This is a genomic window from Microbacterium sp. MPR-TSA4 (assembly GCF_058792815.1).
In genome coordinates this window covers 159,818-245,729 of sequence record NZ_JBXAFF010000002.1, presented here as the reverse complement: position 1 = coordinate 245,729, position 85,912 = coordinate 159,818, and the positions used below count along the sequence as shown (strand labels likewise).

The 85,912-nt window shown below is 70.9% G+C and carries 89 protein-coding genes, 3 tRNA genes and 1 other RNA gene; 69 read left to right on the top strand and 24 right to left on the bottom strand.

What is annotated here, in order from left to right:
- The first annotated feature begins 66 nt into the window (after positions 1-66).
- The 7 genes from AC1Q49_RS02520 to AC1Q49_RS02490 all read left to right on the top strand — a co-directional run bounded on the left by AC1Q49_RS02520 (position 67) and on the right by AC1Q49_RS02490 (position 3,757).
- On the top strand, positions 67-456 hold the full coding sequence (locus tag AC1Q49_RS02520; RefSeq protein ID WP_492490831.1) for an ATPase, T2SS/T4P/T4SS family: 390 nt from the start codon (positions 67-69) through the stop codon (positions 454-456).
- Positions 453-1,310: a type II secretion system F family protein gene (locus AC1Q49_RS02515; protein ID WP_492490830.1), complete on the top strand. Its 858-nt coding sequence runs from the start codon at positions 453-455 to the stop codon at positions 1,308-1,310. The genes AC1Q49_RS02520 and AC1Q49_RS02515 overlap by 4 nt, the downstream gene beginning before the upstream one ends.
- Complete coding sequence (locus tag AC1Q49_RS02510) at positions 1,307-2,233, top strand: type II secretion system F family protein (protein WP_492490829.1); 927 nt, start codon at positions 1,307-1,309, stop codon at positions 2,231-2,233. The genes AC1Q49_RS02515 and AC1Q49_RS02510 overlap by 4 nt, the downstream gene beginning before the upstream one ends.
- 63 nt (positions 2,234-2,296) lie before the next feature.
- The gene (locus AC1Q49_RS02505; protein ID WP_060959349.1) at positions 2,297-2,476 is read left to right on the top strand and encodes a hypothetical protein; all 180 of its coding nucleotides are present in this window, start codon (positions 2,297-2,299) and stop codon (positions 2,474-2,476) included.
- Between the two features lie 12 nt (positions 2,477-2,488).
- Complete coding sequence (locus AC1Q49_RS02500; protein WP_492490828.1) at positions 2,489-2,878, top strand: TadE/TadG family type IV pilus assembly protein; 390 nt, start codon at positions 2,489-2,491, stop codon at positions 2,876-2,878.
- The gene (locus tag AC1Q49_RS02495; protein WP_492490827.1) at positions 2,853-3,335 is read left to right on the top strand and encodes a TadE family protein; all 483 of its coding nucleotides are present in this window, start codon (positions 2,853-2,855) and stop codon (positions 3,333-3,335) included. The genes AC1Q49_RS02500 and AC1Q49_RS02495 overlap by 26 nt, the downstream gene beginning before the upstream one ends.
- Positions 3,332-3,757 carry a pilus assembly protein TadG-related protein gene (locus tag AC1Q49_RS02490; protein ID WP_101306109.1) on the top strand — a complete coding sequence of 142 codons (426 nt, stop codon included), beginning with the start codon at positions 3,332-3,334 and terminating at the stop codon, positions 3,755-3,757. Before AC1Q49_RS02495 ends, AC1Q49_RS02490 begins: the two co-directional genes overlap by 4 nt.
- Here the strand turns inward: AC1Q49_RS02490 and AC1Q49_RS02485 are convergent.
- Both AC1Q49_RS02485 and AC1Q49_RS02480 read right to left on the bottom strand, forming a co-directional pair.
- On the bottom strand, positions 3,750-4,421 hold the full coding sequence (locus tag AC1Q49_RS02485) for a DUF6226 family protein (protein ID WP_492490826.1): 672 nt from the start codon (positions 4,419-4,421) through the stop codon (positions 3,750-3,752). The genes AC1Q49_RS02490 and AC1Q49_RS02485 overlap by 8 nt on opposite strands.
- A 35-nt stretch (positions 4,422-4,456) precedes the next feature.
- Positions 4,457-5,704: an MFS transporter gene (locus AC1Q49_RS02480; RefSeq protein WP_082734130.1), complete on the bottom strand. Its 1,248-nt coding sequence runs from the start codon at positions 5,702-5,704 to the stop codon at positions 4,457-4,459.
- A 73-nt stretch (positions 5,705-5,777) separates the two neighbouring features.
- Between AC1Q49_RS02480 and prfB the strand changes: the two genes are divergently transcribed.
- The 4 genes from prfB (at position 5,778) to smpB (ending at position 9,477) form a co-directional block, all read left to right on the top strand.
- Entirely contained in the window at positions 5,778-6,890 is a 1,113-nt protein-coding gene (prfB, locus tag AC1Q49_RS02475; RefSeq protein ID WP_060959354.1) for a peptide chain release factor 2, read from the top strand.
- Positions 6,891-6,980: 90 nt separating this feature from the next.
- Entirely contained in the window at positions 6,981-8,018 is a 1,038-nt protein-coding gene (gene ftsE, locus AC1Q49_RS02470) for a cell division ATP-binding protein FtsE (protein ID WP_061781823.1), read from the top strand.
- The gene (gene ftsX, locus AC1Q49_RS02465) at positions 8,015-8,929 is read left to right on the top strand and encodes a permease-like cell division protein FtsX (protein WP_060959356.1); all 915 of its coding nucleotides are present in this window, start codon (positions 8,015-8,017) and stop codon (positions 8,927-8,929) included. Before ftsE ends, ftsX begins: the two co-directional genes overlap by 4 nt.
- Before the next feature lie 71 nt (positions 8,930-9,000).
- Positions 9,001-9,477, top strand: a complete 477-nt coding sequence (smpB, locus tag AC1Q49_RS02460; protein ID WP_060959357.1) for an SsrA-binding protein SmpB — start codon at positions 9,001-9,003, stop codon at positions 9,475-9,477.
- A gap of 65 nt (positions 9,478-9,542) precedes the next feature.
- Here the strand turns inward: smpB and AC1Q49_RS02455 are convergent, their stop codons facing one another.
- Positions 9,543-10,199, bottom strand: coding sequence for an SIMPL domain-containing protein (locus AC1Q49_RS02455; RefSeq protein ID WP_492490825.1), 657 nt, complete (start codon positions 10,197-10,199; stop codon positions 9,543-9,545).
- Positions 10,200-10,283: 84 nt separating this feature from the next.
- Between AC1Q49_RS02455 and ssrA the strand changes: the two genes are divergently transcribed.
- Positions 10,284-10,653, top strand: a transfer-messenger RNA (tmRNA) gene (gene ssrA / locus AC1Q49_RS02450).
- Between the two features lie 84 nt (positions 10,654-10,737).
- Here ssrA and AC1Q49_RS02445 read toward each other — a convergent pair.
- Both AC1Q49_RS02445 and AC1Q49_RS02440 read right to left on the bottom strand, forming a co-directional pair.
- Positions 10,738-11,337: a nitrate ABC transporter substrate-binding protein gene (locus AC1Q49_RS02445; protein WP_492490824.1), complete on the bottom strand. Its 600-nt coding sequence runs from the start codon at positions 11,335-11,337 to the stop codon at positions 10,738-10,740.
- A gap of 20 nt (positions 11,338-11,357) precedes the next feature.
- Positions 11,358-12,197, bottom strand: coding sequence for an inositol monophosphatase family protein (locus AC1Q49_RS02440; protein WP_492490823.1), 840 nt, complete (start codon positions 12,195-12,197; stop codon positions 11,358-11,360).
- Positions 12,198-12,311: 114 nt separating this feature from the next.
- On the opposite strand from AC1Q49_RS02440, the gene AC1Q49_RS02435 reads away from it, so the two are divergent.
- From AC1Q49_RS02435 to AC1Q49_RS02420, 4 genes are all read left to right on the top strand, one after another.
- A tRNA-Lys gene (locus AC1Q49_RS02435) sits at positions 12,312-12,384 on the top strand.
- Positions 12,385-12,595: 211 nt separating this feature from the next.
- Entirely contained in the window at positions 12,596-12,796 is a 201-nt protein-coding gene (locus AC1Q49_RS02430) for a hypothetical protein (protein ID WP_492490822.1), read from the top strand.
- Positions 12,797-12,806: 10 nt separating this feature from the next.
- Positions 12,807-13,082, top strand: a complete 276-nt coding sequence (locus AC1Q49_RS02425) for a hypothetical protein (RefSeq protein WP_492490821.1) — start codon at positions 12,807-12,809, stop codon at positions 13,080-13,082.
- 393 nt (positions 13,083-13,475) lie between these two features.
- Positions 13,476-13,919 (top strand): hypothetical protein, encoded by a 444-nt coding sequence (locus AC1Q49_RS02420; RefSeq protein WP_205282800.1) that lies wholly within the window; start codon positions 13,476-13,478, stop codon positions 13,917-13,919.
- 55 nt (positions 13,920-13,974) lie between these two features.
- Here AC1Q49_RS02420 and AC1Q49_RS02415 read toward each other — a convergent pair whose 3' ends face one another.
- Together AC1Q49_RS02415 and AC1Q49_RS02410 are read right to left on the bottom strand one after the other, a co-directional pair.
- Entirely contained in the window at positions 13,975-15,210 is a 1,236-nt protein-coding gene (locus AC1Q49_RS02415) for an MFS transporter (RefSeq protein WP_492490820.1), read from the bottom strand.
- The gene (locus AC1Q49_RS02410) at positions 15,207-15,638 is read right to left on the bottom strand and encodes a MarR family winged helix-turn-helix transcriptional regulator (protein WP_101306185.1); all 432 of its coding nucleotides are present in this window, start codon (positions 15,636-15,638) and stop codon (positions 15,207-15,209) included. The genes AC1Q49_RS02415 and AC1Q49_RS02410 overlap by 4 nt, the downstream gene beginning before the upstream one ends.
- 155 nt (positions 15,639-15,793) lie before the next feature.
- Between AC1Q49_RS02410 and AC1Q49_RS02405 the strand changes: the two genes are divergently transcribed.
- Genes AC1Q49_RS02405 through AC1Q49_RS02365 form a run of 9 tightly spaced genes read left to right on the top strand, consistent with a single transcriptional unit; the run spans position 15,794 to position 24,433 of the window.
- On the top strand, positions 15,794-17,002 hold the full coding sequence (locus tag AC1Q49_RS02405; RefSeq protein WP_492490819.1) for a substrate-binding domain-containing protein: 1,209 nt from the start codon (positions 15,794-15,796) through the stop codon (positions 17,000-17,002).
- 25 nt (positions 17,003-17,027) lie between these two features.
- Positions 17,028-17,816 carry an ABC transporter ATP-binding protein gene (locus tag AC1Q49_RS02400; RefSeq protein ID WP_492490818.1) on the top strand — a complete coding sequence of 263 codons (789 nt, stop codon included), beginning with the start codon at positions 17,028-17,030 and terminating at the stop codon, positions 17,814-17,816.
- Complete coding sequence (locus AC1Q49_RS02395) at positions 17,813-18,523, top strand: ABC transporter ATP-binding protein (RefSeq protein ID WP_191008465.1); 711 nt, start codon at positions 17,813-17,815, stop codon at positions 18,521-18,523. The genes AC1Q49_RS02400 and AC1Q49_RS02395 overlap by 4 nt, the downstream gene beginning before the upstream one ends.
- A complete protein-coding gene (locus tag AC1Q49_RS02390) occupies positions 18,520-19,395 on the top strand; it encodes a branched-chain amino acid ABC transporter permease (RefSeq protein WP_101306188.1) in 876 nt (291 codons plus the stop codon). Before AC1Q49_RS02395 ends, AC1Q49_RS02390 begins: the two co-directional genes overlap by 4 nt.
- A complete protein-coding gene (locus tag AC1Q49_RS02385; protein ID WP_492490817.1) occupies positions 19,392-20,534 on the top strand; it encodes a branched-chain amino acid ABC transporter permease in 1,143 nt (380 codons plus the stop codon). The genes AC1Q49_RS02390 and AC1Q49_RS02385 overlap by 4 nt, the downstream gene beginning before the upstream one ends.
- A gap of 22 nt (positions 20,535-20,556) precedes the next feature.
- Positions 20,557-22,119, top strand: coding sequence for a class I adenylate-forming enzyme family protein (locus AC1Q49_RS02380; protein WP_492490838.1), 1,563 nt, complete (start codon positions 20,557-20,559; stop codon positions 22,117-22,119).
- Positions 22,106-22,783, top strand: a complete 678-nt coding sequence (locus tag AC1Q49_RS02375; RefSeq protein ID WP_101306191.1) for a TetR/AcrR family transcriptional regulator — start codon at positions 22,106-22,108, stop codon at positions 22,781-22,783. Before AC1Q49_RS02380 ends, AC1Q49_RS02375 begins: the two co-directional genes overlap by 14 nt.
- On the top strand, positions 22,776-23,528 hold the full coding sequence (locus AC1Q49_RS02370; protein WP_101306192.1) for a 3-hydroxybutyrate dehydrogenase: 753 nt from the start codon (positions 22,776-22,778) through the stop codon (positions 23,526-23,528). Before AC1Q49_RS02375 ends, AC1Q49_RS02370 begins: the two co-directional genes overlap by 8 nt.
- Positions 23,513-24,433 (top strand): alpha/beta fold hydrolase, encoded by a 921-nt coding sequence (locus tag AC1Q49_RS02365; RefSeq protein WP_492490816.1) that lies wholly within the window; start codon positions 23,513-23,515, stop codon positions 24,431-24,433. The genes AC1Q49_RS02370 and AC1Q49_RS02365 overlap by 16 nt, the downstream gene beginning before the upstream one ends.
- 121 nt (positions 24,434-24,554) lie before the next feature.
- Here AC1Q49_RS02365 and AC1Q49_RS02360 read toward each other — a convergent pair whose 3' ends face one another.
- Positions 24,555-25,343 carry an IclR family transcriptional regulator gene (locus AC1Q49_RS02360; RefSeq protein WP_205282811.1) on the bottom strand — a complete coding sequence of 263 codons (789 nt, stop codon included), beginning with the start codon at positions 25,341-25,343 and terminating at the stop codon, positions 24,555-24,557.
- A gap of 107 nt (positions 25,344-25,450) precedes the next feature.
- Between AC1Q49_RS02360 and AC1Q49_RS02355 the strand changes: the two genes are divergently transcribed.
- The 3 genes from AC1Q49_RS02355 to AC1Q49_RS02345 are packed head-to-tail and all read left to right on the top strand — an operon-like array spanning position 25,451 to position 28,087.
- Positions 25,451-26,251 carry a CoA transferase subunit A gene (locus AC1Q49_RS02355; RefSeq protein ID WP_060958411.1) on the top strand — a complete coding sequence of 267 codons (801 nt, stop codon included), beginning with the start codon at positions 25,451-25,453 and terminating at the stop codon, positions 26,249-26,251.
- A gap of 1 nt (position 26,252) precedes the next feature.
- Positions 26,253-26,906 carry a 3-oxoacid CoA-transferase subunit B gene (locus tag AC1Q49_RS02350; protein ID WP_174524650.1) on the top strand — a complete coding sequence of 218 codons (654 nt, stop codon included), beginning with the start codon at positions 26,253-26,255 and terminating at the stop codon, positions 26,904-26,906.
- Positions 26,903-28,087 (top strand): acetyl-CoA C-acetyltransferase, encoded by a 1,185-nt coding sequence (locus AC1Q49_RS02345; RefSeq protein ID WP_492490815.1) that lies wholly within the window; start codon positions 26,903-26,905, stop codon positions 28,085-28,087. The genes AC1Q49_RS02350 and AC1Q49_RS02345 overlap by 4 nt, the downstream gene beginning before the upstream one ends.
- Positions 28,088-28,135: 48 nt before the next feature.
- Here the strand turns inward: AC1Q49_RS02345 and AC1Q49_RS02340 are convergent, their stop codons facing one another.
- The gene (locus AC1Q49_RS02340; protein WP_060958413.1) at positions 28,136-28,762 is read right to left on the bottom strand and encodes a TetR/AcrR family transcriptional regulator; all 627 of its coding nucleotides are present in this window, start codon (positions 28,760-28,762) and stop codon (positions 28,136-28,138) included.
- Positions 28,763-28,843: 81 nt separating this feature from the next.
- Here AC1Q49_RS02340 and AC1Q49_RS02335 point away from each other — a divergent pair, with 81 nt between their 5' ends.
- Both AC1Q49_RS02335 and AC1Q49_RS02330 read left to right on the top strand, forming a co-directional pair.
- Complete coding sequence (locus AC1Q49_RS02335; RefSeq protein ID WP_492490814.1) at positions 28,844-30,352, top strand: MFS transporter; 1,509 nt, start codon at positions 28,844-28,846, stop codon at positions 30,350-30,352.
- A gap of 74 nt (positions 30,353-30,426) precedes the next feature.
- Positions 30,427-30,867, top strand: a complete 441-nt coding sequence (locus AC1Q49_RS02330) for a GNAT family N-acetyltransferase (protein WP_492490813.1) — start codon at positions 30,427-30,429, stop codon at positions 30,865-30,867.
- Between the two features lie 42 nt (positions 30,868-30,909).
- Here the strand turns inward: AC1Q49_RS02330 and AC1Q49_RS02325 are convergent, their stop codons facing one another.
- Positions 30,910-31,164 (bottom strand): hypothetical protein, encoded by a 255-nt coding sequence (locus AC1Q49_RS02325; RefSeq protein WP_060958416.1) that lies wholly within the window; start codon positions 31,162-31,164, stop codon positions 30,910-30,912.
- 43 nt (positions 31,165-31,207) lie between these two features.
- Between AC1Q49_RS02325 and AC1Q49_RS02320 the strand changes: the two genes are divergently transcribed.
- From AC1Q49_RS02320 to serA, 10 genes are all read left to right on the top strand, one after another.
- The gene (locus tag AC1Q49_RS02320) at positions 31,208-32,626 is read left to right on the top strand and encodes an alpha,alpha-trehalose-phosphate synthase (UDP-forming) (protein ID WP_060958417.1); all 1,419 of its coding nucleotides are present in this window, start codon (positions 31,208-31,210) and stop codon (positions 32,624-32,626) included.
- Positions 32,623-33,405 carry a trehalose-phosphatase gene (otsB, locus tag AC1Q49_RS02315; RefSeq protein WP_492490812.1) on the top strand — a complete coding sequence of 261 codons (783 nt, stop codon included), beginning with the start codon at positions 32,623-32,625 and terminating at the stop codon, positions 33,403-33,405. The genes AC1Q49_RS02320 and otsB overlap by 4 nt, the downstream gene beginning before the upstream one ends.
- A gap of 9 nt (positions 33,406-33,414) precedes the next feature.
- Positions 33,415-35,121: a dihydroxy-acid dehydratase gene (gene ilvD, locus AC1Q49_RS02310; RefSeq protein WP_060958419.1), complete on the top strand. Its 1,707-nt coding sequence runs from the start codon at positions 33,415-33,417 to the stop codon at positions 35,119-35,121.
- A 59-nt stretch (positions 35,122-35,180) separates the two neighbouring features.
- Positions 35,181-36,980, top strand: a complete 1,800-nt coding sequence (locus AC1Q49_RS02305) for an acetolactate synthase large subunit (RefSeq protein WP_060958420.1) — start codon at positions 35,181-35,183, stop codon at positions 36,978-36,980.
- Position 36,981: 1 nt separating this feature from the next.
- The gene (gene ilvN / locus AC1Q49_RS02300) at positions 36,982-37,491 is read left to right on the top strand and encodes an acetolactate synthase small subunit (protein WP_036290481.1); all 510 of its coding nucleotides are present in this window, start codon (positions 36,982-36,984) and stop codon (positions 37,489-37,491) included.
- A gap of 69 nt (positions 37,492-37,560) precedes the next feature.
- Positions 37,561-38,586 carry a ketol-acid reductoisomerase gene (ilvC, locus tag AC1Q49_RS02295; RefSeq protein WP_060958421.1) on the top strand — a complete coding sequence of 342 codons (1,026 nt, stop codon included), beginning with the start codon at positions 37,561-37,563 and terminating at the stop codon, positions 38,584-38,586.
- 106 nt (positions 38,587-38,692) lie between these two features.
- Complete coding sequence (locus AC1Q49_RS02290) at positions 38,693-39,418, top strand: copper homeostasis protein CutC (protein ID WP_492490811.1); 726 nt, start codon at positions 38,693-38,695, stop codon at positions 39,416-39,418.
- Complete coding sequence (locus AC1Q49_RS02285) at positions 39,415-39,951, top strand: DNA polymerase III subunit gamma/tau (RefSeq protein WP_492490810.1); 537 nt, start codon at positions 39,415-39,417, stop codon at positions 39,949-39,951. Before AC1Q49_RS02290 ends, AC1Q49_RS02285 begins: the two co-directional genes overlap by 4 nt.
- Positions 39,948-40,319, top strand: coding sequence for a bacitracin resistance protein (locus tag AC1Q49_RS02280; protein WP_492490809.1), 372 nt, complete (start codon positions 39,948-39,950; stop codon positions 40,317-40,319). The genes AC1Q49_RS02285 and AC1Q49_RS02280 overlap by 4 nt, the downstream gene beginning before the upstream one ends.
- Before the next feature lie 102 nt (positions 40,320-40,421).
- Positions 40,422-42,026 (top strand): phosphoglycerate dehydrogenase, encoded by a 1,605-nt coding sequence (gene serA, locus AC1Q49_RS02275; RefSeq protein ID WP_191008475.1) that lies wholly within the window; start codon positions 40,422-40,424, stop codon positions 42,024-42,026.
- 111 nt (positions 42,027-42,137) lie between these two features.
- On the opposite strand, the gene AC1Q49_RS02270 is transcribed toward serA, so the two are convergent.
- Positions 42,138-42,680: a TetR/AcrR family transcriptional regulator gene (locus tag AC1Q49_RS02270; protein WP_060958426.1), complete on the bottom strand. Its 543-nt coding sequence runs from the start codon at positions 42,678-42,680 to the stop codon at positions 42,138-42,140.
- 67 nt (positions 42,681-42,747) lie between these two features.
- Between AC1Q49_RS02270 and AC1Q49_RS02265 the strand changes: the two genes are divergently transcribed.
- The 5 genes from AC1Q49_RS02265 to AC1Q49_RS02245 all read left to right on the top strand — a co-directional run bounded on the left by AC1Q49_RS02265 (position 42,748) and on the right by AC1Q49_RS02245 (position 48,599).
- The gene (locus AC1Q49_RS02265; RefSeq protein WP_061781816.1) at positions 42,748-44,295 is read left to right on the top strand and encodes an MFS transporter; all 1,548 of its coding nucleotides are present in this window, start codon (positions 42,748-42,750) and stop codon (positions 44,293-44,295) included.
- A 78-nt stretch (positions 44,296-44,373) separates the two neighbouring features.
- A complete protein-coding gene (locus tag AC1Q49_RS02260) occupies positions 44,374-45,426 on the top strand; it encodes a 3-isopropylmalate dehydrogenase (RefSeq protein WP_060958428.1) in 1,053 nt (350 codons plus the stop codon).
- A 49-nt stretch (positions 45,427-45,475) separates the two neighbouring features.
- Complete coding sequence (locus AC1Q49_RS02255) at positions 45,476-46,606, top strand: branched-chain amino acid aminotransferase (RefSeq protein WP_492490808.1); 1,131 nt, start codon at positions 45,476-45,478, stop codon at positions 46,604-46,606.
- A complete protein-coding gene (locus tag AC1Q49_RS02250) occupies positions 46,603-47,370 on the top strand; it encodes a fumarylacetoacetate hydrolase family protein (RefSeq protein WP_060958430.1) in 768 nt (255 codons plus the stop codon). The genes AC1Q49_RS02255 and AC1Q49_RS02250 overlap by 4 nt, the downstream gene beginning before the upstream one ends.
- A 14-nt stretch (positions 47,371-47,384) precedes the next feature.
- Positions 47,385-48,599 carry an MFS transporter gene (locus AC1Q49_RS02245; RefSeq protein ID WP_492490837.1) on the top strand — a complete coding sequence of 405 codons (1,215 nt, stop codon included), beginning with the start codon at positions 47,385-47,387 and terminating at the stop codon, positions 48,597-48,599.
- Between the two features lie 343 nt (positions 48,600-48,942).
- Here AC1Q49_RS02245 and AC1Q49_RS02240 read toward each other — a convergent pair whose 3' ends face one another.
- On the bottom strand, positions 48,943-49,995 hold the full coding sequence (locus tag AC1Q49_RS02240; protein WP_492490807.1) for an aminotransferase class V-fold PLP-dependent enzyme: 1,053 nt from the start codon (positions 49,993-49,995) through the stop codon (positions 48,943-48,945).
- A 78-nt stretch (positions 49,996-50,073) separates the two neighbouring features.
- Between AC1Q49_RS02240 and AC1Q49_RS02235 the strand changes: the two genes are divergently transcribed.
- The gene (locus AC1Q49_RS02235) at positions 50,074-51,024 is read left to right on the top strand and encodes a LysR family transcriptional regulator (RefSeq protein ID WP_492490806.1); all 951 of its coding nucleotides are present in this window, start codon (positions 50,074-50,076) and stop codon (positions 51,022-51,024) included.
- Between the two features lie 73 nt (positions 51,025-51,097).
- Entirely contained in the window at positions 51,098-52,612 is a 1,515-nt protein-coding gene (gltX, locus tag AC1Q49_RS02230) for a glutamate--tRNA ligase (RefSeq protein WP_492490805.1), read from the top strand.
- Positions 52,613-52,624: 12 nt separating this feature from the next.
- On the opposite strand, the gene AC1Q49_RS02225 is transcribed toward gltX, so the two are convergent.
- Together AC1Q49_RS02225 and AC1Q49_RS02220 are read right to left on the bottom strand one after the other, a co-directional pair.
- Positions 52,625-54,655 (bottom strand): ArnT family glycosyltransferase, encoded by a 2,031-nt coding sequence (locus tag AC1Q49_RS02225; RefSeq protein ID WP_492490804.1) that lies wholly within the window; start codon positions 54,653-54,655, stop codon positions 52,625-52,627.
- Between the two features lie 72 nt (positions 54,656-54,727).
- Complete coding sequence (locus AC1Q49_RS02220; RefSeq protein WP_157831614.1) at positions 54,728-55,252, bottom strand: hypothetical protein; 525 nt, start codon at positions 55,250-55,252, stop codon at positions 54,728-54,730.
- A gap of 114 nt (positions 55,253-55,366) precedes the next feature.
- Here AC1Q49_RS02220 and AC1Q49_RS02215 point away from each other — a divergent pair.
- A tRNA-Gln gene (locus AC1Q49_RS02215) sits at positions 55,367-55,438 on the top strand.
- A gap of 213 nt (positions 55,439-55,651) precedes the next feature.
- Positions 55,652-55,879: a hypothetical protein gene (locus tag AC1Q49_RS02210; protein WP_060958434.1), complete on the top strand. Its 228-nt coding sequence runs from the start codon at positions 55,652-55,654 to the stop codon at positions 55,877-55,879.
- 125 nt (positions 55,880-56,004) lie between these two features.
- Here AC1Q49_RS02210 and AC1Q49_RS02205 read toward each other — a convergent pair whose 3' ends face one another.
- The 4 genes from AC1Q49_RS02205 to AC1Q49_RS02190 form a co-directional block, all read right to left on the bottom strand.
- Positions 56,005-56,730, bottom strand: coding sequence for a PBS lyase heat domain-containing protein repeat-containing protein (locus AC1Q49_RS02205; protein ID WP_101306211.1), 726 nt, complete (start codon positions 56,728-56,730; stop codon positions 56,005-56,007).
- A gap of 79 nt (positions 56,731-56,809) precedes the next feature.
- Positions 56,810-58,477, bottom strand: coding sequence for a serine hydrolase (locus AC1Q49_RS02200; RefSeq protein WP_492490803.1), 1,668 nt, complete (start codon positions 58,475-58,477; stop codon positions 56,810-56,812).
- Between the two features lie 99 nt (positions 58,478-58,576).
- The gene (locus AC1Q49_RS02195; protein WP_223849523.1) at positions 58,577-60,016 is read right to left on the bottom strand and encodes a bifunctional phosphatase PAP2/diacylglycerol kinase family protein; all 1,440 of its coding nucleotides are present in this window, start codon (positions 60,014-60,016) and stop codon (positions 58,577-58,579) included.
- A 116-nt stretch (positions 60,017-60,132) separates the two neighbouring features.
- Positions 60,133-62,172: a DUF262 domain-containing protein gene (locus tag AC1Q49_RS02190; protein WP_492490802.1), complete on the bottom strand. Its 2,040-nt coding sequence runs from the start codon at positions 62,170-62,172 to the stop codon at positions 60,133-60,135.
- Between the two features lie 135 nt (positions 62,173-62,307).
- Here AC1Q49_RS02190 and AC1Q49_RS02185 point away from each other — a divergent pair, with 135 nt between their 5' ends.
- From AC1Q49_RS02185 to AC1Q49_RS02165, 5 genes are all read left to right on the top strand, one after another.
- A complete protein-coding gene (locus AC1Q49_RS02185; RefSeq protein ID WP_060958446.1) occupies positions 62,308-63,081 on the top strand; it encodes a hypothetical protein in 774 nt (257 codons plus the stop codon).
- Positions 63,082-63,238: 157 nt separating this feature from the next.
- Complete coding sequence (locus AC1Q49_RS02180; RefSeq protein WP_061781810.1) at positions 63,239-64,021, top strand: DeoR/GlpR family DNA-binding transcription regulator; 783 nt, start codon at positions 63,239-63,241, stop codon at positions 64,019-64,021.
- Complete coding sequence (locus tag AC1Q49_RS02175) at positions 64,018-64,965, top strand: 1-phosphofructokinase family hexose kinase (RefSeq protein ID WP_492490801.1); 948 nt, start codon at positions 64,018-64,020, stop codon at positions 64,963-64,965. Before AC1Q49_RS02180 ends, AC1Q49_RS02175 begins: the two co-directional genes overlap by 4 nt.
- A gap of 39 nt (positions 64,966-65,004) precedes the next feature.
- Positions 65,005-67,044 (top strand): PTS fructose transporter subunit IIABC, encoded by a 2,040-nt coding sequence (locus tag AC1Q49_RS02170; RefSeq protein ID WP_101306216.1) that lies wholly within the window; start codon positions 65,005-65,007, stop codon positions 67,042-67,044.
- Between the two features lie 40 nt (positions 67,045-67,084).
- Entirely contained in the window at positions 67,085-67,357 is a 273-nt protein-coding gene (locus tag AC1Q49_RS02165; protein ID WP_060958450.1) for an HPr family phosphocarrier protein, read from the top strand.
- A gap of 72 nt (positions 67,358-67,429) precedes the next feature.
- Here AC1Q49_RS02165 and AC1Q49_RS02160 read toward each other — a convergent pair whose 3' ends face one another.
- Positions 67,430-68,068, bottom strand: a complete 639-nt coding sequence (locus AC1Q49_RS02160; RefSeq protein WP_492490800.1) for an MBL fold metallo-hydrolase — start codon at positions 68,066-68,068, stop codon at positions 67,430-67,432.
- 121 nt (positions 68,069-68,189) lie between these two features.
- On the opposite strand from AC1Q49_RS02160, the gene AC1Q49_RS02155 reads away from it, so the two are divergent.
- Positions 68,190-68,265: transfer RNA gene (locus tag AC1Q49_RS02155), tRNA-Glu, on the top strand.
- 77 nt (positions 68,266-68,342) lie between these two features.
- Here the strand turns inward: AC1Q49_RS02155 and AC1Q49_RS02150 are convergent.
- Together AC1Q49_RS02150 and AC1Q49_RS02145 are read right to left on the bottom strand one after the other, a co-directional pair.
- Positions 68,343-69,473: a DUF4349 domain-containing protein gene (locus AC1Q49_RS02150; protein WP_492490799.1), complete on the bottom strand. Its 1,131-nt coding sequence runs from the start codon at positions 69,471-69,473 to the stop codon at positions 68,343-68,345.
- Complete coding sequence (locus AC1Q49_RS02145) at positions 69,470-70,033, bottom strand: RNA polymerase sigma factor (protein ID WP_191008491.1); 564 nt, start codon at positions 70,031-70,033, stop codon at positions 69,470-69,472. Before AC1Q49_RS02145 ends, AC1Q49_RS02150 begins: the two co-directional genes overlap by 4 nt.
- A 265-nt stretch (positions 70,034-70,298) precedes the next feature.
- Between AC1Q49_RS02145 and AC1Q49_RS02140 the strand changes: the two genes are divergently transcribed.
- The 7 genes from AC1Q49_RS02140 (at position 70,299) to AC1Q49_RS02110 (ending at position 77,907) form a co-directional block, all read left to right on the top strand.
- Positions 70,299-71,366, top strand: coding sequence for a TerC family protein (locus tag AC1Q49_RS02140; RefSeq protein ID WP_492490798.1), 1,068 nt, complete (start codon positions 70,299-70,301; stop codon positions 71,364-71,366).
- Between the two features lie 148 nt (positions 71,367-71,514).
- Positions 71,515-72,984, top strand: coding sequence for a 3-isopropylmalate dehydratase large subunit (gene leuC / locus AC1Q49_RS02135; protein ID WP_082734050.1), 1,470 nt, complete (start codon positions 71,515-71,517; stop codon positions 72,982-72,984).
- 1 nt (position 72,985) lies between these two features.
- Complete coding sequence (gene leuD, locus AC1Q49_RS02130; protein ID WP_101306221.1) at positions 72,986-73,582, top strand: 3-isopropylmalate dehydratase small subunit; 597 nt, start codon at positions 72,986-72,988, stop codon at positions 73,580-73,582.
- A gap of 76 nt (positions 73,583-73,658) precedes the next feature.
- The gene (gene murA / locus AC1Q49_RS02125; RefSeq protein ID WP_060958456.1) at positions 73,659-75,017 is read left to right on the top strand and encodes a UDP-N-acetylglucosamine 1-carboxyvinyltransferase; all 1,359 of its coding nucleotides are present in this window, start codon (positions 73,659-73,661) and stop codon (positions 75,015-75,017) included.
- Entirely contained in the window at positions 75,014-75,799 is a 786-nt protein-coding gene (locus tag AC1Q49_RS02120; protein ID WP_060958457.1) for a lysophospholipid acyltransferase family protein, read from the top strand. The genes murA and AC1Q49_RS02120 overlap by 4 nt, the downstream gene beginning before the upstream one ends.
- A 13-nt stretch (positions 75,800-75,812) precedes the next feature.
- Positions 75,813-76,925: an NAD(P)H-dependent glycerol-3-phosphate dehydrogenase gene (locus AC1Q49_RS02115; protein WP_060958458.1), complete on the top strand. Its 1,113-nt coding sequence runs from the start codon at positions 75,813-75,815 to the stop codon at positions 76,923-76,925.
- On the top strand, positions 76,825-77,907 hold the full coding sequence (locus AC1Q49_RS02110) for a D-alanine--D-alanine ligase family protein (RefSeq protein WP_492490797.1): 1,083 nt from the start codon (positions 76,825-76,827) through the stop codon (positions 77,905-77,907). The genes AC1Q49_RS02115 and AC1Q49_RS02110 overlap by 101 nt, the downstream gene beginning before the upstream one ends.
- Positions 77,908-77,941: 34 nt before the next feature.
- Here AC1Q49_RS02110 and AC1Q49_RS02105 read toward each other — a convergent pair whose 3' ends face one another.
- Positions 77,942-78,421, bottom strand: coding sequence for a DUF3515 family protein (locus tag AC1Q49_RS02105; protein WP_060958460.1), 480 nt, complete (start codon positions 78,419-78,421; stop codon positions 77,942-77,944).
- A gap of 22 nt (positions 78,422-78,443) precedes the next feature.
- On the opposite strand from AC1Q49_RS02105, the gene thiL reads away from it, so the two are divergent.
- Entirely contained in the window at positions 78,444-79,424 is a 981-nt protein-coding gene (gene thiL, locus AC1Q49_RS02100; protein ID WP_492490796.1) for a thiamine-phosphate kinase, read from the top strand.
- A gap of 44 nt (positions 79,425-79,468) precedes the next feature.
- Here the strand turns inward: thiL and AC1Q49_RS02095 are convergent, their stop codons facing one another.
- Entirely contained in the window at positions 79,469-80,026 is a 558-nt protein-coding gene (locus AC1Q49_RS02095; protein WP_492490795.1) for an RsmD family RNA methyltransferase, read from the bottom strand.
- Between the two features lie 21 nt (positions 80,027-80,047).
- Positions 80,048-80,653 (bottom strand): 1-acyl-sn-glycerol-3-phosphate acyltransferase, encoded by a 606-nt coding sequence (locus AC1Q49_RS02090; RefSeq protein ID WP_101307222.1) that lies wholly within the window; start codon positions 80,651-80,653, stop codon positions 80,048-80,050.
- Positions 80,654-80,736: 83 nt separating this feature from the next.
- On the opposite strand from AC1Q49_RS02090, the gene AC1Q49_RS02085 reads away from it, so the two are divergent.
- The 6 genes from AC1Q49_RS02085 to mutM all read left to right on the top strand — a co-directional run.
- On the top strand, positions 80,737-82,914 hold the full coding sequence (locus AC1Q49_RS02085; RefSeq protein WP_492490794.1) for an ATP-dependent DNA helicase RecG: 2,178 nt from the start codon (positions 80,737-80,739) through the stop codon (positions 82,912-82,914).
- Positions 82,915-82,957: 43 nt separating this feature from the next.
- Complete coding sequence (coaD, locus tag AC1Q49_RS02080) at positions 82,958-83,455, top strand: pantetheine-phosphate adenylyltransferase (protein WP_191008496.1); 498 nt, start codon at positions 82,958-82,960, stop codon at positions 83,453-83,455.
- Between the two features lie 52 nt (positions 83,456-83,507).
- Positions 83,508-84,056 (top strand): YceD family protein, encoded by a 549-nt coding sequence (locus tag AC1Q49_RS02075; protein ID WP_060958465.1) that lies wholly within the window; start codon positions 83,508-83,510, stop codon positions 84,054-84,056.
- A 2-nt stretch (positions 84,057-84,058) separates the two neighbouring features.
- The gene (gene rpmF / locus AC1Q49_RS02070; protein WP_005050211.1) at positions 84,059-84,268 is read left to right on the top strand and encodes a 50S ribosomal protein L32; all 210 of its coding nucleotides are present in this window, start codon (positions 84,059-84,061) and stop codon (positions 84,266-84,268) included.
- A gap of 16 nt (positions 84,269-84,284) precedes the next feature.
- The gene (gene rnc / locus AC1Q49_RS02065) at positions 84,285-84,977 is read left to right on the top strand and encodes a ribonuclease III (RefSeq protein ID WP_191008497.1); all 693 of its coding nucleotides are present in this window, start codon (positions 84,285-84,287) and stop codon (positions 84,975-84,977) included.
- On the top strand, positions 84,970-85,912 hold a 943-nt coding region (gene mutM, locus AC1Q49_RS02060), incomplete at its 3' end, for a bifunctional DNA-formamidopyrimidine glycosylase/DNA-(apurinic or apyrimidinic site) lyase (protein WP_492490793.1). The genes rnc and mutM, both read left to right, overlap by 8 nt.

The window sequence follows — 85,912 nt, the reverse complement described above, 5'->3', positions numbered from 1 at the left end:
GGCGGGAGGAAGGGCGACTACTCCGAAAGTGAGCACTCACAACACTGCGCAGACGCAAGAAGGAGGTTGCACCAGACGGGCTCCGTGAGCCTGCGGCGTCTGGTCAAGGAGGCGCTGCGCATGCGCCCCGATCGCGTCATCGTCGGCGAGGTCCGCGATGCCGAAGCCCTCGATCTCCTGCTCGCCCTGCACACGGGCGTGCCCGGAGCCGCGACGATCCACGCCAACTCGGCGGCCGACGCCCTCGCACGCCTGGCGACGCTGCCCCTGCTGGCGGGGCGCAACATCGATGCCGCGTTCGTCCAGCCCGCGATCGCGACGGGTGTGGACCTCGTGGTGCACTGTCGCCGGGCACCCGACGGAGAGCGGTTCGTCGAAGAGATCATCGAGACGACCGGAGCGGTCTCGGCGGGGGTCGTGGAGACGCACGTGCTCTACCGCGGGGCGCGCGCGTGACCGTCTTCTGGGGTGCGCTCCTGGCGGCGGGCCTGCTGCTCGCGCTGTCGCCCTGGCTGTGGCCGCTGACCGCCCGCGCGGAGCGCGCCGGCTCCGAGGGGCCGATCGCCCGGCTGCTGCAGGAAGCGGGCTTCGCGCACGCCTCCGTGGGCCGTCCCGTGCTGATCGGCGCCGTCCTCGCCGCCGTCGGCGCGTCGCTCGCGTGGGTGATCACGGGGCTGGGCGCCGTGGCTCTCGTCGCCGCAGTGGCGGCCGGCGCGGCGCCGTTCTCCTGGCTGCGCGCACGGGTGCGCCGACTGCGGCGCTCACGCCGCGCGCTCTGGTCGGACGTCTGCGACCTGCTGATCTCCTCGGCGCGCGCCGGCACGTCGCTGCCGGATGCCGTGTCCGCCCTCGCCGTGAACGGACCCCCGCCGCTGCGACCGGCGTTCGAGCGGTTCCGCGCCGACATGGCGGCATCGGGACACTTCGATTCCAGCGCCCGGCGGTTGAAAGCGGCACTGGGCGATCCCGTCGCCGATCGCATCATCGAGACGCTGCGGATGGCACGGCGAGTGGGAGGCACGGAGCTCACCGGCGTGCTGCGCGCACTCTCGGCATCCGTGCGTGCCGACGCGATGCTCCGCGCCGAGGTCGAGGCGCGTCAGTCGTGGGTGCGCGGCGCGGCCGTCGTCGGTGTCGTCGCGCCGTGGATCGTGCTCGGCCTGCTCGCCCTGCGGCCCGAGGGAGCAACCGCCTACGGCAGTGCGGCGGGGATCGCGGTCGTCATCGGCGGTGCGGTGGTGTCGGTGTGCGCGTACCGGCTCACCCTCCGCATCGGGCGCCTGCCCGAGCCCCGGCGGTGGTTCGCATGAACGTCGTCAGCCTCGCGGCATCCGCGGTGATCCTCGGCGCCGCGCTCGGCACGGGGCTGCTGCTGGCGCTCGGGCGGATGCCCCGGTGGGCGGCCCCGTCGTTGACGAGGCGTGTCGCGCCCTATCTCCGCGACATCGCCGATCCGCGGGGTCTCACGCCGCTTCCCTCCACCACGGTCACCTCTCCCTGGCGGCTCACCCGCGACCGCCTCGCCTCGACCTGGGTGGGCGTGGGCGGAGCAGGCACCGTCGCCCGCCGCCTGCGACAGTCCGGATGGGCGCAGGACGTCGTCGCCTTCCGTGCGACCCAGCTCGGTTGGGCCGTCGGTGGCCTCGCGATCGGCGCCGTCGTCGTGGTGATGCTGTCGATCGTGGGACGCGGCGCGCCGGCTCTCGCCCTGGTGCCGCCGCTGCTGGCCGCCGCGGGCATCGTCGGATGCGACAACCGCCTCAGCCGGGCGGCGCGCGCGCGGATCACGCGTGTCGAGGAGGAGCTGCCGACGGTGCTGGAGTTCCTGGCCCTGTGTCTGGCCGCCGGTGAGGGCCTGCGCGATGCCCTGCGGCGCGTCGGCGAGGTGGGGTCGGGCGTGCTCACGGCCGAACTGCGCGGGGCGGTGCTTGCCAGCGGCACCGGGTCGAGCCTGCCCGACGCGCTGCTGGCGGTGTCGAAAGGGCTCGACGTGCCCGCGCTCTCGCGCGCGGTCGAGCACCTGGTCGCCGCGATGGACCGCGGGGCCCCGCTCGCGCACGTCCTCCAGGAGCAGGCCGTCGACGCGCGAGAGGACGCCAAACGGGGGCTGCTGGAGATGGCCGGCCGCAAGGAGATCCTCATGCTCCTGCCGCTCGTGTTCCTGATCCTGCCGCTGTCGGTGCTGTTCGCGATCTTCCCGGGCATCGTGATGCTGCGCCTCGGCGTCGGCTGACCGCGCGCGGGGGAGCTGTGGATAATTCCCCCGCCGACGCGCGTATCTCGCGACACTCGAGGCATGGCCGGTTCACAGCGATCCTCTGTCCGCGATCTCGCCGAGGACGAGACGGGAGACGTTCCCGGCTGGGTGCTGGTCACACTGATGACCGCCGGCTTGGTGGTCGCGATCTGGACGCTCGCCGGGCCCGCGCTGGCCGACCTGTTCGAGCAGGCGCTCAGCCGCGTCTCCGGATTCTGATCGGAGCGCGCGATGCACGCGTTGCGCGATGACGAACGCGGCTCCAGCACCGTGGAGTTCGTTCTCGTCGGAACGCTCCTGACGCTCCTCACCCTCGGTGTGCTGCAGCTCGCGCTCGCCGTCTACGTCCGCAACGTCGTGCACGACGCCGCGGTGGAGGGCGCCTACTTCGGCGCGCTCGCCGACACGGATGCCGCGGCCGGCGCGACCCGCACCGCACAGCTGATCGAGACCGCCGTCGGCGCCGGCATCGCCGCGGAGGTCACCGCCGCCGACACGGACTCGGCCCGCGGCCCGGAGGTCGAGGTGCGCGTCGTCGCGACACTGCCGCTGGTCGGCTTCCTCGGCGTTCCCGCGGGATGGGAGGTGACGGCTCGTGCCCCGCGCGAGAGCTTCGACTGATCCCGCGCGCCGCAGCCGGCGTGTGCTGACCGACGAGGGCGGCTCGGCATCCCTGGAGTTCATCACGGTCGGGCTCATCCTGCTCGTTCCCCTCGTCTATCTCATCGTCGCCCTCGGAACCGTCCAGTCGCAGGCGCTCGGCGTCGAGACCGCGTCCCGGCAGCTCGCACGCACGATCGCGTCGGCGCCCGACGCCGCGACCGCAGAACTGCGTGCCCAGCGCGTGCGGGAGGCGATCGCCGCCGAGTACGGCATCGATCCGTCGCGCATCGACGTGCAGGTGCGGTGCTCGACGCCCGGTCCGTGCCCGGCGGCGGGGGCGGTGGTGTCGGTGACCGTCGCCACGGAGGTGGCGCTCCCACTCGTGCCGCCCGTGTTCGGTCTCGACCAGGTGTCCCGCGTGCCGGTCACGGCGACGGGGGTCCAGAAGGTCTCGCGTTATGGGGCGCAACCGTGAGAGCGCTCGCTGCGGCCTGCCGCGACGACGAGGGCGGCAGCGTCCTGGTGCTCGCGCTCGGCTACGCCGTGATCGCGATCGTCCTCGTGCTCGTCTGCGTCGACGCGAGCAGCCTCTACCTCGCCCAGAAGCGCCTGGATGCCGCGGCCGACGCGGCCGCTCTCGCCGGTGCCGACGGCTTCACGCTGTCGACCGACGGGGGCGTGCCCGCCGCGCGCCTGACCGACGCCGGCGTGTACGCGCAGGCCGCCGACCTGCTCGCCGCCGTGGGGACGGCGGAGCTGGTCGCGGCATCCGCGCCGGACGGCGTCTCGGCCCGGGTCACCGTGGCCACCACCTGGCATCCACCGGTGCTCACGCTGTTCGTGCCGGACGGATGGCCGCTGCAGGCCACCGCGACGAGCCGCACGGCTCTCAGATAGCGGAGGCGCCCTCCGCGGCGGGCCGGCGGCGCGGCCACGCGGCCCATCCTGGCGGCAGCTCATCGAGAACGCGCTCCGCCGCGGCGAGACGGTCCGGAGGGAGGGTGATCGCGCTCGAGGAGCCCCCGGACGACCCGGTCGGGTATCGCAGCCGGTACCACGCCGTCGGTGCGCCGCCCCGGTGATCGACGCTTTCGCCGTAGTCGCCGGAGACGATGGCGACGACGTGCTCTTCCAGGTCGTCGGCCTCGCTCTGCCAGGTCGTGTCGCAGGCGTCGCACCCGCACTGAGGGAAGGGGAAGTCGTGCAGCACACCCGCGTGGAGCAACAGTCCGGGGAAGGCGGTGAAGACGAACGTCAGCGGAGCGGAGGCCGGATCCCGCGGGCGTACGCGCACGGCGCGCGGCACCTCCCAGCTCGGGGGAGCCAGGAGGTCTGCGACGACGCCGTCGCCCTCCTCGATCTCGACGTCGTACGTGTCGCGCAGGTGCTCGATGAGTGCCGCCGCGACCGCGTGCAGCGGCGCGTACCGCTCCGGGTGCGCGGTGACGGAGTACGCCTCGTCCGGAGGTGAACCCTCCCACCGCCGGCCGTACTCGATGACCTCGCCGTCCGCGTCGACGAACACCTGCGGCTCGATCGACGGGCGGGCGTAGGCGCTCATGCCGTCATCCTGCCGCAGGCCGCCGCGGTGCGCACTCACCGTTCGCGCGGGACGAACCGGGGCACCCAGCGGATGAAGCCCGCCGCGCCCGCCAGCCCGATCACACCGATCACGCCGGTGGCCACCGACAGTGACACCGCCGCCGCCACGGCCGACACGAGCAGCGGGGCGATCGCGCCGCCGGCATCCGTGAGCGTGCGCCACGACCCGAGGAACGCCGCCGGATCGTCCTGCGGGGCGACGTCGGCGCCGAGGGTCAGCAGGATGCCGCTCGACAATCCGTTGCCCACGCCGAGCACCGCGGCGAACAATGCGAACCACATCGCCGCCTGCGACAGGTCGTGCGTGAAGGCCAGGGCGAGGAAGCCCGAGCCCATCAGCACCATCGCGGGAAGCGCCGCCCACAGTCGGCCGAAGCGGTCCATCACCTGCCCGCTCGCGTAGAAGAGCGCGAAGTCGATCGCGCCGGAGATGCCGACCACGAGCGCGATCGTCTGGGCGTCGAGCCCGATCGACACGCCCCACAGCGGCAGCACCACCTGACGCGCCGAGCGCACCGCCGACAGCGACGCGGCCGCCAGCCCCAGCCGCGACAGCACGCCCCGATAGCGCCACATCGTGCGGAACACCCCAACGCGCTCGGGGACGGGGATCGATCCGGTCACGGGCTCGCCGGTGTCCTCCGCGAGCCGCGAGTCGCCGGTGGTGGTCGTCCGGGGCAGCGGCGCGGCATCCTCGGGGTCGGGCCCGAAGACGAGCAGAGCGATCGTGGCGACGAGGCACGCGCCGAAGAACCACACCGTGGAGTGCTCGTCCTGGAAGATCGCGATGAGCGCGGCGGCGATGAAGGGCCCCACGAACATGCCGAGCCGGAACGTGCCTCCCAGCAGCGACAACGCCCGAGCGCGGTACGCCAGGGGCACGCGCGTCGTCATGAACGAGTGGCGCGCGAGGCCGAACGCGGCCGCGCAGAAGCCGATGAGGAACACGGCGGCGGCCAGCACCGGCAGGCTCGGGGCGAACAGCATCCCCGTCACGCCGCCGATCGCGAGCACGCCGCCGATGATCATCGTCAGCCGCTCGCCGATGCGGCCCACCGCCCAGCCGGCCGGGATGTTGCCGCACAGCTGGCCGACGACGAGAGCGGATGCCACGAGTGCGGCCGTCGGCACGTCGGCGCCGAGCTGCGCCGCGATCACCGGGAACAGCGGCACCACCGCGCCCTCGCCGAGCGCGAAGAGCACGGTCGGACCGTAGATCATCGGGGCGAGACGCCAGAGCATCGGCCCCATGCCGGGCGCGGACGCGGGGTCGGGCATGCGGGAGCTCACCCGATCCACGTTAGTCTGGAGTGTCATGCTTGATTTCGATCCTTCCGCCGACATCCAGGCGCTGCGTTCCACCTTCTCCGACATCCAGGCGGTGGTCGACGTCGAGGGGCTGCGCGCGGAGATCGCGCGACTGTCGGAGGAAGCCGGCGCCCCCGACCTCTGGGACGACGTCGAGAAGGCGCAGAAGGTCACCAGTGCGCTCAGCCACCGCCAGGCCGACCTCAAGCGCGTCGCCGATGTCGAGCAGCGCCTCGACGACCTCGACGTGCTGGTCGAGCTCGCCCACGAGATGGACGACGAGGACACCGCCGAAGAGGCACGCCGCGAGATCGCCGCGCTCCAGGACGTCATCGGCCAGCTCGAGGTGCAGACGCTCCTGGACGGCGAGTACGACGACCGTCCCGCCGTCGTGACGATCCGCTCGGGCGCGGGCGGCGACGACGCCACGGACTTCGCCGAGATGCTGCTGCGCATGTATCTGCGCTGGGCCGAGCGGCACAAGTACTCCGTGAAGGTGATGGACACCTCCTACGCCGAGGGCGCGGGCATCAAGTCGGCGACCTTCGAGGTCGACGCGCCCTACGCGTACGGCACCCTCTCGGTCGAGGCGGGAACGCACCGTCTCGCCCGTATCAGCCCGTTCGGCGGCGCCGACAAGCGCCAGACGTCCTTCGCCGCGGTCGAGGTCATCCCCGCGCTCGAAGAGGCCGTCGAGGTCGAGGTGCCCGAGAACGACATCCGCGTCGACGTGTTCCGCTCGTCCGGCCCCGGCGGACAGTCCGTCAACACCACCGACTCGGCCGTGCGCATCACCCACCTTCCGACCGGCCTCGTCGTCTCGATGCAGAACGAGAAGAGCCAGATCCAGAACCGTGCGGCCGCCATGCGGGTGCTCCAGACCCGTCTGCTCCTCCTCAAGCGCGAGGAGGAGGCGGCCAAGAAGAAGGAGCTCGCCGGCACGATCACGGCGAGCTGGGGCGACCAGATGCGCTCCTACTTCCTCTACGGTCAGCAGCTCGTCAAAGACCTCCGCACCGGCTACGAGGTCGGAAACCCCGCCGTCGTCTTCGACGGCGACCTCGACGGTCTCATCGCCGCCGGCATCCGGTGGCGCAAGCGCAAGGACGCCGACGACTGATCAGCTCCGCGATCACCCGCGGCGTGCAGTCGACACGCGGCGAGTGTCGCACCCGGCATCCGACGGGCGTCGACGTAGGCTCGTCGAGTCATGATCCGGTTCGAGCACGTCACCAAGAAATACCGAGGGACCAGCAAGCCGGCGCTGAGCGACGTCGACTTCGAGGTGCAGCGCGGGGAGTTCGTCTTCCTCGTGGGCGCGTCCGGCTCGGGGAAGTCGTCCTGTCTGCGTCTGATCCTGCGGGAGGACGGCCCGAGCGAGGGCCGCGTCGTCGTGCTCGGTCGCGACCTGAAGACGCTGTCCACGCGCAAGGTCCCCTATTTCCGCCGACACATCGGCTCGGTCTTCCAGGACTTCCGGCTGCTGCCCAACAAGACCGTCTTCCAGAACGTCGCCTTCACGCTGCAGGTCATCGGATCGTCGCGAGGGTTCATCCAGCAGGCGGTGCCCGAGGCGCTCGCCCTCGTGGGCCTCGACGGCAAGGAGAAGCGACTGCCGCACGAGCTCTCCGGCGGTGAGCAGCAGCGCGTCGCGATCGCGCGGGCGATCGTGAACCGCCCGCAGATCCTCCTGGCCGACGAGCCCACCGGCAACCTGGATCCCGCGACCTCCATCGGGATCATGCAGTTGCTCGCACGCATCAACGCCGGCGGCACCACGGTGGTGATGGCGACCCACGAAGCGGGCTTCGTCGATCAGATGAAGCGGCGCGTCATCGAGCTGCGCGGCGGCGTGATGATGCGCGACGACCGTCACGGCGGCTACGGCGACACGTCGTCGCTGCCGTCGCTCACCCCGCAGGCGGAGAAGGGTGCCGCCGCGACCGCGGCGTTCAGCGCCGTGCTCGAGCTGCAGCGCGAGATCGCGCAGGCGCCCGTCGAGCCCGTTCCCGCCCCGCCGACGGTGGATGCCGCGGCATCCGTCCCCGCCGAGCGCACCCCGCCCGTGCAGCGGCCCGCGGCCGACGCCGCCGAGCCGGCCCCCACGACGAGACCGATCGCGATCAACGCCCCGGACGTCGACCTCGGCCAGCTCGGCCTCGGTGACATCGACCTCGGCAGGCTCGGCGTGGCCGATCGCCTCCGCCGCGAGACCGACGAGAACGACGAAGTGGGACCGACCTCATGAGGATGCAGCTGATTCTCGCGGAGGCGCTCACGGGGCTCCGCCGCAACGCGTCGATGGTCATCTCCGTCGTGCTCGTCACGTTCGTCTCGCTGACGTTCGTGGGTGCGGCGATGCTGATGCAGATGCAGATCGGCAAGATGCGCGACTACTGGGTCGATCGCGCGCAGGTGTCGATCCTGATGTGCCGTGACGACTCCACCGCGACGACCTGCGCAGACGGCGCGGCGACCCAGGAGCAGATCGATCAGGTCTCCGAACGGCTGTCGAGCTCGGCTCTCGGCGGCGTGGTCCGCGACGTGCGCTACGAGTCCGCCGACGAGGCCTACCAGAACCTCATCGACCTCTACGGCGACGAGTACAAGGACTACGTCACCCCCGCGCAGCTCGGCGAGACCTACTGGGTCGGGCTGGTCGATCCCGGGAAGGCGGATGTCATCACCGAGGCCTTCCAGGGCATGGACGGCGTCGAGGGCGTCAAGAACCAGATGCAGTACCTCGAACCGCTCTTCTCGGCGCTGACGATCGCGACCTACATCGCGGTCGGCATCGCCGTGCTCATGCTGATCGCCGCGGTCCTGCTCATCGCCACCACGATCCGCCTGTCCGCCTATGCGCGACGGCGGGAGGTGGGGATCATGAGACTCGTCGGCGCCTCGAACAGATTCATCCAGACGCCGTTCATCCTCGAGGGCGTCTTCGCGGCCTTCATCGGGTCGGTGATGGCGGGGGCGGCGATCGTCGTCGGCGTGCACTTCGGTGTGGGGGAGTACCTCAAGGGACGCGTGACCTTCATCACCAACTGGGTGAACATGGGGGATGCCGCGATCGTCATCCCTCTGATCATCGTCATCGGCCTGGTCCTCGCGGCACTGTCCGCGGGCTTCGCGATCCGCCGGTGGCTGCGGGCGTGAGATAGACTGACGGGCTGCCGTGTCCGCGGCATCCCGTCGCATTCGGCGGACCACACGACGAAGGATCAGCCATGCCCAGGGAACGCGGGGAGAAGGTCATCGCGACCAACCGTCGCGCGCACCACGACTACACCATCGAGAAGACGTACGAGGCGGGCCTCGTGCTGACCGGGACCGAGGTGAAGTCGCTGCGTCAGGGGCGGGCCAATCTGACCGACGGATACGCGTACATCGACGGCGGGCAGGCGTTCCTCGACGCGGTCCACATCCCCGAGTATTCGCAGGGTCACTGGACCAACCACGCTTCGAAGCGCACGCGGAAGCTCCTCCTGCACAAGGAGGAGATCGTCAAGCTGTCGCACGCCGTCAGCGCGGGCGGCTACACGCTCGTCCCCCTGAAGCTGTACTTCTCCGACGGCCGCGCGAAGGTCGAGATCGCGGTGGCGAAGGGCAAGCGCGAGTACGAGAAGCGCCAGACCATCCGCGAGCGTGAGGACAAGCGCGAAGCCGAGCGGGCGATGCGCAGCCGCAACCTGCGCGGCGAGTAATCGCCGACGGCCGGGCGTTTCGACTCGGCGCTCGGCGCCTGGCTCGACGACCGAGGGTGCGCCCGTTACCGGGCGGTGAAGCGGGCCTCCACCCCGGCGGAGACGACGATCTCCTCGGGGCGGAGCTCGACGGCCGCGCCGGCGGAGTCGAACGCGGCGGCCTTCGCCATCATTCGCGGGGCCCCGGGCGCGGTCGCCGATCCGAGCAGTCCGAGGTCGGCGATCTCGACCGGGGTGACCTCGTGGCGCCCGATGGCCGCCGCGTAGGCGGTGGCGCGGTCGACGGCGACGGCCACCGCATCCGTCGCGACCTCGCGCTCCAGGCGCGCCCGCGTCGCCGGGGTGAGCTGCCACTCGATCGCGCCCACCTGCAGGCCATCGGTCAGGGCGATGTCGTTCAGCCAGTCCGACAGGTCGGTGGGGTCGACGAAGGTCGCGGTGAACTCGACGGCGGCGTGGTGCACGAGGTCCAGCTGGCGTCCCTCGTTGTTCCATGGACGATCGGCCCACACCGACAGGCGCTGGCTCGACCACTCCGCGACCGCCCCCGTCGCGGCACGCGCGGCGAGCTCGCCTCGAAGCGGCTCGGCGAGTGCCGAGACGCGCTCGATGACGGCGGTGCGTTCCGGGCCGTCGGCGGTCGCGGTGACGTGCGCGACCGCCCGCTCCGGAAGCACACGGGCATGGCTCTCGCCGCGGACGGTGATCGTGACATCGGTCATGGGGTAAACTGTAATGCTCGGGTGCCTTCGGCATCCGGTGACAACTCCACAGCGTGACAGTGGCTCATTCGCCGCAAGGCACACGGGGCTGATCGGTTTCGACAGCGTCTGTGAATCTGCGAGAAGCGGGCCGAGGATGCAGGGTTATCTCGTAAACGATCTCTGCAAAACTACAAGTGCCGAATCCAAGCGCACTGACTTCGCCCTCGCTGCCTAAGCGAGCCCGATAGTCCGTCAGACCGTGTGTGACCCCGCCACGGACCCTGGCGTCATCTAGGGGTCTTGCTGTGTGACGGCGCCTGGACGTCACGCGGGACTCTTCCCAGGCTGGGCTCGTCGACTTAGGTGTCTGTGACAAAGGTCGGAGCCGAGCAGAACGTCTGCACAGACTGCGCCCGGAGAAGACGCAGTATCTCAGCGTTGGACGGGGGTTCGATTCCCCCCAGCTCCACGACGTCACTGTCACCGCCGAAGGCCCCGGCATCCGTTTCGATGGATGCCGGGGCCTTCGTCGTGGGAGAGCCGGGTGGCCGCGTCGTCAGCCGGCGGTGGCGGGGATGAGCAGCAGGTTCTGCTTCGTGTCGGAGACGGCGACCCAGCCGTCGCCGAACTGATACGTCATGCCGTAGCCGTCGGCATCCGTCGTGAGCGCACGAGCGGAGTCCTGCGTGATGTAGAAGCCGTCGTCGGAGGGCTCGCGGCGCCACCCCTCCTGCACGAGCTGCTCCGCGATCGTCTCCGCCTCGTCCGCGGTGATCGCCGACCAGCCGAACTCGATCAGGTTCCCCGACGCCACCGAGTAGTTCGCCCAGGTGCAGATGAGACCGCCGTCCAGCGCCGAGCTGGGCGGCTGGGTCTCGAACGTGAACGGGGTCTGCTTGAACGTCCATCCCTTGCTCTTGAACTCGGCGAGCGTGTCGGGATCGATCATGCCCTCGCAGCTGTCGGTCGACCCGGAGGACGCCGACGCGTCCGGCGTCGGCTCCGGAAGGGCCCCGGTGGGCGTGGGCGAGACCGCGTTGCCGGTCGTCGTGGGATCGGCGGCGGACGGCGCGGCGGAGGCGCACCCCGTGAGCACCAGCGCCGTGGCGAGGGCCAGAGCCGGAAGGGTGAGGGGCGCGAAGCGAGAACGTGTCATCGGTGGGGGGTCCGATCGGATCAGCGGGCGGCGGGGGAGGCGCCGAGGAGGATGAGGAAGTCGTCGTGCAGGCGCCCATTGGTCGCCAGGGACGAGCGCGACGCGATCGAGTCGGCGCCGTCGATGTCGGTGAAGCGCCCGCCGGCCTCGTGCACGATCGGCACGAGCGCGGCGATGTCGTACTCCTTCACGCCGAACTCGGCGACGAACTCGAGGCGACCCTCGGCGAGCAGCATGTAGGGCCACGTGTCGCCGTAGCCGCGGTCGCGCCAGACGGCACGGCTGAGGCGCAGCAGGTCGTCGGTTCGGCCGACCTCGTCCCACTGGGCGATGGACTGGAAGCTCACGCTCGCATCCGCGACGCTCGCCACGCTCGAGACCCCGAGTCGGCGGCTACCGCCGTCGGGGGTGTTCGTCCACGCGCCGTGACCGGATGCCGCCCACCAGCGCCGGCCGAGTGCCGGCTGGCTCGCGACGCCGACGCGCGGCACGCCGTCGATCGCGAGCGCGATGAGGGTCGTCCACATCGGGATGCCCTTGAGGTAGTTGGCCGTGCCGTCGATCGGGTCGATGATCCACTGCCGCGTCTCGTCGCCCGAGGCGCCGTACTCCTCGCCCAGGATGCCGTCGTGCGGCCGCTGCGTCGACAGCAGGTCGCGCAGGGCCCGTTCGGTGGCGAGATCCGCCTCGGTCACGTGCGACGCGTCGGCCTTGAGCTGGATGTCGAGATCGGCGGCGTCGAAGCGCGCCATCGTCACGGCATCCGCCGCGTCGGCGAGTCGCAGCGCGAGCTGCAGGTCGTCGGTGAGGTCACCGTCGAAGGGCGTGCTCCAGGGAGACGCGGTGGCGGGGGAGGTCACACACTCAAGGATACGCGCCGCGGTCGTCTCGATTCGCGGTGAGCCTTTCGGGATGGTAACGTTGTCCCTCGGTTCGCCAGTGATCTTCTCGAGGATCCGGCGGCCGAACGGAACGCACCTCTAGCTCAATCGGCAGAGCAACTGACTCTTAATCAGTGGGTTCTGGGTTCGAGTCCCAGGGGGTGCACTTCACCAGAAACGGTCTCCGCGGAAGCGGGGGCCGTTTCTGCGTTAACCCCTCTGCGAACCACTCCAGGGGCTGGCCCGTAGGCCCCAGCGGTTCGATCCAACATTCAGGTGTATGGATCTCGGCTTTCACGCCAGACGGCATCCCGAGCGTTGTGGGGCGCGTCCCGTGCAGCCTGACGGTTCCTGCCGCCCGCCGCTAGTGTGCATTCATGACCGAAATTACGAACGGGCAGTCTGCCAAGCATCAACTCGCCACAGCGATCAGCAGCGCTCTTGCGAAGGCTGCCGGAACGTACCCCGGAGTGCAGAAAGCGCACGACGAAGCGGGGGGACTCATCGCGGAGGCTGTCGACAGACTTATTGCGTATCACGTGGCCGGGACCACCGACGAGCCATACGTGCGCGATTGACTCAGTACGCATGACCTGGCTCCTGGTCGTAATGGTGGCGCTCTCGGTTGTGCTGCCCTTGATTGGTTTGTTCAGACTCTGGATCTTGAGTTCGCGAGAAGTCGATCAACTCGCAACGGGGGAGAGTGCCAACGAGATCGCCTACATGGGTGGGATCGGTCGTGTTGCTCGCGTTCGCGAGAGTGCTCGGCGTAGCCATCACAACATCACCCTTGATTTCGCTTTTGTTGGAGCCGGGGTTGTGCTCGGTGGGGCCGCATCGATCATTCAGCTGCTGTGGACCTGAGTGGCGCTGTGCCCGCTGGCTAGTTGGAATGACTTCGGAATCTCGATTTGGCCCGGGGTGGGCTGAGAAGGAGGCGAGGCCCGCCTGCGACGATGCGGGGAAATCTGCATACGCGCCAACTCGTCATTCACCATCGCCTCCCAAGAGCCGGTCACAGCTGCACCGCCTCGGCGATCAGCAGCAGCTGGTGGGCAAGCTCGAACGAGTCGTCATCGAGATCCCAGACCCTGAAACAGTGGGTTCTGGGTTCGAGTCCCAGGGGGTGCACCACCGAGACAGTCCCTCGATCGCAAGGTCGGGGGACTGTCTGCGTTGTGACGCCGACGACGGTCGCGAGTTACTGACGGCGCTGCGCATCACGGCGGTGCGAACCGCGTCGATACGCTCGATTGCATGGGCTTCTCGCCTCTGGGTCTCGTGCTCAGCATCGCTCTGTTCGCGCCCAGCCTCCTGCTCGTACGGTTTCCGCCGCGCCCCGCGCCGACGAGCGTCGGGGTCCCGCGCGGCGTGGTCGCGCTGGAGCGTGTGGGGCAGGTGCTGTGCGTGACGGTGCCGGTCATCACCGTCGGCGGGGACGTGCGCTGGTGGTGGGCCCTGCCGGTGTCGCTGCTGGTCGTCGCCTACTGGGCGCTGTGGATCCGCTTCGTCGCCGGCGGGTGCCGACTGGATCTCCTCTTCGGCCCCGTGTGGGGCGTTCGCGTGCCGATGGCCGTGCTTCCCGTCGCCGCGTTCCTCGCCGGTTCCACGTGGCTCGCCAATCCGTGGATGGCGGTCGCCGCCGTCGTGCTCGCGGCGGGGCACCTCCCGAGCTCGCTGTTCACGGCGCGGTCGCTGTGAGGCGGATGCGTCGGCCCGATGAGGGCGATCAGCGCCGACGCATCCCCCACCACCCTTACGCGGCGTCGCCGACGAGCACCGCGGCGGCCTCCTCCGCGGCATCCGCGTCGTGGGCGTCGATGCGGGCCAGCGCCCGCCGGCCGATCAGGATGGTCGCCGCGGAGATCAGCACCGAGACGGCGGCGAACACGAACGGCACCGAGGCGTTGAACGCGTGCCACAGGGCGGCGGCGATCGGGGGAGCGGCGGCTCCGCCGAGGAAGCGCACGGCGGAGTACGCCGACGACGCCACCGAGCGCGGCAGGTCGGTCGCCTCCATCACCGACTCGGTGAGGATCGTGTTCATCAGACCCAGCAGCAGACCGCCGACGATGATGCAGGTCACCAGCCCCGCGGGGGAGGTGACGACGACGGCGGCGACGAGCAGATCGATCGCCAGCAGCGGCAGCACCACCAGCATGGCCGTGCTGCGGGACAGGCGACGCAGCAGGATCGGAGCCACCCACACGCTCGTCACGGCGAGGGCCACGCCCCAGCCGAAGAAGGTCAGACCGATGCCCATCGCGCCGAATCCGAGCGGGAACGGCGAGAAGGCCAGCAGCACGAAGAACCCGATGTTGTAGAACAGCGCCGCGATCGCGAGCACTGCGAGCGCGGGCTGGCGCAGCGCCTGGAACGGCGCCGACAGCTTCACGGGTGTGCGCTTCTCCTCGCCGCCGCGCAGCAGCACGAGCACGGCGATGAAGGCGATCGCCATCAGCGCGACGACACCGAAGAACGGGCCGCGCCAGCTGATCTCCCCCAGGATGCCGCCGAGCAGCGGTCCGATCGCGATGCCCAGACCGAGCGCCGCCTCGTACAGGATGATCGCCGCGGCACTGCCGCCCGAGGCTGCGCCGACGATCGTGGCGAGAGCGGTCGAGATGAACAGGGCGTTGCCCAGACCCCATCCGGCGCGGAAGCCGATGACGGCGTCGACGCTGCTGGCCAGGGCGCACAGCAGGGCGAACACGACGATGAGGCCGAGGCCGATCAGCAGGGTCGCCTTCGTGCCGATGCGTGATGAGATCCAGCTCGTGACGAGCATCGCCAGGCCGGTGACCACCAGGTAGCTCGTGAACAGCAGCTCGGTCTCGACGGGGCTCGCCTGCAGCGACTCGGCGATGGCGGGAAGGATCGGGTCGACTAGACCGATGCCCATGAAGGCGATCACGCACGCGAACGCGACGGCCCACACCTGCGCGGGCTGACGCCAGATGCTGACGCGGGAGGATGCGGGGGAGGCGCTCATCGGGCGACCTCCGCGACCCGCGTGCGGGCATCGACGATGTCGGCGGCGCGACGGATCGTCGCCCACTCCTGCTCGTCCAGGTCGGCGAAACGCGGCGCGAGGGCGGCGCTCAGCACCCGCAGCCACTCGTCGAGGGCGCTCATCCCGGCATCCGTCGCCGACACGAGAGTGGCGCGCGAGTCGCCCGGGTCGGTGGTGCGCTCGACGAGCCCGGCCTCGGCCATCTGCGTGACCAGCCGCGTCATGCCGGGCTGGGTGACGCGACTGAGCGTCGCGAGATCGCCGATGCGGAGGGGACCGTTGTCGCGGAGCAGGACGAGGGTCCGCCACTGGGCGGCGGGGGCTTCGGTGCGGGTCTCGAGCGACGCGACGCGGGTGAGCGCGTGCGCGCCGACGAGCAGCCGCAGGATGTCGTCGGTGTGTTGCATATCCTCAGTATATATCGGAGGTATGGAAAGGGGTGGGTTACCGGATCGTGACCACCGGCTCGCTCGCGGTGTTTGACATCGGGGGGCGACCTGAACATGATGGCAGTACCTGAATCAGTTCTCAGGTCTTCCTTCCAATGGTGAAAGGCACGCACATGCGGGTTACGAAGAAGTTGCTCCACGCGAGTTTTGTGGCCGTCGTCGCGACGACGGCCATCGCTCTGTCGGCCTGCGCGCCGCAGGACGGGGCCGCAGGCGGCGGCTCGACCGAGGGCTCCGGCCCGGCCGAGATCACGGTGGGCGTCGTCACCAGCGAGACGGGCCCCCTCGCCAGCTACGGCAAGCAGTACCTCGACGGCTTCAAGGCCGGGCTCGACTATGCGACCGACGGCTCGAACGAGGTCGACGGCACGAAGATCACCGTCGACTACCGCGACGACGCGGGCGACCCCGACACCGCCGTCGGCGCGGTCAAGGAGCTCATCGGCCAGGGTGTCACCCTCCTCGCCGGCAGCGCCTCGTCGGGTGTCGCCGCCGCCGTCGCAGAGCAGGCCGGTCAGAACAAGGTGCTCTTCATCTCGGGCCCCGCCGCCGCCGATGCGCTCACCGGCGTCAACGCCTACACGTTCCGCAGCGGTCGGCAGTCGGCGCAGGACGTCGCCACGGCCGGCACGTTCCTCGGCGACCTCAACGGCAAGACCGTCACCGTGTTCGCGCAGAACACCGCGTTCGGCAAGGGTAACGAGGCGGCCGTCCAGGCGATCCTCGGGGCGAAGGGGGCGACCGTGAACAGCGTGCTCGTCGCCGAGGACGTCACCGAGTTCACACCGTTCGCGCAGCAGGTGCTCGCCGCGAAGCCCGATCTCGTCTTCGTCGCGTGGGCCGGCGCCACCTCGGGGGCGATGTGGCAGGCGATGAGCCAGCAGGGCGTGCTCGACGCCGTCCCCGTCGTCACGGGCCTCGGCGACTCCGCCACCTTCGGGGCGTACGGCGCGGCATCCGAGAAGATCAAGTTCCTCAACTACTACTTCCCGGGCGCGCCCGACAACGAGGTCAACACCGCCATGGTCGACGCGGTGACCACGGCCGGGGGCACTCCCGACCTGTTCACCCCGGACGGCTTCAACGCGGCCCTGATGGTCGTGCAGGCGGTCAAGGAGGGCAAGGGTGACGTCGAGGCGATGGTCAAGAGCCTCGAGGGCTTCACCTTCCAGGGCCCCAAGGGCTCGCTGACCGTGCGTGCCGGCGATCACGCGCTGATCCAGGACATGTACCAGGTCAAGCTCGTCGCGTCCGGCGGCAACTTCGCTCCCGAACTGGTCGACACCGTCCCCGCGGACGAGGTCGCACCGGCCGAGAAGTGACCGGAACGAAGCGAGGCGCACCCGCATGAGCACCCCCGTCCCGTCCGCGCTGTCGATCGAAGGCCTCGGCCTGCAGATCGGCGGAGCCACCATCCTGAAAGACGTCGACCTCGACATCGCGCCCGGCAGCACCGTCGGCGTGATCGGTCCGAACGGCGCCGGCAAGACCACGCTGTTCAACGTGATCTCCGGCGTCACCCGGCCCACCTCCGGTCGCATCCTGATGGATGGCGTCGACATCACCCGCGCGTCGGTTCCGCAGCGCGCGCGGGCGGGACTGGGGCGCACGTTCCAGACCTCGAGCCTGTTCCCACGCCTGAGCGTGCTGGAGAACGTACGCCTGGCCGCGCAGGTCGGTCTCGGCGGCAACTACTCGCTGCTGCGGTTTCCCCGCCGGACGGATGCCGCGACCGCCCTCGCCCTCGAGCAGCTCGTCAAGGTGGGTCTCACCCACAAGCTCGACACCGCCGCCGGCGACATCTCGCACGGCGACAAGCGCAAGCTCGAGATCGCGGTGCTGCTGGCCACCGAGGCGAAGATCGTGCTGCTCGACGAGCCGATGGCGGGCGTCGCGTCGGGCGATGTCGCGGGACTCGTGGACACGATCCGCGCGATGCAGGATGCCACGGGCTGCACGGTGCTGATGGTGGAACACCACATCGACGTGCTCATGGGTTTCGTGCAGAAGGTCGCCGTCATGTATTCCGGGTCGATCATCGCGTTCGACGCGCCCCAGCAGATCATGGAGAACCCCGTGGTGCAGAGCGCCTACCTCGGCCGCACCGGAGAGCCGACGCAGGAGTCGGCCGCATGAGCGCACCGATCCTCACCGTCTCGCACCTGTCGGCATCCATCGCCGGGCAGCAGGTCGTCGAGGACGTGTCCTTCCAGGTCCCGGCGACGGGCATCACCGCCGTCCTGGGCCGCAACGGCGTCGGCAAGACCTCGACGATCCGCGGCATCCTGGGTCTCATCTCGCGTCGCGGCGAGGTGACGCTCGCGGGAGAGCGCATCGACACCCTTCCGACGTATCGCATCGTCCAGCGCGGCGTCGGCTACGTGCCCGAAGACCGGGAGGTGTTCGCCGCTCTCACGGTCGCGGAGAACCTCGCCCTCGCCGAACGCGACAAGAACCCACGACGCGAGTTCGTCGCGGAACTCTTCCCCGACCTCGTCGCCCGCCGCGGCCAGCTCGCGGGCACCCTGTCCGGAGGGCAGCAGCAGATGGTGTCGGTGGCCCGCGCGCTGCTCAACGAGAACCGGATCCTGCTCGTCGACGAGCCGACCAAGGGTCTCGCCCCGAAGATCGTCGGCGAGGTCGCCCAGGCGCTCCAGGAAGCCGCCAAGATCGTCCCGATCCTGCTCGTCGAGCAGAACCTCGACGTCGTCCGCCGCCTCGCCGACGACGCGATCGTCATCGCGGGCGGCCGTGTCGTCCACACCGGAAAGGCCCGCGAGATCCTCGACGACGACGCCCTCACCACCCGCCTCCTCGGCGTCAGCGCGGAGGCCCACGCATGAGCAGCATCGTCCTCATCCTGCTGACCGGTATCGGACTCGGCGCCCTCTACTTCCTGGTCGCGTCGGGGCTCAGCCTCATCTACGGGCTCATGCACGTGCTCAACTTCGCCCACGGCGCGTTCCTCACGCTCAGCGCCTTCATCGGCTGGCAGGTCGCGCAGGCGCTCGGCACCGCCTCGTGGGGCTCGTTCGTCGTCTCGATCCTCGTCGGCGCGCTGGTGGGAGCGGTGTTCGCCACGCTGACCGAGCTGGTGCTCATCCGGCCGCTGTACGAACGCCACATCGAACAGGTGCTCGTCACCGTCGGCCTCTCCTTCGCCGCGGTCGCGCTGTTCGAGGGCATCTGGGGGACGGATGCCGTGAACATCGCCGGTCCCGCCTGGCTCAAGGAGACCACCGAGATCCTCGGCGCCCGCATCCCGAACACCTATTGGGTGCTGATGCTCGCCGCCGCCCTCGTGTTGATCGCCCTGGTGCTGTTCCTGAAGAAGACGCGGTACGGCATGATCATCCGCGCGGGCGTCGAGAACCGGTCGATGGTCACCGCCCTCGGCATCGACGTGCGCCGGAGCTTCACGCTCGTGTTCGCGATCGGAGGCGCGGCGGCCGGCATCGGCGGCGTGCTCGCGATGCACTACACGACGTTCGTCTCGGCCCACCTCGGCGCGACGCTCCTGATCTTCGCCTTCATCGTCACGGTCATCGGCGGGCTCGGCTCGCTGACGGGGGCGGCGATCGCCTCGGTGCTGGTGGCCGTGCTCCAGCAGTTCGCCAACGTGTACCTCAGCGGCACGGGCGACTTCATCGTCGTCGTGCTGCTGGCCGTCGTGCTCCTCGTGCGACCCACCGGCCTCATGGGGAGGAAAGCATGACCGTCACCACCGGGGTCCCCACCCTCATCCCGGGCCGCCGCGGCGCCGCCCTGCCCTTCGTCGTCGGCGCCGCCCTCGTCGTGGTCATGGCCGTGCTGCCGCTGCTGAACATCTCGATCCCCGGCATCCTCCCCGGCGCCACCTACACACCCGGCACGCTCGCACTGCTGTCGCTGTGCATGGTGTTCGCCGCGCTCGCGCTGTCGTACAACCTGCTGCTGGGGACCTCCGGGATGCTGTCGTTCGGTCATGCGCTGTACTTCGGTGCCGGCGCCTACGGGCTGGGCCTCGCGCTGAAGCTCGTCGGCGTGCCGCTGTGGCCCGGGGTGTTCATCGCGCTCGTGGGCGGTCTCGCCATCGCCGCGTTCACCGGCGCGATCTCGATGCGGGTGTCCGGCATCCCGTTCGCGATGGTGACGCTCGCGTTCGCCCAGGCGGGATCGGTGCTCGTCCGCCGCAATCAGGACGTCACGGGCGGTGAGGAGGGGCTGCGTCTGCCCGTCGACCAGATCCCCGCCTGGCTCGTCGGCGTGTCGAACACCCGCAACCTCTACTGGGTGACCCTCGTCGTGCTGGTGATCGTGTACCTGGTGGTGCTGTGGGTCGATCGGTCGCGGCTCGGCCACCTGGCGCAGGCGACGCGCGAGAACGAGCTGCGCGTGCAGGTGCTCGGCCTGCGCCCCTACGCCGCGAAGCTGCTCGTGTTCGTCGCGGCGGCGCTGTGCGCCTCCCTCGCCGGCATCGCCTACATGCTGCTGCAGTCGGGCACGCAGCCCAGCGCCGTCGGCGCCGATCTGACGATCACCGTGCTCGTGATGGTCGTGCTCGGTGGCGTCGGGTTCCGCTGGGGTGCCATCGTGGGCGGCGTGCTCTACACGATCCTCGACCAGCGGCTCACGGTGCTGGCGCGCGCGGAGTGGATCCGCGACCTTCCCGACGTGCTGCGCATCCCGTTGTCGGAGCCGTTGTTCCTGCTGGGCGTACTGTTCATCCTCGTGGTGATGTTCCTGCCCGGCGGCATCGCCGGCACGATCGATGCGGCGGTGCGCCGTCGTCGCGGCGAGCGCTCCCGCTCGCAGCTGCGCCAGATCGACGATGCGGACGACGCCGTCGCCGAGCCCGCGCAGGTGCGCGCGTGAGCGGCGGGAGGGGGCGAGGGTGATGACCGGCGACCTCGACGGCGCGCACACGATCGGCCGCTGGCTCACCGATCGCGCCGGCGGCACGCCCGACCGCACCGCCATCGACGACCGCGGCGTGCGGATCGGCTACGGCGACCTCGAAGCGCGGGCCCGCGAGCTCGCGGCATCCCTCCGTCGCGCGGGCTACGGCCCGGGCGATCGGCTCGCGACGATCACCGGCAACTCGATCGACCACGTCGTGGTGTTCTTCGCCTGCGCGAAGGCGGGCATCGCGATGGTGCCGCTGTCGTGGCGGCTGTCGTCGCGGGAGTTGAGCGAGGCTCTGCTGCATGCGGCCCCGTCGCTCGTGGCGATCGAGGACGAGTACCTCGGTGTGGCGACCGACGCGCTGTCGCGCGTGGCCGCGCCGCCACCGACGGCATTGCTCGGCACGACCGGCATCGAGGCGGCCGTCCCGCCGCGCGGCGATGCGAGCGCGGCCGCGCCCGCCCGCGCCGTGCGCGACGACGATCCGCTTCTGGTCATCTACACCTCCGGCAGCGAGGCGGCGCCGAAGGGTGTCGTCCTGACCCACGCCAACTGCTTCTGGAACAACCTCGCGCTCGCGGGCGTGGCGCAGCTGACCGCCGACGACGTCGTGCTGGCGGTGCTGCCGCAGTTCCACGTGGCCGCCTGGAACTGTCAGCCGCTGCTGGCCTGGTGGGTCGGCGCGACGGTCGTGCTGGAACGCTCGTTCCAGCCGCGGCGTGTGCTGCAGCTGCTCGCCGAGCGGGGTGTGACGGCCATGATGGGCGTGCCCACCCAGTACCGGCTGCTGATCGACGACCCCGGCTTCGGCACCCTCGCCCGCGGGCGGCTGCGTCAGGCGCTCGTCGGCGGCGCGACGATCCCACCGGCGCTCGCGGCGCGGTGGGCGGATGCCGGTGTGCCGCTCACCCAGGGGTACGGCCTGACCGAGGCGGCTCCCAACGTGCTGTGCCTGCCGGCATCCGAAAGCGGTGTCCATCCCGGAGCGGTCGGGCGGCCCTACCCCCACGTCGACGTGCGGGTCGTCGATCCCGACGCGGGCCTCGAGCTGAGCGGGGAGGCGACCGGCGAGCTGTGGGTACGGGGGCCGAGCGTGTTCGCGGGCTACCTCCACGACCCCGCGGCGACCGCGCGGGCGATGACGGGGGACTGGCTGCGCACGGGGGACGTGGTTCACCGCGGCGCGGACGGCGTCTTCCGCATCGTCGACCGCAGGAAGGACATCTTCATCTCCGGTGGCGAGAACGTCGCCCCCGCCGAGGTGGAGCGCGCCCTCCTCCTGCATCCGGCGATCGCGGATGCCGCGGTCGTGGGAGTGCCCGACGACGTATGGGGCGAGCGCGGCGTCGCGTTCGTCGTACGGGCGGAGGGCGCGGCGCTCGGCGCCGACGAGGTGCTCGCCCACGCCCGCGCGGAACTGGCGGGTTTCAAAGTCCCCGTGCGCGTCGCGTTCGTCGACGACCTGCCACGGTCCACGATCGAGAAGCTGGCCCGTTCTCGACTGCGCGCTCGGGCCGCCGACCTGGTGAGAGGAAGTGCTCGTGAGCACAGTTGAGCAGTTCGAGCCCGAAGCGGCCTTCTCCGCGGCCGGGAAACCGCTGACCAAGCGCGGCGAGGCCACCCGTCGCAAGCTCCTGGAAGCCGCGGAGGAGGTCTTCGCCCACCTCGGCTACCACGAGGCGTCGATCGTGAAGATCACGGAGCGCGCGGGGATCGGGCTCGGCACCTTCTATCTCTACTTCGACAGCAAGCAGCAGGTCTTCGAGGAGCTGGTCGTCGATCTCAACCGCCGCGTACGCCACGCGATGGCCGAGGCGATGGCCGACACCGACAACCGCATCGACGCGGAGCGCGCGGGCTTCGAGGGGTTCTTCCGCTTCACCGCCGCCCACCCGGCGCTGTACCGGGTGGTGCGCGAGGCGGAGTTCGTCTCGCCCGAGATGCTGCGGCTGCACTACACGCGCATCGTGGAAGGCTACGAGGCCGGTCTGCGCGCCGCGCAGGCATCCGGTGACGTCGACACCGGGCTCGACCCGGAGGTGACCGCCTGGGCTCTCATGGGCGCCGGTGAGCTGATCGGCATGCGCTTCCTGCTCTGGGAGCGCGATGAGGAGGGGCAGCCTCCGGCGGCGATCCCCGACGCCGTCATCGACGGCATGATGCGCTTCATCCGCAACGCGCTCGCGGCACGCGGCGAGAGGGGACAGGACCATGACTGAGCAGGACCTCGCCGGGCGCCGCGCCGTCGTGACCGGCGGCGCGAGCGGCATCGGCCTCGCCTGCGCCGAGGAGTTCGCGCGCCGGGGCGCGCACGTGGTGATCGCCGACTTCAACGGCGACGCCGCGCAGGAGGTGGCGGAGCGCCTCGGCGGAGAGGCGTGGGTCGTCGACCTCTCCGCGACGGCGGCGCTGGACGACCTCTCGCTGGATGCCGACATCCTCGTGAACAACGCGGGTGTGCAGACCGTCGCGCCGATCACCGAGTTCGCGCCCGAGCGCTTCCGGTTCATGCAGCGGCTCATGGTGGAATCGCCCTTCCTGCTGATCCGCGCCGTGCTGCCCGGGATGTACGAGCGGGGATGGGGACGCATCATCAACATCTCCAGCGCGCACGGCCTGCGCGCCAGCGCCTACAAGTCGGCCTACGTGACCGCCAAGCACGCCCTGGAGGGGCTGTCGAAGGTGACGGCGCTGGAGGGCGGCCCGCACGGGGTGACCAGCAACTGCATCAACCCCGCGTATGTGCGCACGCCCTTGGTCGAGAAGCAGATCGCCGACCAGGCGAGCGTGCACGGCATCCCCGAAGAGGAGGTCGTGGAGAAGATCATGCTCACCGAATCGGTCGTCAAACGCCTGATCGAGCCGGCCGAGGTCGCCTCGCTGGCGGGCTGGCTGGCGAGCGATCACGCCGGGATGGTCACCGGCGCCAGCTACACGATGGATGGCGGATGGACGGCACGATGAGCACCCGCGCGGCGCGCGCCGTCGATGTCGCCGTCCCCGGCGGTTCGCTGCGGGTCGGTGTGTGGGAGGCCGAGCCGGGCGCCCCGACGATCCTCGCCGTCCACGGGGTCACCTCGTCGCACCTCGCGTGGGAGCTGCTCGCCGAGGCGCTGCCGCACGTGAGGATCGTCGCGCCGGACCTGCGCGGTCGAGGTCGCAGCAACGGCGTGCAGGGACCGGCGGGCATGGCGGCGCACGCCGACGATCTGGCCGCCGTCTGCGCGGCGCTGCAGCTCGTGCCCGACCTCGTGGTCGCGCACTCCATGGGCGCGTTCGTGTCGGTGGTGTTCGCGCACCGGCATCCCGACCTCGTCCCGCGTCTCCTCCTCGTCGACGGGGGACTTCCGCTGGTCGCCCCGGCCGACCTGACGCCGGACGAGCTGGTCGCGGCCATCCTCGGGCCGACGGCCGCGCGGCTCTCGCGCCGCTTCGCCGACGTGGACGACTACCTGGCGTTCTGGCGCGGGCACCCCGCGTTCGCGGCCGACTGGTCGCCCGCCCTCGAGCACTACCTCGCGTACGACCTCGACCGCGAGGCCGACGGCTCGTACCGACCGGCGACGAGCTACGCCACCACCGTCGAGGACACCGTCGACATGAACACCCGCTCGACGGTGCGCGACGCCCTCGAGGCGCTCACCGCGCCGACCACCCTCGTCACCGTGCCGCGGGGACTGCAGGACGAGGTGCCGGGGCTGTATCCGCCCGCACACCTCGCCGCACTCCTGCGGACGTATCCGTCGGTGGCGCACGTGGCGTGGCCGGAGTTCAACCACTACACGGTGGTGCTCTCCCACGCCGGTGCCGACCGCCTGGCCGCGCTGGTGGAGGAGCAGCTCGCCGCCGCCGTCCCGCTCACGCCGTAGCTCCGCCGCCCGCGGCATCTCGAGAAACCATCGGCGTCTCGACACATCACCGCTGCGGTGGTTTCTCGGGGTGGCGGTGGTTTCTCGGCGGGGGATGCCGGGGCCGCGGCAGAGGCGGCGCCTAATGTGCGCCGGCAGCGACGCGCGTGGTCAGCTGGTGCGCGTGGGCGAGGAGCGTGCGTCCGAGATCGGGAATGCGCTCGGGGGAGAACCGGAAGTCGACCCCCGTGAGGCTCAGCGCCCACTGCGGGTGCCCCGCGCGCGTGAACACGGCCGCTCCGATGCCGTAGCTGCCCTCGACGATGAGTCCCGGGTTGAGGGCGTAGCCGCGGGCCTGCGTCTCGCGCAGACGCGCGCGCAGACGCGGCTCGGCGTGCGCCGCGCCGTGGCGCTCGGCGAGCTCGGGATGCCGCTCGAAGTACGCGTCCACATCGTGGGGTGGCAGGAACGCGAGGATGGCGAGCCCCGCTGACGCAACGCCCAGGGGGAAGCGCACGCCCTCCGACAAGACGAACGACCGGATCGGGAACGCGCCGTCCTCGCGGATGAGGCACACCGTCTCGTCGCCGCGGCGCACCGACAGGAACGCGCTCTCCTCGGTGCGCACCGCGAGCGACCGGACGATGTCGCGCGCGATGGCGGTGATGTCGTAGCGGGATGCCGCGACCGTCCCCATGAGGTAGAGCTCGGGTCCCGGCATCCACGCGCCGGTGCGCTCGTCCTGGTCGACGAGGCCTTCGTGACGCAGCGCGGTGAGCAGACGGTGCGTGGTCGGGCGGGTCAGCTCGGCGCGGCGGGCGATCTCGGCGACCGAGAGGCCCTCCTCGCCCGCCGACGTCACGAGCCGCAGCAGCGCCGCCGCCCGCGCCACCGACTGCGCGCCGGGAATCGTTCGTCGCGCGGTGTCCATGATGTGGACAGTACGCGCCGCGGCATCCACATGGCAAGCGCCGACGTGCGCGGCCGGGTGCGACGGCGGAGGATGGAGGCGGACACGCGGTGACAAAGGAGTGATTCGTGATCGACAAGACCTACCCGTCGGCCGCCGGTGCGGTGGCCGACATCCCGGACGGCGCATCGCTGGCCGTCGGCGGATTCGGCCTCTCGGGCAATCCCATCGCGCTCATCGAGGCGCTGCTGGCCCAGGGCACGCGCGACCTGTCGATCGTCTCGAACAACTGCGGCGTCGACGACTGGGGCCTCGGCGTGCTGCTGAACGCGAAACGCATCCGCAAGATGACCTCTTCCTACGTCGGCGAGAACAAGGAGTTCGAGCGGCAGTTCCTCTCCGGTGAGCTCGAGCTGGAGCTGACACCGCAGGGCACGCTCGCCGAGAAGCTCCGCGCCGGCGGCGCGGGCATCGCGGCCTTCTTCACCCAGACCGGCGTCGGGACCCAGGTCGCCGAGGGCGGACTGCCGCGCAAGTACGACGGCGCCGGGGGCATCGCGGTGGCGTCGCCGCCGAAGGATGTCCGCACCTTCGCCGTCACCGGCGAGGAGCGCGACTACGTGCTCGAAGAGGCGATCGTCACCGACTTCGCGCTCGTGCACGCCGCGAGGGGCGACACCCACGGCAACCTCGTCTTCCACAAGGCCGCCCGCAACTTCAATCCGCTCGCCGCCATGGCCGGGAGGGTCTGCATCGCGCAGGTCGAGGAGCTCGTCGCCCCCGGCGAACTCGATCCCGACGGCATCCATCTGCCCGGCATCTACGTGCACCGCATCGTGGAGGTCGGCACCGACATCGAGAAGCGCATCGAGCGCCGCACCGTCACGGTCGACGACAGCGCCGACCGCGACATCCCGGAAGGAGCCTGAGATGGCGCGCACCCGCAACGAGATGGCCGCACGTGCGGCCGCGGAGCTGGCCGACGGGTCGTATGTGAACCTCGGCATCGGTCTGCCGACGCTCGTGCCGAACTTCGTGCCCGACGACGTCACCGTCGTGCTGCAGTCGGAGAACGGCATCCTCGGCGTCGGTCCGTACCCGACCGAGGCCCACGTCGACCCCGACCTCATCAACGCCGGCAAGGAGACCGTCACGGTCCTCCCGGGCGCCGCGTTCTTCGACTCGGCGCTGAGCTTCGGCATGATCCGCGGCGGGAAGATCGACGCGGCCATCCTCGGCGCCATGCAGGTGTCGGCCGCCGGCGACCTGGCGAACTGGATGATCCCCGGGAAGATGGTCAAGGGTCCGGGGGGCGCCATGGACCTCGTCCACGGCGCGGAACGCGTGATCGTGCTGATGGAGCACGTCGCGCGCGACGGCTCGGCCAAGATCGTCGACGCGTGTTCGCTGCCGCTCACGGGACGCGGAGTCGTCGACCGGATCATCACCGACCTCGCCGTCATCGACGTCACGGCCGACGGGCTCGTGCTCGTGGAGACCGCTCCGGGTGTCAGCGTCGCCGAGGTCGTCGCCGCCACCGAACCCCACCTGATCATCGCCGACGCACTCGAGGAGATCGCATGAGCACCGACGACATCGTCATCGTGGCCGCCGCCCGCACGCCGCAGGGCCGGCTCAAGGGGCAGCTCGCCTCCTTCACCGCCACGCAGCTCGGCGGGTTCGCCATCGCCGGCGCGCTCGCACAGGGTGCCATCCCCGCCGACGCCGTGGATGCCGTGATCATGGGCCAGGTGCTGCCGGCCGGTTCCGGACAGAACCCGGCGCGCCAGGCGGCCCTCGCCGGCGGACTCGGCTGGGACGTCCCTGCATCCGCCGTCAACAAGGTGTGCCTGTCGGGGCTGACCGCGATCATCGACGCCAAGCGGATGATCGCCTCCGGCGACGCGAGGGTCGTCGTCGCGGGCGGCATGGAGTCGATGACACGCGCGCCGCACCTGCTGATGGGCTCGCGCGAGGGCTGGAGCTACGGATCCGTCGAGGTGCTCGACCACATGGCCTACGACGGTCTGACCGACGCGTACGACCGCGAGAGCATGGGCGCCTCGACCGAGCGGCTGAACCCACGGTTCGAGGTGACGCGCGAACAGCAGGACCGCGTCGCCGCCCTGTCGCACCAGCGCGCCGCGGCGGCGCGGGATGCCGGGGTCTTCGACGCCGAGATCGTCGCGGTCGAGGTGGCGCAGCGCCGCGGTCCCGCGGTGACCATCACCACCGATGAGGGCATCCGCGACGAGACCACCGAGGAGACGCTCGCCGGTCTTCGCCCCGCGTTCTCGGCCGACGGGTCGATCACGGCCGGCAACGCATCGCAGATCTCCGACGGCGCGGCCGCCGTGGTGCTGACCACGCGTGCGCACGCCGACGCGAGCGGCTGGCCCGTTCTTGCCGTGGTGGGCGCGGCCGGTCAGGTCGCCGGCCCCGACAACTCGCTGCACGCGCAGCCCGCGCGCGCGATCGCCCAGGCCCTGCAGCGCCAGCACCTCGCGGCATCCGATCTGGATCTCATCGAGATCAACGAGGCGTTCGGCGCCGTCGTCGCCCGCTCGCAGCGCGAGCTCGGGGTGGGGGAGGACATCGTGAACGTCCACGGCGGCGGCATCGCGCTCGGTCACCCGATCGGCGCCTCCGGCGCCCGGCTCGTCGTGCACGCCGTGCACGAGCTCGTCCGCCGCGGTTCGGGCACGGCAGCCGTCGGCCTCTGCGGCGGGGGCGGTCAGGGGGAGGCGCTGATCCTCACGCGCTGAGCACGGCGGCGGGGGGGGGGGGGGGGGGCGACACCCGCGCACGACGGGTCAGGCGGGGCGTAGTCCGAGTGCGGGCAGGAGGATGTCGTCGACCAGGGCGATGATGTAGTCGCGGTCGACGGCGGTGCCGAGCATGAGGGTCTTGTACGCCGTCATGGCCGGGATCACCTGCGCCACGAGGGCGACATCGACGTCGGGCGCGACCTCCCCGCGTTCGATCGCGCGCTGGATGAGCACGCGCAGCGCGGCGGAACGGGGCTCGACGATGACCGCGCGCGCGGCGTCGGCGAACTCGGGAGACTCCGACATGAGGGAGACCATCCCGGCCATGATCCGGAGCTTGCGCTCACCGTCCTTCATGACGGGAGCCTTGATGTTGGCGACGAGGTCGCCGCGCAGCGAGCCCGTGTCGGGGAGATCGGCGGGGGAGGCGCTCTTCATGCAGGCCACCGCATCGATCACGAGCTCGGCCTTCGACGGCCAGCGCCGGTAGAGGGTCGCCTTGCCGGCGCGCGCACGCGCGGCGACCATGTCGACCGTCATGCGCTCGTAGCCCTTCTCGGCGAGGATGTCGAGCGCTGCGGCGAGGATCTCCGGATCCCGCGAGTGATCGCGCTTGCGCCCGAGTTTGGGGGCGGGGTCGACGTCCTCGGCGCTGAGGGTGGTGTCAGTCATGAGAACAGTGTAGTTCAGGAACCGTCGTGTTCAGGAACTATTTGGTTTCGGAACTGACGAGTGTCGTATAGAGTCTCCCGCATGACCTCATCCTCACCCGAAGCCGCTGCGGCGGCGCACTCCAGCCGGCGCTGGCTGACGCTCGCCGTCGTCGCGCTGGCCCAGCTGATGGTCGTGCTCGACGCGACCGTCGTGAACATCGCCCTGCCCGCCGCGCAGGCCGACCTGCAGTTCTCCGACGGCGACCGGCAGTGGATCATCACGGCCTACTCCCTGGCCTTCGGCTCCCTGCTCCTGCTCGGGGGCCGACTGTCGGATCTCATCGGACGCAAACGCGCCTTCATCATCGGACTGCTCGGCTTCGCGCTCGCCTCCGCCCTCGGCGGCATGGCCGACACCTTCGGACTCCTCGTCTTCGCCCGGGCGCTGCAGGGCGCCTTCGGTGCGCTGCTGGCGCCGACGGCGCTCGCGGTGCTCACCACGACCTTCACCGACCCCAAGGAGCGCGGTCGCGCCTTCGGCGTCTTCGGCGCGATCGCCGGCGCCGGCGGCGCCATCGGGCTCCTGCTCGGCGGCATCCTGACGGAGGACCTGAGCTGGCGCTGGAACCTCTACATCAACGACGTCATCGCGGTGGTCGCCGTGATCGGCGCGATCTTCTTCGTGCACACGATCCCGCGGACGGGCCCGCGTCCGAAGCTCGACGTGCCCGGGACGGTGCTGGTGTCCAGTGCCCTCTTCGCCCTGGTCTACGGGTTCGCCCACGCGGAGACCGACGGCTGGGATGCGCCGCTGACGTGGGGCATGCTCACCGCGTCGGGCGTGCTGCTCGTCGCCTTCGTCCTGTGGCAGCGTCGGGCCGCGCATCCGCTGCTGCCTCTGCGTATCGTCCTCGACCGCAACCGGGCGGCCGCGTACAGCTCGATCCTCATCGCCGGTGCGGGGATGTTCGGGATCTTCCTGTTCGTGACCTACTACCTCCAGACCACGCTCGGCTACTCCCCGATCCAGACCGGGCTGTCGTTCCTCCCGATGATCGCGATGCTGGTGCTCAGCGCGCAGCTGTCGACGAACATCTTCCTGCCGCGGTTCGGTCCGAAGACGATGGTTCCGATCGGCATGCTGCTGGCCATGTCGGGCATGGTGCTGCTCACGTTCCTGGATCGCTCCAGCGTGTACGCCGCGAACGTGCTGCCGGCCCTGATGCTGCTGGGGCTCGGTATGGGATCGATCATGCCGCCGTCGATCCAGACGGCCACCCTCGGCGTCGACCGCGAGTTCGCCGGCGTCGCCTCCGCGATGGTCAACACCTCGCAGCAGGTGGGCGGCTCGATCGGCACGGCACTGCTGAACACCCTCGCCGCCACCGCCGCGGCAGACTTCGTCGCCGCGCACACGCCCGTGACGCCGGACGTGCTCGCGGACGCGGCCATCCACAGCTACGCGACGGCGTACTGGTGGGGTGCGGGGGCATTCGGCCTCGGTGCGCTCATCTCCGCGGTGGCCTTCCGACGCAAGGGCGCCGCTGCGGCGGGGGATGCCGGCGCCCCGGCGCCCGACGCGGCATCCGAGCCGGTGCTCGCCCACTGAGGCGGACGTCGCGCGCCGTCCGGACATCGCCTCGCGACGCCGGGCGGCGCGCGTCGTCGCGATAGTCTCACCGGATGGTGACCATCGCAGCGCTGACCGCCGCCGACCATGACGAGTGGGCCGCCCTCTGGGCCGGCTACCTCACGTTCTACGAGAGTGAGCTGACCGACGAGGTCACCGCGGACGTCTTCAGCCGGCTCGTGGAGGGCGGGGCGCTGCGCGGGGCGATCGCGCGCGACGACGACGGACGTGCCGTCGGCCTCGTGCACTGGCTCTTCCACCCGTCCACCTGGAGCATTGGTCCGTACTGCTACCTCGAGGACCTGTTCGTCTCGCCGGATGTCCGTGGCGGCGGCGTCGGGCGTGCGCTCATCGCCCACGTACGCGACCGCGCGCAGATCGAGGGGGCGGCGAAGGTCTACTGGCTCACCCAGAGCGGCAACGCGACGGCGCGCACCCTGTACGACCGCGTCGCCGAGGACACCGGCTTCGTGCACTACCAGATCGCGCTCTGACCCGGCATCCGTCGGCCGCGGACGCGCTGAGGGGGCCCGCCGTCAGCGGGAGAGGCGCTTGGCGAGGAGCTTCTCCTCGCTGCCCCGCAGCGGCGAGTCGGTCGCCACGAGCTTTCCGCGCGAGGCGCGGTACGTGTCGACGATCGTGCCGATCGACAGCGCGAGCGTGATGCCCCAACTCAGCCACGCGAGAGCCTGCCGCCACGTGAAGGGCACGTCGCCACGGAGGCCGCGCAGCAGGGCGAGGCCGCTGGTGACGGCGGAGATGATCCCGGTCCCGAACAGGTACTTGCGCATGGGACCACGTTAGCCTGGACCCACGCCTGCCGAGAGGAGCCGCGTGAGCGACCGGAAGTCCAAGGCCGACGTGATCGTCGTGTCGAACCGTTTGCCCGTAGACCACGACCCGAGCGTCGAGGGCGGGTGGCGGCGCTCGCCCGGAGGCCTCGTCGCCGCGCTCGAGCCGGTGCTGCAGCAGACCGGGGGTGCGTGGGTCGGGTGGCCCGGGACCGCGGGGCTGGAACTCGAGCCGTTCGAGCTCGACGGCATGGAGCTGGTCCCGGTGACCCTCACCGATGAGGACGTCGAGCTCTACTACGAGGGCTTCTCCAACGACACCATCTGGCCGCTGTACCACGACGTCATCTCGCCGCCGGCCTACCATCGCGAGTGGTGGGAGGCCTACGTCCGCGTCAACGAGCGGTTCGCCGAGGCCGCGGCATCCGTCGCCGCCCCGGGCGCCATCGTGTGGGTGCAGGACTACCAGCTCCAGCTGGTCCCGCGCCTGCTGCGTGCGCTGCGCCCCGACGTCGTGATCGGCTACTTCCACCACATTCCGTTCCCGGCATACGGACTGTTCGCCCAGCTGCCGTGGCGCAGACACGTGCTGTCAGGACTGCTGGGTGCCGATGTCATCGGCTTCCAGCGGGTGCAGGATGCCGGCAACTTCACGAACGCGGTCCGTCGCCAGCTCGGCTTCGAGACCAAGTCCGGCACCATCCGCATCGTGGCCGACGACGGCTCGGTGCGCACCGCGGTCGCGAAGGCGTACCCGATCTCCATCGACGCGCAGCTGTACGACGAGATCGCGCGCCGGCCCGAGGTGCAGGCGCGCGCGAAGGAGATCCGGGAGAGCCTCGGCAATCCGCAGACGGTGCTCTTCGGCGTCGACCGCCTCGACTACACCAAGGGCATCGGCCACCGGCTGAAGGCCTACGGCGAGCTTCTCGAGGAGGGCCGCCTGGAGGTCGAGGACGTCACGCTCGTGCAGGTGGCGAGCCCCAGCCGGGAGCGCGTGGCCGCCTACATGCAGCTGCGCGACGAGATCGAGCTCACCGTCGGGCGCATCAACGGCGACTACGACACGGTGGGGCACACCGCGATCAGATACCTGCACCACTCGTATCCGCGCGAGGAGATGGTCGCGCTCTACCTGGCCGCCGACGTCATGCTCGTCACGGCGCTGCGCGACGGGATGAACCTCGTCGCGAAGGAGTACGTCGCCAGCCGGGTCGACAGTCGCGGCGTGCTCGTGCTGAGCGAGTTCACCGGCGCGGCGGACGAACTCGCCCAGGCGGTGAAGGTCAACCCCCACGACATCGACGGCCTCAAGGACGCGATCATGACCGCGATCGACATGCAGCCCGCCGAACAGGCGCGGCGGATGCGAGGACTCCGCCGCCGCGTGCGGGATCACGACGTCGCGGACTGGTCACGTCGTTTCCTCACCGACCTCGACGCCGTGAAGGCACGGTCGTGAGCCTCGCTCCGGCGGTCGCCGCGCTCGCGCGGACCGAGCGTCTGCTGGTGGCGCTCGACTTCGACGGCACCCTCGCGCCGCTGATCGACGAGCCGATGGCGGCGCGGATGAGCGCGGACGCCCGCGCCGCGGTCGACGCTCTCGTGCGCGCGCCCGCGACGACGGTCGCCCTCGTCTCGGGGCGCACCCTGCACGACCTCCGCATCATCGCGGAGCACGACGACGCCTCGCCGGTGCTGCTCGCCGGATCCCACGGCGCCGAGCACTGGCCCGCCTCTGACGACGATCGCGACGCCGACGGTGCGGATGCCGCGCTCCTCGCCCTCCGCGACGACCTGCGCCGCCGCGCCGAGGCGCTGGCCGCTCAGGCCGAGGGCGCATGGATCGAGCCGAAGCAGTTCGGGTTCGCGCTGCACACCCGGCTGGTCGCCGATCCGGCCCGCGCGGCGCGGGCGCACGACGCGATCGCCGGGCTCATGGCCGTCGAGGCGCCCGACTGGCGCCGCCGCGACGGCCACGACATCCTCGAGTACGCGTTCCGCGCCGAGGGCAAGGACGGCGCTGTGGCGCGGTTGCGAGAGCGCACCGGTGCGACCGCCGTGCTGTTCGCCGGCGACGACGTCACCGACGAGGACGCCCTGCGCAGCCTCGAGTCCGGCGACGTGGGCGTGCGCGTCGGTGGGGGAGCGACGGCCGCCACGGTGCGTGTCGACGGCATCCCCGAACTGGCGGCGCTGCTGTCGGGTCTCGCGCGCGAACGCGACACCCCGCGGGAATAGACTTCGAGGATGCCGGACAGCGATCCCACCATCGACATCAAGCCCCGCAGTCGTGTCGTCACGGACGGCATCGAGGCGACCACCTCCCGCGGCATGCTCCGTGCGGTCGGCATGGGCGACGAGGACTGGGACAAGCCCCAGATCGGAATCGCCTCCAGCTGGAACGAGATCACCCCCTGCAACCTGAGCCTCGACCGGCTCGCTCAGGGAGCCAAGGAGGGCGTGCACGCCGGCGGCGGCTACCCCCTGCAGTTCGGGACCATCTCCGTCTCGGACGGCATCTCGATGGGTCACGAGGGCATGCACTTCTCGCTCGTCTCGCGCGAGGTCATCGCCGACTCGGTCGAGACCGTCGTCATGGCCGAGCGTCTGGACGGCACCGTGCTGCTCGCCGGCTGCGACAAGTCGATCCCGGGCATGCTCATGGCGTCCGCTCGCCTCGACCTGTCGAGCGTCTTCCTCTACGCCGGCTCGATCGCCCCCGGCTGGGTGAAGCTGTCGGACGGCACGGAGAAGGACGTCACGATCATCGACTCCTTCGAGGCCGTCGGCGCCTGCCTCGCGGGCAAGATGAGCGAAGCGGACCTCAAGCGCATCGAGTGCGCCATCGCCCCGGGCGAGGGCGCCTGCGGCGGCATGTACACCGCCAACACGATGGCCTCGGTGGCGGAAGCGCTCGGTCTCAGCCTTCCGGGCTCGGCGGCCCCGCCGTCCGCCGACCGTCGCCGCGACTACTACGCGCACCGCTCGGGCGAGGCCGTCGTCAACCTCCTGCGCCAGGGCATCACGACCCGCGACATCCTCACGAAGGAGGCGTTCGAGAACGCGATCGCCCTCGCGATGGCGCTCGGCGGCTCGACCAACGTCGTGCTGCACCTGCTGGCCATCGCGCGCGAGGCCGAGGTGGAGCTCAGCCTGCACGACTTCAACCGCATCGGTGACCGGGTGCCGCACGTGGCCGACATGAAGCCGTTCGGGAAGTACGTCATGAACGACGTCGACCGCCACGGCGGCATCCCCGTCATCATGAAGGCCATGCTCGACGAGGGCCTGCTGCACGGCGACGCCCTCACGGTCACCGGAAAGACGCTCGCCGAGAACCTCCGCGAGCTCGACCCCGACCCCATCGACGGCACCGTCATCCACACGTTCGACGACCCGATCCACGCGACCGGCGGCCTGACGATCCTGCACGGCACCCTCGCCCCCGAGGGCGCCGTCGTGAAGACCGCCGGCTTCGACGCGTCGGTGTTCGAGGGCCCGGCGCGCGTGTTCGAGCGCGAGCGCGGCGCGATGGATGCCCTGGAAGCCGGCGAGATCGAGGCCGGCAGCGTCATCGTCATCCGCTACGAGGGTCCCAAGGGCGGCCCCGGCATGCGGGAGATGCTCGCTATCACCGCGGCCATCAAGGGCGCGGGGCTCGGAAAAGATGTACTACTCTTGACGGACGGCAGATTCTCAGGCGGCACAACCGGCCTGTGCATCGGCCACATAGCACCCGAAGCGGTGGACGCAGGTCCTATCGCCTTCGTGCGCGATGGTGATCTGATACGGGTCGATATCGCGGCTCGCACTCTCGACCTACTCGTCGACGACGCAGAGCTGAACTCCCGCCGTGACGGCTGGGAGCCGCTTCCCCCGCGCTACACCCGTGGCGTTCTGGCCAAGTACTCGAAACTCGTGCGCTCCGCAGCGGAGGGCGCGACGACCGGCTGAGGCCGAGACTCCAGGGCGGGAAGCCGCCCTCACACGCATCCGACACCCGAGGTACCACTATGTCTCTCGACACCGCGGCCGTGCCGCGACCACCCGCCCGAGGATCCTCCGCACCGGTGCTGACCGGCGCCCAGGCCGTCGTCCGCTCGCTCGAGCTCCTCGGAGTGACCGACGTCTTCGGCCTGCCCGGCGGCGCGATCCTCCCCGTCTACGACCCCCTGATGGACTCGACGGCGCTGCGCCACATCCTCGTGCGCCACGAGCAGGGCGCCGGCCACGCCGCCGAGGGCTACGCCGCGGCATCCGGCAAGGTCGGCGTCGCCATCGCGACGAGCGGTCCGGGCGCCACCAACCTGGTGACCGCGATCGCCGACGCCTACATGGACTCGATGCCGATCGTCGCGATCACCGGCCAGGTGTTCTCGACCCTGATGGGCACCGACGCGTTCCAGGAGGCCGACATCGTCGGCATCACGATGCCGATCACGAAGCACTCCTTCCTCGTGAAGGAGGCGTCGGAGATCCCCGGCGCCATCGCGGCCGCCTTCGAGATCGCCTCGACGGGCCGTCCGGGCCCCGTGCTGGTGGACATCACCAAGGATGCGCAGCAGGCCGAGGCGCCGTTCGTGTGGCCGCCGAAGATCGAGCTGCCCGGTTACCGCCCCGTCACGAAGGCCCACGGCAAGCAGATCCAGGCTGCGGCCCAGCTCCTCGTCACCGCGCGCAAGCCGGTGCTGTACGTCGGCGGCGGCGTGGTCCGCGCCGGGGCTGCCGCCGAGCTGCGCACCCTCGCCGAGACGACCGGCGCCCCGGTCGTGACGACGCTCATGGCGCGCGGCGCGTTCCCCGACTCGCACCCGCAGCACCTGGGGATGCCGGGCATGCACGGCACGGTGCCGGCGGTGCTGGCCCTGCAGGAGTCCGACCTCATCGTGGCGCTCGGCGCCCGCTTCGACGACCGCGTCACCGGCAAGGCGGCGCTGTTCGCCCCGAACGCGCAGGTCGTGCACGTCGACATCGATCCCGCCGAGATCTCGAAGATCCGCACGGCCGACGTGCCGATCGTCGGCGACGTGCGCGACGTGCTCGTCGACCTCGACGCGGCGTTCCGCGGCGCGGCGGAGGGGCAGAAGCCCGACATCGCCGAGTGGTGGTCGTACCTCGACGGCCTGCGCGACGAGTTCCCCCTCGGCTACACGCAGCCGAGCGACGGACTGATGTCGCCGCAGTACGTGATCTCCCGCATCGGCGCGCTCACCGGCCCCGAGGGCGTCTACGCGGCGGGCGTGGGCCAGCACCAGATGTGGGCCGCGCAGTTCATCACGTACGAGCGGCCCAACGCGTGGCTCAACTCCGGTGGCGCCGGCACGATGGGGTACTCCGTCCCCGCCGCAATGGGGGCCAAGGTCGCCGAACCCGACCGCGTCGTGTGGGCGATCGACGGCGACGGCTGCTTCCAGATGACCAATCAGGAGCTCGCCACCTGCGCGATCAACAACATCCCGATCAAGGTCGCGATCATCAACAACTCGAGCCTCGGCATGGTGCGCCAGTGGCAGACGCTGTTCTACGACGGCCGCTACTCCAACACCAACCTCAACACGGGCCACGGCAGCATCCGCATCCCCGACTTCGTGAAGCTCGCGGAGGCCTACGGGTGCCTCGCGATCCGCGTGGAGAAGGAGGAAGACGTGGATGCCGCCATCCAGACGGCGCTGGAGACCAACGACCGCCCGGTCGTGATCGACTTCGTCGTCTCCGCCGACGCGATGGTGTGGCCGATGGTGCCGCAGGGCGTCAGCAACAGCTACATCCAGTACGCGCGCGACCACGCCCCGAGCTTCGATCAGGAGGACTGAGATGAGCCGTCATGTCCTGAGCCTCCTGGTGGAGAACAAGCCGGGCCTGCTGACCCGCGTCGCGGGGCTGTTCGCCCGTCGTGGGTTCAACATCGAGTCCCTCGCGGTGGGCGTCACCGAGGTGCCGGGCCTGTCCCGCATCACGGTCGTCGTCGACGTCGAGGAGCTGCCGCTGGAGCAGGTGACCAAGCAGCTCAACAAGCTGATCAACGTCATCAAGATCGTCGAGCTGGAGCCCGCGGCATCCGTGCAGCGCGAGCACATGCTCATCAAGGTGCGCGCCGACAACCAGACGCGCTCCAACGTGATCGAGGTCGTGAACCTCTTCCGCGCCTCGGTCGTCGACTACGCGACCGATGCGCTGGTCGTCGAGGTGACCGGCGATCGCGGCAAGATCGACGCGATCCTGCGCGCACTCGAGCCGTTCGGCATCAAGGAGCTCGCCCAGTCGGGTCTGCTCGCGATCGGCCGCGGCGGCAAGTCCATCACCGAACGCGTCCTGCGCGGCTGAACCTCTCGCGGGCGTCTCGACGCGCTGCGCCCGCTCAACGACCGGAAAGAAACCAAGGAGAAACACACCATGGCTGAGATCTTCTACGACTCCGACGCCGACCTGTCCATCATCCAGAGCAAGAAGGTCGCGATCGTCGGCTACGGCTCGCAGGGTCACGCGCACGCGCAGAACCTCCGCGACTCGGGCGTCGAGGTCGTCATCGCGCTCAAGGACGGCTCGAAGTCCATCGCGAAGGCGCAGGAGGACGGCTTCGAGGTCAAGAGCGTCGCCGACGCGGCGGCCTGGGCCGACCTGATCATGATCCTCGCGCCCGACCAGCACCAGCGCGGCATCTACCGCGACAGCATCCAGCCGAACCTCGCCGCCGGCAAGACGCTCGCCTTCGCCCACGGCTTCAACATCCGCTTCGGCTACATCGACGCGCCCGAGGGCGTCGACGTCATCCTCGTCGCCCCGAAGGCGCCGGGACACACGGTGCGTCGCGAGTTCGTCGCCGGTCGCGGCATCCCCGACATCATCGCCGTCGAGCGCGACGCGTCGGGTCACGCCTGGGAGACCGCGCTGTCGTACGCGAAGGCCATCGGCGGCACACGTGCCGGCGTCATCAAGACGACCTTCACCGAGGAGACCGAGACCGACCTCTTCGGCGAGCAGGCGGTGCTGTGCGGCGGTGTCTCGCAGCTCGTCCAGTACGGCTTCGAGACGCTGACCGAGGCCGGTTACCAGCCGCAGATCGCCTACTTCGAGGTGCTGCACGAGCTGAAGCTCATCGTCGACCTCATGTGGGAGGGCGGCATCGCCAAGCAGCGCTGGTCGGTCTCCGACACGGCCGAGTACGGCGACTACGTCTCCGGCCCGCGTGTCATCGACCCGCGCGTCAAGGAGAACATGCAGGGCGTGCTCGCCGACATCCAGTCCGGGGCGTTCGCGGAGCGCTTCATCGGCGACCAGGACGCCGGTGCGCCCGAGTTCCAGGAGCTGCGCGCGAAGGCCGCCGCCCACCCGATCGAGGCCGTCGGCAAGGATCTGCGTGCCCTGTTCGCGTGGAAGCAGCAGGACGCCGACTACACCGAGGGATCCGCCGCGCGCTGATCCCGTCCAGACCCTCGGCACACCCGCCGAGCAGGCTTGCGAAAGCCACACGGGCCCGGCCCCCTCACAAGGGGGTCGGGCCTTCGCCTTTGCTAGCGTGGCGGTCATGACCGTCGCCGTCGAGATCGCCGTGCAGGATGCCGCGGGCTCCCGCGCCGCGATGGATGCCGGAGCCTCCCGTCTCGAGCTGTGCCAGGCGCTGGGCGTCGGCGGCCTGACACCCTCGATCGGACTCGTCGAGGCTGCGGTGGCCGCCGTCGGGGGAGAGCAGGTCAATGTGCTGGTGCGCCCTCGGGGCGGCGGGTTCGTCTACGACGCCGACGAGGTCGCCCTGGTCGCCGCCGACATCGCCGCGGTCGCGCGTGCGGGCGCCGGGGGCGTCGTCGTCGGTGCGCTGACGGCCGCCGGCGCGGTCGACGCGGAGGCGCTGCGCCGCTGGCGTGAGGCCGCCGGCGACCTCACGCTCGTCTTCCACCGGGCGATCGACGCGTCCGCGGATCCGCTCGCGGTGCTCGAACGCCTCGCCGAGCTGGGCGTCGACCGGGTTCTCACCTCGGGCGGGGCCGACCGTTCCATCGACGGGGTCGGCGCGCTGCGCCGCTTCGTCGCACTCGGGGCGGGCGTGGAGATCATGGCCGGCGGCGGCATCCGCGTGCCCGACATCCCGGCCATCGTGGCGACCGGCGTCGACGCCGTGCATCTGTCGGCGCGAGCCGTCGCCGGCCGCGACACGCCCGCCGGGCCCGGCGGCGGCACGAGCGGCCACGACGTCACCGACGCGGCGGTCGTGGCGGCGGCGGTGGCCGCGGTCGGCGCTACGCTCGAAGCGTGAGCACACCACGCGACGACGACGCCCTCAGCTGGGACGGCGACGACGACCCCACGCTCGATGTCGGCCACCGGCCCGGCGCCGACACGGCGGTCGCGGACGGCGCGCCGATCGAGGACGATGAGCCCGCGGCGGAGCCCCTCGCCCTCCCCGACGGCTACACGGCGGTGGGGAAGGGGAGCGCGGAGGTCGGCCGCATCGAGCCCGACGGCACGGTCACCATGCCCGACGAGCCCGCACAGCTGTCGAACGCGATGCTGGTGACGGTCGGCATCCTCGCCGGCGCCTACCTCCTCTTCACGATCGGCTGGATCATCGGCGGACTGCGGCTGCAGGGCACCGCCCAGTTCCTGGTCAGCCCCGTCGGGTACACGGTCGCGTTCTGGCTCGCCGTCGCGGCGCCCGCGCTGTGGTTCCTGACGGTGTTCGTGCTCACCCGGCTCGCCAAGGCCTGGGTCCGCGTGCTGCTCCTGCTCGGCGGACTCGCGCTCCTCGTGCCGTGGCCCTTCATCCTGGTCGGGGCGGTGGGACGATGACCCCGGACACGTCCTCCGCGACGACCCCCGTGGCCGCAGGGAAGCGGCGCGCGCTGCCGACGTGGCTGATCGTGACGATCTCGGTGCTCTTCGGGCTCTTCTACGCGTACTTCGTCTGGAACGCCGTGGACTTCCTCGTCCAGGCGGCATCCGGCGCACAGCCCCTCAACGGCTACGGCTGGTTCGTCCTGCTGCTGTCGGTGGTCTTCCCGCTCGTCGCGTTCGGCGTCGCCTTCGCCGTGGGCTGGCGGCGTCCGTGGTGGCAGTTCTCGCTCGTGCTCGTCACCGGGCTGTGCGTCGTCGCGGTGTTCTGGTTGAACATCCTGACCTACAGCGTCGGGCCCTCCGGCACGTCGATGATCGGCTGAGAGCCGGGTTTTCCCGGCCGTCACACGGTCGGGGGCAGGGCGGCACGACCGGTAGGCTGGCATCCTTCCACCGATCCCATCCTTCGCAAAGGTCCTGCCGCTGTGTCCAAGCCCGTCGTCCTCATCGCCGAAGAACTCTCACCCGCCACGATCGACGCCCTCGGGCCGGACTTCGACGTCCGTCAGGTCGACGGCACCGACCGCCCGGCGCTGCTGTCGGCGATCGCCGAGGCGCACGCGATCCTGATCCGTTCGGCGACGAAGGTGGATGCCGAGGCCATCGCCGCCGCTCCCGTGCTCAAGGTCGTGGCGCGTGCGGGCGTGGGCCTCGACAACGTCGACATCAAGGCGGCGACGGCCGCCGGCGTCATGGTCGTCAACGCGCCGACCTCGAACATCATCTCCGCGGCGGAGCTGACCGTCGGGCACATCCTGAGCCTGGCGCGCCACATCCCGGCCGCGCACGCGTCGCTCGCGGCGGGCGCATGGAAGCGCAGCTCGTTCACCGGCACCGAGCTGTTCGAGAAGACGGTGGGCATCATCGGCCTCGGCCGCATCGGGGCGCTCATCGCGGCCCGGCTGCAGGCGTTCGGTGTGACGGTCGTCGCGTACGACCCGTATGTCACCCCCACGCGCGCCCAGCAGCTCGGAGTGAGCCTGCTGAGCCTCGACGACCTGCTCGAGCAGAGCGACTTCATCACGATCCACATGCCCAAGACGCCGGAGACGACCGGCATGATCGGTGCCGAGCAGTTCGCGCGGATGAAGCCGACCGCCTACGTGGTCAACGTCGCCCGCGGCGGACTGATCGACGAGGAGGCGCTGTACACGGCCCTCACCACCGGTGAGATCGCCGGGGCCGGTCTCGACGTCTTCACGAGCGAGCCCCCCGCGCCCGAGGGCACCGCGTTCCCGCTGCTGTCGCTGCCGAACGTGGTCGTCACCCCGCACCTGGGGGCCTCGACGGACGAGGCGCAGGAGAAGGCCGGCATCTCGGTCGCCCGCTCCGTCAAGCTCGCCCTCGAGGGCGACCTCGTGCCCGACGCCGTCAACGTCGCCGGTGGCGTGATCGATCCGTTCGTGCGTCCCGGCATCGCGCTCGTCGAGCAGCTCGGGCAGGTCTTCTCGGGCCTCGCGACGAGCGCGCTCACGAGCCTCGACATCGAGGTGCGCGGTGAGCTCGCCGCCTACGACGTGAGCGTCTACCGCCTGGCGGCGCTCAAGGGCATCTTCACCAAGATCGTCAGCGAGAACGTGTCGTACGTCAACGCGCCGCTGTTCGCCGAGCAGCGCGGCATCGAGACCCGCCTGATCGTCGAGGCCGACAGCCCCCTGTACCGCAACATCACGATCCTGCGCGGCACGCTGTCCGACGGATCCGTGCTGACGGTCGCCGGCACCCTGGCCGGCACGCGCATGGTGCCGAAGATCGTCGGCATCAACGGCTACGAGATCGAGGTGCCGATCGAGAAGCACCACCTCGTGATGCGCTACGCCGACCGTCCCGGCATCGTCGCGATCTACGGACAGAAGCTCGGGGAGGCCGGCATCAACATCGCGGGCCTGTTCGTCGCGCAGCCGGATGCCTCGGGTCGCGCCCTCTCGGTGCTTACCGTCGACCAGCCCGTGCCCGACGCGATCCTGGACGACACGCGTGCAGCGATCGGCGCCGACCTGTTCCGCCAGCTGGAGATCAGCGAGGCCTGAGGCCCGCAGGGCGTTTCGACTCGCGGCGCTCGCTCGACGACCGGGGGAGCCGCCTCTTCCCGGTCGTCGAGCGCGGAGCGCAGCGACGAGTCGAGACGCGGTGCCCCCGGGTCAGCGGACCGCGCGCTCGACCAGGGCGACGAGCGCGTCGAGCGCGTCGCCGCGGGGGACCGGCCCGGGGATCGAGCCGCCCGACAGGGCGTTGTTGAAGTACAGGCCGTCGCCGACGAGCATGACCAGATCCAGCGCGGCGCCGTCGGGGGCGTACGGGCGCAGGGCGTCCGCCCACTTCTCCCGCACCTCGCGCAGCGCTTCCGCGGCCTGCGTGTTCCCGCCCTGCGCCAGGCGCGAGGCGGCGAGGATGGCGCGGTCGATCGGGTCGTTGGACATCACCGACGACCGCAGGTAGTGGGCGATGGGGCCGCCCGGGTAGCTCGACATCGCCGCCACGTCGTCCTCCACGAGCGCGCGGAGGCGTTCGATCAGGCCGGCCTCGAGCAGTTCCTTCGAGGCGAAGTGGTAGAGCAGGCCGCCCTTCGAGACGCCCGCTGAGCGGGCCGTGGCATCCATCGTCGCCGCGCGTTCACCGTCGTCCACGAGGATCGCCTCGAAGGCGTCCAGCACCTTCTCGCGGGCCAGGGGAGGGCGACTCATGGTCTCGATGCTATCCAGCGCGTGATCTCCATCTCTGTTACTATACCGGCTGGACGGTAAAGAAATCATGACTTTGACAGAAGAGATCACCCTGGCCGAGGCGAACGGCAAGCGCGTCGGATGGCGCGGCTGGCTCGCGCTCGTCGTGCTGATGCTGCCCGTGCTGCTCGTGTCCGTGGACAACACGGTGCTGAGCTTCGCGCTGCCCGACATCGCCCTGAGCCTCAACCCCTCCAGCGCGCAGCAGCTCTGGATCATCGACGCCTACCCCCTCGTGCTCGCGGGCCTGCTCGTGACGATGGGAACCCTCGGCGACAGGTTCGGCCGACGGCGGATGCTGCTCATCGGCGCGACCGGGTTCGCGGCCGTCTCGGTGCTCGCCGCGTTCGCCCCCAGCGCCGCCTGGCTCATCGCCGCACGCGCGGGCATGGGTGTCTTCGGCGCGATGCTGATGCCGTCGACCCTGTCGCTGCTGCGCAGCATCTTCACCGACCGCGACCAGCGCCGCATGGCCATCGCGGTATGGGCGTCGATGTTCTCCGCCGGCGCGGCGCTCGGTCCGATCGTCGGCGGCATCCTGCTGGAGCACTTCGCGTGGGGCTCGGTCTTCCTCATGTCGGTGCCGGTGCTCGTGCCGCTGCTGGTGTTCGCACCGCTGCTGGTGCCCGAGAGCCGCGACCCGCACCCGGGACGCATCGATCCCGTGAGCATCGCCCTGTCGATGCTGACGATGGTGCCGATCGTCTACGCCATCAAGGAGGTCGCCGTCCACGGGTTCGGCGTGCTGCCGGTGGTGCTGACCGTCGCCGGCGTAGCGTTCGGCGTACTGTTCGTGCGTCGCCAGCTCGGCTCGACGCAGCCCATGCTCGACATGCGCCTGTTCTCGCGCGGCACGTTCAGCGGTGCGCTGCTGGTCAACCTCCTGAGCGTGGTGTCGCTGGTGGGCTTCCTGTACTTCGTCGCACAGCACCTGCAGCTGATCGTCGGGCTGTCGCCGATGGAGGCCGGCTTCGCGCTGGTCCCCGGAATGGCGGCCATGATCGTCGCCGGGCTCCTGGTCGTCCCGATCGCGCGTCGCGTCTCGGCGCGCGTGGTCGTGCCGATCGCGCTGACGTTCTCGGTGGTGGCGTACCTGCTCGTCCCGGGCGCCGTGGGCGACGGCGCGCTGCCGCTGCTCGTGGCCGCGTTCGTGCTGCTCGGCATCGGCATCGGAGCGGCCGAGACGGTCTCCAACGAGCTGATCCTCGCGAGCGCGCCCCCGGCGAAGGCGGGTGCCGCCAGCGCCGTCTCCGAGACGGCCTACGAGCTGGGCGCCGTGCTCGGCACGGCCGTGCTCGGCGGCATCCTGACCGCGGCCTACCGCAGCGGGATCGTCCTGCCCGCGGGAGTCGAGGGGGCGGCCGCGGATGCCGCGCGCGAGACGCTCGCCGGCGCGATGACGGTCGCGGGCACGCTCGACACCCCGACCGCCGAGGCCCTGCGCAGCGCCGCGGCGCACGCCTTCGATGCCGGCGTCGGCATCACCGCCGTCATCGGCGCGGTGCTCGTCGCCATCGCGGCGGTCATCGCGGCCACTACGCTGAAGGGGTCCCGCAGCGCGCACGTCGAGCACTGAGCCGTCCTCCCGGACGACGACGCCGACAATGCCGCGCGTCGACGGTTCGGGCAGTTTCGAGCAGTTTCGAGGAGTTCCATGTCGCGTGTCATCAAGCTCGCCGTCATCCCGGGTGACGGCATCGGTCCGGAGGTCGTCGGCGAGGCGGAGAAGGTGCTGGATGCCGTGACCGCGGCATCCGACGTGACCTTCGACAAGACACGGTTCTCGCTCGGCGCGGCGCGTTACCTCGAGACCGGCGACACGCTCACCGACGACGACCTGGCCGCGATCGCCGCGCACGACGCCATCCTGCTGGGTGCCGTCGGCGGCGTGCCGGGAGACCCGCGGCTGAAAGACGCGAACATCGAGCGCGGGCTGCTGCTGAAGCTGCGCTTCTCGCTCGATCACTACGTGAACCTCCGCCCCTCGAAGCTCTACCCGGGAGCGCCCGGCCCGCTGGCCGACCCCGGCGCGATCGACTTCGTGGTCGTCCGCGAAGGCACCGAGGGGCCCTATGTCGGCAACGGCGGGTCGATCCGCACGGGCACCCCGCACGAAGTCGCCAACGAGACGTCGGTCAACACGGCCTTCGGCATCGAGCGCGTCGTGCGCTACGCGTTCGCGCAGGCCGAGCGTCGCCGCAAGAAGGTGACGCTCGTGCACAAGACCAACGTCCTGGTGCACGCGGGCGGGATGTGGAAGCGGATCGTGGATGCCGTGGCCTCCGAGCACCCCGACGTGACCGTAGACTATGTGCACATCGACGCGGCCACCATCTATCTGGTCACGAACCCGGGCCGCTTCGACGTGATCGTCACCGACAACCTCTTCGGCGACATCCTCACCGACTTGGCCGGCGCCGTCACCGGAGGCATCGGCCTCGCCGCTTCGGGGAACATCAACCCCGACGGCGCGTTCCCCTCGATGTTCGAGCCCGTGCACGGCTCGGCGCCGGACATCGCGGGACAGCAGAAGGCCGACCCCACGGCCGCGATCCTCTCCGTCGCTCTCATGCTCGATCACCTCGGACTGGCCGACGAAGCCGCGCGCGTCACCCGCGCCGTCGAAGCGGACATCGCCGCCCGGGGATCGCAGCCCCGCACCACCGCCCAGGTCGGCGACGCCATCGCCGCCGCTGTCCAGGCGTAGCCTGGAACCGCCGCACGTACGCCGACCGCTCACACCCTCAGGACTAGACATGAGCCTCACCTACGAAACCGATGCCGGACTCGCCCCCCTGGAGTTCGCGGTCACCCGCAACCTGGCGGCGAAATCCGCCGCCGAGCGCGAGCAGCTGCTCGCCGACCCGGCCTTCGGCACCACCTTCACCGACCACATGGTCGACATCTGCTGGTCGGTGCGCGGCGGTTGGCACCGCCCCCGCGTGCAGCCCTACGGGCCGCTGTCGCTCGACCCCGCCGCCGCCGTGCTGCACTACGGCCAGGAGATCTTCGAGGGCATCAAGGCCTACCGCCACGCCGACGGTTCGGTGTGGACCTTCCGTCCCGACCAGAACGGTCGTCGTCTGCAGCGCAGCGCCCGCCGCCTCGCGCTGCCCGAGCTGCCGGTGGAGTACTTCGTCGAGTCGCTGAAGGCGCTCATCGCGGTCGACGGCGCCTGGGTGCCCTCGGGCGCGGACCAGAGCCTGTACCTGCGCCCGTTCATGTTCGCCAAGGAGGCGTTCCTGGGCGTGCGCCCGGCCAACAAGGTCGGCTACTACGTGATCGCCTCCCCGGTGGGCGCCTACTTCAAGGGCGGCGCGAAGCCGGTGTCGATCTGGCTCAGCGAGGACTACGCCCGCGCCGGCAAGGGCGGCACCGGCGCCGCCAAGACCGGCGGCAACTACGCCGCGAGCCTGCTCCCGCAGGCCGAGGCGTACGAGCAGGGCTGCGACCAGGTCGTCTTCCTCGACCAGGATCGCAACGTCGAGGAGCTGGGCGGCATGAACGTCGTGTTCGTCTACAAGGACGGCACGATCGTCACTCCCCAGTCCGACTCGATCCTCGAGGGGATCACGCGCGACTCGATCCTGCAGCTCGCGGCCGACCGCGGCCACAAGATCGAGGGACGCGCCGTGTCGATCGAGGAGTGGCGCTCCGGTGTGGCCTCGGGTGACATCGTCGAGGTGTTCGCGTGCGGAACCGCCGCGGTCGTCGCGCCGATCGGCGTGCTGAAGGGACGCGACTTCGTCGACGAGCAGCCCCTCGGACCGCTCGCACTGTCGCTGCGCGAGGAACTCACCGACATCCAGTACGGGCGGCGCGAAGACACCCACGGCTGGCTGCTCCGGCTGGATGAGCCCACGACCGCTGCGGAGCCGGCGGAGTGAGGATCGTCCGCTTCAGCCATCACGACGCGATCCGTTTCGGCATCGTCGACGGCGCCGAGCTCGTCGTCCTCGCGGGCGATCCGCTGTTCGCCGGCTTCGACACCACCGGTGAGCGTGTGCCGCTCGGCGAGGCGGCGCTGCTCGCGCCGGTGATCCCGCGGTCGAAGATCGTGTGCGTGGGCAAGAACTATCGCGACCACGCCGCGGAGATGGGCGGCGAGGCCCCCGAGGCGCCGCTGCTGTTCCTCAAGCCCAACACGGCGGTCATCGGTCCCGGAGACGCCATCGTGCGCCCGCCGCAGTCGCAGCGCACCGACTTCGAGGGCGAGCTGGCCGTCGTGATCGGCCGGGTGGCGAAGAACGTCCCGGCATCCGCTGCGCTCGACTACGTGTTCGGCTACACGATCGGCAACGACGTCACGGCCCGTGACCTGCAGAAGTCCGACGGCCAGTGGGCGCGCGCCAAGGGCTTCGACACGTTCTGCCCGCTGGGGCCCGCGATCGAGACAGAGTTCGACCTGGACGGCGGTGCCCGCATCGTCACCCGGGTCGACGGGGAGGTCCGCCAGGACGGTCCGATCTCCGACATGGTGCATTCCGTGCCGGACATCATCGCCTACGCGTCGGCGGCGTTCACGCTCCTTCCCGGCGACGTGATCCTCACGGGCACGCCCGCGGGCATCGGGCCGTTCGAGGCCGGTCAGAGCGTCGAGGTCGAGATCACCGGACTGGGGACACTCCGCAACACCGCGCGAAACGCGTGACCGTCGAGCCGGAGCTGGATGCCGCGACCGTCGGCCGTGTGCAGCGGCGAACGGTCGGCGTGCTCGCGGCGGGCCAGGTGCTGGGCGGCATCGCCTTCGGTGCCACGGTGTCGCTCGGCGCCCTGCTGGCGGCGGATCTGTCCGGGCAGGAGGCGCTGTCGGGGCTCGCCACGGCATCCGTCACGCTCGGTGCCTCCTTCTGCGCCATCCCGCTCGCGCGTCTCGCCGCGCGACGCGGACGCCGGGTCGCCCTCACCCTCGGCAACCTCTTCGCGCTCGTCGGCATCGCGGTGGTCATCACGGCCGCCGCGGTGCGGAGCTTCCCGCTGCTGATCGTGGGCGTCATCCTGATCGGCGCCGGCAACGCGGGCAACCTGCAGTCGCGATTCGCCGCGACCGACCTCGCGCCCGCCGAACGACGCGGACGGGACCTGGGCACGGTCGTGTGGGCCACCACGGTGGGAGGCGTTCTCGGGCCGCTGCTGCTGACGCCCGGGGAGGCGGTGGGCTCCGCACTCGGGATGCCGCCGCTGACCGGTTCGTACGCGTTCTCGATCGTCGCTCAGCTCGCCGCGTTCGTGCTGTACGTCGTGGCCCTGCGGCCCGATCCGCTCGTGCTCGCGCAACGTCTGGCCCGCAGCGGCGAGGCCCGCCGGGAGCGCATCGTCGAGGTCGATCGTCCGGTCGCGGCACGTTACGCCGTCTTCGCCGTCGCCGGCTCGCACGTCGTGATGGCATCCGTCATGGCGATGACGCCGATCCACCTCGCTCACCTCGCGCCGGATCACGTCACCGTCGTCGTGGGCACCACCATCGCGCTGCACGTGTTCGGGATGTACGGACTGTCGCCGCTGTTCGGCGTGCTCGCCGACCGGTGGGGCCGCATCGCGACGATCCTCCTCGGACAGGCGCTGCTCGCCGCCGCCCTCGTGCTGGCCGCCGTGGCCCCCGACTCGCAGTGGGCCGTGCTGGTCGCGCTGTTCCTGCTCGGCGCCGGGTGGAGCGCGGCGACCGTGTCGGGGGCGGCGCTGCTGACCGAGAGCTCGCTGACGGCTCTCCGGCCGCGACGGCAGGGGCTCAGCGACACGATCATGACCTTCAGCGCTGCCGTGGGTGCGGTTCTCGCGGGTGTGGTGCTCAGCCAGATCGGCTACGGCGGTCTCGCGCTGGTCGCCCTCGTCGTCGTCGCCGCGGTCACGGTGCTCTCGCCCTACGCGAGGCGCGCCTGACCCGCCGGGGTGCCGGGGTGCCGGGGTGCACGGGGCGGATGCCGAGGAGATCGCGGATACGGAGGACGATCTGAGACGGATCGGTCCTCTGATCCCGACATCTCCGCGGAATCGGCGTCGTGCGCACGCCCAGCGCAGCGCGCGCGACGCGCACCGGTCCGCCGACGCCGACGCCGATTCCCGTGCCAGGTCATCCAGCTGGCGTGCCGTATTCAGTCTCGCCGGCGCCGGCGAGCCTCGACGCCCGCGTGATTCCGCGGGTGCAGGGGTTCGGTGCGGGCGCGCAGACTGAGTACGGCACGCCCACCGCGCGCGCCGGGGCGAGAATGCACCCGCGCGAGGGTCAGCGGCCGAGGGCGGCGACGGCGCGCTCGACGTCGTCGGCGTCGTTGAAGACGTGGAACGCGACGCGCGCGCGACCGTTGCGGCCGGATGCCGTGATGCCGGCGTACTGGAGGCGCGCCAGGTCCGCGCCGTCGGGATCGAGCCAGGTGACGATCGCGGTCGCGGTCTCGGGCTCCTCGATTCCCACCGCGGCGCGGAAGCGGGCGGCCAGGCCCGTCGTGTGGGCATGCACCGCCTGCATGTCCGCCGCGGCGAAGGAGCGCAGCGCGGGCTCGGCTCCGACGAAGGCCTGCCACGCGGGCGACACGTCGAAGCGTCGCGCGCACGCGGCGAGGTCGGCGCCGCCGCCGTAGCAGGAGGCCCACGGGTCGTCTCCCGCATACCAGCCCGCCTGGACGGGCGTCAGCGTCCGCGCGTAATCCTCGCTCAGCACCAGGAAGGCGACGCCCCGCGGGCAGCAGAGCCACTTGTACGCGTGGCAGAGCAGGGCGTCGACGCGCCCGGCATCCACCGGCATCCAGCCGACGGCCTGCGTCGCGTCGCACACCGTCCTCGCACCGGCCGCGGCGGCCGCGTCGCAGATCGCGTCGAGGTCGGCGACGTGCCCGCACGCGGACTGCACGAGCGAGAAGGCGACGAGGTCGGTGTCGGCGGTGATCGCGTCAGCGAGTCGTGACAGCGGCGCGGTGCGCACGCGGATGCCGCGGCCCGCGTGCACGAAGGGGAGCACGAGAGACGAGAACTCGTCCTCGGGGACGAGCACGTCCGCGCCGTCGGGCAGTGCGGCGGCGAGGAGCGCGACCTGGACCGAGGTCTGCGAACCGATCGCGACGCGGTCGGCGGTGACGCCCACCAGGTTGGCCAGATGCGCTCGAGAGGCCTCGACGGCACGGCTGTAGGCGGCGATGTCGGGCGTGCCGCAGAGGTCGGCGGTGACCGCGCGACGGGTGGCGTTCATGGGCAGCCCGACCGTGCACGCGGCGAGGTAGCCGGCGGCCGAGGGGAACTGTGCGCGCAGGTCCGCGAGAGACTCGAGGTCGACGATGCTCATGGTTCCAGCGTGACGCCGCACCACGCATGCGTCTACGGCAAGTGATGCATGAAAAGCATGCCGTGCCATTATGTATCTATGACGCCAGACGCGCCCGACCTCGACGTCCAGGTGCTCCGCACCGTGCGGGCGATCGCCGACACCGGTTCGATCACCGCCGCGGCCGCCGCCCTCGGGTACAGCCAGCCGGCGATCAGCCAGCAGCTGCGCCGGCTCGAGGCGCGGCTGGGCGTCGCGATCGTGGAACGGGTCGGGCGGGGCGTGCGGCTGACGGAGGCGGGCCGGGTGCTCGCCCGCCACGCCCCCGCCGTCACGCATGCGTTCGATGCCGCGGCGGAAGAGCTCGCCCAACTGCGGGGCCTGCGCACCGGCGTCGTCCGGCTGGTCGCCTTCCCGTCGGCGTCGCCGGTGCTCGTGCCGCGCCTGATCGCGGCGCTCGCGGTCGCGCATCCGGGCCTGTCACTGACGTATGTCGAGGCGGAGCCGCCCGAAGCGGTCGAGGCGATCCGCGAGGACCGCGCTGACATCGCACTGACCTTCAGCTATCCCGGCGACCGCGACGATCCGCATGGGACGAGCGCCCGCGGCCTCTCGGTGCGCAGCGCGGGTCGCGACGAGCTGCTGCTGGTGCTGCCGGAGGGGCACGGCGCCGTGTCCGACCTGGCCGACCTCGCCGCGGCGACGTGGATCGCCGGATGCCCGCGATGCCGCGGTCACCTGCTGGAGCTCTGCGGCCGCGCGGGATTCGAGCCGCGCATCGGCTTCGAGACCGACAACGCCGTGGCGGTGGAGGGACTGGTCGCCCAGGGGATCGGGGTCGCGACTCTTCCGCGGATGGCCGTCGCGTCGTTCCCGGTGCTGCCCGGCGTCGTCACCGCGCCCCTGCCGGCATCCGAGGCACGTGGCCTGCACGTCGTGACCGCACGCGATGCCGAGCGCGTGCCCTCGGTGCGGGCCGTGCTCGATGTCTTGATGGAGCAGGTGAGCGCGCTGCACCGCCGGGTCTCCGACAGCGCCGAGAGGGCATGACCGACCCGGCGTCCGGCCGATCGCCGAGCCGCGAGCCGCAGGACGGGGGAGGGCGGCAACTAGACTGAGACGGATGTCTGCCGCGATCCATCCCCGTACCACCACCGCCTCCGGAACCGACGTCCGCGTGCGGTTCTGCCCCTCGCCGACGGGTCTTCCGCACGTCGGCATGGTCCGCACCGCGCTCTACAACTGGGCGTACGCGCGCCACACCGGCGGCAAGCTGATCTTCCGCGTCGAAGACACCGATGCCGCGCGCGACAGCGAGGAGAGCTACCGTCAGCTCGTCGACGCGCTCACCTGGCTCAAGATCGACTGGGACGAGGGCGTGGAGAAGGGCGGCCCGCACGAGCCGTACCGCCAGTCTCAGCGGCGCGACATCTACGCGGGCGTGCTGCAGACGCTCATCGCGTCCGGTGCGGTGTACGAGTCCTACTCCACGGCAGAGGAGATCGACGCCCGCAACGAGGCCGCGGGTCGCGCGAAGCAGCTCGGGTACGACAACTTCGACCGTGACCTCACCGACGAGCAGAAGGCCGCGTTCCGCGCGGAGGGACGCGAGCCCGCGTGGCGTCTGCGCGTGCCGGACCAGGACCTCACCTATGTCGATCTGATCCGCGGCGAGGTCACCTTCCCCGCCGGATCGTTCCCCGACTTCGTCGTCGTGCGCGCGGGCGGTCAGGCCCTGTACACGTTCACCAACCCGGTCGACGATGCGCTGATGGGCATCACGCACGTCATCCGCGGTGAGGACCTCATGCCCTCGACCGCCCGCCAGCTCGCGCTCTACGGCGCTCTCATCGAGGCCGGCGTCACCGATTTCATGCCGCGATTCGGTCACATGCCGCTGGTCCTCGGCGAGACCGGCAACAAGAAGCTCTCCAAGCGCGACCCGCAGGCCGACCTGTTCCTGCACCGCGAGCGCGGCTTCATCCACGAGGGACTGCTGAACTACCTCGCTCTTCTCGGCTGGTCGATCGCCGCCGACCGTGACGTGTTCTCCCTCGAGGAGTTCGTGGCCGCCTTCGACATCGTCGACGTCAACCCCAACCCGGCACGCTTCGACCAGAAGAAGGCCGAGTCGATCAACGGCGACCACATCCGCATGCTGGATGCCGAGGACTTCGCAGGCCGCCTGGTGCCCTATCTGCAGGCCGCAGGTCTGGTCGAGACCCCGCCGACGCCGGCGCAGCAGGCGACGCTGGATGCCGCGGCCCCGCTCGTGCAGGAGCGGATGCAGCTGCTGGGTGAAGCGCCGGGCCTGCTGGGATTCCTGTTCCGCGACGAGGTGGAGTATGACGACGACGCGCTGAAGGGCCTTCCCGCCAATGCGGGGGAGGTGCTCGTGGCATCCGTCGGCGCGCTCGAGCTGGTGCCGGAGCACGGGTTCACGGCCGCGGCGGTGCAGGACGCGCTGTCTCAGGCGCTGATCGAGGGTCTGGGACTCAAGCCGCGCGTCGCGTACGGTCCGCTGCGCGTCGCCGCGAGCGGCAGGCGTGTGTCGCCGCCCCTGTTCGAGTCGCTGGAACTGCTCGGCAAGGCCGAGTCGATCCGCCGCCTCGACGCGCTCGTCCAGCGGGTCGGCTGATCGCCGACGCGCTCACGCGCCGCACGAGTACAGCCCGGAGACCGGCGCGTCGGTGACCTCGGTGCAGTTGTCGAGCACCCACGTGCGGATCTGCCCGGCGGCGGTGGACGCGGCATCCGTGCCGCCGAATCCCGCGCCGCCGAAGCCGCCGCTCGATCCTGCGATCACGTAGCGCAGCTCACCGTCGGCCACGAGGCGCTGGAACGTGGCGAGGGTCGGGGCAGGATCGCGCTCGTTGAAGCCGCCGATCGGAAGGAACGATCCGCCGTCTGACGCGAGGATGAAGCCGGCGGCGCTCTGGGCGCCGAACGCGGCCGCGAGGTACGCGGTGCCCTGCTGATGCTCGGTGAGCCAGGCCACCGTCGCCGCGGTGGCCCGGCTCGTCCCCCCGCCGCCCGTCGTCCCCCCGCCGGCGACACCGCTGCCCGCGCCGCGGCGGACCGTGGATCCGCCCGCGTCGGTGCGCGTCGAGCCGTCGCTGCGAAACGTTCCGGGCCGGGCGGAGCCGAGAGGCCCGGGGCCGGGTGCGCCCGCCGCCTGTCCGGGACCCCCCATCCCACCGCGCGCGAAGCCGCCCATGCCGCCGATCCCGGACGTCGCGGCGACGCCGGCTGCCGTGGGGTTGGTCGAGTTGGGCGACCACATGGTCACGACGGACCAGGCCGCCGGGGTCAGCAGCATCGCGATGACGGCGACCGCGGCCGTCAGAGGCAGGGGCCGGGCCCGCCGGTGCTCGATCACGAGGAGCACGACGGCGAGTCCCAGCACGACCACCTGCACGATCGCGACCGGCAGCGAGAACGCGGCGCCGCGATCGGCCGCGACGGCCACGGCGATCAGCACCGCGGTGACGGCCGCGACGGCCGGCAGAGCGATCTGCGCCCACAGCGCACGGCGTCGACGCGCCCAGGCGAATCCCGCACCGATGAGCAGTGCCATCGGGATGGCCAGCGACGCCGTGTAGAACTGGTGCATCCCCGCCACCACGGAGAACATCACGGCGAAAGTGCCGAACCAGACCGCCCCGAAGACGAGCAGCGGCGTGCGGAAGCGCAGCACGGCGAGCACCACGACGGCGAGGATCGCGGTCGGGATCATCCACCCGATCTGGTCGGCGAGCGCCCCGTTGAGCAGCCGCACGACCGACGGCTCGCCGGAGAACGGGGGAGTGAACGAGCGGTACGCCTCCGTGTCGGCCGTGCTCGCGCCGAACCGGCCCAGGCCGTTGTACCCGAACACCATCTCCCACGGGTTGTTCGACAGGGTGCTGCCGATATAGGGGCGGTCGGATGCCGGGACCAGCGCGACCACCACGATCCAGACGAGGGAGGCCGGCAGGCTGACCACGCCGGCGACGGCGACGTGCCAGACCCGGCGCCACCACGGCTGGCGGGTGCAGAGGTAGGCCGCCGCGAGGCCGGGCCACACCGCCCACGCCTCGAGCATGTAGGTCTGGAAGGCGGCAGCGATGAACAGGCCGGAGAGCAGGAGCCAGCCGAGGTGGGCTCGTCGGAGGGCGTGGGTCGCGGCCCACGCGGTCAGTGCCAACGCCAGGACGAAGAAGGTCTCGGGCTGGTTCGAGCGAGCGACGGCGACGAGGATGGGAGTCGTCGCGACGACGGCGCCTGCAATGACGCCCGCGGTCCGTCCCGCCCACCGCCGCGCCGTGATCGCCGTGATGACCGCCGCCGCGGCGGCCGCCAGCGCATTGGGCAGAATCACGGCGGCGGGGGAGAACCCGAACACGCGCACGACGAGGGCCGGGATCCAGAACGAGCCCGGGATCTTGTCGAGGGTGACCGTGCCGGCGGGATCGAACGACCCGAAGAAGAAGTCGGGCCAGCTTCGGCTCATCGACAGCGCGATGGAGGCGTAGTAGTCCGACATCGACCCGCCGACACCCCACGCGGTGAGCACCAGCGCGACCAGGCCGATGCCGAGCAGAGACCAGTGCCAGGGCGTGCCGAGGCGCCGGCGCACACCGGTTCGGGCGCGCGTGGAGGAGAACGGCGTCGACGGCGCCGACGCGGAGAGAACGGTCACGACGGTCACGCTAGGACCGCTGCGCCCGATGTCTCGCAAGCGCGAGCTATGAATACGCCGCGACGCGCGGAATCAGTCCGACGGCCAGGTGGCCCAGATCACGTCCTCCCCGTCGATCTGCTGCGGGCCGGCGCCCACCGCGTACCGGGCAGAGCTCGGGTCTTCGCCGTCCAGCCACCAGATGTAGGCCCCGTAGCCGGAGTTCTGCTGGTAGCCCGCGGCCGAGAGCGTCGATCCGATGGCGGCGATCGCGGCATCCGCGTCGCCGACGAAGATCGCGCCCTTGCGCGCGGTCCCTCCGAAGTCGTCCACCACGTAGCACGCGGGAACCGTCGGGGGAGCACCCGCCTCGGGGAAGGTGAAGCCGGCAGGGTCGGCCAGGGTCGGATCGGCGTAGCCGTTGGCATCCATGAACGAGATCATCGCGTCGGTGCACCCGAACGCGTCGCCGCCTGCCGGCGCCGCGGGGGCGTCGTGCGCGGCCGACGCGCTCACGTCGCCCGTCGTCGAGGCGGGTGAGCCGGATGCCGCGTACCCGGTCAGCAGGAGCAGGAGGGTGGTGGCGCCCACGACGGTGGTGGAGCGGACGGCGGTCATGCGCTCAGTGTCGCCGGGGCGCCGCCCGGCGGGCAATGCGGGATCCGGCTGGTTTGGACACCGCCTGTGTGTGGGCTAAGCTTGACCCTCGGTACGACTTCGGTCGTCACCCTCTGGGGTATGGTGTAATTGGCAACACGGCTGATTCTGGTTCAGTTGTTCTTGGTTCGAGTCCAGGTACCCCAGCAAATTCATCGCTCTCGAATGAGCAAGCTCTCTGCATGTCCGAACCCCTCCTTCGACGCTCATGTCGAGGGAGGCTCCTTGTTTCTGAGGCGTGTGCCTGTTGCCGTGTCCGGCAGGCATCCGCACTGAGCTGATCGGCCCACCACGGCATGCGAGGCGCCGCGGCAGCCGCACACCCTCGCCAACGGCGATCGCCGAGCCTATGCTGACCGCATGACCGAACCCACGCAGGAGCAGCTCGAGTCGTCGGACAAGGTGGTCAAGCGCACGGTCGGCGGTGAGATCCGCTACTACCTCAAGGACATCAAGGCGCACTGGCCGGCCGTCGTCGAGCAGCATCCGGATGCCGCGGGTCACGAGGCGTGGTGGACGGCCGATGGTCGGTTCCATGCGACGCACGCGCAGCTGCGTCGCGACGCCATGATCGGCGGGATCGTCTAGCGCGATCCGCGACTTCTTCTCTGGCGCGTTCTCGGGTCTCCGGCCCGCGGGGTGCGCTCCATCGTGGAGTCGGTACTCCGCGCCGAGCATTGGTGGCGCCATCCGGACGTTCCCGAGCGATCGTGTCAGCCCGCGCCGTCGGTCGCGGTCCGCGCCGCCGGGGCAGACAGGAGCGTCGCGAGACGCTTCTTCTTGCGGTTCTCGCGGATGATCCACGCGACATCGGGATCGCTCTCGTCGAGGGCTGCGAAGACGGGGAGCCCTCGGACGGGGTCGGCGGCGATGGCGACGCTCCAGCAGTAGCCGAGCGCCTGCCGCAGGGTGCGCGCCCCGTCCTGCCTGCGGTGGGAGGTGTCCGCCGCGGCGAGGTGGGCGGTCGCACGCGCGCACGCCGCCAACCCGGCGCGGGCGGTGTCCGGTGTCCGCAGCAGTCGCGGCTCGCAGATCGCGGCGACGGCGGCGCGCTGCACGAGCGGGTCGGGGTCGTCGACCCAGTCCGCGACCAGCGCCCTGAGGATCGCGGGGGAGTCGTCGCCGAGCAGCTGCAGTCCGATCGCCACGCCCTCGCGTACACGCCACCGGTCGTCGGCGGCGAGAGCGCGCGCATGGTGGGCGTCACGCGGTTCGCCCGCCCGTCGGCCGAGCGCTGCGGCGGCGCACATGACGGGGTATTCGCGTCCATCTCGAAGGAGCGCGTCGATGACGGCTGCGTCGGCGGTGCGCGCCGCCGCGTCGACGAGTGCGAGATCCGCGCGCGGACCGGGCAACCCGGAATGGGCATCGAGGAACGCGGCCCAGCTGAGCGGGTCCATTCCTGACAGCTGGGCGATCCACGCCGGCACGCTCGTCATGCGTGCGACGCTATCGCGCCGGGCACTGCCGTCGCCGCGTCGCGTGCCGGGTCAATTCCACTCGCGCCGATGTCCGATCTCAGCCCGACCTCGTGAAGACCCCCAACCCCGACGGCGTCGGGATCTGCGCATAGCGGTTGAGGAAGGTGAGGGTCACGGAGGTCACCCGTCCGTCCGCGCGGGTGAAGACGACCGACGAGAGGGAGCCCGGCAACGCGTTCTCGCCCGTGGGGACGTACGCCATCGTGTCGCCGTCCCACGGCGTGATGTCGAACGCGGTCTCGCCCTTCGGTCCGAGCGAGCCGCGGAGGCCGGTGCCCGCCGAGGTCACCGTCAGGGTGCCGAAATACGGACTGACGTACGTTCCGGTGTAGTCGGCGACGGGCCCGGATGCCGCGGCATCCGCCGGTGCCTGCATGCCGGCCAGGTCGCCGGACGGCGCGTTGTAGGACGCGAAGAAGCCGTGCATCGTGTCCACCCAGTCGCGGGTGGAGTGCCCGTACATGACCTCGTCGAGGAACGTCTGCACGACCGCTTCGGGAAGGCCGACGGGGGCGCCGTTGGTGAGGACGACGATGCCGAGGTCGAGATCGGGGACGAGGGTCGCGGCGGTCGCGGCGCCGAGGCCGAAGGCACCCGAGTGGCTGAGCGTGACACGGCCGCCGGCGCCGGAGCCCACGTTGATGCCGAAGCCGTAGTGACCGGGTCGTTGATCCAGATCGCCCGGGTGGGAGCTGACGATCTGCGCCGACAGCGCCTCGTTCAGCGGCCCTGTGGCGATGAAGGCGGAACCGCCTCGCTGCCCGTCGGACAGCAGCAGCTGCATCCACGTCGCCAGGTCGCCGACGGTCGAGGATGCGCCGCCCGCGGGCGCCTCGGCATCCGCGTCGCGGTCGAACAGCGGCTGGAAATCGTCGTCGCCGATCCGTGCGTGCAGCACGGCGCGGTCGTCGGCAGCGAGGTAGTCGGCGTGGCTCATACTCGTCGACGTCATGCCCAAGGGCGTGAACAGCAGCTCCTGCGCCGTCTGTTCCCACGTCTGACCGCGGGAGGCCGCGACGGCCTGCGCGCCGGCCGTCAGACCGAAGTTCGAGTACTGATAGGTCGAACGGAACGGCTGCAGGGGGATCTCACGGAGGTGGTCGAGGATGTAGTCGCGGTCGAAGCCGAGGTCCTCGAGGTCGTCTCCGCCGCCGGTGGGGATGCCGGTGCGGTGGGCGAAGAAGTCGCCGATCGTGGCGTTCTGGGTGACGTACGTGTCATCGAGCGCGAAGTCGGGCATGAAGGTGCGCACCGGCGTGGACCACGAGAGCTCGGGGTTCTCGGTCATGGCCTTGGCGACGATCGTGGCCGACAGCGGCTTCGACAGCGATGCCAGCTCGAACACGGTGTCGGTGTCGACATTGACGCCGGTGGACACGTCGCGCACGCCGAACCCGCCCTCGTACAGCACGGCATCGTGCGAGACGACCGCGACGGCGAGCCCCGGAACCTTCGATCGACGCAGTGCGTCGTCGATCTGGCCGGGCAGAGCCGTGAGGGCGGCGGCGACGGCGCTCTCACGATCGGTGTACAGCGCGACGACGTCGTGATTCGGGAAGGTCCCCGTGGTCACGGCGACCGTGGGCGCCGGCTCGGGCGGGGAGCTCCACGCGCAGCCGGAGAGGGCCAGCCCCACGGCCGTCGCCGTCACCGTCGTCGTTAGAAGTCTCGGTCGGCGCCGCGCATCCGCCATGGTCGAAGCCATCCTCGTGCCCCCTCATGCGGCACGCCGACGTCCCGCTCGTGTCGAGGATAGGGCGACCGCGACCGTGCGGTCCAGCGTCGGCCGGCGCCGCTGCGCCGATCAGCGCGACGCCGAGGCGGGCGCGATCACGGTGAGGGCGCGCGGGAGGACGCGCGCGGAGAGGTGATCGACCTCTTCGCCGAGCTCCCCGTCGCGGGCGATCCGGTAGGGCCCGTCGAGCAGTTCGAGATCGAACTCGGCATCCGAGAACTCCTGGTAGCGGCGGTTGCGCGAGATCCGCCCCGTGAACAGGTCGAGGACCACGCGCGCGCGGGAGCCGCGACGCGACACACCGAGCACGCGCAGATCCAGCCGCGCGTCGTCGAGCGTCGCGCGGTGGACGGGGGCGAACCCGCGCGGCTCGTACCGGCCGTTGCCGAGGAAGAGCAGGCTGAACCGCGCGTCGACGGCGCGACCGTCGAGGTCGCGGACGCGCACGCGCACGGCGCGGGCCCGTCCCAGCGTCCGCACCGCCGCGACGAGGGCAGCGAGAGGCTTGCCGATGCGGTGCTCGTACCGCTCGCGGATCGCGACGAAATCGGTGTACGCGCCGACGCTGGCGGTGTTGACGAAGATCCTGCCGTTCACCTCGCCGAGATCGACCTTCGCGACAGTGCCGGCCCGGACGGCGTCGATGGCAGCCGACAGCGGGTACATCCCGAGGTCCTTCGCGAAGTGGTTGAAGGTGCCCGCCGGCAGAACCGCCAGCGGGATGCCGTTCTCGTGGGCGGCGGCCGCGGCCTGCTGCACCGTGCCGTCGCCGCCGGCGACCGCGAGGACCTCGCACTCCTGCGCGGTGCGGCGGATCACCTCGGCGTAGTCGTCGTCCGCACCCAGCTCGACGATCCGCAGCGCCGGCAGCGTGCGGCGCACCACCGGGAGGATGCGCGCCGCGCGCCCCGAGCCCGATCGAGGGTTGATGACGAGCGCGATGCCCGCGCCGTCCGGCCGCGGCGTGCCCGCGTGCACCGCGAGCGCGTCCTGCAGCGGGTCCACGCGCTCCACCGGCACGATCCGCGTCGTCAGCCAGGCGACCGCCTCGCCGAGCGCGAAACCCGCCGCGACGTCCGACGGGTAGTGCGCTCCGGTGGCGACCCGCGAGAAGCCGACGAGGCCCGCCAGCATGCGCAGCGGCACGGTCAAGATCGGGGACTCGGCGGATGCCGCCGCGGCGAACGCCATCGCGCTGGCCGAGTGGCCGCTCGGAAACGACGTCGAGGCGGGGATGCGGTGGGCCAGCCGCTGCACCGGCACCTGCGTGATGGCCGGCCGCGGGCGGCGGTGCAGACGCTTGGACACCTGGTTGGCGAGGAGGCTGGTGAGCCCGATCGCGGCGAGGCCGCGCACCGCGGCCCGGCGCGCCCGGGGCCGACCGGTGGCCGCGAGGAGCGCCGCCACCCCCATCCAGAGCACGGAGCGGTCGGCGGCCCGCGTGAGCGGCGGCATCGCCCCGTCGAGGATCGGGCTGCGCGTGCCGGCGATCGCGGTGAAGGTGGCCACGTCGAGCGCGTCCACTTGGCGCCGGACGGAGCGCCATCGCCGCGTGTCGCCCCCGTCGTCTCGGGAGGCGCGTGTGCGAGCGGACGGTGGTCGACGCCGGGCCATGATCGCTCCGATCAGTTCATCGCATTGCCGATGTAGGAGTACTTGACGAACACCTCGGAGGCCCAGCCGGCCTCGTCGAGCACGCCCTGCACCGCCGTGAGCATGTACTTGGAGTCCCACCCCATGTAGAGGTACTGGCCGTCGCCCAGCTCATCCCACTGGCCGTTCCACGCCTTGGCCGGGTAGACCGGGCCGCCGCGGCGTGCGCTGAAGTCGATCACGCTCTGTCGCGAGTCCGCCCACAACCGTTTGAAGATGCGGTTGAAGAGGTAGCGGATGTCGGGAACCTCCCAGTGCTCGCCGCGGAACTCGACGTAGTCGAACTCGCGCTGCCAGCCCCGAGGCCATCCGCGGCGCTTGCGGGCGTCGAGGATGGGAGTGAGGTTGTCGTCGTCGATGGAGACGACGGCGGGACGCTTCCAGACGCTCAGGAAGAGGTCGGTCAGCTCTTGCGTGCGCGCCGCGATCGCCGCGGTCGACCACGCCTCGGCGTCCGCGACGGCCTGCGTGACGGCGAGCGCGCTGTCGCGGTAGGCGTTCCGCTTCTGCGGGAACGAGGCGTCGAACGCGCGGTCGAAGAGCTCCCGTTCGAGCAGCGTCAGGTTTCCCAGGGTCTGGGCCAGCGCACGGAAGCTGTTCTGCTCGTCGTCGGAGAGCTCGGCCCAGCGGCGCGAGCCGTCGGGCGACCACTCGTCGGACGGTGCGAGCGGCACGATGTGCTCGAGATCCAGCGGCGCCGTGTCGATGTCGCCCGCGAGCCGCCCCAGCACGTAGGCCGGGTGGGGGAGCGCGCTGAACTTCAGACCCACGCGGGTGCGCTCGTCGGAGGGCGTGATCCGCGCGATCGCCCGGACCAGGTCGTCGCGCGAGAGCGCCGCGGCGCGGCAGAGGCGAGCGACGAGCCGGTCGGTGGTCACCCCGACGACGGTGCGGCGCATCAGCAGCGACTGCAGCTGCTCGAGCGACGTGATCAGCTCCGAGGTCGGGAGCTGTCCGGAGCGATGCTCGTGGAGCAGGCGCAGGGCGAGCGGATACATGCCACGGCCGAAGGTGTTGAGCAGGGCCAGCTGCTGCCCGATCGCGACGTCGGCGACGCGCGCCGGGTCGAGGAGGGTGGCGTAGAGCGCGGAGTAGTCGCGCCACTGCGCGGCGCGCTCGCGCAGCGTCGCCAGGTCGAGGTGTGGGAACTCGGCGCGGAAGGTGTCGTAGACGCCCCGCTCGCCGGCCACGGTGACCTCGCGGCCGGTGAGCATGACGAGGTAGTGCCGCCAGAAGTCGCCGATCTGCTCGCCGGTGTTCTCCTCGATCGGAACCCAGTAGTGGTCCTCGATCTCGCTCTGCTGGGCGTGGGAGAGGCCCATCAGCACGTAGTTGTGGATCAGCTCGTGGTCGCGCAGCGGTTCGCCCGTCGAGTTGAGGCTCTCGAAGGTCTGCTGCGCGTTCGCCTCGGGCCCGAGGGTGATCGCGACGTGCTCGAGGCGTTGGAGGCCCCGCCAGATGTGGGCGGCCTCGTCGGGACGGATCTGGCTGCGGAAGAACGCGTAGTTGTCGTCGAAACGCGACACGCGCGTCTCATCGTCGGGCGTCCGACGGTCGCGCACGACGCTCTCGAAGACCTCCGCCCAGGCGCGATGCGGCCGGAGTTTCGTCCGTGCGGGATCGTCGTCGCGGACGAGCACCCGCTCGAGCTCGGCGGCCAGCTCCGGGTCGTCGTCACGCAGGGTGTGGTGCAGGGCGGCGACCAGCAGCATGAGCGTCGTGATGCGCTGCTGTCCGTCGATGAGGACCAGATGGGCGTCATCGTCGTCGGAGACCGAGGCGGTCGAGAGGATCGAGCCGATGAAGTGCGTGTGGCCGGCGCCCGCATCCGCCACCGCGCGCACATCGCCGAGGAGCTGCTCGCAGCCGCCGATGTCCCAGCGGTACTGCCGCTGGTAGACCGGAACGACGATGGTGGTGTCGGATGCCGAGAGCCACGCGATCGTGGCAACGGCGGTCGCGGAGACGTGGGACGCGGAGACCGAGGGGGCGAGGTTCGTGCCGGTGCTCATGTTCTCCGTGTCGCCTCCGCGCTCGCTCTCGATGACCGCCGTCGAGTCTAATCGCGTTCCCGGGACCGCTCGGTAGGCTTGCCTCGGCCGGGCCTGTAAAAACTTCGCTTGTCCGGCAGAAAGGTTGGATCCGTCATGGGTTACATCAAGAGCGCGGCCCTCGAGGAGACCGGTTACGTCGTCCTCGACCGCTACAACAAGGAGATCGACCCGAAGGAGTGGCTCGACGTCGAGTACGTCGACTGGAAGTCCTCGGGCGACACCCGGTTCGCCCCGTTGGCCTCCGCCAAGGGCGAGATCGAGTGCAACGGCTTCTGGAACCACAAGCCGCCGCGCACCGACAAGGACGGCGTCTGGATCGACGCGCAGACCGCCATCGCACCGACGCTCACCGCGCGTGCGCAGGAGCCGGGGGCGAACGTCGGCCGCTGCCGCATCATCGAGCTGCAGCCGAACACGTATGCCGACTGCCTCTACAACCTGCACCAGGACGACAACAACCGTCTGAACCCGGACGGCACCGGCTGGGTCGTGCGCGGCTTCTTCAACCTCACCGACGACAAGACGAGCTACTTCGTGCTGCGGGAGAACCGCACCGATCCGAGCGAGGAGACCCGCATCGCCCTGCCCGCGGGCGCGCAGCTCATCGTCGACACCCAGCGCCTCTGGCACGCCGCCGCCCACTACGGCGACGAGCCGCGCTACTGCCTCATCACCTCGTGGGAGTCGGGCCCCGAGCTCGACGCCTACATCGCCAAGTACAACGGGGTGAACAAGGTGGACAGCTACCCGGTCGACCAGGAGACGCTGGATGCCGGGCAGATCGAGCAGGAGCGCCGCATCGCCGCCCGTGCCGCCGCCCTGGCCGCCCGCGGCCAGCAGGAGGTCACGGTGATGAGCGAGGCCTGAGCCTCGGCATCCACCGCGGACGTCCCGTCCGCACGAAGGGCCCCGATCTTCGGATCGGGGCCCTTCGTCGTCCGTGGCCCTCGTGTGGTTTTCCACGGAGCAGACTGTTGTTATATCTGTGGTTGTGTTGTACCGTGTGGATATTCAAGGAGGATACGTGTACGCAACGGAGCGACAGCAGCTCATCGAGCATCTGGTCAGCACAGACGGACGCGTCGCCGTCGTCGACCTGGCGCGCCGCTTCGGCGTGACCACCGAGACCGTCCGCCGCGATCTCGACCAGCTCGAGACGGCGGGAATCGTGCGTCGCGTGCACGGCGGGGCCGTGGCCCGCACCCGGGTCAGCACGGTCGAGACCTCCTTCGTGGAGCGCACGCAGCGCCGCAGCGACGCGAAGCGCGCGATCGCGGAGCGGGCCCTGGAGGCCATCGGCGCCGATGGCGACGGATCCATCTACATCGACGCGGGGACGACGACGGCCGCCGTCGCCGGACTGCTCGCCCAGCGCCCGGTCACCGGGCATCCGCTCGAGGTCGTCACCCACTCGATGACGGTGGCGCACCTGCTGGCCGGAGCGCCCGGGCTCAACCTCACCGCCATCGGCGGCCGCGTGCGCGGGCTGACCGCGGCGGCCGTGGGCGCCCAGACGGTCGATGCGATCTCCCGGCTGCGCCCCGACCTCGCCTTCATCGGCACCAACGGCCTGTCCGCCACCTTCGGACTGAGCACACCCGATCCCGACGAGGCCGCAGTCAAGCGCGCCATCATCGCCTCGGCGCGCCGCATCGTGGTGCTCGCCGACGCCGAGAAGTTCGACGGGGAGCTGCTCGTCTCCTTCGGCCGGCTCGCCGATCTCGACATCCTCGTCACCGATGCGCCGCCGCCCGCCGACCTCGTCGCCGCCCTCGACGACGCCGATGTGGAGGTGTGGACAGCATGATCGTCACGCTCACCGCGAACCCGTCGCTCGACCGGACGGTGACCCTCGCCGAGGCCCTGCGCGTCGGCGAGGTGCAGTCCGCCGTCGCCGTCCGCGAGGATGCCGGGGGGAAGGGCATCAACGTCACCCGTGTGCTGACCGGGTCGGGTGTGCCCAGCACCGCGGTCCTCCCGCTCGACGCCGACGACCCGTTCGCATCCGTGCTCCGCTCGGCGCGCGTGCCGGTCGTCGCCGTGCCCCTGCCCGGAACCGCGCGGGCGAACCTCACGCTGACCGACCACGACGGCGTGACCACGAAGGTGAACCTGCCCGGTGTGACGCGCAGCGACGCGGATGCCGCGACGCTCATCGCCGCGACGGTGCAGGCGTCGGCGGGTGCGCGATGGCTGGTGCTGGCGGGGTCGCTGCCACCCGGACTGCCCGACGACTTCTACGTCGACGTGATCACCGCCGTCCGCGCGACCGGCTCCGAAGCGCCGCGCATCGCCGTGGACACGTCGGGGGCCGCCCTGCGGGCCGTCGTCGAGCGCGGAGCGCCCGATCTCATCAAGCCCAACGACGAGGAACTCGTGGAGCTCGCCGGCGTCCCCCTCGACCCGGCGCTGCCGCTGGCGGAGGCCGTCCGCGCCGTCGCCTCGCAGCTCGTGCCCGAGCGGGTGGGCGCCGCCTTCGTCACGCTGGGTGGCGACGGCGCGGTCCTCGTGACGGCCGACGGAGCCTGGTTCGGCACGCCGCCGCCGACGCGGGTACGCAGCACCGTCGGTGCCGGAGACAGCTCGCTGGCGGGCTTCCTCCTCGCCGACGTCGCGGGAGCCGCTCCCGACGAGCGGGTGCGCAGCGGCATCCGCTACGGGTCCGCGGCGGCCGCGCTGCCCGGAACGCAGGCCCCGACGCCCGCCGATCTGCTCCCCGGCGACGTGCCGGTGAGCCCTCTCGCCCCCTGAAAACCCCATCCTGAACCCACTCGACCACTGGAGGTCACCGTGTCAGAGATCATCACGCCGGCGCTCGTCAGCCTTGACGCGTCGCTCGGCACCGACAAGCGGGCCGTCATCGACGCCCTCGCCGCGCGCGTGGCGGCGACGGGGAGGGCGAGCGATGCCGCAGCCCTCGCCGCCGACGCCTGGAAGCGCGAGCAGACCGACGAGACCGGTCTGCCCGGCGGCATCGCGATCCCGCACGCCAAGAGCGCCGCGGTGCGCGAGGCGACGCTCGCCTTCGCCCGTCTGAAGCCGGGCATCGACTTCGGCGCGGAGGACGGTCCGGCCGACCTCGTCTTCCTCATCGCCGCCCCGGACACGGCGGCCGAGGAGCACCTCGCCGTGCTGTCGCAGCTCGCGCGCAGCTTCATGCGCGAGGACTTCACCGCGGGACTGCGCGCGGCCGAACGGCCGGAGGACGTCGTCGCCCTCGTGACCGCGGCCGTGTCGGGCACCGCTGCTCCGGCAGCGTCGACGGCGCCCGCCGCGACGGCGAGCGCGGACAGCGCGCACCTGATCGACGGACGCCCCGCCCGGATCGTGGCGGTCACGGCGTGCGCGACCGGCATCGCCCACACCTTCATGGCGGCCGACGCCCTCACCGCGCAGGGCGGCAAGGACGGCGTCGACCTCATCGTGGAGCCGCAGGGATCGAGCGGATACAAGGCGCTCGACCCGAAGATCATCGAGGCCGCCGACGCCGTCATCTTCGCCGTCGACGTGGACGTGCGCGAGCCGCAGCGCTTCGCCGGCAAGCCCGTCGTCCGCGCCAGCGTCAAGCGCGGCATCGAGGCGCCCGGTCAGCTGGTGGCCGAGGCCATCGCCGCTGCGAAGAACCCGAACGCGACCCGCGTCAGCGGATCGGCCGCGGCGGCATCCACCGCCACGTCGGGCGCGGGGGAGTCGTACGGCGCGAGCATCAAGCGCGCGCTGCTGACCGGCGTCAGCTACATGATCCCCTTCGTCGCCGGCGGCGGTCTGCTCATCGCCCTCGGCTTCCTGCTGGGCGGCTATGAGATCGCGTTCAACGCGGACAAGATCCTCGGCGCGTCGACGCTGTGGAACCTCGGCGACACCTCGCTGATCGTCTACCTCGGCGCCGTGCTGTTCAAGATCGGCGCGCTGTCGTTCGGCTTCCTGGTGCCGGCCCTCGCCGGTTACATCGCGTACGGCATGGCCGACCGGCCGGGTATCGCCCCCGGTTTCGTCGCCGGTGCCGTCGCGGGCTTCATGGGCGCGGGCTTCCTCGGCGGCATCGTCGGTGGTCTGCTCGCCGGTGTCGCCGCCCGCTGGCTGAACGGCCTCGACGTGCCGCGCTGGCTGCGCGGTCTCATGCCGGTCGTGATCATCCCGCTGCTGGGTTCGATCTTCGCCTCCGGTCTCATGCTGCTGGTGCTCGGCGGTCCGATCGCCTGGCTCACCAAGGCCCTCAACGACTGGCTGTCGGGCCTCACCGGCGCCGGCGTGATCATCCTCGGCATCATCCTCGGCCTGATGATGTGCTTCGACCTCGGCGGTCCGGTCAACAAGGTGGCCTACGCCTTCGCGACCGGCAACCTTGCCGCGGGCATCGCGGGCGACGAGCGCTACCTGCAGATCATGGCGGCCGTCATGGCTGCGGGCATGGTCCCGCCGCTGGCGATGGCCCTGGCATCCACCGTCATCGACCGCAAGCTCTTCACCGAGCCGGAGCGCGAGAACGGCAAGGCGGCCTGGCTGCTCGGCGCTGCGTTCATCTCCGAGGGTGCGATCCCGTTCGCGGCGGCCGACATCTTCCGGGTGATCCCGGCGATGATGCTCGGCGGCGCGGTGACCGGTGCGCTCTCGATGGCGTTCGCCGTCACGAGCAAGGCGCCCCACGGCGGCATCTTCGTCTTCTTCGCGATCGACAACTTCTGGCTCTGGCTGCTCGCCATCGCCGCGGGAACGGTCGTCTCGGCATTCACCGTCGTCGCGCTGAAGCGCTTCGCACGCCGTGGATCGGCCGTGAACGAGGGTATTCCCGGTGCGTCCTCGGTTTCTCCCGAGGCCGTGAACGCCTAGTCTCGATGGAGATATCCCAACACGATCCAAGGAGGATCCCATGGCAGAACGCCAGGCCACCGTCGCCAGCAGCTCGGGTCTGCACGCGCGCCCCGCGAAGCTCTTCGTGCAGGCGGTCCAGCAGACCGGCGTCCCCGTGACGATCGCGGTCGAGGGCGGTCCTGACCTCAACGCCGGCAGCATCCTCACGCTGATGGGGCTGGGCGCCACGCAGGGCACCGTCGTCACGCTCAAGGCGGAGGGCGAGGGCGCCGAGGCGGCCCTCGACACGCTCGTCGCGTTCCTCGAGACGGACCACGACGCCGAGGCCTGATCGGACACGGATCCACGGATGCCGCGACCCCCGGATGCTCTCCGGGGGTCGCGGCATCCGGCGTTCGGGGCCTCAGAGATCGATGGCGTCGCCCGGGTCGAGCGGGCTGAACCGACCCCCGCCCTGTTCGGCCGCCCACTGCAGACGTTCGCGGTGCATGTCGAGTCCGATGCGCGAGAGCGTCATGTCGTGCGTCGCGAAGGCGTGCTCGGGCCGCACGGCGAGGACGAAGTCGATCGCCTCGCCGATCTTCAGCCACGGCGCGCCCACCGGCGCGGCGAGGAGCCGGACCTCGACCCCTTCGGGGACCGCGTAGGAGTCGCCGGGGTAGTAGAGCTCGTCGTCGACGAGCACGCCGACGTTGTCGATGACGGGGATCGACTCGTGGATGACGGCGTGCCGCCCGCCGAAGAAGCGCAGCGCGAACGGGCCGGCGCTCACGCTGTCGCCCGGAGCGACGACGGTGACGCCGAACTCCGCGGCCGCATCCGCGACACCCTGCGGCCCGTAGATCGGCACGTCGGGCGCGTGCTCACGGATGCGACGGAGGTGCTCGGGCGTCCAGTGGTCGGGGTGCTCATGGGTGAGCACGACGCCCACCGTCCCGGCCAGATCCTGCAGCGGAAGAGTGAAGGTTCCGGGGTCGATGATCAGCTGGCTTCCTTCGCGCTCGAGGCGCAGGCAAGCGTGTTCGTGTTTGGTGACGCGCATGTCGCTCAGTCAACGCCTGTCCCGCGATCCGGGCAAGCCGGACGCGCATCCGGGCCTCGATTTGGCGAGGGGTCGTTCGCCATGGCATAATCGAACGGTTGCTTACGCAGCGAAAAGGTACGGCCCCATCGTATAGCGGCCTAGTACGCCGCCCTCTCACGGCGGTAACGCGGGTTCGAATCCCGCTGGGGTCACCACCGCAGAAGCCCGGTCCACACGGACCGGGCTTCTGTCGTCTGCGGGTCTGTCGCGACGCGACAGACCCCGAGGTGGGTCAGGCTGCGGGACCGGCCTCGTCAACGGTCTCGGGCGCGCGGGTGCGGGCCCGACGACGGCGGACGACCCGGCGCGCACCCCACACGATCAGGGCGGCGAACGCGATCAGGCCGAGCCAGGGGAGCAGGAACCCGATCGCGATGACCAGGCCGTTGAGAGTCGCGACGAGACCGTTCCAGCCGGCCGCGACGCCGTCGCCGAATCCCGCCGGATCGGCGGTGACGGCGGGGGCGGGCGTGACGAGCGAGACGCTCAGCGTCGACATCTCGACCTGGGACTGCACCCAGGTCAGCTGCTGTCGGAGGGACTCCAGCTCGGACTGACGCTCCGACAGCGCGGACTCCGCCGCGATCAGATCGGCGGTCGACGACGACTGCTGCATCAGCTCCGTGAGGCGTGCGACGGAGGACTCGAGGGCGGAGACCCGGGCGCGCAGGTCGACGGCCTCCGTGGTCACGTCGCGCCGGTCGGTCTGCGACGAGGTCACCGTCCCGTAGGCGGACAGTCCCGCGACCGTCTCGGAGAGGCGGTCGGCGGGGATGCGGACGGTGATCCACGCGCCCGACGGCATCGGCATGACGACTCCCGTTCCCGACATGACGTCGACGGGCGCTCCGGCGCCGGTGCTCTGGGATTCGACGTAGCCGCCCGCGGCGACGGCTGCCGCCGCGATGCCCTCGGCCGCGGCAGCGGCGTCCGCGACCTCGACGGTCGCCGAGGCGGTCGTCGCGATCTCGCGTCCCGCGCTCCCGGTGGAGGCGTCGGCCGCCACGCCGGCTCCGCTCATGCCGCCGGCCGCGGCATCCCCGGCCCGTCCGTCGGTCAGCCCGAGCTCGGCGGTGCTCCCGCCCGGTGCGATCACCGCGGGAAGGGCGGCGGACGCCGTCCCGGACGTGCCCTGCAGGGTTCCCGCGATCGACGGTGCCATGATCGCCGCGACCGCCACGACGGCGGCGGCCGCCGCCCCGCCCATCCAGATGCGGCCGCGCCGGACGGCGCGGATCCGTTCGCGTTCGCTGCGCTCCCACTGCGCGCGACGTTCGTCCGCGATGCGTGCGAAGAGCGCGTGCTCGATCGCCTCCACGCGATTGTCGCCGAGCTCGGGCAGTGCGGTGTGTGCGGTGGTCATGACCCCTCCGATGCGATGGTGGTGCGCAGTGAGCTGCGGATGCGGGAGAGACGATTGCGGACGACACCGTGCGTGACGCCGAGGTGCTCGGCCGCCGCCTGGTAGCCGTAGCCCTCGGCGGCGCACAGACGGAAGATGCTCTGGTCGAGCTCGCTGAAGGTGGCGACCTCCGCCGCGATCCGATCGGCGAGGTCGGCGTCGATCACCTGACGTTCGATGTCGACGCCGTCCGGCACGGATTCGTCGACGGGCGCTCCGAGATGCGCGCGGTCGCGGTGCTGGCGGCGCACACGGTTCGCCGCTTGGAATCGGCAGACCGTGACGAGCCAGGGGAGCAGCGACGCGCTGTGCAGCTCCAGTTCCCGGAGCTTGCGCCACGCGGCCAGGAACGTCTCCTGGGTCACGTCCTCGGCATCCTGCGCCGTGCCGACCAGGCCGTGCGCGATCCAATAGACGGGCCGCGCATAGGCGCGGTAGAGCGTCCGGAAGGCGAGCTCGCTGCCGGCGGCGGCCTCCGCGACGAGCTCGGCATCGGTGCGCGTGCCGGTGTCCTGGGTCATCGTGTCCTCATCGTCTCTCACTCAGGAAGTGTCGGCGGTGGAGGAATCGTCTCAGATCCGATCGCCGCCGGCCTGCGGGCCGACCGGCGGGGAGCGCCGCCGGGGTGCGAGCCGGTATCGTGTCCTGAGCGAGAGGGAGTATCCCGTCCTCGCGCGTCCGTCATCACGGGCCCGTCGTCGGGACCCCGGGCGCGCGCCGCCGCCGCCCGACGGGTGGTCGCGGGGGAGAGACTTTCGACGTTTCGTCATCCCTCGAAAGGCCTGCATGGACCTCCCCGTCTGGTTCGAGATCGGCTCGCTCGTCGTGCTGGTGCTCATCCTCGTCGCCGACCTCGTGCTCATCGCGAAGCGACCGCACATCCCGTCGCCCAAGGAGTCGAGCCTGTGGGTCGTCTTCTACGTCGCCCTCGCGCTCGTGTTCGCGGGATTCATGTGGTTCTTCGCCGGCGGCGAGTATGCCGGGCAGTTCGTCGCCGGGTGGCTCACGGAGTACAGCCTCTCCATCGACAACCTCTTCGTCTTCGTGCTGATCATGAGCCAGTTCTCGGTGCCGCGCCGGTACCAGCAGAAGGTGCTGATGGTGGGCATCATCATCGCGCTCGTGCTCCGGGGCCTGTTCATCCTCGCCGGAGCGGCGATCATCGAGCAGTTCAGCTGGATCTTCTACATCTTCGGGGCCTTCCTCATCTACACCGCCTGGAAGCAGGCCTTCCCGGGCGGCGACCACGAGGACGAGGTCAAGAAGGAGTCGTTCATCGTGCGGCTGCTGCGGCGCACGATCGACATCAGCGACGACTACGACGGTCCGAAGGTGCGCACGGTCGTCGACGGCAAGCGGATGTTCACGCCCATGATCATCGTGTTCGTGGCCATCGGCATGACCGACCTGCTGTTCGCGCTCGACTCGATCCCCGCGATCTTCGGCATCACCCAGAACGCGTTCATCGTGTTCACGGCGAACATCTTCGCGCTGATGGGGCTGCGCCAGCTCTACTTCCTGTTGGGCGACCTGCTCGACCGGCTCAAGTACCTGCACTACGGCATCGCCTTCATCCTCGCCTTCATCGGGGTGAAGCTGATCGCGCACGCGATGCACGAGAACGAGCTCCCGTTCATCAACGGCGGCGAGCACATCGCGTGGGCGCCCGACATCTCGACCTGGATGTCGCTCGGAGTCATCGTCGTCTCGATGGTCGTGGCGACCGGGGCGAGCCTCGTGGCCTCCGCGCGGGAGCGCGGCGCAGAGCCCGCGGCGGCGCCCCGGACGCCGGCAGCGGCGGCCGAAGCGGTCGCCGACGAGAAGGGCACGCCGCCGACCGTCGAGGGGCGCTGAGGGCGACGCCGATCCACGCGGTGGTATTCTGAGGCCGTGCGGATCGCTCGTCTTCTCCTTAGCGGCCGCGACGAGACCTCGTTCTGAGCCCTCACTCGTCGCGGAGTCCGTCGCGGGCTTGATCCTCTTATCTGGAGAACGAGACAGCATGAGCATGACGATTCCCGACCGCCCGCGGACCCTCGCCGAGAAGGTGTGGGACGACCACCTCGTGGTCAAGGGCGAAGACGGCCAGCCCGACCTGATCTACATCGACCTGCACCTGGTGCACGAGGTCACGAGCCCGCAGGCCTTCGACGGCCTGCGTGCGGAGGGCCGCCCGGTGCGGCGACTCGACCTCACGATCGCGACCGAGGACCACAACACCCCGACGCTCGAGATCGACAAGCCGATCGCCGACCTGACGAGCCGGACGCAGATCGAGACCCTGCGTCGCAACGCGGAGGAGTTCGGCGTACGCCTGCACTCGCTCGGCGACAAGGAACAGGGCATCGTCCACGTCGTCGGGCCCCAGCTGGGCCTGACCATGCCCGGCATCACCGTCGTCTGCGGCGACAGCCACACCTCGACGCACGGCGCGTTCGGTGCCATGGCCTTCGGTATCGGCACGAGCGAGGTCGAGCACGTCCTGGCCACGCAGACCCTGCCGCTGAAGCCGTTCAAGACGATGGCCATCACCGTCGAGGGCGAGCTGAAGCCCGGGGTCACCGCGAAGGACATCATCCTCGCGATCATCGCCAAGATCGGGGCGAACGGCGGCCAGGGCTACGTGCTCGAGTTCCGCGGCAGCGCCATCCGGTCGCTGTCGATGGAGGGCCGCATGACGATGTGCAACATGTCCATCGAGGCGGGCGCCCGCGCCGGCATGATCGCCCCCGATGAGACGACGTTCGCCTACGTGAAGGACAAGCCGCACGCCCCCCAGGGCCAGGACTGGGACGACGCCGTCGCCTATTGGCGCACGCTGCCGAGCGACGAGGGCGCCGTCTACGACGCCGAGGTCTTCCTCGACGCGAACGAGCTCGAGCCCTTCGTCACCTGGGGCACCAATCCCGGGCAGGGCGTCTCGCTGTCGGACGTCGTTCCCGACCCGGCATCCTTCGCCGACGCGAACGAGCGCGCGGCCGCGGAGCGTGCGCTGGAGTACATGGATCTCGCCGCCGGCACGCCGTTGAAGGACGTCGCGGTGGATGCCGTGTTCATGGGCTCCTGCACGAACAGCCGCATCGAGGACCTGCGCGCCTTCGCGTCGGTCATCGAGGGGCGTCAGAAGGCGGAGCACGTGCGGGTGATGGTCGTCCCCGGCTCGGCGCGCGTGCGCCTGGAAGCCGAGGCGGAGGGCCTCGACAAGGTCTTCACCGCGTTCGGCGCCGAGTGGCGGTTCGCGGGGTGCTCGATGTGTCTGGGCATGAACCCCGACCAGCTCGCCCCGGGCGAGCGCTGCGCCTCCACCAGCAACCGCAACTTCGAGGGCCGTCAGGGCAAGGGCGGGCGCACGCACCTCGTGTCGCCGCTCGTGGCCGCCGCCACCGCGGTGCTGGGCCGCCTCGCGAGTCCGTCCGATCTGCCCCGTATCGACTCACCTGCGGAGCGCGCGACGACCGGGATTGGAGCCTGACGTGGAGAAGTTCACGACCCACACCGGCGTCGCCGCCGCGCTGAAGCGTTCGGCGGTCGACACCGACCAGATCATCCCCGCGGTCTACCTCAAGCGGGTGACCAAGACCGGTTTCGAGGACGCACTGTTCGCCAACTGGCGACAGGACCCCGAGTTCGTCCTGAACCAGCCGACGTTCTCGCACGCCTCGGTGCTCGTCGCGGGTCCCGACTTCGGAACCGGGTCGAGCCGCGAACACGCCGTGTGGGCGCTGCGCGACTACGGCTTCCAGGTGGTGCTGAGTCCGAAGTTCGCCGACATCTTCCGGGGCAACGCCGGCAAGCAGGGCCTGGTCACGGGCGTGATCTCCGAGGCCGACCTCGAGGCGATCTGGGCCGAGATCGACGCGCATCCGGGCGCCGAGATCACCGTCGACCTCGTCGAGCGCACCGCGACGATCGGCGAGCTCCGGGTCTCGTTCGAGATCGACGATTACACTAGGTGGAGACTCCTCGAAGGCCTCGACGACATCGGGCTGACCCTGCGCAACGAGGACAGGATCGCGCAGTTCGAGGCGCGCCGCGAGGCGTGGCGCCCCCGGACGCTGCCGGTCCGCTAGGACGGACCCGCCCCCGATCGGGGCATGCCCGCCCCTCTCCTTTCCCGTCCTCGACACACGATGTGAGGTTCGATCCATGAACACCCTCCTGAGCGCTTCGGCGTCGACACCCGCCGGAGGCGAGGGCTCGGTCCTCGAGATCCGGGGCGGGCGGCCGCTGACCGGACGCGTCGAGGTGAAGGGCGCCAAGAACCTCGCCACCAAGGCGATGGTCGCGGCGCTGCTCGGCGAGACCGAGAGCGTGCTGCGCGACGTACCCGACATCAGCGATGTCCAGGTCGTGCGATCGCTCCTGGAGGTGCACGGCGTGACCGTGACCGACGACGGCGACGGCGTCCTGCGTCTCGACCCGCGCGGAGCGGTCTCGGCGCACATGGAGGAGATCGACGCCCACGCGGGCGCGTCGCGCATTCCGATCCTCTTCTGCGGACCGCTGCTGCACCTGCTCGGCCAGGCCTTCATCCCGGACCTCGGCGGATGCCGCATCGGCGACCGTCCGATCGACTTCCACCTCGACGCGCTGCGCGCCTTCGGTGCGACGGTGGACAAGCTGCCCAGCGGCATCCGCCTCTCCGCTCCGAACGGGCTCTCCGGGGCGAACATCGCCCTGCCGTACCCGAGCGTGGGAGCGACCGAGCAGGTGCTGCTGACGGCCGTGCGCGCGAAGGGCACCACCGAGCTTCGCAACGCGGCCATCGAGCCGGAGATCATGGATCTCATCGCCGTCCTGCAGAAGATGGGCGCGATCATCTCCTACGAGCCCAACCGCGTCATCTTCATCGAGGGTGTCGAGTCGCTGCGCGGCTACGACCACCGGAGCATCTTCGACCGCAACGAGGCCGCATCCTGGGCCTGCGCGGCGCTGGCCACGGACGGCGACATCTTCGTCGGCGGAGCGAAGCAGCAGGAGATGCTGACCTTCCTCAACGTCTTCCGCAAGGTGGGCGGCGACTTCGACATCCACGAGGACGGCATCCGTTTCCGCCGCGGCGGTGCGCTCAAGCCCGTCGTCGTCGAGACCGATGTCCACCCCGGTTTCATGACCGACTGGCAGCAGCCCCTCATCGTCGCGCTCACGCAGGCCGAGGGCGTCTCGACCGTTCACGAGACGGTCTACGAGAACCGTCTCGGCTTCACCCAGGCCCTCAACAAGATGGGCGCCGACATCGTCGTGCACCCCGAGGGCATCGCCAGCGCCGACCGTCGCGTCCCGCGCCGCGCGCTGGAGCAGGCCGCCGTCATCACCGGTCCGACGCCGCTGCACGGCGCCGACGTCGTCGTTCCCGACCTGCGCGGCGGCTACAGCTACGTCATCGCCGCCCTGGCCGCGGAGGGGACTTCGCGCGTCGCGGGGGTGGACATCATCCGCCGCGGCTACGAGAAGTTCCTCGAGAAGCTGACGGCGCTGGGCGCCGACTTCGACGTCGTCGGATGACCGGCGTGGCCCGTCCCGCGCGGCGACGCGCCTCCGCCGAGAAGACGCGGCCCAGCGCCTTCTGGCCGCTCGCCGCACTCATCGTGCCGGCCGTCGGGTGGTTCGCGAAGATCGAGATCACCGGCGCCGAGCACCTGCCCGCCGAGGGTCCGTACGTGCTGGCCCCCAACCACTACAGCGAGTTCGACCCGCTGATCCTGGCGGTGGGCACGTGGCGCATGGGCCGCGCTCCGCGGTTCATGGCGAAGGAGAGCCTGTTCCGCGTCCCCGTCCTGGGCGCCGCCCTGCGGGCGACCGGCATGGTCCCCGTCGCCCGGTCGTCGTCGTCCGCGGCGGCGAAGCAGACGCTGCAGCAGTCCGAAGACCTCGTGACCCACGGCCGCGGCGTCATCGTCTACCCGGAAGGCTCGCTCACCCGCGATCCGGACATGTGGCCGATGCGCGGCAAGACCGGGGCCGTGCGCCTGGCTCTGGCCGCCGCGGAGCCCATCCCCGTGATCCCGGCCGCGACCTGGGGTGTGCAGCAGATCCTCCCGCGCTACGGCAAGCTCCGCCTCTGGCCACCGCGGCGACGCGTGCGGCTGGCGCTGGGTCCCGCCACCGATCTCTCGGCCTACACCGGCGCCGGCGCGATGGGTGCGGCGAATCTCGTCGCGGCCACGGATGCCGTGATGGCCGACGTCGCCGCGCTCCTCGGCACCCTGCGCGGCGAGGAGCCCCCCGCCGAGCGCTGGAACCCGGCCGCCCACGGCCAGAACGAGACGGGTCGCCTTGAGTCGTAGGGGCGAGTCGGCGATGCCCCGGGTCGCCGTGATCGGCTCGGGCAGCTGGGGCACGACGTTCGGCAAGGTGCTCGCCGACGGGGGAGCGCACGTCGTCATGTGGGCTCGTCGTGCCGAGCTGGCCCAGGAGATCCAGGAAGGCCACCGCAACAGCGAGTACCTGCCCGGGATCAACCTGCCGCGCGCCATGTCCGCCACGACGCACCTGTCCGAGGCGCTCGAAGGGGCGTCGCAGGTGTACCTCGCGATCTCCAGCCAGGCCCTCCGCCAGAACCTCAAAGCGGTGCGCCCCCTCGTCGCCGACTCCGACGCGCCGATCGTGTCGCTGATGAAGGGCGTCGAGAAGCGCAGCGGTCTGCGGATGAGCCAGGTCATCGAGCAGGAGCTGCACTGCGACCCGACGCGCATCGCCGTGGCATCCGGGCCGAACCTGGCCCTGGAGATCGCGCGCGAGCAGCCGACCGCGGCCGTCATCTCCTCGACGAGCCGGGAGACGGCCGAGGCGGTGGCCCGACGCGCCCGCAACGACTATTTCCGCACCTTCGTCAACACCGATGTCATCGGCACGGAGTTCGGCGGCGTGCTGAAGAACCTCATCGCCGTCGCGATCGGCATCGTCGACGGCGTCGGCTACGGCGAGAACACGAAGGCCTCGATCATCACGCGGGGTCTCGTCGAGATGACCGACTTCGCGGTCGCGCAGGGCGCCCAGCAGGAGACCCTGCAGGGGCTCGCCGGCCTGGGCGACCTCATCGCGACCTGCCAGTCGCCGCTGAGCCGCAACAACACCGCGGGCCGGCTGCTGGGCCAGGGCTACAGCTTCCAGGACGTCGTGAAGCAGATGAACCAGACCGCCGAGGGACTCGCGTCGGTCGCCCCGGTGCTGCAGCTCGCGCGGGAGTCGGGTGTGCACATGCCGATCGTGGAGCAGGTCAAGATGGTCCTGGACGGCACGATGAACCCGCGCGACATCGCGCCCCACCTGACCACCGACGACGACAAGCCGACGGGCGAGAGGACCCAGAATGGACAAAGCGGTAGTGGCGGTGCTCTTCGGAGGGCGTTCCAGCGAGCATTCGATCAGTTCCGCCACGGCGGGGGGAGTGCTGCGGGCGATCGACCGTGACCGCTTCGCGGTCATCCCCATCGGCATCACCCGCGAGGGTGCTTTCGTCCTCGAAGACGACGACCCCGACAAGTTCGCCCTCGACCCCGGGCACCTGCCCGAGGTGGTCGACAACGGCACGCGCATCCTCTGGCCGGATTCCGTCCGCTCGCGCGAGCTCAAGGTCCAGGATGCCGACGGCATCCGTTCGCTGGGTCCGATCGACGTGGTCTTCCCGATCCTGCACGGCCGCTTCGGCGAGGACGGCACCATCCAGGGCTTCCTCGAGCTGCTCGATCTGCCGTACGTCGGCGCGGGCCTGCTCATGTCCGCGATCGGCATGGACAAGCACACGACCAAGAGCGTCCTGAAGGCCGCGGGCGTGCCGGTCGTGCCGTGGGTCACGGTGACGGAGCGCGACCTGGCGCGCGACCACGATCTCTGGCACCGCCGCATCCGCTCGCTCGGCCTGCCCGCCTTCGTGAAGCCCGCCCGCGCGGGCTCGAGCGTCGGGGTCTCGAGGGTCTCCGACTGGTCGGAGCTGGACGCCGCGCTGGCGACGGCCTTCGCCGAGGACGACACCGTCCTGGTCGAGCAGGCCGTCGTGGGTCGCGAGGTGGAGTGCGGTGTGCTGGCCGGCCGCGACGGCGAGCCGGCGCGGGTCAGCGTGGCCGGTGAGATCGTCATCAGCGGCCGTGAGTTCTACGACTTCGACGCGAAATACCTGGATGCCCCCGGCATCGACCTCGTGTGCCCCGCCGACCTTCGAGAGGGCGAGCTCGCCGAGATGCAGCGCATCGCGGTGCGCGCGTTCGAGGCGGTCGGCGGCGAAGGACTCGCGCGCGTGGACTTCTTCTTCACCGGGACGGAGTTCTTGGTCAACGAGGTGAACACGATGCCCGGCTTCACGCCCATCTCGATGTTCCCGAAGTGCTGGATCGCGTCGGGGATGAGCTACCCGGAGCTGATCAGCGAGCTGATCGACCTCGCCCGCGTGCACTGAGCGGGGCGCGAGTCCCGCCGCCGGGAATCGACGCTCAGGACGTCGGACGGTCGGTGCAGGATCGGCCGTCCGTGGGCAGCTGCTGCACCGCCGACGACAGCGCGCTCAGGACATCGCGGCCGCTCACGAGGTCGTAGTCGAGATAGACCTCGGCGGCCGGCGTGCGGCCGAACGTGGTGAAGCGGTAGTGCGGCGCCTCCGCGTCGTCGACGAGCCAGTCGATGCCGTCCACGGTCTGGCAGACCAGGGTGCTCGGGCCCGGCGCCGCGAGTCCGCACGTGAGCAGGACGCTCGCGGGGGAGCCCCATGCTCCGGTCGCCTGGGCGTCGGTCCACCGGCGCTCCTGGCCGTCGACGGTCGCGGGAAGGCGCGCCGTGACCGCGGCGCAGGCGGGGTCGTTGGCGCTCTTGGCCGGGGTCATCGACACGGTGGCGCTGCACCCGGTGACGCCGAGGGCGACCGCGACGGCGAGCACCGCGGTCGCCGAGATGACGAGCGGACGCGAAGCAGGCACCCCTCCAGGCTACCGTGGAGGAATGACCCCGCCTCCCACCGAGACCGTGCGCGACCTCGGCGAACGCGAGCTCCTGCGACGCATCCTGGGCGTATTCGAGGGGTCGTCCCGGGCCGTCGTCGGCCCCGGAGACGACGCCGCGGTGCTCCGCGTCGACGACGGGCGGGTCGTGGTCTCGACCGACACGCTGGTCCACGGTCCCGACTTCCGTCTCGCGTGGTCGTCGGGCTTCGACCTGGGGTGGAAGGCGGCCGCCGTGAACCTCTCCGACATCGCCGCGATGGGCGCCCGTCCGACCGCGCTGTTCGTCGCGCTCATGCTCCCCGACGACACGTCGGCCGACCTGGTCATCGACATCGCGCGCGGAATGCGCGCCGCGTGCGACGCCCTCGCCCCGGGGTGCGCCGTCGAGGGCGGCGACCTGGCGGCATCCGACACCCTGAGCATCGCGGTCACCGTGCTGGGCGTGCTGGACGGTGCGGCGCCCGTGCGACGCTCCGGTGCGCGCGTCGGCGATGTGGTCGCGGTCGCGGGTGATCTGGGGGCGGCGGGCCGAGGACTCGCGCTGCTCTTCGATCGCTTCCGCGACGACCGTGGGCGGCCCATCGCGGTGGATGCCGCGGCCCTCACTCCGGCCGCACGCGCCGACGTCGAGGCGCAACGGCGTCCGCGGCCGCCGATCGCTCTCGGACCGGTGGCGGCCCGTGCCGGCGCCACCGCCATGATGGACGTGTCGGATGGTCTGCTGCTGGACGCGTCACGGATGGCGGACGCCTCGGGCGTGAGCATCGACCTCGACGACACCCTCGACGACATGGCGCTGCGCGGCGGTGAGGATCACGCCCTGCTGGCGTGCTTCGGGGCGGGAGCCGACCTGCCCGACGGCTTCCGGCGCATCGGCCGCGTCACGGCCGGCGACGGCGTCGTCACGGTCGGCGGCGCCCTCCCCGGCGGCAGAGGCGGATGGGATCCCCACCGCGACTGGGACGCCGGACGGGGATAGCCCGGGCGAGTGCCACGGGATCCGGCCTCGGGAGCGGACCGTGGTCAGGCCGGTCGCACCCACCAGAGCGTGGTGTCGCCGTAGGCGCGGTCGCGCTCGGGGACGAGCGACGCGGGGAGCATCGGCGCTCCCGACCGCGTCGCCCGCTCCACGATCACCACGGCATCCGCCGACAGGCGCGGAGCCAGCGCGTCGAGCGCGCCGCTCAGCTCGTCTTCGGGAAGGTCGTATGGAGGATCGAGGAAGACGAGATCGAACGCGGCCCTGCTCGCCCGCAGGAACGCGTCGACCGACGAACGGTGCACGCGTACCGAGACCCCCGGCACGGCCTTCGCGACGGCGCGCACGTTGCGCTCGGCGACCGCGGCGGCGCGGGGCGCGCGCTCGACGAGATCCGCCGAGGCGGCGCCGCGGCTCACTGCCTCGAGCCCGAGCGCACCGGAGCCCGCGTACAGGTCGAGCACCGCCGCCCCGGCGACCAGATCGGCCGCGTCGAGCGCGCCGAACAGCGATTCGCGCACGCGGTCGCTGGTGGGTCGTGTCCCGGCATCCGGGACCGCGAGAGCCAGCGAGCCGGCGCGGCCGGAGATGATGCGCGTCACGGCTTCACCTTAACGGGCACCTCACGCCGCGGGCGCGTCGGCCCGCTCGCCGGCGGCGCCGTCGTCCTCGCTGCGCAGTCGCGGTTCGGTGCGCCATTCGGGGCGGAATCCCGCCTTGTCGGCGTAGAACGCGCGGATGCGGTCCATGTCGCTCGCGACGTCGCCGGTGAGCTCCACGGTCGGACCGAGCCCGGTCGTCATCGTCGTGCGATCGACGTAGCCGAGGGTCAGCGGCATGCCCGTCTCCCGGGCGATGCGGTAGAAGCCGCTCTTCCAATACGCGTTCGCTCCGCGCGTCCCGTCGGGCGTGACGACCAGCCCGAACACCTCACCGGCACGGATGCGGGCGACGATCTCCTCGACGACGCGACCCGCATCGGTGCGATCGACGGGGATGCCGCCCAGCGCGCGCATGAGCGGCCCTCTCCAGCCGGCGAACAGCGCGTCCTTGCCGAGCCAGTGGATGCGCATGCCCAGGCGCCACGAGATCGCCAGCATGAAGACGAAGTCCCAGTTGGAGGTGTGGGGCGCGCCGATGAGCACCGTCGGCCGCGTGGGGGCGGGGGTGGATCGCAGGCGCCACCGGCTGCACAGCCAGAAGAGTCGGGAGAGGAAGCGTCGGAGCACCACGCGACTCTACGGGCGCGTGCTGTGCTCCCGCCCAGCGGCGGGCCGCGCTCGGCGTCGGCGGGCCTGAATAGACTCGGTGCATGCCCGCGTTCACGCTCGACACCGCTCTGGTCGATGCGCTGGGGGCCCCGACCGCGAAGCTGTTCGAGCGTGCGTTCGGCATGATCACGGTGGCCGATCTGCTCACCCACTACCCGCGCCGCTACGCCCGTCGCGGAGAGCTCACGCCGATCGACTCGCTGCCGCTGGGGGAACAGGTGACGATCGTCGCCGAGGTGCGCTCGGTCTCGTCGCGGCAGATGCGTCAGCGCCGCGGCTCGCTCCTGGAGGTCGTCATCAGCGACGGGGCGGGAGCGCTGACGCTCACCTTCTTCAACCAGGCGTGGCGCGCCAACGACCTCCAGGTCGGTCGCCAGGGGATGTTCTCCGGCAAGGTCGGACAGTTCCAGGGCCACCAGCAGCTGGCCCACCCCGACTACACGCTCTTCGAGGACGTGGACACGGCCCGTCTGAACGCCCAGGCCCAGCAGCACACGCCCATCCCCATCTACCCCGCGACCAGCACGGTGGCCACCTGGCAGGTGCAGAAGGCGGTCGGCGTCGTCCTGCAGAGCCTGGCGGGGGTGGCCGACCCGCTTCCCGAGCCGCTGCGCCGCCGGGAGGGACTGCTGGAGGCGGATGCGGCGCTGCGCCGCATCCACGCCCCCGAGAGCTTCGAGCAGATCGACGACGCCCGCCGCACCCTGCGCATGCACGAGGCCTTCGTCCTGCAGACGGCGCTGCTGCAGCAGCGCGAGGCCGTGCGGGAGATGGCGGCGACGGCACGGCGCACCGGGCGGCTGCTCGCCGAGTTCGACGAACGGCTGCCGTTCGCGCGCACGCCCGACCAGCTCTCCGTCGGCGACCGCATCGCCGCCGACCTCGAGGGCGACTGGCCGATGAACCGGCTCGTGCAGGGCGAGGTCGGATCGGGGAAGACGCTCGTGGCGCTGCGGGCGATGCTGCAGGTCGCGGAGTCCGGCGGTCAGTCGGCCCTCATCGCGCCCACCGAGGTGCTCGCCGCCCAGCACGTGCGCTCGATCGCACGGATGCTGGGACCCCGACTCGCCCCCGAGCTCATGCCGACGCTGCTGACCGGTCAGCTGCCCGCCGCGGAGCGGCGCAAGGCGGCCCTACGCGTGGCGTCGGGGCAGGCGCGGATCGTCGTCGGGACGCACGCGCTGCTGAGCGCGTCGACGACCTTCGCCGATCTCGGGCTCGTCGTCGTCGACGAGCAGCACCGCTTCGGCGTCGAGCAGCGGGAGACCCTGCGCGCGAAGGGCACCGCGCCCCACGTGCTCGTCCTCACCGCCACGCCGATTCCCCGTACCGTCGCGATGACCGTCTTCGGCGACCTCGACGTGTCGACCATCCGCACGATGCCCAGCGGCCGTGCCGGCATCGCGACCCACGTCGCGCCTCTCGCCGAGAAGCCGGGCTGGTTCGGGCGCGTGTGGGAGCGGGCAGCGGAGGAGGTCGCCGCCGGCCACCAGGTGTTCGTCGTGTGCGCCGCGATCGACGCCGAGGCCACGGGCAAAGAGGCGCGGGATGCCGCGGACGAGGCTCCCGCCGGCGCGCCGCCGGTCGAGGGCGAGCAGCCCCGCACGCGGTGGGGCGTCGTCCAGGTGGCCGCGCTGCTGGCGGGCATCCCCGCGTTCGACGCGCTGCGCGTCGAGATCCTCCACGGACGGATGCCGGGTGAGCAGAAGGATGCCGTCATGCAGGCCTTCGCGCGCGGTGAGATCGACGTGCTCATCGCGACGACCGTGGTGGAGGTCGGCGTGGACGTGCCCAACGCGTCGGCGATGATCATCCTGGAGGCCGATCGGTTCGGCGTCTCCCAGCTGCACCAGCTGCGCGGACGCGTGGGCCGCGGCGAGGTGCCGGGCCTGTGCCTGCTGGTCACGGAGGCTCCGGAGGGAACGCCCGCGCGCTCGCGGGTCGAGGCGGTGGCCGCCACGACCGACGGCTTCCTGCTCGCCGAGGTCGACCTGGAACTGCGCGGCGAGGGCGACGTCCTCGGCGACGCGCAGTCCGGCGCGCGCACGTCGCTGCGGCTGCTGAGGGTGGTCGCCGACGCCGATCTCATCGCCTCGGCGAGCTCCGCCGCCGAGGACGTCCTGGCCGAGGATCCGACGCTCTCCCGGCATCCCGGGCTGGTCGCCGCGATCGAACGTCGGGTCGGGCAGCAGGAACGCGCCGCGCTGTCCAAGAGCTGAGTCCTCAGGAGGCTCCCCGGGCCCCGCCGCTAGGCTGATCCGCATGAACAACCGCATCGCGGTGGTCCCGGGCTCCTTCGATCCGCCGACCCTCGGTCATCTCGACGTCATCCGCCGCGCCGCGGCCCTCTACGACGAGCTGCACGTGCTGGTCGTGCACAATCCGGGCAAAGAGGCGATGCTGCCGATCGCGCAGCGGCTGAGCCTGCTCGAGCAGTCCATCGCCGAGGAGGGCGTCGAGGGTGACGTCATCGTCGCGTCCTGGAGTGTCGGACTCCTCGTCGACTACGCACAGGACGTGGACGCCGGCGTGCTCGTGAAGGGGATCCGCTCGCAGGTGGACGTCGCCTACGAGACCCCGATGGCCATCGTCAACCGTCACCTCGCGGACATCGAGACCGTCTTCCTGCTGCCCGATCCCGCGCACGCGCTGGTATCGAGCTCGCTGGTGCGTCAGGTCGCCGCCCTCGGCGGAGACGTGTCGCCGTTCGTGCCCGGGCCGGTCGCGCGCTTCCTCGACACGGGCGCGGGGGAGAGCTGACGGCCCTCTCGGGCGCACGGACGACTAGCATTGCGTGGTGGTCAGAAAGCATGTGAGCGGTCCGTTCGTCTTCCCCGTCAGGGACATCGCCCATCGCGCGGGAGAGATGCGTGAGTTCGACGTCGAGGTCCCCGCACCGGCGAAATGGGGCGAAGGACTCGTCTCCATCGCGCAGGGCGAGCCCATCGATCTGGCGGTGCGTCTGGAGTCGGTGCACGAAGGCATCCTCGTCACGGCGGAGATCGACACCGCGTACTCCGGCGTCTGCGGGCGGTGCCTCACCGACATCGTCCAGCCTGTCGAAGTCGAGATTCAGGAGCTCTTCGGGTATCCTGGCACGGAAGCGATCGACTTCGAGGTTCAAGACGACCACGTGGATCTTGAAACTCCGGTCAGGGATGCGATCGTCCTCTCGCTTCCGTTCCAGCCGGTGTGCCAGCCGGACTGCCCGGGGCTCGACCCCGTCACGGGCGAGAAGCTGGCCGCAGGAACCGCGCCGGAGATCCCGATCGACGAGCGCTGGGCCGCGCTGAAGGCCCTCACCCCAGACCCTGACGACGAGGCTCCGCGCCCTGTCGTCACCGACACAGAGAAGAGCTAGCCATGGCAGGTAACCCCCCGAAGCGGAAGGTCTCCCGCTCCAACACTCGTTCGCGTCGCGCGCAGTGGAAGGCCGAGGCCCCCACGCTCGTCAAGACCGTCGAGAACGGCAAGGTCGTCTACAGCCGCCCGCACCAGGCGAAGGTCGTCACCGACTCGCAGGGCACCGAGCTGTTCCTCGAGTACAAGGGCCGCAAGGTCGCCGACATCTGATCGCGGCGGCCATCTGATGGCGGATGCCGTGATCGAGCACCGTGTGCTCACCGACAAGCTCGGGGTCGACATCGACCCCGAGCTTCTGTCGGTTGCGCTCACGCACCGCTCGTTCGCGTATGAGAACGGCGGCGTGCCGCACAACGAGCGGCTCGAATTCCTCGGCGACTCGATCCTCGGTCAGGCCGTGACGGTGCATCTGTTCGTCGCGCACCCCGACCTCGAGGAAGGCGCCCTCGCCAAGCGCCGGGCGAGCGTCGTCTCGACGGTCGCCCTGGCCGAGGTCGCGCGCGGTATCGGGCTCGGCGGGCATCTCCGCCTGGGCCGCGGCGAGGACCAGACCGGCGGACGCGACAAGGACTCCATCCTCGCCGACACGATGGAAGCCGTCATCGGTGCCACCTACCTCTCGGCGGGTCCGGACGCGGCCACCGCGCTCGTGCTGCGGCTCGTGCAGCCGTTGATGGCCGATCCCGACCGGTACGGCGCGGCGATGGACCCGAAGACGAGCCTCCAGGAACTGGCCGCGCGTCTCGGGCTCACGCCCCCGGTCTACGAGATCGCGGCCGAGGGCCCCGACCACAACCGCGTCTTCACCGCCACCGTGTCCGTCGGAGACACCGCCGGCCGAGGAGTGGGATCGAGCAAGAAGCAGGCCGAGATGGCCGCGGCGCTCACCCTGTGGCGCACGCTCAGCGAACGTGCCTGAGCTTCCCGAGGTCGAGGTCGTCCGCGCCGGTCTCGCACCGGCGGTGGTCGGGGCGCGCATCGTCGCGGCGGACGCGCGCGATGCCCGCGCGCTGACGCGTCACGACGGCGATGCCGGCTCTTTCGAACGCGCGTTGACCGGCCGCCTGATCACCGGCGTCGCGCGACGCGGCAAGTTCCTCTGGATGCCGCTGGCTCCGGCATCCGCCGACGACGCCCCTCGCGGCGCCGTCATCGCCCACCTCGGGATGAGCGGACAGATGCTTCTCCGGGCATCCGGTGCCCTGGTGGAACGGCACGAGCGGGTGCGCCTGGACGTCCATCACCCGGATCACGGCGACCTGGCCGTCGTGTTCGCCGATCAGCGGACCTTCGGCTCGTTGGCGATCGACGATCTGGTGCCCACGGCCGACGGGCGCGTCGGAGGGTGGGGGAGCGACGAGGCGCTCGTCCCCTCGCAGGTGGTCCACATCGGCCGCGATCCGCTCGACGACGCCTTCGACGAGGCCGCGGTCATCGCCCGGGTGCGCGCGAAGCGTTCGGCGGTCAAGCGGATCCTCCTGGATCAGACCGTGGTCAGCGGCATCGGCAACATCTATGCGGACGAGGCGTTGTGGGCCGCCCGCATCCATCCCGAGACGCCCGGCGACGCCCTCAGCGTCCGCGCGGTGCGCCGCCTGTTCGCCGAGGTGCGCGCGGTGCTGCTGAAGGCGCTCGCGGAAGGCGGCACGAGCTTCGACGCGCAGTACGTCAATGTGAACGGCCAGGCCGGCTACTTTGCGCACTCGCTCAACGCCTACGGCCGGGACGGCCTGCCGTGTCCGCGGTGCGGCCGCCCGATCGTGCGGGACTCATTCATGAACCGGTCCAGCCACTACTGTCCGCGGTGCCAGCGCCCCACCGGGTCGGGGGGGGGGGGGGGGGGGGGGGGGGGGG

Coding starts and splice junctions, on each gene's coding strand:
- smpB (WP_060959357.1), top strand. CDS start 9,001: ATGCCCAGGGAACGCGGGGAGAAGGTCATCGCGACCAACCGTCGCGCG.
- AC1Q49_RS02220 (WP_157831614.1), bottom strand. CDS start 55,252: ATGACCGCCGTCCGCTCCACCACCGTCGTGGGCGCCACCACCCTCCTG.
- AC1Q49_RS02265 (WP_061781816.1), top strand. CDS start 42,748: ATGACTTTGACAGAAGAGATCACCCTGGCCGAGGCGAACGGCAAGCGC.
- thiL (WP_492490796.1), top strand. CDS start 78,444: ATGACCCCGCCTCCCACCGAGACCGTGCGCGACCTCGGCGAACGCGAG.
- prfB (WP_060959354.1), top strand. CDS start 5,778: ATGCTTGATTTCGATCCTTCCGCCGACATCCAGGCGCTGCGTTCCACC.
- AC1Q49_RS02270 (WP_060958426.1), bottom strand. CDS start 42,680: ATGAGTCGCCCTCCCCTGGCCCGCGAGAAGGTGCTGGACGCCTTCGAG.
- AC1Q49_RS02455 (WP_492490825.1), bottom strand. CDS start 10,199: ATGACCGATGTCACGATCACCGTCCGCGGCGAGAGCCATGCCCGTGTG.
- AC1Q49_RS02445 (WP_492490824.1), bottom strand. CDS start 11,337: ATGACACGTTCTCGCTTCGCGCCCCTCACCCTTCCGGCTCTGGCCCTC.
- AC1Q49_RS02410 (WP_101306185.1), bottom strand. CDS start 15,638: ATGCAACACACCGACGACATCCTGCGGCTGCTCGTCGGCGCGCACGCG.
- AC1Q49_RS02120 (WP_060958457.1), top strand. CDS start 75,014: ATGACCGGCGTGGCCCGTCCCGCGCGGCGACGCGCCTCCGCCGAGAAG.
- ilvD (WP_060958419.1), top strand. CDS start 33,415: ATGCCGGACAGCGATCCCACCATCGACATCAAGCCCCGCAGTCGTGTC.
- AC1Q49_RS02110 (WP_492490797.1), top strand. CDS start 76,825: ATGGACAAAGCGGTAGTGGCGGTGCTCTTCGGAGGGCGTTCCAGCGAG.
- AC1Q49_RS02430 (WP_492490822.1), top strand. CDS start 12,596: ATGACCGAAATTACGAACGGGCAGTCTGCCAAGCATCAACTCGCCACA.
- AC1Q49_RS02360 (WP_205282811.1), bottom strand. CDS start 25,343: ATGGACACCGCGCGACGAACGATTCCCGGCGCGCAGTCGGTGGCGCGG.
- AC1Q49_RS02385 (WP_492490817.1), top strand. CDS start 19,392: ATGACCGTCACCACCGGGGTCCCCACCCTCATCCCGGGCCGCCGCGGC.
- AC1Q49_RS02345 (WP_492490815.1), top strand. CDS start 26,903: ATGAGCACCGACGACATCGTCATCGTGGCCGCCGCCCGCACGCCGCAG.
- AC1Q49_RS02165 (WP_060958450.1), top strand. CDS start 67,085: ATGGCAGAACGCCAGGCCACCGTCGCCAGCAGCTCGGGTCTGCACGCG.
- AC1Q49_RS02190 (WP_492490802.1), bottom strand. CDS start 62,172: ATGAGCACCGGCACGAACCTCGCCCCCTCGGTCTCCGCGTCCCACGTC.
- AC1Q49_RS02305 (WP_060958420.1), top strand. CDS start 35,181: ATGTCTCTCGACACCGCGGCCGTGCCGCGACCACCCGCCCGAGGATCC.
- AC1Q49_RS02085 (WP_492490794.1), top strand. CDS start 80,737: ATGCCCGCGTTCACGCTCGACACCGCTCTGGTCGATGCGCTGGGGGCC.
- AC1Q49_RS02145 (WP_191008491.1), bottom strand. CDS start 70,033: ATGACCCAGGACACCGGCACGCGCACCGATGCCGAGCTCGTCGCGGAG.
- AC1Q49_RS02140 (WP_492490798.1), top strand. CDS start 70,299: ATGGACCTCCCCGTCTGGTTCGAGATCGGCTCGCTCGTCGTGCTGGTG.
- AC1Q49_RS02115 (WP_060958458.1), top strand. CDS start 75,813: ATGCCCCGGGTCGCCGTGATCGGCTCGGGCAGCTGGGGCACGACGTTC.
- AC1Q49_RS02395 (WP_191008465.1), top strand. CDS start 17,813: ATGAGCGCACCGATCCTCACCGTCTCGCACCTGTCGGCATCCATCGCC.
- AC1Q49_RS02255 (WP_492490808.1), top strand. CDS start 45,476: ATGAGCCTCACCTACGAAACCGATGCCGGACTCGCCCCCCTGGAGTTC.
- AC1Q49_RS02370 (WP_101306192.1), top strand. CDS start 22,776: ATGACTGAGCAGGACCTCGCCGGGCGCCGCGCCGTCGTGACCGGCGGC.
- AC1Q49_RS02240 (WP_492490807.1), bottom strand. CDS start 49,995: ATGAGCATCGTCGACCTCGAGTCTCTCGCGGACCTGCGCGCACAGTTC.
- AC1Q49_RS02160 (WP_492490800.1), bottom strand. CDS start 68,068: ATGCGCGTCACCAAACACGAACACGCTTGCCTGCGCCTCGAGCGCGAA.
- AC1Q49_RS02175 (WP_492490801.1), top strand. CDS start 64,018: ATGATCGTCACGCTCACCGCGAACCCGTCGCTCGACCGGACGGTGACC.
- rpmF (WP_005050211.1), top strand. CDS start 84,059: ATGGCAGGTAACCCCCCGAAGCGGAAGGTCTCCCGCTCCAACACTCGT.
- AC1Q49_RS02340 (WP_060958413.1), bottom strand. CDS start 28,762: ATGACTGACACCACCCTCAGCGCCGAGGACGTCGACCCCGCCCCCAAA.
- AC1Q49_RS02500 (WP_492490828.1), top strand. CDS start 2,489: ATGCACGCGTTGCGCGATGACGAACGCGGCTCCAGCACCGTGGAGTTC.
- AC1Q49_RS02185 (WP_060958446.1), top strand. CDS start 62,308: ATGGGTTACATCAAGAGCGCGGCCCTCGAGGAGACCGGTTACGTCGTC.
- AC1Q49_RS02200 (WP_492490803.1), bottom strand. CDS start 58,477: ATGGCTTCGACCATGGCGGATGCGCGGCGCCGACCGAGACTTCTAACG.
- AC1Q49_RS02335 (WP_492490814.1), top strand. CDS start 28,844: ATGACCTCATCCTCACCCGAAGCCGCTGCGGCGGCGCACTCCAGCCGG.
- AC1Q49_RS02210 (WP_060958434.1), top strand. CDS start 55,652: ATGACCGAACCCACGCAGGAGCAGCTCGAGTCGTCGGACAAGGTGGTC.
- leuC (WP_082734050.1), top strand. CDS start 71,515: ATGAGCATGACGATTCCCGACCGCCCGCGGACCCTCGCCGAGAAGGTG.
- AC1Q49_RS02510 (WP_492490829.1), top strand. CDS start 1,307: ATGAACGTCGTCAGCCTCGCGGCATCCGCGGTGATCCTCGGCGCCGCG.
- rnc (WP_191008497.1), top strand. CDS start 84,285: ATGGCGGATGCCGTGATCGAGCACCGTGTGCTCACCGACAAGCTCGGG.
- AC1Q49_RS02325 (WP_060958416.1), bottom strand. CDS start 31,164: ATGCGCAAGTACCTGTTCGGGACCGGGATCATCTCCGCCGTCACCAGC.
- AC1Q49_RS02420 (WP_205282800.1), top strand. CDS start 13,476: ATGGGCTTCTCGCCTCTGGGTCTCGTGCTCAGCATCGCTCTGTTCGCG.
- AC1Q49_RS02290 (WP_492490811.1), top strand. CDS start 38,693: ATGACCGTCGCCGTCGAGATCGCCGTGCAGGATGCCGCGGGCTCCCGC.
- AC1Q49_RS02485 (WP_492490826.1), bottom strand. CDS start 4,421: ATGAGCGCCTACGCCCGCCCGTCGATCGAGCCGCAGGTGTTCGTCGAC.
- murA (WP_060958456.1), top strand. CDS start 73,659: ATGAACACCCTCCTGAGCGCTTCGGCGTCGACACCCGCCGGAGGCGAG.
- AC1Q49_RS02280 (WP_492490809.1), top strand. CDS start 39,948: ATGACCCCGGACACGTCCTCCGCGACGACCCCCGTGGCCGCAGGGAAG.
- AC1Q49_RS02405 (WP_492490819.1), top strand. CDS start 15,794: ATGCGGGTTACGAAGAAGTTGCTCCACGCGAGTTTTGTGGCCGTCGTC.
- AC1Q49_RS02425 (WP_492490821.1), top strand. CDS start 12,807: ATGACCTGGCTCCTGGTCGTAATGGTGGCGCTCTCGGTTGTGCTGCCC.
- AC1Q49_RS02365 (WP_492490816.1), top strand. CDS start 23,513: ATGGACGGCACGATGAGCACCCGCGCGGCGCGCGCCGTCGATGTCGCC.
- gltX (WP_492490805.1), top strand. CDS start 51,098: ATGTCTGCCGCGATCCATCCCCGTACCACCACCGCCTCCGGAACCGAC.
- AC1Q49_RS02260 (WP_060958428.1), top strand. CDS start 44,374: ATGTCGCGTGTCATCAAGCTCGCCGTCATCCCGGGTGACGGCATCGGT.
- AC1Q49_RS02350 (WP_174524650.1), top strand. CDS start 26,253: ATGGCGCGCACCCGCAACGAGATGGCCGCACGTGCGGCCGCGGAGCTG.
- AC1Q49_RS02330 (WP_492490813.1), top strand. CDS start 30,427: ATGGTGACCATCGCAGCGCTGACCGCCGCCGACCATGACGAGTGGGCC.
- AC1Q49_RS02400 (WP_492490818.1), top strand. CDS start 17,028: ATGAGCACCCCCGTCCCGTCCGCGCTGTCGATCGAAGGCCTCGGCCTG.
- ftsE (WP_061781823.1), top strand. CDS start 6,981: ATGATCCGGTTCGAGCACGTCACCAAGAAATACCGAGGGACCAGCAAG.
- AC1Q49_RS02480 (WP_082734130.1), bottom strand. CDS start 5,704: ATGCTCTGGCGTCTCGCCCCGATGATCTACGGTCCGACCGTGCTCTTC.
- AC1Q49_RS02505 (WP_060959349.1), top strand. CDS start 2,297: ATGGCCGGTTCACAGCGATCCTCTGTCCGCGATCTCGCCGAGGACGAG.
- coaD (WP_191008496.1), top strand. CDS start 82,958: ATGAACAACCGCATCGCGGTGGTCCCGGGCTCCTTCGATCCGCCGACC.
- AC1Q49_RS02380 (WP_492490838.1), top strand. CDS start 20,557: ATGACCGGCGACCTCGACGGCGCGCACACGATCGGCCGCTGGCTCACC.
- AC1Q49_RS02235 (WP_492490806.1), top strand. CDS start 50,074: ATGACGCCAGACGCGCCCGACCTCGACGTCCAGGTGCTCCGCACCGTG.
- ftsX (WP_060959356.1), top strand. CDS start 8,015: ATGAGGATGCAGCTGATTCTCGCGGAGGCGCTCACGGGGCTCCGCCGC.
- ilvN (WP_036290481.1), top strand. CDS start 36,982: ATGAGCCGTCATGTCCTGAGCCTCCTGGTGGAGAACAAGCCGGGCCTG.
- AC1Q49_RS02415 (WP_492490820.1), bottom strand. CDS start 15,210: ATGAGCGCCTCCCCCGCATCCTCCCGCGTCAGCATCTGGCGTCAGCCC.
- AC1Q49_RS02150 (WP_492490799.1), bottom strand. CDS start 69,473: ATGACCACCGCACACACCGCACTGCCCGAGCTCGGCGACAATCGCGTG.
- AC1Q49_RS02390 (WP_101306188.1), top strand. CDS start 18,520: ATGAGCAGCATCGTCCTCATCCTGCTGACCGGTATCGGACTCGGCGCC.
- ilvC (WP_060958421.1), top strand. CDS start 37,561: ATGGCTGAGATCTTCTACGACTCCGACGCCGACCTGTCCATCATCCAG.
- AC1Q49_RS02205 (WP_101306211.1), bottom strand. CDS start 56,730: ATGACGAGCGTGCCGGCGTGGATCGCCCAGCTGTCAGGAATGGACCCG.